Annotated in this window: 108 protein-coding genes, 5 tRNA genes, 2 pseudogenes and 1 riboswitch (2 of these 116 only partly in view); of the genes and pseudogenes, 34 read left to right on the plus strand and 81 right to left on the minus strand. The window is 71.3% G+C overall.

The features are described 5' to 3' along the window. From RV983_RS11235 to RV983_RS11245, 3 genes are all read right to left on the minus strand, one after another. Positions 1 to 287 carry the 5' end (the start) of an ABC transporter ATP-binding protein gene (locus tag RV983_RS11235; protein ID WP_475985656.1) on the minus strand. 895 nt of this gene lie to the left of the window's left edge, so 287 of the gene's 1182 nt are visible here — the first part of the coding sequence; its start codon is at positions 285 to 287; its stop codon lies off the left edge, out of view. 29 nt (positions 288 to 316) lie between these two features. Next, on the minus strand, positions 317 to 1546 hold the full coding sequence (locus RV983_RS11240; protein ID WP_475985657.1) for a polyamine ABC transporter substrate-binding protein: 1230 nt from the start codon (positions 1544 to 1546) through the stop codon (positions 317 to 319). 83 nt (positions 1547 to 1629) lie between these two features. Then, a complete protein-coding gene (locus RV983_RS11245) occupies positions 1630 to 3147 on the minus strand; it encodes a gamma-aminobutyraldehyde dehydrogenase (protein WP_475985658.1) in 1518 nt (505 codons plus the stop codon). A gap of 309 nt (positions 3148 to 3456) precedes the next feature. Here RV983_RS11245 and RV983_RS11250 point away from each other — a divergent pair, with 309 nt between their 5' ends. After that, complete coding sequence (locus RV983_RS11250; protein ID WP_475985659.1) at positions 3457 to 5154, plus strand: PucR family transcriptional regulator; 1698 nt, start codon at positions 3457 to 3459, stop codon at positions 5152 to 5154. Between the two features lies 1 nt (position 5155). Here RV983_RS11250 and RV983_RS11255 read toward each other — a convergent pair whose 3' ends face one another. After that, positions 5156 to 6823, minus strand: coding sequence for a DUF4190 domain-containing protein (locus RV983_RS11255; RefSeq protein ID WP_475985660.1), 1668 nt, complete (start codon positions 6821 to 6823; stop codon positions 5156 to 5158). 113 nt (positions 6824 to 6936) lie between these two features. Here RV983_RS11255 and RV983_RS11260 point away from each other — a divergent pair, with 113 nt between their 5' ends. Next, positions 6937 to 7971, plus strand: a complete 1035-nt coding sequence (locus RV983_RS11260; protein WP_475985661.1) for an adenosine deaminase — start codon at positions 6937 to 6939, stop codon at positions 7969 to 7971. Beyond that, the gene (locus tag RV983_RS11265; protein ID WP_475985662.1) at positions 7959 to 8642 is read left to right on the plus strand and encodes a glycerophosphodiester phosphodiesterase; all 684 of its coding nucleotides are present in this window, start codon (positions 7959 to 7961) and stop codon (positions 8640 to 8642) included. Before RV983_RS11260 ends, RV983_RS11265 begins: the two co-directional genes overlap by 13 nt. Positions 8643 to 8656: 14 nt before the next feature. Here the strand turns inward: RV983_RS11265 and RV983_RS11270 are convergent, their stop codons facing one another. Continuing rightward, positions 8657 to 9181, minus strand: coding sequence for a hypothetical protein (locus tag RV983_RS11270; protein WP_475985663.1), 525 nt, complete (start codon positions 9179 to 9181; stop codon positions 8657 to 8659). A gap of 83 nt (positions 9182 to 9264) precedes the next feature. Beyond that, the gene (locus tag RV983_RS11275) at positions 9265 to 10716 is read right to left on the minus strand and encodes a gamma-aminobutyraldehyde dehydrogenase (RefSeq protein WP_475985664.1); all 1452 of its coding nucleotides are present in this window, start codon (positions 10714 to 10716) and stop codon (positions 9265 to 9267) included. 162 nt (positions 10717 to 10878) lie between these two features. Here RV983_RS11275 and RV983_RS11280 point away from each other — a divergent pair, with 162 nt between their 5' ends. The 5 genes from RV983_RS11280 (at position 10879) to RV983_RS11300 (ending at position 16077) form a co-directional block, all read left to right on the plus strand. Further along, on the plus strand, positions 10879 to 11382 hold the full coding sequence (locus RV983_RS11280) for an Lrp/AsnC family transcriptional regulator (protein ID WP_475985665.1): 504 nt from the start codon (positions 10879 to 10881) through the stop codon (positions 11380 to 11382). A 2-nt stretch (positions 11383 to 11384) separates the two neighbouring features. Next, complete coding sequence (locus RV983_RS11285) at positions 11385 to 12746, plus strand: aspartate aminotransferase family protein (RefSeq protein WP_475985666.1); 1362 nt, start codon at positions 11385 to 11387, stop codon at positions 12744 to 12746. A gap of 217 nt (positions 12747 to 12963) precedes the next feature. Then, the gene (locus tag RV983_RS11290) at positions 12964 to 13689 is read left to right on the plus strand and encodes an ABC transporter ATP-binding protein (protein WP_475985667.1); all 726 of its coding nucleotides are present in this window, start codon (positions 12964 to 12966) and stop codon (positions 13687 to 13689) included. Beyond that, positions 13671 to 14825, plus strand: coding sequence for a hypothetical protein (locus tag RV983_RS11295; RefSeq protein ID WP_475985668.1), 1155 nt, complete (start codon positions 13671 to 13673; stop codon positions 14823 to 14825). The genes RV983_RS11290 and RV983_RS11295 overlap by 19 nt, the downstream gene beginning before the upstream one ends. A gap of 124 nt (positions 14826 to 14949) precedes the next feature. Next, entirely contained in the window at positions 14950 to 16077 is a 1128-nt protein-coding gene (locus RV983_RS11300; RefSeq protein ID WP_475985669.1) for an LOG family protein, read from the plus strand. A 205-nt stretch (positions 16078 to 16282) separates the two neighbouring features. Here the strand turns inward: RV983_RS11300 and RV983_RS11305 are convergent, their stop codons facing one another. The 4 genes from RV983_RS11305 to rlmN form a co-directional block, all read right to left on the minus strand. Then, entirely contained in the window at positions 16283 to 17308 is a 1026-nt protein-coding gene (locus RV983_RS11305) for an ABC transporter ATP-binding protein (RefSeq protein ID WP_475985670.1), read from the minus strand. Next, the gene (locus RV983_RS11310; RefSeq protein ID WP_475990285.1) at positions 17308 to 18939 is read right to left on the minus strand and encodes an ABC transporter permease; all 1632 of its coding nucleotides are present in this window, start codon (positions 18937 to 18939) and stop codon (positions 17308 to 17310) included. Before RV983_RS11310 ends, RV983_RS11305 begins: the two co-directional genes overlap by 1 nt. 59 nt (positions 18940 to 18998) lie before the next feature. Further along, positions 18999 to 20075, minus strand: coding sequence for a thiamine ABC transporter substrate-binding protein (locus RV983_RS11315; protein ID WP_475985671.1), 1077 nt, complete (start codon positions 20073 to 20075; stop codon positions 18999 to 19001). Then, positions 20067 to 20171: riboswitch (TPP riboswitch) on the minus strand. (Overlaps the previous gene by 9 nt.) 59 nt (positions 20172 to 20230) lie before the next feature. Beyond that, positions 20231 to 21337 (minus strand): dual-specificity RNA methyltransferase RlmN, encoded by a 1107-nt coding sequence (rlmN, locus tag RV983_RS11320; protein ID WP_475985672.1) that lies wholly within the window; start codon positions 21335 to 21337, stop codon positions 20231 to 20233. A 243-nt stretch (positions 21338 to 21580) separates the two neighbouring features. Here rlmN and RV983_RS11325 point away from each other — a divergent pair, with 243 nt between their 5' ends. Further along, the gene (locus tag RV983_RS11325; RefSeq protein ID WP_475985673.1) at positions 21581 to 22204 is read left to right on the plus strand and encodes a hypothetical protein; all 624 of its coding nucleotides are present in this window, start codon (positions 21581 to 21583) and stop codon (positions 22202 to 22204) included. A 651-nt stretch (positions 22205 to 22855) separates the two neighbouring features. On the opposite strand, the gene RV983_RS11330 is transcribed toward RV983_RS11325, so the two are convergent. Continuing rightward, positions 22856 to 23833, minus strand: a complete 978-nt coding sequence (locus RV983_RS11330) for a GNAT family N-acetyltransferase (RefSeq protein WP_475985674.1) — start codon at positions 23831 to 23833, stop codon at positions 22856 to 22858. Between the two features lie 401 nt (positions 23834 to 24234). On the opposite strand from RV983_RS11330, the gene RV983_RS11335 reads away from it, so the two are divergent. Then, positions 24235 to 25500 (plus strand): APC family permease, encoded by a 1266-nt coding sequence (locus RV983_RS11335; protein ID WP_475985675.1) that lies wholly within the window; start codon positions 24235 to 24237, stop codon positions 25498 to 25500. A gap of 140 nt (positions 25501 to 25640) precedes the next feature. After that, positions 25641 to 26129, plus strand: a complete 489-nt coding sequence (locus RV983_RS11340) for a hypothetical protein (protein ID WP_475985676.1) — start codon at positions 25641 to 25643, stop codon at positions 26127 to 26129. On the opposite strand, the gene RV983_RS11345 is transcribed toward RV983_RS11340, so the two are convergent. The 7 genes from RV983_RS11345 to rpsB all read right to left on the minus strand — a co-directional run bounded on the left by RV983_RS11345 (position 26119) and on the right by rpsB (position 31790). Continuing rightward, on the minus strand, positions 26119 to 26442 hold the full coding sequence (locus RV983_RS11345; RefSeq protein WP_475985677.1) for a DUF6233 domain-containing protein: 324 nt from the start codon (positions 26440 to 26442) through the stop codon (positions 26119 to 26121). The genes RV983_RS11340 and RV983_RS11345 overlap by 11 nt on opposite strands. 88 nt (positions 26443 to 26530) lie before the next feature. Continuing rightward, positions 26531 to 26998, minus strand: coding sequence for a nuclear transport factor 2 family protein (locus tag RV983_RS11350; protein WP_475985678.1), 468 nt, complete (start codon positions 26996 to 26998; stop codon positions 26531 to 26533). A gap of 88 nt (positions 26999 to 27086) precedes the next feature. Next, positions 27087 to 28079, minus strand: a complete 993-nt coding sequence (locus RV983_RS11355) for a phosphatidate cytidylyltransferase (protein WP_475985679.1) — start codon at positions 28077 to 28079, stop codon at positions 27087 to 27089. Between the two features lie 161 nt (positions 28080 to 28240). Further along, positions 28241 to 28798: a ribosome recycling factor gene (frr, locus tag RV983_RS11360; RefSeq protein WP_475990286.1), complete on the minus strand. Its 558-nt coding sequence runs from the start codon at positions 28796 to 28798 to the stop codon at positions 28241 to 28243. 142 nt (positions 28799 to 28940) lie between these two features. Beyond that, positions 28941 to 29711 (minus strand): UMP kinase, encoded by a 771-nt coding sequence (gene pyrH / locus RV983_RS11365; protein WP_475985680.1) that lies wholly within the window; start codon positions 29709 to 29711, stop codon positions 28941 to 28943. Between the two features lie 164 nt (positions 29712 to 29875). Next, positions 29876 to 30712, minus strand: a complete 837-nt coding sequence (tsf, locus tag RV983_RS11370) for a translation elongation factor Ts (protein WP_475985681.1) — start codon at positions 30710 to 30712, stop codon at positions 29876 to 29878. Positions 30713 to 30827: 115 nt separating this feature from the next. After that, on the minus strand, positions 30828 to 31790 hold the full coding sequence (gene rpsB, locus RV983_RS11375; RefSeq protein ID WP_475985682.1) for a 30S ribosomal protein S2: 963 nt from the start codon (positions 31788 to 31790) through the stop codon (positions 30828 to 30830). A gap of 287 nt (positions 31791 to 32077) precedes the next feature. Here rpsB and RV983_RS11380 point away from each other — a divergent pair, with 287 nt between their 5' ends. Beyond that, entirely contained in the window at positions 32078 to 32725 is a 648-nt protein-coding gene (locus RV983_RS11380) for a murein hydrolase activator EnvC family protein (protein WP_475985683.1), read from the plus strand. Here RV983_RS11380 and RV983_RS11385 read toward each other — a convergent pair. From RV983_RS11385 to proS, 18 genes and pseudogenes are all read right to left on the minus strand, one after another. Beyond that, the gene (locus RV983_RS11385) at positions 32694 to 33251 is read right to left on the minus strand and encodes a TetR/AcrR family transcriptional regulator (RefSeq protein WP_475990287.1); all 558 of its coding nucleotides are present in this window, start codon (positions 33249 to 33251) and stop codon (positions 32694 to 32696) included. The genes RV983_RS11380 and RV983_RS11385 overlap by 32 nt on opposite strands. 79 nt (positions 33252 to 33330) lie before the next feature. Beyond that, positions 33331 to 34167, minus strand: coding sequence for an RNA polymerase sigma factor WhiG (gene whiG, locus RV983_RS11390; protein WP_475985684.1), 837 nt, complete (start codon positions 34165 to 34167; stop codon positions 33331 to 33333). A gap of 150 nt (positions 34168 to 34317) precedes the next feature. Continuing rightward, positions 34318 to 35553, minus strand: coding sequence for a DNA-processing protein DprA (gene dprA / locus RV983_RS11395; RefSeq protein WP_475985685.1), 1236 nt, complete (start codon positions 35551 to 35553; stop codon positions 34318 to 34320). After that, positions 35550 to 37166, minus strand: a complete 1617-nt coding sequence (locus RV983_RS11400; protein WP_475985686.1) for a YifB family Mg chelatase-like AAA ATPase — start codon at positions 37164 to 37166, stop codon at positions 35550 to 35552. Before RV983_RS11400 ends, dprA begins: the two co-directional genes overlap by 4 nt. After that, the gene (locus tag RV983_RS11405; RefSeq protein ID WP_475985687.1) at positions 37166 to 37537 is read right to left on the minus strand and encodes a YraN family protein; all 372 of its coding nucleotides are present in this window, start codon (positions 37535 to 37537) and stop codon (positions 37166 to 37168) included. Before RV983_RS11405 ends, RV983_RS11400 begins: the two co-directional genes overlap by 1 nt. A 128-nt stretch (positions 37538 to 37665) precedes the next feature. Further along, positions 37666 to 37992: a DUF2469 domain-containing protein gene (locus RV983_RS11410; RefSeq protein ID WP_018562949.1), complete on the minus strand. Its 327-nt coding sequence runs from the start codon at positions 37990 to 37992 to the stop codon at positions 37666 to 37668. A 39-nt stretch (positions 37993 to 38031) separates the two neighbouring features. Then, the gene (locus tag RV983_RS11415) at positions 38032 to 38514 is read right to left on the minus strand and encodes an NUDIX hydrolase (RefSeq protein ID WP_475985688.1); all 483 of its coding nucleotides are present in this window, start codon (positions 38512 to 38514) and stop codon (positions 38032 to 38034) included. 2 nt (positions 38515 to 38516) lie between these two features. Beyond that, positions 38517 to 39290 (minus strand): signal peptidase I, encoded by a 774-nt coding sequence (lepB, locus tag RV983_RS11420; protein WP_475985689.1) that lies wholly within the window; start codon positions 39288 to 39290, stop codon positions 38517 to 38519. 43 nt (positions 39291 to 39333) lie between these two features. After that, the gene (gene lepB / locus RV983_RS11425; protein ID WP_475990288.1) at positions 39334 to 40272 is read right to left on the minus strand and encodes a signal peptidase I; all 939 of its coding nucleotides are present in this window, start codon (positions 40270 to 40272) and stop codon (positions 39334 to 39336) included. After that, positions 40154 to 41254: pseudogene (lepB, locus tag RV983_RS11430) on the minus strand (signal peptidase I); the annotation flags it as partial. The pseudogene lepB (RV983_RS11430) and the gene lepB (RV983_RS11425), both read right to left, overlap by 119 nt. Next, a complete protein-coding gene (gene lepB, locus RV983_RS11435; protein WP_475985690.1) occupies positions 41247 to 41885 on the minus strand; it encodes a signal peptidase I in 639 nt (212 codons plus the stop codon). The pseudogene lepB (RV983_RS11430) and the gene lepB (RV983_RS11435), both read right to left, overlap by 8 nt. A 42-nt stretch (positions 41886 to 41927) precedes the next feature. Continuing rightward, complete coding sequence (gene rplS, locus RV983_RS11440; RefSeq protein ID WP_475985691.1) at positions 41928 to 42278, minus strand: 50S ribosomal protein L19; 351 nt, start codon at positions 42276 to 42278, stop codon at positions 41928 to 41930. A 129-nt stretch (positions 42279 to 42407) separates the two neighbouring features. Continuing rightward, the gene (gene trmD / locus RV983_RS11445; protein WP_475985692.1) at positions 42408 to 43217 is read right to left on the minus strand and encodes a tRNA (guanosine(37)-N1)-methyltransferase TrmD; all 810 of its coding nucleotides are present in this window, start codon (positions 43215 to 43217) and stop codon (positions 42408 to 42410) included. Next, positions 43217 to 43789 carry a ribosome maturation factor RimM gene (rimM, locus tag RV983_RS11450; RefSeq protein ID WP_475985693.1) on the minus strand — a complete coding sequence of 191 codons (573 nt, stop codon included), beginning with the start codon at positions 43787 to 43789 and terminating at the stop codon, positions 43217 to 43219. Before rimM ends, trmD begins: the two co-directional genes overlap by 1 nt. Before the next feature lie 91 nt (positions 43790 to 43880). Further along, positions 43881 to 44120: an RNA-binding protein gene (locus RV983_RS11455; RefSeq protein ID WP_319659722.1), complete on the minus strand. Its 240-nt coding sequence runs from the start codon at positions 44118 to 44120 to the stop codon at positions 43881 to 43883. A 2-nt stretch (positions 44121 to 44122) separates the two neighbouring features. Further along, positions 44123 to 44554: a 30S ribosomal protein S16 gene (gene rpsP / locus RV983_RS11460; protein ID WP_475985694.1), complete on the minus strand. Its 432-nt coding sequence runs from the start codon at positions 44552 to 44554 to the stop codon at positions 44123 to 44125. 221 nt (positions 44555 to 44775) lie between these two features. Next, a complete protein-coding gene (locus RV983_RS11465) occupies positions 44776 to 45366 on the minus strand; it encodes a hypothetical protein (RefSeq protein WP_475985695.1) in 591 nt (196 codons plus the stop codon). A 190-nt stretch (positions 45367 to 45556) separates the two neighbouring features. Then, positions 45557 to 46969 (minus strand): proline--tRNA ligase, encoded by a 1413-nt coding sequence (proS, locus tag RV983_RS11470; protein WP_475985696.1) that lies wholly within the window; start codon positions 46967 to 46969, stop codon positions 45557 to 45559. A 228-nt stretch (positions 46970 to 47197) separates the two neighbouring features. Here proS and RV983_RS11475 point away from each other — a divergent pair, with 228 nt between their 5' ends. After that, complete coding sequence (locus RV983_RS11475; protein WP_475985697.1) at positions 47198 to 48022, plus strand: class I SAM-dependent methyltransferase; 825 nt, start codon at positions 47198 to 47200, stop codon at positions 48020 to 48022. A 91-nt stretch (positions 48023 to 48113) separates the two neighbouring features. Here RV983_RS11475 and ftsH read toward each other — a convergent pair whose 3' ends face one another. The 7 genes from ftsH to nsdA form a co-directional block, all read right to left on the minus strand. Then, entirely contained in the window at positions 48114 to 50066 is a 1953-nt protein-coding gene (gene ftsH / locus RV983_RS11480) for an ATP-dependent zinc metalloprotease FtsH (RefSeq protein ID WP_475985698.1), read from the minus strand. A gap of 36 nt (positions 50067 to 50102) precedes the next feature. After that, on the minus strand, positions 50103 to 50618 hold the full coding sequence (locus RV983_RS11485) for a GNAT family N-acetyltransferase (protein WP_475985699.1): 516 nt from the start codon (positions 50616 to 50618) through the stop codon (positions 50103 to 50105). Positions 50619 to 50691: 73 nt separating this feature from the next. Further along, on the minus strand, positions 50692 to 52224 hold the full coding sequence (gene ffh, locus RV983_RS11490) for a signal recognition particle protein (protein WP_475985700.1): 1533 nt from the start codon (positions 52222 to 52224) through the stop codon (positions 50692 to 50694). 84 nt (positions 52225 to 52308) lie between these two features. Then, positions 52309 to 54789, minus strand: coding sequence for a [protein-PII] uridylyltransferase (locus RV983_RS11495; protein ID WP_475985701.1), 2481 nt, complete (start codon positions 54787 to 54789; stop codon positions 52309 to 52311). Between the two features lie 61 nt (positions 54790 to 54850). Next, entirely contained in the window at positions 54851 to 55189 is a 339-nt protein-coding gene (locus RV983_RS11500; protein ID WP_475985702.1) for a P-II family nitrogen regulator, read from the minus strand. After that, entirely contained in the window at positions 55186 to 56535 is a 1350-nt protein-coding gene (locus tag RV983_RS11505) for an ammonium transporter (protein ID WP_475985703.1), read from the minus strand. Before RV983_RS11505 ends, RV983_RS11500 begins: the two co-directional genes overlap by 4 nt. A gap of 317 nt (positions 56536 to 56852) precedes the next feature. Further along, positions 56853 to 58316 (minus strand): transcriptional repressor NsdA, encoded by a 1464-nt coding sequence (gene nsdA, locus RV983_RS11510; RefSeq protein ID WP_475985704.1) that lies wholly within the window; start codon positions 58314 to 58316, stop codon positions 56853 to 56855. A gap of 294 nt (positions 58317 to 58610) precedes the next feature. On the opposite strand from nsdA, the gene RV983_RS11515 reads away from it, so the two are divergent. Next, complete coding sequence (locus RV983_RS11515; RefSeq protein WP_475985705.1) at positions 58611 to 59285, plus strand: bifunctional DNA primase/polymerase; 675 nt, start codon at positions 58611 to 58613, stop codon at positions 59283 to 59285. Positions 59286 to 59382: 97 nt separating this feature from the next. Here the strand turns inward: RV983_RS11515 and ftsY are convergent, their stop codons facing one another. The 6 genes from ftsY to RV983_RS11545 form a co-directional block, all read right to left on the minus strand. Beyond that, positions 59383 to 60609, minus strand: a complete 1227-nt coding sequence (gene ftsY / locus RV983_RS11520; RefSeq protein WP_475985706.1) for a signal recognition particle-docking protein FtsY — start codon at positions 60607 to 60609, stop codon at positions 59383 to 59385. 160 nt (positions 60610 to 60769) lie between these two features. Beyond that, positions 60770 to 62230, minus strand: coding sequence for a sugar porter family MFS transporter (locus tag RV983_RS11525; RefSeq protein WP_475985707.1), 1461 nt, complete (start codon positions 62228 to 62230; stop codon positions 60770 to 60772). A gap of 170 nt (positions 62231 to 62400) precedes the next feature. Further along, the gene (smc, locus tag RV983_RS11530) at positions 62401 to 65958 is read right to left on the minus strand and encodes a chromosome segregation protein SMC (RefSeq protein ID WP_475985708.1); all 3558 of its coding nucleotides are present in this window, start codon (positions 65956 to 65958) and stop codon (positions 62401 to 62403) included. Positions 65959 to 66132: 174 nt separating this feature from the next. Then, positions 66133 to 66321 (minus strand): hypothetical protein, encoded by a 189-nt coding sequence (locus RV983_RS11535; protein ID WP_475985709.1) that lies wholly within the window; start codon positions 66319 to 66321, stop codon positions 66133 to 66135. A gap of 168 nt (positions 66322 to 66489) precedes the next feature. After that, on the minus strand, positions 66490 to 66678 hold the full coding sequence (locus tag RV983_RS11540; RefSeq protein ID WP_475985710.1) for a hypothetical protein: 189 nt from the start codon (positions 66676 to 66678) through the stop codon (positions 66490 to 66492). Between the two features lie 66 nt (positions 66679 to 66744). Then, the gene (locus RV983_RS11545; RefSeq protein WP_475985711.1) at positions 66745 to 67026 is read right to left on the minus strand and encodes an acylphosphatase; all 282 of its coding nucleotides are present in this window, start codon (positions 67024 to 67026) and stop codon (positions 66745 to 66747) included. A gap of 127 nt (positions 67027 to 67153) precedes the next feature. On the opposite strand from RV983_RS11545, the gene RV983_RS11550 reads away from it, so the two are divergent. After that, complete coding sequence (locus RV983_RS11550) at positions 67154 to 68041, plus strand: CAP domain-containing protein (protein ID WP_475985712.1); 888 nt, start codon at positions 67154 to 67156, stop codon at positions 68039 to 68041. Positions 68042 to 68396: 355 nt separating this feature from the next. Here the strand turns inward: RV983_RS11550 and RV983_RS11555 are convergent, their stop codons facing one another. The 11 genes from RV983_RS11555 to RV983_RS11605 all read right to left on the minus strand — a co-directional run bounded on the left by RV983_RS11555 (position 68397) and on the right by RV983_RS11605 (position 79536). Continuing rightward, positions 68397 to 69197, minus strand: coding sequence for a YwqG family protein (locus RV983_RS11555; RefSeq protein ID WP_475985713.1), 801 nt, complete (start codon positions 69195 to 69197; stop codon positions 68397 to 68399). 517 nt (positions 69198 to 69714) lie between these two features. Further along, complete coding sequence (gene mutM / locus RV983_RS11560) at positions 69715 to 70596, minus strand: bifunctional DNA-formamidopyrimidine glycosylase/DNA-(apurinic or apyrimidinic site) lyase (RefSeq protein WP_475985714.1); 882 nt, start codon at positions 70594 to 70596, stop codon at positions 69715 to 69717. Positions 70597 to 70702: 106 nt separating this feature from the next. Further along, positions 70703 to 71449, minus strand: coding sequence for a ribonuclease III (gene rnc / locus RV983_RS11565; RefSeq protein WP_475985715.1), 747 nt, complete (start codon positions 71447 to 71449; stop codon positions 70703 to 70705). 19 nt (positions 71450 to 71468) lie between these two features. Continuing rightward, positions 71469 to 71642, minus strand: a complete 174-nt coding sequence (gene rpmF / locus RV983_RS11570) for a 50S ribosomal protein L32 (RefSeq protein ID WP_026251550.1) — start codon at positions 71640 to 71642, stop codon at positions 71469 to 71471. A 2-nt stretch (positions 71643 to 71644) separates the two neighbouring features. Further along, entirely contained in the window at positions 71645 to 72271 is a 627-nt protein-coding gene (locus tag RV983_RS11575) for a YceD family protein (RefSeq protein WP_475985716.1), read from the minus strand. A gap of 90 nt (positions 72272 to 72361) precedes the next feature. Further along, on the minus strand, positions 72362 to 73477 hold the full coding sequence (locus tag RV983_RS11580) for an ATP synthase F0 subunit B (protein WP_475985717.1): 1116 nt from the start codon (positions 73475 to 73477) through the stop codon (positions 72362 to 72364). A 10-nt stretch (positions 73478 to 73487) separates the two neighbouring features. Next, positions 73488 to 73967, minus strand: a complete 480-nt coding sequence (gene coaD / locus RV983_RS11585) for a pantetheine-phosphate adenylyltransferase (RefSeq protein ID WP_475985718.1) — start codon at positions 73965 to 73967, stop codon at positions 73488 to 73490. Between the two features lie 35 nt (positions 73968 to 74002). Then, positions 74003 to 74584, minus strand: a complete 582-nt coding sequence (rsmD, locus tag RV983_RS11590; RefSeq protein ID WP_475985719.1) for a 16S rRNA (guanine(966)-N(2))-methyltransferase RsmD — start codon at positions 74582 to 74584, stop codon at positions 74003 to 74005. A gap of 69 nt (positions 74585 to 74653) precedes the next feature. Next, positions 74654 to 75187, minus strand: coding sequence for a hypothetical protein (locus RV983_RS11595; protein WP_475985720.1), 534 nt, complete (start codon positions 75185 to 75187; stop codon positions 74654 to 74656). A gap of 95 nt (positions 75188 to 75282) precedes the next feature. Continuing rightward, positions 75283 to 77481 (minus strand): ATP-dependent DNA helicase RecG, encoded by a 2199-nt coding sequence (recG, locus tag RV983_RS11600; protein WP_475985721.1) that lies wholly within the window; start codon positions 77479 to 77481, stop codon positions 75283 to 75285. A gap of 399 nt (positions 77482 to 77880) precedes the next feature. Next, positions 77881 to 79536 carry a DAK2 domain-containing protein gene (locus RV983_RS11605; RefSeq protein WP_475985722.1) on the minus strand — a complete coding sequence of 552 codons (1656 nt, stop codon included), beginning with the start codon at positions 79534 to 79536 and terminating at the stop codon, positions 77881 to 77883. A 277-nt stretch (positions 79537 to 79813) separates the two neighbouring features. On the opposite strand from RV983_RS11605, the gene rpmB reads away from it, so the two are divergent. After that, a complete protein-coding gene (gene rpmB / locus RV983_RS11610; protein ID WP_014628431.1) occupies positions 79814 to 79999 on the plus strand; it encodes a 50S ribosomal protein L28 in 186 nt (61 codons plus the stop codon). 83 nt (positions 80000 to 80082) lie between these two features. Here rpmB and thiD read toward each other — a convergent pair whose 3' ends face one another. Both thiD and RV983_RS11620 read right to left on the minus strand, forming a co-directional pair. After that, positions 80083 to 80874: a bifunctional hydroxymethylpyrimidine kinase/phosphomethylpyrimidine kinase gene (gene thiD, locus RV983_RS11615; protein WP_475985723.1), complete on the minus strand. Its 792-nt coding sequence runs from the start codon at positions 80872 to 80874 to the stop codon at positions 80083 to 80085. A 22-nt stretch (positions 80875 to 80896) separates the two neighbouring features. After that, positions 80897 to 81856: a thiamine-phosphate kinase gene (locus RV983_RS11620; RefSeq protein ID WP_475985724.1), complete on the minus strand. Its 960-nt coding sequence runs from the start codon at positions 81854 to 81856 to the stop codon at positions 80897 to 80899. 161 nt (positions 81857 to 82017) lie between these two features. On the opposite strand from RV983_RS11620, the gene RV983_RS11625 reads away from it, so the two are divergent. Further along, positions 82018 to 82251: an Lrp/AsnC family transcriptional regulator gene (locus RV983_RS11625; protein ID WP_319659755.1), complete on the plus strand. Its 234-nt coding sequence runs from the start codon at positions 82018 to 82020 to the stop codon at positions 82249 to 82251. Between the two features lie 52 nt (positions 82252 to 82303). Beyond that, the gene (locus tag RV983_RS11630; RefSeq protein ID WP_475985725.1) at positions 82304 to 82768 is read left to right on the plus strand and encodes a DUF3515 domain-containing protein; all 465 of its coding nucleotides are present in this window, start codon (positions 82304 to 82306) and stop codon (positions 82766 to 82768) included. A gap of 18 nt (positions 82769 to 82786) precedes the next feature. Here the strand turns inward: RV983_RS11630 and RV983_RS11635 are convergent, their stop codons facing one another. From RV983_RS11635 to RV983_RS11645, 3 genes are read right to left on the minus strand one after another with little or no spacing between them, the layout of a single operon-like run. Beyond that, positions 82787 to 83923, minus strand: a complete 1137-nt coding sequence (locus RV983_RS11635; RefSeq protein WP_475985726.1) for a D-alanine--D-alanine ligase family protein — start codon at positions 83921 to 83923, stop codon at positions 82787 to 82789. A gap of 27 nt (positions 83924 to 83950) precedes the next feature. After that, positions 83951 to 84952: an NAD(P)H-dependent glycerol-3-phosphate dehydrogenase gene (locus RV983_RS11640; RefSeq protein ID WP_475985727.1), complete on the minus strand. Its 1002-nt coding sequence runs from the start codon at positions 84950 to 84952 to the stop codon at positions 83951 to 83953. Further along, positions 84949 to 85674 (minus strand): lysophospholipid acyltransferase family protein, encoded by a 726-nt coding sequence (locus tag RV983_RS11645; RefSeq protein WP_475985728.1) that lies wholly within the window; start codon positions 85672 to 85674, stop codon positions 84949 to 84951. Before RV983_RS11645 ends, RV983_RS11640 begins: the two co-directional genes overlap by 4 nt. A gap of 176 nt (positions 85675 to 85850) precedes the next feature. On the opposite strand from RV983_RS11645, the gene cofC reads away from it, so the two are divergent. After that, on the plus strand, positions 85851 to 86540 hold the full coding sequence (gene cofC / locus RV983_RS11650) for a 2-phospho-L-lactate guanylyltransferase (protein ID WP_475985729.1): 690 nt from the start codon (positions 85851 to 85853) through the stop codon (positions 86538 to 86540). Positions 86541 to 86602: 62 nt separating this feature from the next. Next, positions 86603 to 86821: a hypothetical protein gene (locus tag RV983_RS11655; RefSeq protein WP_319659761.1), complete on the plus strand. Its 219-nt coding sequence runs from the start codon at positions 86603 to 86605 to the stop codon at positions 86819 to 86821. A gap of 103 nt (positions 86822 to 86924) precedes the next feature. On the opposite strand, the gene RV983_RS11660 is transcribed toward RV983_RS11655, so the two are convergent. From RV983_RS11660 to leuC, 4 genes are all read right to left on the minus strand, one after another. Next, a complete protein-coding gene (locus RV983_RS11660) occupies positions 86925 to 87530 on the minus strand; it encodes an HU family DNA-binding protein (RefSeq protein ID WP_475985730.1) in 606 nt (201 codons plus the stop codon). A gap of 123 nt (positions 87531 to 87653) precedes the next feature. Beyond that, positions 87654 to 87887, minus strand: coding sequence for an SCO5555 family protein (locus RV983_RS11665; protein ID WP_475985731.1), 234 nt, complete (start codon positions 87885 to 87887; stop codon positions 87654 to 87656). 145 nt (positions 87888 to 88032) lie between these two features. Next, positions 88033 to 88626, minus strand: coding sequence for a 3-isopropylmalate dehydratase small subunit (leuD, locus tag RV983_RS11670; RefSeq protein ID WP_475985732.1), 594 nt, complete (start codon positions 88624 to 88626; stop codon positions 88033 to 88035). Between the two features lie 5 nt (positions 88627 to 88631). Then, positions 88632 to 90053 carry a 3-isopropylmalate dehydratase large subunit gene (gene leuC / locus RV983_RS11675; RefSeq protein ID WP_475985733.1) on the minus strand — a complete coding sequence of 474 codons (1422 nt, stop codon included), beginning with the start codon at positions 90051 to 90053 and terminating at the stop codon, positions 88632 to 88634. A gap of 158 nt (positions 90054 to 90211) precedes the next feature. On the opposite strand from leuC, the gene ndgR reads away from it, so the two are divergent. Continuing rightward, positions 90212 to 90928, plus strand: coding sequence for an IclR family transcriptional regulator NdgR (gene ndgR, locus RV983_RS11680; RefSeq protein ID WP_475985734.1), 717 nt, complete (start codon positions 90212 to 90214; stop codon positions 90926 to 90928). A 25-nt stretch (positions 90929 to 90953) separates the two neighbouring features. Here the strand turns inward: ndgR and RV983_RS11685 are convergent, their stop codons facing one another. Continuing rightward, positions 90954 to 91445 (minus strand): DUF4188 domain-containing protein, encoded by a 492-nt coding sequence (locus tag RV983_RS11685; RefSeq protein WP_475985735.1) that lies wholly within the window; start codon positions 91443 to 91445, stop codon positions 90954 to 90956. A 133-nt stretch (positions 91446 to 91578) separates the two neighbouring features. Here RV983_RS11685 and RV983_RS11690 point away from each other — a divergent pair, with 133 nt between their 5' ends. Continuing rightward, a complete protein-coding gene (locus RV983_RS11690) occupies positions 91579 to 92223 on the plus strand; it encodes a MerR family transcriptional regulator (RefSeq protein WP_475985736.1) in 645 nt (214 codons plus the stop codon). 81 nt (positions 92224 to 92304) lie between these two features. On the opposite strand, the gene RV983_RS11695 is transcribed toward RV983_RS11690, so the two are convergent. The 10 genes and pseudogenes from RV983_RS11695 to RV983_RS11740 form a co-directional block, all read right to left on the minus strand. After that, positions 92305 to 92377, minus strand: a tRNA-Glu gene (locus RV983_RS11695). 16 nt (positions 92378 to 92393) lie between these two features. Next, positions 92394 to 92465, minus strand: a tRNA-Gln gene (locus RV983_RS11700). A gap of 12 nt (positions 92466 to 92477) precedes the next feature. Continuing rightward, positions 92478 to 92550: transfer RNA gene (locus RV983_RS11705), tRNA-Glu, on the minus strand. Between the two features lie 28 nt (positions 92551 to 92578). After that, a tRNA-Glu gene (locus tag RV983_RS11710) sits at positions 92579 to 92651 on the minus strand. Between the two features lie 19 nt (positions 92652 to 92670). Beyond that, a tRNA-Gln gene (locus RV983_RS11715) sits at positions 92671 to 92742 on the minus strand. Positions 92743 to 92827: 85 nt separating this feature from the next. Next, positions 92828 to 93547, minus strand: a complete 720-nt coding sequence (locus RV983_RS11720) for an HAD family hydrolase (protein ID WP_475985737.1) — start codon at positions 93545 to 93547, stop codon at positions 92828 to 92830. A 23-nt stretch (positions 93548 to 93570) separates the two neighbouring features. After that, positions 93571 to 94500, minus strand: coding sequence for a pseudouridine synthase (locus tag RV983_RS11725; RefSeq protein ID WP_475985738.1), 930 nt, complete (start codon positions 94498 to 94500; stop codon positions 93571 to 93573). A gap of 65 nt (positions 94501 to 94565) precedes the next feature. Next, the gene (gltX, locus tag RV983_RS11730) at positions 94566 to 96050 is read right to left on the minus strand and encodes a glutamate--tRNA ligase (RefSeq protein ID WP_475985739.1); all 1485 of its coding nucleotides are present in this window, start codon (positions 96048 to 96050) and stop codon (positions 94566 to 94568) included. Then, positions 96043 to 96834 (minus strand): fumarylacetoacetate hydrolase family protein, encoded by a 792-nt coding sequence (locus RV983_RS11735; RefSeq protein ID WP_475985740.1) that lies wholly within the window; start codon positions 96832 to 96834, stop codon positions 96043 to 96045. Before RV983_RS11735 ends, gltX begins: the two co-directional genes overlap by 8 nt. A gap of 86 nt (positions 96835 to 96920) precedes the next feature. After that, positions 96921 to 97122 (minus strand): annotated as a pseudogene (locus RV983_RS11740) (hypothetical protein). Between the two features lie 567 nt (positions 97123 to 97689). Here RV983_RS11740 and RV983_RS11745 point away from each other — a divergent pair. The 12 genes from RV983_RS11745 to RV983_RS11800 all read left to right on the plus strand — a co-directional run bounded on the left by RV983_RS11745 (position 97690) and on the right by RV983_RS11800 (position 112779). Next, complete coding sequence (locus RV983_RS11745; protein WP_475985741.1) at positions 97690 to 101157, plus strand: sensor histidine kinase; 3468 nt, start codon at positions 97690 to 97692, stop codon at positions 101155 to 101157. A 9-nt stretch (positions 101158 to 101166) separates the two neighbouring features. Next, positions 101167 to 101580, plus strand: coding sequence for a roadblock/LC7 domain-containing protein (locus RV983_RS11750; RefSeq protein ID WP_319660047.1), 414 nt, complete (start codon positions 101167 to 101169; stop codon positions 101578 to 101580). Between the two features lie 70 nt (positions 101581 to 101650). After that, the gene (locus RV983_RS11755) at positions 101651 to 102058 is read left to right on the plus strand and encodes a DUF742 domain-containing protein (protein WP_475985742.1); all 408 of its coding nucleotides are present in this window, start codon (positions 101651 to 101653) and stop codon (positions 102056 to 102058) included. After that, positions 102039 to 102647 (plus strand): GTP-binding protein, encoded by a 609-nt coding sequence (locus RV983_RS11760; RefSeq protein ID WP_475985743.1) that lies wholly within the window; start codon positions 102039 to 102041, stop codon positions 102645 to 102647. Before RV983_RS11755 ends, RV983_RS11760 begins: the two co-directional genes overlap by 20 nt. 456 nt (positions 102648 to 103103) lie before the next feature. Continuing rightward, positions 103104 to 106208, plus strand: a complete 3105-nt coding sequence (locus RV983_RS11765) for a sensor histidine kinase (protein WP_475990289.1) — start codon at positions 103104 to 103106, stop codon at positions 106206 to 106208. Continuing rightward, positions 106209 to 106631: a roadblock/LC7 domain-containing protein gene (locus RV983_RS11770; protein ID WP_475985744.1), complete on the plus strand. Its 423-nt coding sequence runs from the start codon at positions 106209 to 106211 to the stop codon at positions 106629 to 106631. A gap of 71 nt (positions 106632 to 106702) precedes the next feature. Then, complete coding sequence (locus RV983_RS11775; RefSeq protein ID WP_475985745.1) at positions 106703 to 107266, plus strand: DUF742 domain-containing protein; 564 nt, start codon at positions 106703 to 106705, stop codon at positions 107264 to 107266. After that, positions 107247 to 107825: a GTP-binding protein gene (locus RV983_RS11780; RefSeq protein ID WP_475985746.1), complete on the plus strand. Its 579-nt coding sequence runs from the start codon at positions 107247 to 107249 to the stop codon at positions 107823 to 107825. The genes RV983_RS11775 and RV983_RS11780 overlap by 20 nt, the downstream gene beginning before the upstream one ends. 156 nt (positions 107826 to 107981) lie before the next feature. Further along, positions 107982 to 109703: a WXG100-like domain-containing protein gene (locus RV983_RS11785; RefSeq protein ID WP_475985747.1), complete on the plus strand. Its 1722-nt coding sequence runs from the start codon at positions 107982 to 107984 to the stop codon at positions 109701 to 109703. A gap of 48 nt (positions 109704 to 109751) precedes the next feature. Then, entirely contained in the window at positions 109752 to 110330 is a 579-nt protein-coding gene (locus RV983_RS11790) for an SUKH-4 family immunity protein (RefSeq protein ID WP_475985748.1), read from the plus strand. Continuing rightward, the gene (locus tag RV983_RS11795; protein ID WP_475985749.1) at positions 110327 to 111124 is read left to right on the plus strand and encodes a nucleic acid/nucleotide deaminase domain-containing protein; all 798 of its coding nucleotides are present in this window, start codon (positions 110327 to 110329) and stop codon (positions 111122 to 111124) included. The genes RV983_RS11790 and RV983_RS11795 overlap by 4 nt, the downstream gene beginning before the upstream one ends. Further along, on the plus strand, positions 111121 to 112779 hold the full coding sequence (locus RV983_RS11800) for a WD40 repeat domain-containing protein (RefSeq protein WP_475985750.1): 1659 nt from the start codon (positions 111121 to 111123) through the stop codon (positions 112777 to 112779). Before RV983_RS11795 ends, RV983_RS11800 begins: the two co-directional genes overlap by 4 nt. A gap of 70 nt (positions 112780 to 112849) precedes the next feature. On the opposite strand, the gene RV983_RS11805 is transcribed toward RV983_RS11800, so the two are convergent. Next, on the minus strand, positions 112850 to 112965 hold the 3' portion of the coding sequence (locus RV983_RS11805; protein ID WP_319659784.1) for an acyl-CoA carboxylase epsilon subunit. Its footprint extends 103 nt past the window's final position; the window shows 116 of its 219 coding nt (coding positions 104-219); the start codon falls outside the window, past its right edge — the gene reads right to left on this strand; the stop codon is at positions 112850 to 112852.

Raw genomic sequence — 112965 nt, forward strand, 5'->3', positions numbered from 1 at the left:
ACCGGGCGCTTGTAGGGCGGCAGTCCGGTGACGTCCTGGTCGCCGATGCGGACGGTGCCGGAGGTCGGGTCCTCCAGCCCGGCGACCATGCGCAAGGTGGTGGTCTTGCCGCACCCGGAGGCACCGAGGAGGGCGAAGAAGGAGCCTTCGGGGATGGTGAGGTCGAGCGGGTGGACGGCGGTGAAGTCGCCGTAGGTCTTGCCGAGGCCGGTCAGTGTCACGGCGCCGCCGGCGGGGCCGCCGGGTCCGGCCGGCTCGTCGGTGAGCGGTGCGGTCTGCTGGGTCATGTCGTCAGATCCCTGTCTGCGGTGGCCGGTCAGGCGCCGATGAGCTTGGCGAACTTGCCCTCGAAGGCGGTCTCCTCGTCGGCGGAGAGGGACCGGAAGGGATGGGCCTTCGCCTTCATCTCCTCATTCGGGATGATCAGCGGGTTGCCGGCCACGTCCTTGTCGATCTTGAGCAGCTCCTCGTACACGCCGGTGCAGGGCGTGATGTAGTTGACCCACGCCGACAGTTCGGCGGCGATCGCGGGCCGGTAGTACCAGTCCATGAGCAGCTCGGCGTTCTTGCGGTGCTTGGAACCCGCCGGGACCAGCATGTTGTCCGTCGAGTAGATGTAACCGACGTCGGGGATCACGAACTTGATCTCTGGGTTGTCGGCCTGGAGCTGCACCAGGTCACCGGCCCAGGCCACGCATGCCGCGATGTTCCCCGAGGCCAGGCCGTCGGTGTACTCGTTGCCGGTGAACTGGCGGATCTGCTTGCCGTCCACGGCCTTCTGGACCCGGGCGACGGCGGCGTCGAAGTCGTCGGCGGTGAAGGACTCGGGCCGCTTGCCGAGGTCGAGCAGCGTCATGCCGATGGTGTCGCGCATCTCGCTCAGCATCGCGACCCGGCCCTTGAGGGCGGGGTCGTCCAGCAGCTGGGAGACGCTGCCGACCTTCTTCCCCTTGGTGGCCTTCTCGTTGTACGCGATGACCGTGGCGATGCCCTGCCAGGGGTAGGAGTGGGCGCGCCCGGGGTCCCAGTCCGGGTTGCGGAAGCGCTGCTCGAGGTTGGTGTAGGCGTTCGGCAGGTACGTGGGGTCCAGCGGCTGCGCCCATCCCAGGCGGATCATCCGGGCGGCCATCCAGTCGGTGAGGACGACCAGGTCGCGGCCGGTGTTCTGACCCGCCGCGAGCTGCGGCTTGATCTTGGCGAAGAACTCGACGTTGTCGGTGATGTCGTCGGTGTACTTGACCTTGATCCCGGTCTTCTTCTCGAAGGCCTCCAGGGTCGGCATGTGCTTCTCGTCGTCGCTCGTGTCGATGTAGAGCTGCCAGTTGGAGAAGACCAGCGACTTGTCCTTGTCGGACAGGTCGTCGCTCTTGACCCCGCCCTGGTTGTTGGTGGCGGCCGGGATGCCGCACGCGGCCAGTGCCCCTGCGCCCGCGACACCGAGACCGGCGCCGAGCACCCGGCGCCGGCTCAGGGAGGCCCTCCCGCTGGTCAGGCTGCGTTCCCACGCGTTGCGTACGGGTTCGGACAGGCCCTCGAACATCTCCATGGCGGTGCTGCCTCCAGGGGCGGAATTGCGTGGGACGGACGGGCGTACGGGCCGGTGGGGGACGGTCCTGGGCGGCGGCCGGGTCAGCGGTCGCCGAAGACGGTGCGGTGCCACTCCTTGCGGGCGACCGCGGTGTTGTCGTACATCACGTGCTTGACCTGGGTGTACTCGTCGAAGGAGTACGCGGACATGTCCTTGCCGTAGCCGGAGGCCTTGGAGCCGCCGTGCGGCATCTCGCTGATGATCGGAATGTGGTCGTTCACCCAGACACATCCCGCCTTGATCTCGCGGGTGGCGCGGCCGGCACGGAAGACGTCGCGGGTCCACGCGGACGCCGCCAGACCGTACGGCGTGTCGTTGGCCAGATCCAGACCCTCATCATCGCTGTCGAACGGCAGCACGACCAGTACCGGACCGAAGATCTCGGACTGGACGATCTCGCTGTCCTGGGCGGCGCCCGTGATCAGCGTGGGCCGGTAGAAGGCGCCCGGCGCCGCGGGGGCCTCGCCGCCGGTGACGACCGTGGCGTAGGAACGGGCGCGCTCCACGAAACCGGCGACGCGGTCGCGCTGGGCGTACGAGATCAGCGGCCCGAGGTCGGTCCCGGCGTCGAAGGGATCGCCGACGCGGATCCCGGCGAAGAGGTCGGCGACCCCGGCGACGAAGGCGTCGAACAGGGGCCGCTGCACATAGGCGCGGGTCGCCGCCGTGCAGTCCTGGCCGGTGTTGATCAGGGACCCGGCGACGGCGCCGTGCACGGCCGCCTCCAGGTCGGCGTCGTCGAAGACGACGAACGGCGCCTTGCCGCCGAGCTCCAGGTGGAGCCGTTTGACGGTGGCGGTGGCGATCTCGGCGACGCGCTTGCCGACGGCGGTGGAGCCGGTGAAGGAGGTCATCGCGACATCGGGGTGGCCCACCAGGTGCTCGCCCGCGGGCCGGCCGGCGCCCGTGACGATGTTGACCACGCCGTCCGGGATACCGGCCTCGCCGGCCGCCTGGGCGAACATCAGCGAGGTCAGGGGCGTCAGCTCGGCGGGCTTCAGCACGATGGTGTTGCCCGCCGCGATGGCCGGCAGGACCTTCCAGGCCGCCATCTGCAGCGGGTAGTTCCACGGCGCGATGGAGCCGACGACACCGACCGGCTCGCGGCGCACGTAGGACGTGTGGTCGCCGGAGTACTCGCCCGCGGCCCTGCCCTCCAGGTGGCGGGCGGCCCCGGCGAAGAAGGCGGTGTTGTCGATCGTGCCGGGGACGTCGAACTCGGTGGTCAGCCGCAGCGGCTTGCCGCACTGCAGTGACTCGGCCCACGCGAACTCCGCCGCCCGTTCCGCCAGTACGGCCGCGAAGCGGTGCATGGCGTCGGACCGGGCCGCGGGAGTGGCGCCCGCCCAGCCGGGCAGGGCGGTCTTCGCGGCGGCGACGGCCGCGTCCACGTCGGCGGTGCCGGCCGTCACGTACCGGTGCACGGCCTCGCCGGTGGCGGGGTCGACGACGGTGTGGTCCTGGCCGGACGTGCCGGGGCGGAGTCCTCCGGCGATGTACTGGGCCCCCTCGGCGAACCGTTTCTGCACATCGAACGCGCCATGCGCACTGAGGGCCATCGTCTTCTCCTCGGATCCGCTCGGGCTGCGTGGCCAAAGCCTGGATTGATGGATGATCCTGACAGAGTAGGCTCGCCTCAACAAGTGATTCCGTTGTTGCCTTTTGGTTACGCGACGAAATCTGTCTTCCCCGGCGATGTCATCGGATCGCCGCGGTGGACAATCCCGAAAGCCGCCCGCGCCCGGCAACCGGCACCTCGCATGCCGTGCCCCGGCCGCCCGTGCACCCGCGGGCTACGGTGGCAGTGCCGCCCGCCGCGTGCCTTGCCGCCCCGACCCGCCCGCCCCACCCTCCCCGGAGGTCGCACCGTGTTCCCCACCGTCGCCGAGGTCCTGCAGCTCGACGCGCTCCGCCGCGGGTCGCCGCAGGTCGTCGCGGGCGCCGACGGGCTCCACCGGCCGGTGCGCTGGGTGCACGTCAGCGAGCTCGCCGACATCGCCGGCATGCTGCACGGCGGCGAACTGGTGCTGACCACGGGCGTCATGCTCCCCGAGGACAAGGAACCGCTGGCCCGCTACATCGACGACCTCGCCGACGTCGGCGCCTCGGGCCTGGTCGTCGAACTCGGCCGCCGCTACGCGGACACCCTGCCGCGACCGCTGGTGCGGGCCGCGGAACGGCGCGGGCTGACGCTCGTCGCGCTCCGCAACGAGGTCCGGTTCGTCGCCGTCACCGAGGCAGTGCACGCACACGTCGTGGACGCCCAGCTCAGCGAGTTGCGGGCCTCCGAGGCGGTCCACCAGACCTTCAACGAGCTGTCCGTGGAGGGCGCGGAGGCCGACGAGATCGTCCGCGAGGTCGCACGCATCGCGGGCGCGCCCGTCGTCCTGGAGAACCTCTCCCACCAGGTACTCGCCTTCGACCCGGCAGGGCACGACCCGCAGGCGCTGCTCGACGGCTGGGAACGCCGCAGCCGCGGCGTCGCCCCGGCCGGCCGCACCGGCCACGACCCCCGCAGCGGCTGGCTGGTCACCGGGGTCGGGGCCCGCGGCCGCGACTGGGGGCGGCTGGTCGTCGTCGGGGAACCGGTGCCGGACTCCGCGCCCGCGGCCGGCGAACGCCAGCACCCGCACACCGTGCTGCTGGAACGCGGCGCCGCCACCCTGGCCCTGAACCGCCTGCTGGAACGTGACCGCGAGTCGCTGGAACGGCAGACCCACCGCACCCTGCTGTCCGGAATCCTCACCCACGCCCTCACCGTCTCCGACGTCGCCCTCCGCGCCCGGGCGATCGGCGTGCCCCTGGAGGGCCGCCGGCTCGTGGGCGTCATGCTGCGGCTGCGCGGCGCGGGCGTCGCCGCGGCTCTGGAGGCGCAGGCCAGGCTGCGGGACTTCACCGAGACCGCCGGTCAGGCCGTGCGCGACCGGGGGCTGACCGCGCTCACCGGCACCCTCGACGATGGCGCGGTCGGTGTCCTGGTCTCCCTCGGCCCCGCCGACGACGAGCACACCGCGCTGGAGGGCTTCGCCGCCGCGCTCACCCGGCTCACCGAGACCGCGCCGGACGGCGGCCCCGCCTTCGTCATGGCCGCCGGCTCCTCCGTCGGATCGCTGCGCGACGCCCGCCGGACCCTGCTGGAGGCCGCCCAGGTCGCGGACGCCGCACTGCACGGCGGCCGGCAGGAGGGCGGAAGAGCGCAGCCGTCCGGGACAAGGGTGGGAGCGGGGGGCGGACGGGCCTACTACCGGCTGCCGGACGTACGGCTGCGGGGGCTGCTGCATCTGCTGCGCGACGACGCCCGCCTCCAGACGTACGTGGAGCGCGAACTCGGCCCGCTGCTGGCGCACGACGCCGAGCACGGCACGGACCTGGTGCGCATCCTCGCCGCCTATCTGGAGAGCGGCCGCAACAAATCGGCGGCGGCGGACGCCGCCCACCTGTCACGGCCCTCCTTCTACGACCGGCTGCACCGCGTCGAGCGCGTCCTCGGCATCGACCTGGACCAGGTGGAGTCCTGCCTGTCGCTGCACGTGGCGCTGCTCGCGCTGGAAGCGGTGCGTCGGTAGGTCAGGGGACCGGCAGCTCCCAGTAGGTGTAGTCGTAGTCGAAGCCGGGGGCGATCTCGACCTGGAACCTGCCGTCCTGGTCGTCGTCGGGCACGATCACGGTGACGTCGGACGTCACGGTCTCGCCGGAGCCCAGCTCCCCGGGCAGCCCGTCGTCCTGCGTGATGTCCTCGAGGGTGTCCTCGTCCTCCTCCTCGGCATAGGCGTTGGCCTCGGAGTCGGACATGTCGGCGGTTTCGTCACCGGTGTTCTCGAGGGTCACGGTGAACGTCACCGCGGTGCCGTCGGATGCCGAATCCGAGGACACATCGTCGGCCTCCCGCGCGGCGGAGACGGTCACCACCACACCGTCGTCGTACGTCGCGGGGGTGCCGGCCTCCAGCGGCATGCCGTACTCGCCCCCGTCCGCGCTGATGATCTCGCCGTCCGCCGAGTCGAACCAGCCGCCGCTGATCCCGCCGACCACCAGCGTGATCATCGCGCCGGAGACCACCACGGACGCGATGCCGAGGATCAGGCCGGTCAGCGCCTGGCCGCGGTTGGTCGCCTCGCCGCGGCGCGCGAGGCGCAGGCCGACGATGCCGAAGGCGAGCGCCGCCAGACCCAGGGGAAGGCCGAGGAACGCCCCGAAGCACGCGACACCGAGGATGGAGCCGATGATGCCGAGCACCATCGCGGTGACCCCGAACCCGTTGCGCGGCGCGGGCTGCCCCCAGGCCCCGTACGGGCCGGGGTAGCCGGGGTATCCGGGGTAGCCCGGGTACTCGGGATACGCCGGGTACCCCGGATATCCGGAGTGGCCGGGGTATCCGGGGTATCCGGGGTGACCCGGCTGGCCGGGGTAGCCCGGGTACTGCCCCTGCGGGGGGACGGCTCCCCACTGGCCGTACGGGTACGGCTGCGTCGGTGCCTGCGTCTGCGTGTGTGCCTGCGGGGCCGGCGCGTCGGCGGGCACCGGCCGCTTCGTCATCTCCACACCAGGGGCCTGCGGTATGGGTGGCGGGGCCCACGGTTCCCCCGCCGCGGGCGCCTGCGGCTGCGGCTGCGCCGGTACGGCGGCCGCGGGATACCCCCACGGACCCGGCTGCGGCGCGGCCGGGTACCCGGCCCCGGGCACCGGCGGTGCCCACGGATCCTGCGTCACGGCGGCGGCCTGGCCCACCGGGTCCGCCGCCTGCGGCGGCACCGCGCCGAACTCCCGCGCACGGACGTCCTCGACCGGGTCGGCGACCGGGCTGCCGGCCTCCACCACCCCGGACTCCGCCGCGGCCACCGGCGAAGCGGCATCCGCGGGAGCCGGGTCGTCCCCGCCCGCGGCGGCGGCGGCCTGGCCCACCGGGTCCGCCGCCTGCGGCGGCATCGCGCCGAACTCCCGTACACGGACGTCCTCGACCGGGTCCACGGGCGGCGCGTCCTCGACCGGGTCGGCAACCGGGCTGCCGGCCTCCACCACCCCGGACTCCGCCGCGGCCACCGGCGAAGCGGCATCCGCGGGAGCCGGGTCGTCCCTACCCGCGGCGGCGCCGGGCGCGGCCTCGGCCTCGGGCGCATGCGCCTGCACCCGGCGGAAGGCCCGGGTGCGGTCGTCGGGGGTGTCGTCCGGCGGCGGGACGGGGGGGTGGGCGGGGGCGGCGTCGTGTGGCGCCGGGGTCTCGCGGTCGTCGGACATGCGGTGATCCTCCTGGCTACGTCGGGCAATGCTATGGCCTGCGAAGACGGCGGACCGCAACAATTTCGCGTCTACGATGGCCGTTGCCGCCGAGCGCTCAGGAGGATCACCGCATGTCCGACACCGTGCCCGCCCTCGACGCCTTCATCGCGGGGCTGCCGAAGGCCGAACTCCACGTCCACCATGTGGGTTCCGCCTCGCCCCGCATCGTCGCCGAGCTGGCCGCACGGCACCCGGATTCCAAGGTGCCCTCCGACCCCGCCGCACTCGCCGAGTACTTCAGCTTCCGGGACTTCGCGCACTTCATCGAGGTCTATCTGTCCGTCGTCGACCTGATCCGCGACGCGGAGGACGTGCGCCTGCTGACGTACGAGGTGGCCCGGGACATGGTGCGGCAGAACATCCGCTACGCCGAACTGACCGTGACCCCGTACAGCTCGGTGCGGCGTGGCATCCCGGACCGGGCGTTCGTGGAGGCGATCGAGGACGCGCGCACGGCGGCCGAGAAGGAACTGGGCATCGTGCTGCGCTGGTGCTTCGACATCCCCGGCGAGGCCGGCCTGGCCTCGGCGGAGGAGACCGCGCGCATCGCCACCGAACTGCGCCCGGAGGGTCTGGTCAGCTTCGGCCTGGGCGGCCCGGAGATCGGTGTGCCGCGCCCGCAGTTCAAGCCGTACTTCGACCGTGCCCGCGCGGTGGGCCTGCGCAGCGTGCCGCACGCGGGCGAGACCACCGGCCCGCAGACGATCTGGGACGCGCTGAACGATCTGGGCGCCGAGCGCATCGGCCACGGCACGAGCGCCACACAGGACCCGCGGCTGCTGGACCACCTGGCCGAGCACCGCATTCCGCTGGAGGTCTGCCCGACCTCCAACATCGCCACCCGCGCGGTGACCACCCTGGACGAGCACCCGGTGAAGCAGATGGTCGCCGCGGGCGTGCTGGTCACGATCAACAGCGACGACCCGCCGATGTTCGGCACCGACCTCAACTCCGAGTACGCGGTCGCCGCCCGTCTGCTGGAGCTGGACGAGACGGGCGTGGCCGCGCTGGCCAGGAACGCCGTCGAGGCGTCCTTCCTGGACGCCGGCGGCAAGGCACGGCTGTCCGCCGAGATCGACGCGCACCTGGCCGGATGGCAGCGCTAGCCGTCGCCCATCGCGGCGACCCGTACCGCCACCGCGAGAACACCCTGCCCTCGCTGCGCAGCGCGCTGCACGCGGGGGCGGACGCGGTGGAGATGGACGTACGGGTGACCCGCGACGTCGTGCCGGTGCTGCTGCACGATCCCACCCTCACCCGGCTGTGGGGGGTGGACGCCGCCTTGGCGGAACTGCCGGCGGCAGCCCTGCCACCGGGGATCCCCACGCTGTACGAGGCGCTCGGCGCGGTCGAGGGCTGCCGGGCGCTGGTCGACATGACGGTGCCGGAGTCGGCGCCCGCGGTCCTGGCCGCGGTGCGGGACGCGGGCGCGGAGGACCGGACGTACTACTGCGGCGAGGCCGCGGTGATGCTCGCGGTCCGGGACCGCGATCCGGCCGCGGAGATCGCGCTCACCTGGAAGACCGCGGCGCCGGTGCCCCCGCTGCTGCTCACGGAGTTGCGGCCGCGCTGGATCAATCTGCGCTTCGGGCTGGTGCGCAGCCCTCTGGTGGCGTGGGCGCGCGGCGAGGGCCTGCTGGTGGGCGCGTGGACGGCGGATCTGCGGCGTACGATGCGCCGGCTGGAGCGGCTGGGCGCGGACGCCATCACCTCCAACCGCATCGAGGTGCTGCTCGGCGAGCTCGGCGGCCGGCCGGTCCGTCCCGCTCGGCGGTGACGGCGGACGCGGCCTCAGGCCGGGGCGCCGGCGTCCGGCAACGGCTCGGGTGACACGGCCGCCGCAGGGGGCATGGCCTCCAGCCGCTTGATCATGCGGCGCAGGATCAGCAGCGGGACGACGCCGAAGACGCCGAACGCCATGTCGACCGGCATCCACCACAGCGGCAGGCCCCGGATCGGGATGCAGATCGCCGCGAGCGGGATGACCCCGGCGCAGGCGATCATGGCCCACTCCACGATCCAGATGTTGCGCACCGCGTCGCGCCAGACACCGTAGAAGGCCGTGGCGATCACCAGGTGGGCGAAAGCGAGCCAGTCCGTGCCGTAGAACAGGAACGGGTAGTCCGCGTCGGTGGCGTCCGCCCCCTCCCGCACCCGGGAGATCCAGTCGCCGACGAACCCGGGCAGACCCCAGCCGTCCACCCACCGCACCTCGTGGACGAGCGGGAACGCGGTCACGCCGCTCAGCGCCAGGCACACCACAAAGACGACCAGCCACACGCGAATGCGCTGCTCGAGCGCTCTTCGTTGCTCCATGATCCGGAGCGTACGCGGACGTGCCGCGGCCCCGGACACGAGGGTGTGTCCGGGGCCGCCCGGCCGGTCGCGGGTCCGGGGTGTCAGCCGTCCAGCGAGGTCATGACGTGCTTGACGCGGGTGTAGTCCTCGAAGCCGTAGCCGGAGAGGTCCTTGCCGTAGCCGGACTTCTTGAAGCCGCCGTGCGGCATCTCGGCGACCAGCGGGATGTGGGTGTTGATCCACACGCAGCCGAAGTCGAGGCGCTTGGACATGCGCATCGCGCGCGCGTGGTCCTTGGTCCACACCGAGGAGGCCAGGGCGTAGTCGACACCGTTGGCCCACGAGACGGCCTGGTCCTCGTCGGTGAAGGACTGGACGGTGATGACGGGGCCGAAGACCTCGTTCTGGATGATCTCGTCGTCCTGCCTGAGGCCGGACACCACGGTCGGGGCGTAGAAGTAGCCCTTGTCGCCGACCCGGTGGCCGCCGGTCTCGACCTTGGCGTGCGCGGGCAGGCGCTCGATGAAGCCGGTGACCTGGGCGAGCTGGTTGGCGTTGTTGAGCGGGCCGTACAGCACGTCCTCGTCGTCCGGGGCGCCGGTCTTGGTGTCGGCGGCGGCCTTGGCGAGCTGGGCGACGAACTCGTCGTGGATGGACTCGTGGACCAGCACGCGGGTGGCGGCGGTGCAGTCCTGGCCGGCGTTGAAGTAGCCGGCGACGGCGATGTCCTCGACGGCCTTGGCGATGTCGGTGTCCTGGAAGACCACGACCGGGGCCTTGCCGCCCAGTTCCAGGTGGACCCGCTTGACGTCCTTGGCGGCGCTGGCCGCGACCTGCATGCCGGCCCGTACCGAGCCGGTGATGGAGGCCATCGCGGGGGTGGCGTGCTCGACCATCAGCCGGCCGGTGTCGCGGTCGCCGCAGACCACGTTGAAGATGCCCTTGGGCAGGTCCAGTTCGGCCAGGACGTCACCGATGATCCCGGCGATCAGCACGGTCGAGGCGGGGGTGGTGTCCGAGGGCTTCAGGACGACCGTGTTGCCCGCGGCGATCGCCGGGGCGAACTTCCACACGGCCATCATCATGGGGTAGTTCCACGGCGCCACCTGGGCGCAGACGCCGACCGGCTCACGGCGGACGATGGAGGTCATCCCGTCCATGTACTCGCCGGCCGAACGGCCCTCCAGCATGCGGGCGGCGCCCGCGAAGAACCGGATCTGGTCGACCATCGGCGGGATTTCCTCGCTCGCGGTCAGCCCGATCGGCTTGCCGGTGTTCTCGCTCTCGACGGCCACCAGCTCGTCCGCGCGCGCCTCGAAGGCGTCGGCGATCTTCAGCAGCGCCTTCTGGCGCTCGGAGGGCGTCTTGTCGCGCCAGACCGGGAAGGCGGCCGCGGCCGCCGCCATGGCGGCGTCGACGTCGGCGGCACCGGACAGCGGGGCGGTCGCGTAGGCCTCGCCGGTGACCGGGTTGACCACGTCCGTGGTGCGCCCGTCGACGGCGTCGCGGAACTCTCCGTTGATGTAGTTGCGCAAGATACGGAGCTCGCTCACTGCACCTCTCCCTGTCCTGTCCGATGTGTGAGACGCCCCCAGACTACCCACACCACTGCCGTATTCGACATAGCCGAAACTCCGCGACAATGGATTCCGTGAGTTTTGAGCCGCAAAACTGCGGATTTCATTGAACGGGGGTTGCGCGACTGCTGACCTCTCATGCACAGTGTGTGCGTGGCCACTCGTACTCCGGATCCCAGGGGCGCCAACGGCACCTTTGTGATCGACTCCGTCTCCAAGGCGATCATCGAACAACTCCAGGAGGACGGCAGGCGTCCGTACGCCGCCATCGGCAAGGCCGTGGGCCTGTCCGAGGCGGCCGTGCGGCAGCGCGTCCAGAAGCTGCTCGACCAGGGCGTCATGCAGATCGTCGCCGTCACCGACCCGCTCACCGTGGGATTCCAGCGGCAGGCCATGGTCGGCATCAACGTCGAGGGCGACATCGATCCCGTCGCCGACGCGCTCGCCGCGATGACGGAAGTCGAGTACGTCGTCGTGACCGCGGGCTCCTTCGATCTGCTGATCGAGATCGTCTGCGAGGACGACGACCATCTTCTGGAGACGATCAACAAGCGGATCCGCACGCTGCCCGGCGTGCGGTCCACCGAGAGCTTCGTCTATCTCAAGCTCCGGAAGCAGACCTACACCTGGGGAACCAGATAGCCATGAGCGCGGACCTTTCCAAGACCGCGTACGACCACCTGTGGATGCACTTCACCCGCATGTCGTCGTACGAGAACGCCCCTGTGCCGACCATCGTGCGCGGCGAGGGCACGTACATCTACGACGACAAGGGCAAGCGGTACCTCGACGGGCTCGCGGGCCTGTTCGTGGTCAACGCCGGTCACGGCCGGATCGAACTCGCCGAGACCGCCTACAAGCAGGCCCAGGAACTGGCCTTCTTCCCGGTGTGGAGCTACGCCCACCCCAAGGCCGTGGAGCTCGCCGAGCGGCTGGCGGACTACGCCCCCGGCGATCTGAACAAGGTCTTCTTCACCACCGGCGGCGGCGAGGCGGTCGAGACCGCCTGGAAGCTGGCCAAGCAGTACTTCAAGCTCAAGGGCAAGCCGACCAAGTACAAGGTCGTCTCCCGCGCCGTCGCCTACCACGGCACCCCGCAGGGCGCCCTGTCCATCACCGGCCTGCCGGGTCTGAAGGCCCCCTTCGAACCGCTGGTCCCCGGCGCGTTCAAGGTGCCCAACACCAACATCTACCGCACCCCGATCTTCGGCGACGACCCCGAGGCCTTCGGCCGCTGGGCGGCCGACCAGATCGAGCAGCAGATCCTCTTCGAAGGCCCCGACACCGTCGCGGCCGTCTTCCTGGAGCCCGTGCAGAACGCCGGCGGCTGCTTCCCGCCGCCGCCCGGCTACTTCCAGCGGGTCCGCGAGATCTGCGACCAGTACGACGTGCTGCTCGTCTCCGACGAGGTCATCTGCGCCTTCGGCCGGCTGGGCACCATGTTCGGCTGCGACAAGTTCGGCTACGTCCCGGACATGATCACCTGCGCCAAGGGCATGACCTCGGGCTACTCTCCCATCGGCGCGTGCATCATCTCCGACCGCATCGCCGAGCCCTTCTACAAGGGCGACAACACCTTCCTGCACGGCTACACCTTCGGCGGCCACCCGGTGTCGTCGGCGGTCGCCCTCGCCAACTTCGACATCTTCGAGCGCGAGCAGCTCAACCAGCACGTGCTCGACAACGAAGGTGCCTTCCGCGCCACCCTGGAGAAGTTGCACGACCTGCCGATCGTGGGCGACGTCCGCGGCAACGGCTTCTTCTACGGGATCGAGCTCGTCAAGGACAAGGCCACCAAGGAGACCTTCACCGACGAGGAGACCGAGCGCGTCCTGTACGGCTTCCTCAGCAAGGCGCTCTTCGAGAACGGCCTGTACTGCCGCGCCGACGACCGCGGCGACCCGGTCGTCCAGCTCGCCCCGCCGCTGATCGCCGACCAGTCGACGTTCGACGAGATCGAGGGCGTCCTGCGCACGGTCCTCACGGAGGCCTGGACCAAGCTGTGATCTCCGGGGCTCTGTTCGCCTCAGCAACGCTCCCGGCCCCTTCGGCGCACTCGCCGGAGGGGCCCCTGCGTGTGCACGGCGGCCGGCACACCACCGTCGCAGCTAGGCCGCACGGGTGGCCGCGCGCGCAAAGGCCCACGGTAACCGCGGCCCGGGGGCGCCGGGCGCGTAGCGTGCCCGCAGTGACCCGGACTCCCCGCGTTCGTTAGAGGCCAACGTGAACCCACCCGACAACGACGTGCTGTGGGCCCGCGGCCTGCGCCACACGCACGACCGCTCACCCGCCCTGCTCGGTGTGTCCCTGGGCGTGCGGGAGGGCGAGATCCTCGGCATCCTCGGCCCGCACGGCGCCGGGAAGACGACACTGCTGCGCTGCCTGTCCGGCGAACTGCTGCCGGAGCAGGGCGAGGTGTGGTTCAACAGCGCACCTGTGCACACCCTGGGCAGCGCCGCACGCGAACGACTGCGGCGCGAGCGTTTCGGCTGGGTGGAGAGCACCCCGCAACTGCTGCCCGAACTGACGGTGTGTGAGAACGCCGCGCTGCCGCTGCTGCTGGCCGGAATCCCCTACCGCACCGCCCGCACCGCCGCCCAGGACTGGCTGGACCGCCTGGACATCGGCGGTGCCGCCCGCAAGCGCCCCGGCCAGCTGCTCCAAGCCGAACGCCAGCGCGTCGCGATCGCCAGGGCCCTGGTCAACCGCCCCGCCGTGGTGTTCGCGGACGAGCCGACCGCCCCGCTGCACCGCGCCGACCGCTCCCAGGTGCTGCGCATGCTGACCAGTGCGGCACGCTCGCACGGCATCACGGTCGTCCTGGCGTCCAACGAACCCGAGGTCGTCTCGCTCGCCGACCGGGTCATCACTCTCGTCGACGGCCGCCCCGTCGCGGGCATGCCGCAGCAGGACCGAGAGGGCGCCGACTCGTGCTCAGCCTCCGTGTAGCGCTCGGCTCGCGGCCGGCCGTCCTGGCACGCCGGCTGCTGGTCGTGGCGGCGGCCGCGGGCACCGGCTTCCTGCTGCTCGCCACCCTGGGCCATGCCCTCACCCACACCGGGGGCACCGCCCGCGGGCTGATCCGGCTCGCGTGGTGCGCCGTGCCGTTCGCCGCCACCGTGCACCTGTCGGTGTTCGTCGCGCGGACGGAGCCCAGCGGGCGCCTGCACGCCGGTCTGTCCGCGGCCGGGCTCGGGCGGCACGGGCTGCCGCTCCTGGGCGCGGCGAGCACCGCGCTCAGCACCGGTCTCGGGGTCCTGCTCGCGCTGCTGGCCTTCCTCCACCTGCGCGGCGACCTGCCCGGCTCGCCGCTGAGCGGCGCCGCCTCCGGACCGCTCGGCGCGGACCGCCCGCTGCCGGTGGTGGGGGCGCTCACGCTGCTCGCGCTGGTGCCGGTGGTCTCCGCCGTGGCGACCGCGTACTGCCTGCGGGCGGCGCGCGCGACGGCCACCGACGAGACGGCCGTCCGCACACCGCCCACCGGACTGCCCTGGGGGGCGGCGCTCACCACGATCGGCCTCGCCATCGAGATCACCGCCGCCCACGACGCACGCCGGAACCCGCCCGGCACCCTCCTCCCGCTGCCCGGCGGCCTCGGCGGGATCGCCCCGGCCATGGCGGGCGGCTGGATCCTCATCGCCATCGGCCTGGTCCTGGCCATGCCGGGTCTGCTCCACGAGTGCGGCCGCCTCCTGGCCTCCTGCCGGCCGACCGCGCTGCGCCTGCTCGCCGGGCGCGCCCTTCAGGAGGAGGCCCCCCGCGTCGGCCGCCCTCTCGGCGTCCTGTGCGCCGTGTGCGCCGCCGGCCTCGCCACGGCGGCCCGGCTCGACGCGGGCGCCCAGCCCCTCGGTCCGCTGACCGTGCTCGGCGCCACGCTCGTCGCCGTCGCGGCCGCCGGCACCGCGCTCACGGCGACGGTCGACGCCAAGCGGGCCCGGCGCCCCTCGACATCGGCCCTCACCCGCCTCGGCGCCCCCGCCTCCCTCCTGCGTTCCGCCGCCACCCTGCGCACGACCACCGCATTCGTCCTGGTGGCTCCGGTCACCTGGCTGGTCTCCCACCTCGGCACTCTCCCCCTGCCGTAGTGGGCGTCGGGCCCGGCACCGTCCGGGCCCCACGGTGGACCGGGGCGCCCGATTCCCCTCCTCGAACCGGGCGCCCCCTCCCCTCCTCCGCCCCCGGCGGACCCGCCCGCCGGCGCTCGCTAGAGTGGCGGGCGTGCAACAGCCGCCCCGCGACATCGAGATCGAGACCCTGGACGAGTTCGACCGCGTCGCCGCGTCGGGCTCCCTGCGCGGACACCGCGTGCAGTCGGTCGATCTGACGACCCGTACCTTCGCCCTGCTCTCCGCGGACACCACCGAGGCCGTGTTCCTCGGCTGCCCGATGGAGCCGGAGGCCGCCGCCCACGTCCGCTCCACGGGCGCCCTGGTCTTCCCGCCCGTGCCGGAGCTGCCCTTCGACCCGTACCGGGGCACGCTCTACACCCCGGATGCCCTGTACGAGGGCCTGACCAGCCCCGACGGCTACGACGCGACGCCCGACGCGCACGCGTACCAGTGGTTCCTGCGCACCCGCGACACGGGCGACATCTTCGCGTCGATGCTCCGCAGCATCCACGACGACGCCGTCTCCGACGCCTTCGACGAACTCCTCGCCGGGGCCCGCGTCGTCGGCGTGATGGGCGGCCACGCCATGGCCCGCGGCACCGACGCCTACGCGGGCGCGGCCCGCCTCGGCAGGGCGCTGGCCCGCGAGGGCCTGACCGTGGCGACCGGCGGAGGACCCGGCGCCATGGAGGCGGCCAACCTCGGCGCGTACGCGGCGCCCTTCGACGACGCGATGCTCAAGGACGCGCTCGACACGCTCGCGCAGGTCCCCTCCTTCCGGCCCTCCATCACCGACTGGGCCCGCGCCGTCTTCGCCGTGCGCGACCGCTACCCCGGCGGGGGCGCCTCCGTCGGCGTGCCGACCTGGTTCTACGGTCACGAGCCGCCGAACGCCTTCGCCGCGCACATCGCCAAGTACTTCGCCAACGCCACCCGCGAGGACGGCCTGCTGGCCCGCTGCACAGCGGGCGTGGTCTTCCTTCCGGGCGCGGCGGGCACCGTGCAGGAGATCTTCGACAACACCACGCCCAACTACTACGAGTCGAACGGCGCCCCGCGCCCCATGGTGCTGGTCGACGAGGAGCACTGGACGACCCGCCTCCCGGCCTGGCCCCTCCTCCAGTCCCTCGCCGAAGGCCGCAGCATGGCGCCCCGCATCGCCCTGGTGGACTCCATCGAGGACGCCCCCAGGGCGCTGGCCCGCCTCACGGCGGACGAGGCCCGGTAGCAGCCACGTCCCGGCCCTCGCGGTACGAGGGCCGGGAACCCGATCGTCCTGGTGAGCGGGGATCGCCCGGGAGGAAAGGCGTCTGCCCGGTGCCGTGCACGTCCGGCGTTTGCGCGGGGACACAGCTGGGACACAGCGCCCGGCCGAGCGGGTGGGCGAGCCCGGCTTGACCGGACCGCCGACGCACGGCGAGCAGCGCGAACCCTCAGGCCCCGAGCACCACGACCTCGTCGGCGGCGAAGGCGACACCGACCGTCTCCCCCTCGGCAGGCGCGTCACGCAGGGCGCACGAGGCCTCCAGGCGCGGCCCGCCCGCGGGCTCCAGCAGCAGCGTGACCTGGTCACCGCGGAAGGTGCGCGCGACCACCGCGCACGGCAGCCCCTCTTCGGCGGGCACGAGCCGCACCCCGGCCGGGCGCACCAGGAGCCGGCCGGGCCCCTGCGGCGATCCGGGCGGTACAGGGATCTTGCCCCAGGGGGTGTCGGCGGCGTCTCCGGTGACGGTCACCGCCGGCACGTTGCCGAATCCGAGGAAGCGGGCCACGAACTCCGACGCGGGCCGCCGCCACACCTCCAGCGGCGTGCCGGCCTGCTCGACGTGCCCGTCACGCATGACGACGACCCGGTCGGCGAGCGCGAAGGCCTCGCCCTGGTCGTGGGTGACGGCCAGCACGGTCGTGCCCAACCGGCGGAAGAGCTGGCGCAGTTCGACCACGAGACGCTCGCGCAGACCACGGTCGAGCTGCCCGAGCGGCTCGTCCAGCATGAGCAGCCGCGGTTCGGGCGCCAGCGCGCGGGCCAGCGCGACCCGCTGCTGCTCACCGCCCGACAGGGATGCCACGGCGCGCCGCTGCGCGCCGGGGAGCCCGACCAGCTCCAGCAACTCCCCCACCAGGCGGTCGCGTTCGCCCCGCACCGTCCCGCGTATGCGCAGGCCGAAACCGACGTTGCCCGCGACGTCGTGCTGCGGGAAGAGCTGGTGGTCCTGGAACATCAGGCCCACCCCGCGCCGGTGCGCCGGCACGCCGCTCTGGTCCCGGCCGCCGAGCAGGACGCGACCGGCGTCGAGCGGTTGCAGCCCGGCCACGGCGCGCAGCATCGTGGACTTGCCGCCGCCACTGGGTCCGAGCACGCACACCGTCTCGTGCTCGGCGACCTCCAGGTCCACGGCGTCCAGGACGGCCCGTCCGCCGAAGCGCACGGTGGCGCCGTCCAGTCTCAGCAGGGTCATCAGAACTCCCCCGTCCTGTCGTCGCGGTGGCTGCCGTGGACACGCAGCCGTTCCAGTGCCAGCAGCGCGCCCGCGCACACCAGCATCAGCACGGTGCTCAGCGCCATCGCCTGCCCGTGGTTGAGTTCGCCGGCCCGCCCGAGCAGGCGGGCCACCGCGACCGGCAGCGTGGGGTTGTCGGGCCGCGCGATGAAGACCGTCGCCCCGAACTCGCCCAGAGAGACGGCGAAGGCGAAACCCGCCGCCACCAGCAGAGCCCGCCGTACCAACGGCAGATCCACCTCGCGCCAGGCGCGCAGCGGCGACGCCCCGAGCACCGCGGCCGCCTCGCGCAGCCGCTCGTCCACCGCACGCAGCACCGGCAGCATGGTGCGCACCACGAAGGGCACCCCGACCAGCGCCTGGGCGAGGGGCACGAGGATCCACGAGGACCGCAGGTCCAGCGGGGGTTCGTCGAGTGTGATGAGGAAGCCGAAGCCGATGGTGACGGCGGAGGTGCCCAGCGGCAGCATCAGCAGCGCGTCGAAGCCGCGGACGAGCCGGCCGGCGCGCCGGGTGAGCGCGGCCGCCGCCAGACCGCCGACGACCAGGGCGATCGCGGTGGCCGCGGCCGCGTACTCCAGCGAGTTCCACACGGCGCTCACCGGAGCGACCCCGAAGGTGCCGCCCCCCGCCCCCGCGGAGCCGAGCGCACGGTAGAAGTCCAGCCCGTATCCACCGGGTCCGTCCAGTGACCGTTCGACCAGGACGCCGAGCGGCACCAGGATCAGCAGCGCGGCCGCTCCGAGCGTCCCGGCCAGCAGCCCCCACTCGCCCGCGCCGCGCGGCCGCCGCGCCGTTCCGGACGGGTCGACCAGCCGCAGCGCGCTCTCGCGGCGGCGTACGGTCCGGGCGTGCACGGCCAGGATGCCGACCACGGCGGCGAACTGGACGATCGTCAGCACGGCGGCCGTCGGCAGGTCCAGCAACTGGGCCGTCTCACGGTAGATCTCCACCTCCAGGGTGGAGTAGGCGGGCCCGCCGAGGATCTGCACCACCCCGAAGGACGTGAAGGTGAAGAGGAACACCATGACCGCGGCCGCCGCCACGGCCGGCGCGAGCGCGGGCAGCGTCACTCGCCGCCACGCGCCGAACCGCCCGGCGCCCAGCACCCGGGCGGCCTCCTCCTGCCGAGGGTCGAGCTGCGACCACAGGCCGCCCACGGTGCGTACGACCACGGCATAGTTGAAGAAGACGTGCGCCAGCAGGATCGCCCACACGGTGGTGTCCAGACGCACGCCCCACAGCTCGTCCAGCAGCCCGCCCCGGCCCAGCAGCGCGAGGAACGCCGAGCCGGCGACCACCGTGGGCAGCACGAAGGGCACGGTCACCACCGCCCGCAGCAGATGCCGCCCGGGGAAGTCGAAGCGCGCGAACACATAGGCGCCCGGCAGGGCGATCGCCAGGGTGAGCGCGGTCGAGGCGGCCGCCTGCCAGCAGGTGAACCACAGCACGTGCAGGATGTCGGGGTCGCCCAGCACGTCCGCGAACCGGCCCAGGCGCCATCGGCCGCCCTCGCGGAGCCCGCGGGTGACGATGGCGGCGACCGGGTATCCGAAGAACACCGCGAAGAAGGCGGCCGGCACGGCCATCAGGCCGAGCCGTACGGCGTGCGGCCGCAGGGCGGCCGCCCTCCTGCGGGTCGCTCCGGTTACTTCAGCACGAGCGAGGACCACGTCTTGACCCACTGCTCACGGTTTTCGGCGATCTTCTTCGGCTCGACGGTTGCGGAATCGCCGATCGCGGGCGCGTACTTCGTGAAGACCTCGGGCAGCTTCGCGTCGTCCCGGGCGGGGTTGACGAACATGCTGAGCGGCATGTCCTCCTGGAAGGTGCGGCTCAGCAGGAAGTCGACGAGCGCCTTGCCGCCCTCGCTGTTCTTCGCGCCGTCCAGCAGCCCGGCGAACTCGATCTGCCGGAAGCAGGTGGCCGTCGCCACCCCCGTCGGCCCCTCCTGGGGCTGCTTCTTCAGCGCGAGCACCTCGGCGGGCGGGCTGGACGCGTACGACACGACCAGCGGCTTGTCGCCCCTGCCGCCGCCCGCGCCGGAGAAGTCGTCGTAGTAGGCCTGCTCCCAGCCGTCGACGACCTGGACGCCGTTGGCCTTCAGCTTCGTCCAGTAGTCCTGCCAGCCCTCGTCGCCGTACTTCGCGGTGGTGGCCAGCAGGAAAGCCAGGCCCGGGGAGGAGGTCGCGGCGTTCTCCGTGACCAGCAGGTCCTTGTACTCCGGCTTGACCAGGTCGTCGAAGGTCTGCGGGACGGGCACCTTGTGCGCGGTGAACCAGGCGCGGTCGTAGTTGACGCACACGTCGCCGAAGTCGATGGGCGTGACGCGGTGCTGTGCGGCGTCGAGCTGGAGGGCGGCGGGGACCTTGTCGAGGTCCTTCGCCTCGTACGGCGTGAACAGGCCGTTGTCCAGGGCGCGGGAGAGCAGGGTGTTGTCGACGCCGAAGAAGACGTCGCCCTGCGGGTTGCCCTTGGACAGCACGGCCTGATTGACCGCCGCGCCGGCGTCGCCGCCGCGCAGTACCTTCACCGTGAAACCAGTCTGCCGCGTGAACTCCTGCAGCACGGCCTTGGAGGCGGCGAAGGAGTCGTGGCTGACCAGGGTGACGGTCTTGGAGGCGCTGCCGGCGGAATCATCGCCTCCGCCGCAGGCCGCGAGGGATGCCGCGCCGAGCGCGACAACGAGGGCGGTGCCGGCGGCACGCCGACGGATGGTGCTCATCAAGTGACTCCCTACGCCGGTATGACCCGGATCAGGTTCGAGGGTCTGCGGCCGTGCCGCACTCTCAGCGCTGTGTGCGCTCCCCTGTCGGATGTTCTCTTGTCGATCGTCCACGGCAAACAGCCACAGACGACCGTCACCCTAGCAAGCGCCTGTCAGCGCTCGGAAGCCGCCAGCTGCCCGCAGGCCCCGTCGATCTCCTGGCCCCGGGTGTCCCGCACGGTCACCGGCACGCCGTGCGCCTCCAGGGCCGCGACGAACGCCCGCTCGTCCTCGGGCCGCGACGCGGTCCACTTCGAGCCCGGCGTCGGGTTGAGCGGGATCAGGTTGACGTGCACGCGCTTTCCCTTGAGGAGCCGGCCCAGCCGATCGGCGCGCCACGCCTGGTCGTTGATGTCCCGGATCAGCGCGTACTCGATCGACACGCGGCGCCCGGACACGTCCGCGTAGTGCCACGCGGCGTCCAGCACCTCGCGCACCTTCCAGCGCGTGTTCACCGGCACCAGGGTGTCGCGGAGCTCGTCGTCGGGCGCGTGCAGCGACACCGCGAGCCGGCACTTGAAGCCCTCGTCGGCGAAACGCAGCATCGCCGGCACCAGGCCGACCGTGGAGACGGTGATGCCCCGCTGCGACAGCCCCAGCCCGTCCGGCTCGGGGTCGGTGAGCCGGCGGATGGCGCCCACCACCCGCTTGTAGTTGGCCAGCGGCTCGCCCATGCCCATGAAGACGATGTTCGACAGCCGCGCCGGCCCGCCCGGGATCTCCCCGTCGCGCAGCGCGCGCATGCCCGCCACGATCTGGTGCACGATCTCACCGGTGGACAGGTTCCGGTCCAGCCCGGCCTGCCCGGTCGCGCAGAACGGGCAATTCATGCCGCAGCCCGCCTGGGAGCTGATGCACATCGTCACGCGGTCCGGGTAGCGCATCAGCACCGACTCGACCAGCGTCCCGTCGAACAGCCGCCACAGCGTCTTGCGCGTCGTGTCGTTGTCGGTGCTGCTGTGCCGCACGACCGACATCAGGTCCGGCAGCAGCCCCTCCGCCAGCTTCCCGCGCGCCGCCGCAGGAATGTCCGTCCACGCGGCCGGGTCGTCCGCGTACCGCGCGAAATAGTGCTGCGACAGCTGCTTGGCCCGGAACGGCTTCTCCCCCAGCTCCGCGACCACCTCCCGCCGCTCGTCGGGCGTGAGGTCGGCAAGGTGCCGCGGCGGCTTCTTGGCGGCGCGCGGCGCGACGAAAGTGAGTTCTCCAGGTGCAGGCATGGTCCGTCCAGTGTCGCAGATCGTTTGGGGCGCCCCAGGTCGGATGGGTGAGGCCCCCGTCACTCTCCGGTGTCCCCTGCCGACCTCGGCCGGCCTTGACCGACCTTTCACGGCCCGCAGACGGCCCGGACGACGCGGTCCGCGCCGCGAGGGGGCGACTGCGAGCAGCCCACACGCCCGTCCGGGCGCCGGCGCGCCGAAATCCCGTCGCGCTCCTCGCCCCGACGAAGAACAATTCCCGTCATGGGGACGGACATATACGGGTTCATAGAGTGCCGCTGGGATCACTGGCTGGACGAAGACGACCGCGTCTGGTTCAGGGCCATCGACCTCATGCATCTCTACAACGGGCGCTCCTACGTCGCCTTCGGGTCCCTGTTCGGTGTCCGCGACACCACCTCCTTCCGCCCGCTTGCCGATCTCCGCGGCCTTCCGTCCGACGTGTCGCGGGAGACCCTCGCCGACTTCGAATCCTGCGGCTCGGACCTGCCCGACGCGTCCTGGATCACCTGGGCGGAACTGAAGGCCGCGGACTGGGAGGAGATCGCGAACGAGGTCGACGACTGCATTCACGAGTACCGCCGTAGCCCAGACGGGACCTGGGTGATGCACGGGCAGAACTCCGGCCTCACCCGCTTCGCCGAGCTCTCCGGTCATACCGACCACGACACCCTCTACCACGCGGGCAGGGTCTACGCCGAGGGCACCGAGTGGCCGGACGGCGACCGCCTCTTCCGCATCGGCCGCCTCCGCCGCAAGGATGCCGTGCCGGACAGGGACTGGGCCCCCGTCTGGTCGGTGATGCGAACACTGGCGAACCTGCACGGCGACGAGGGCGTCCGCCTGGTCGTCTGGTTCGACGGCTGACCCGCCCTGGCTTGAGCTCGACAGCCGGCCGCGTCAAGAAGTCGGGCTTCGGCGATGAGCCCGAGCACCGCTTTACACGCTCGACCGGGGTCCCATGGGTCGTCAGGCGGTCGGCCATGGGCTCTCGGAAGACCTCCAGGCCGAAGGACTCGAAACTATGGCCCCACACCGCTGAGTACCGCGTGCCGTCCTCGGTGAGCAAGCCGACGCCCATCGTGGGCTGGTGCCACGGCCCGAAGTCCCACTCCTCGACCTCGGTCCCATCGTCACCGCAGCTCAGCGGGTGATAGGTCACCTCCGCAAGGCGCGCAGACTTTCGACAGATCTCTCGTATTCATCCTCAGTGAGTTCGGGCGACGGCATCTCACCATCGTGGCCCTTCATCCGCCCAGACATCACAGGTTCTTCTCATCCCACACGAGGCCCAGTTCCGTCTCCGTCCAGCGGCCAGCCTGACGGAGGTGGTGCTGATGGCGCCCAGCCAACTCGTGGAGCCGTGCAGGGCGTAGTCGTTTGTCCGCTGCCATCACGTCATCGGGCCCTGATTGGCTGATCATGCAGCCCTGCACCGGGGGTAACAGCAGCCGCTGACGCACCGACAAGCATGTCGATCCCCACGGGCGATGATCCCTGCGACACCACGTACCCCGGTCACTGGACGTCGAGCGCCCACCGCACGTACCGATCTTTGGACACGAACCCGGCCTTCTCGTAGATCCCGAACGCCCCACTGGGATTCGCCGAGTCCACGCTCAGGCTGGCCTTCCCGTAACCATGAGCGGCGGCGCTGCGCAGCGCGTGCGCGATCAGCCCGCCGGCGACTCCGCGCTTGCGGTATTCCCGGAGCGTCCCGATGAGCATGAAGTAGGCCTCGCGCACGCCGGTGGCCGCCGTGTCGGCGTCCCACGACATGGTCACCAGCATGCCCGCTGGGGCTCCGTTCGCCGCGTTCCGGAGCAGAAAGCTGACCTCGGGCCGGAAGCTGTGATTGGTGATCTTGTTCTTCCAGGCGTCCACGGGCACCGGGACGCTGCCCCAGTGGTCCTTGAACGCCTCGTTCCGGATCATCCGGAACTCCTCGTCGTTCTGCTCCGACCACGGCTCGACCCGCAAGCCGTCGGGGATCGCCGTGTCCGGGATCGCGTCGCGCAGCGGGTGCTCCATGGACTGGGAGTAGCGGGCCGGCGCGAACCCCTGGGAGCGGAAGAGCCGGGCCGCGCCAGGGACGTGCTCGCACTGCTGGGCCTCGACCACGAGCTTGAGCGTCGGGTGATGCTGCGCGTGCAACGCCTTCGCGCCCGCTGTCCCGGCCTCCAGCAACACGGTGCCGACGCCCCGGCGACGGTAGTCCGGGTGCACCCCGCCGTCGACCATGACCCGGTGCGTCTCCTCGGCGGTCGGCTTGTAGGTGGCCTTGACGTAGCCGACCATCACGTGGCCGTCGAAGGCAGCCAGGCTCGCGCGCTGCAGGTCCGCGTGAGGATCCACCAGTTCCTGGAGGGTGTCCTCCTCGTCGTAGTGCTCACCGGTCCTGTCCTCGGCCTCCATGGCCTTGAGAAGCTCGGCCGACGCCTTCGCGTCCCCGATGGTGAGCGGTCGCCACGTCAGGTTGGTGGAGTCTGCGTCCATGCGGCGGACGGTACTGAAGCCGCCGCACGTTGTCGCTCGGTTTTCGCGACCGGGACCGAAGGCGCGGTGGCGCACTCCCGGGACCCTGCTCCGGCCGGGCCACCCGGCAGCGCGGCTGCATGGTCACCACCCCGATCTCCGTGCATGCCCCAACTCACGTGCCGGGTCCCGCAAAGCGCCCGCTGGGTGCGGCGCAGGCGAAGGTTCACCCCTCCGGACCGCTGCGCGAACGGTGTCGGTGCCCGCACTCGCCTTCCGCGACAGGGCCGGGGCACGCGTACGCGAAGACCGTCACACACCGCCGCGCGGCCATGGTCAGAAGCCGTCCACCTCGTGCCGCTATCGTGCGCCGGTACGGCAATGCCAACCGGCTCGGGCGCCGGTGAACTGGGGAGTGAGTGATGAGCACGTCGGCCGCCACCGGCACCGGGGAGCTGAAGCGGCACCTTGGGGTGTCGGACGCCGTGCTGATCGGGCTCGGCTCGATGATCGGAGCGGGGATCTTCGCCGCTCTCGCCCCGGCCGCCGCAGTGGCCGGGTCCGGTTTGCTGCTCGGCCTCGCCCTCGCGGCAGCGGTGGCGTACTGCAACGCGACCTCCTCGGCCAGGCTGGCGGCCCGCTATCCGCAGTCGGGCGGCACCTATGTGTACGGCCGCGAGAGGCTCGGGGACTTCTGGGGTTATCTGGCCGGCTGGGGCTTCGTCGTCGGCAAGACCGCCTCCTGCGCGGCGATGGCCCTGACCGTGGGCTCCTACGTCTGGCCGGGCCAGGCGCACGCTGTCGCGGTCGCCGCCGTGGTCGCGCTCACCGCGGTGAACTACACAGGGGTACAGAAGTCCGCATTGCTGACCAGGGCGATCGTCGCGGTCGTCCTGGCGGTGCTCGGCGCGGTGGTCACCGCCTGCCTCACCTCCGGCACCGTGGACGCGGCCCGCCTCGACGTCGGCGCCGACGCCTCCTTCGGCGGAGTCCTCCAGGCAGCCGGGCTGCTGTTCTTCGCCTTCGCCGGGTACGCGCGCATCGCCACCCTCGGCGAGGAGGTCCGCGACCCGCGGAAGACCATTCCGCGCGCGATCCCGCTAGCGCTCGGCATCACCCTGGTCGTCTACGCGGCCGTCGCCGTCTGCGTCCTGCTCGTCCTCGGTCCCGGCGGCCTCGCCCGCACTTCCGCCCCTCTGGTCGAGGCCGTGCGGTCGGCCGGGGTGCCCGCCCTGGCGCCCGTCGTACGGGCCGGCGCGGCGGTGGCCGCGCTCGGCTCGCTGCTCGCCCTGATCCTGGGCGTCTCGCGCACCACTTTGGCGATGGCCCGCGACCGGCACCTGCCGCACGCCCTCGCCGCCGTCCACCCCCGCTTCCAGGTCCCGCACCGCGCCGAACTCGCCGTCGGCGCGGTCGTCGCCGTCCTGGCCGCCACCACGGACGTACGCGGCGCGATCGGCTTCTCCTCCTTCGGCGTGCTGGCCTACTACGCCATCGCCAACGCCTCCGCCTGGACCCTCAGCCCCGCCGAGGGCCGTCCCGTCCGCGTCGTGCCGATCACCGGCGCGGCCGGCTGCCTCGTCCTGGCCTTCGCGCTCCCCACGGCCTCGGTCCTCACGGGCGGCGCGGTGATCGCCGCCGGCGCCGCCGTCTACGGCCTGCGCAAGGCCGCCCTCCGTCGTACCTGACGCAAACCCCCAGCGAGCCGGGAACCCCAACACCGCGCCGCGCGCCGCGCGTTCGGGACCGCGCACACCGTGACAGCCTTGTTGTCGGAACTGTGGGCTCCATCACAGCCGCCCGGATCCCGCACTGATGGACTCGCCCGATGGTCTTCCTGCTGCTCGTCCCCGCCGGCCTCCTGTGCGTCCTCGCCCTGGCCGGCTACGGCCTCGGCACCCTCGGCCGGTCCGGGGTGCGCGGCGCCGGCCGGGGGGTGCGCCTCAAGTGCGGCGCGGCCCTGCTGGGCGCCTGCGCGGCCGCGATGTACACCTGGGGCCTGATGCACGTCGCGGGAGCCGTCATCGAGGCGGAGGACGGCGGCACCGGTTCGGCACCCCTGCGCCCCTGCAGCTCACCGGGCCCGGACGAGCGGGCGCTCCAGGTCACGGGCTACCGCGTGGAGTACGTGCCGCTCAGCTTCGTCTGCGAGACGAAGGACGGCGGCAGTTACGCGGCCGCGTCCGTACCGGGCTACGTCAACCCGGCCGCCGTGGGCTTCGCCCTGGGCGCGGTCGTGTGCGCCGGCGCCGCGGCCGTCGAGTTGGAGCGCCGCGCCCGGGAGGCACAAGCCGCGCAACACCCCGTCAGGACCTGAGGGCACGGCAGTCCGGACGGCAGATCGGGCACGCGGTGACGTCCGGCATGCCGAGGGCGATCTCCAGTTCCTTGGCGCTGAGCCGTCCCCCGCCGGGGACGCGGCAGTCGTCGCGGTGGACGACACCGCGGCCGGGGCCGCCCTGGGGGTCGGGGACGCTCTGGAGGCGCCAGGCCCGGGCGGCCGCCGGTCGCCGTCGGGGGCGGACGCCTGCCTCCGCCTTCCGGATCCTGGCGTCCACGGCGTCGATCTGCAGCTGGAGGTACAGCCGGATCACCCGCAGACGTTCCGGATCCGATGGCAACTCGTACACATGTTCGAGATTAGCGGTACGGGCAGCGCACGGCCAGCACGGGTCCGCCGCGGGCGTACCGCGCACGAGCCGTGGCAGGGCCCACGGTTCAGAACCCGAGGTCGGACAGACTCGGGTGGTCGTCTGGGCGGCGTCCGAGCGGCCAGCGGTAGGCCCGGTCCGACTCCTCGATGCGCAGGTCGTTGATGCACGCGTGGCGGACGCGGTTCAGGCCCTGGTCGTCGAACTCCCAGTTCTCGTTGCCGTAGGAGCGGTACCAGTTGCCGGAGTCATCGCGGGACTCGTAGGCGAAGCGAACGGCGATGCGGTTGCCGTCGAAGGCCCACAGTTCCTTGATCAGGCGGTAGTCCAGCTCCCGGTTCCACTTCCGGGTGAGGAACGCGACGATCCCGTCCCGCCCGTTGACGAACTCCGCGCGATTGCGCCAGCGGCTGTCCGGCGAATAGCCGAGCGACGTCCTCGCGGGGTCGCGCGAGTTCCAGGCGTCCTCGGCCATGCGGACCTTCTGGATGGCGGTCTCACGCGTGAAGGGCGGTACCAGGGGCTTGGCGGCCATGCTCGCTCCAATGGCTCGGCGTCCAGGGGATTGATCAAGTCCACCCCAGGACGCCGTTGATCGCATCCGCATCCCACGGGGAAGCGTGTCAGCCGGAGCCGACGAAGATCACCAGGAGCAGCCACACCACAGGAGCGGTCGGCAGGAGCGAGTCCAGACGGTCCATGATGCCGCCGTGGCCCGGCAGCAGCTTGCCCATGTCCTTGATGCCGAGATCGCGCTTGATCATCGACTCGCCGAGGTCGCCGAGCGTCGCGCTGGCCGCGACGGCGAGGCCGAGCAGCAGGCCCTGCCACCACTTGCCGCCGTCGATCAGGTACTCCATGGACAGCGCGCCGGCCGCCATGGCGAAGGTGACGGCCCCGACCAGGCCTTCGCGGGTCTTGCCGGGGCTGATGCGCGGTGCCAGTTTGTGCGTGCCGAAGCGCCATCCCACCGCGTACGCACCGGTGTCGCTGACGACCGTCAGCAGCAGGAAGACGAAGACCCGCCACGGACCGTCGTGCGCGGCGAGCATCATCACCACGAAGGTGGCCAGGAACGGTACGTAGAAGGCGGCGAAGACGCCGGCCGTGACGTCGCGGAGGTAGTCCTCCGGGGGCTCGGTCATCCGCCAGACCAGGACGGCGAGCGCGGTGAGCGCCATCGCCACCCACGCGCCCTCCGCACCGCGCGCGTAGCCGGCGACGACCATCGCGGCGCCGCCCACCGCGAGCGGGATCAGCGGTGCCTTGATCCCCTTGCGCTCAGCGAGCCGTGAGGTCAGCTCCCACAGCCCCACCACGACCGCCGCCGCGACGACGGCGACAAAGACGGCCTTGACAATGAAGAGCGAGGCAAGGATGACGACGCCGAGGCCGACGCCGACCCCTATCGCGGCGCGCAGATTGCGCCCGGCGCTCTTCTTCGCGGGACCGCCCGGGGCCGCCGGCTGCGGCGCGGAACGGTCGGGCCGCGCGGAGTGATCCGCCGGTTCGGGGGCATCGTCGCGGAACAAGGGGCCGCTCGTACGAGGGGCCCCTTCATCCTCGCCTCCCCAGGAGCCGGCGCGTGGCGAAGCTCCCCAGGAAGAGTCGTTCACGGAGATTCGCCTCGCGTTTTCGTCCGGTCCGGGTCGGTCGGAGGTGGAGTGGGTGGGTGGGCAGAAGAGCGGGGTCGGCACACGGACCGAGGTGCGGCGCTCGGGCCCGCGGGCCCGGTGCGGCCGGTTCCGGCCCGGGGGCCGGAATCAGACGCCGAGGATCAGACCTCGAGCAGCTCGGATTCCTTGTGCTTGAGCAGCTCGTCGATCTGCGCCACGTACTTGTGCGTGGTGTCGTCGAGCTCCTTCTCCGCCCGGCGCACCTCGTCCTCGCCGGTCTCGCCGTCCTTGACGAGCTTGTCGAGGGTCTCCTTGGCCTTGCGGCGCACGCTGCGGACGGAGATCCGCGCGTCCTCCGCCTTGCCGCGGGCGACCTTGATGTACTCCTTGCGGCGTTCCTCGGTCAGCTGCGGGAAGACCACCCGGATGATCCGGCCGTCGTTCGTCGGGTTGACACCGAGGTCGGAGTCCCGGATGGCCTGCTCGATGTTGCGCAGCGCCGAGCTGTCGAAGGGGGTGATCACCGCCATCCGCGCCTCGGGCACCGCGAAGGAGGCCAGCTGGTTGATCGGGGTCGCGGCACCGTAGTAGTCCGCCACGATCTTGTTGAACATCGCCGGGTGGGCACGGCCGGTACGGATCGCGGCGAAGTCCTCCTTGGCGACCACGACGGCCTTCTCCATCTTCTCCTCGGCCTCGAGGAGGGTCTCTTCAATCACCATGTGCTCCTGGTCTTCAGAAGGCGGAGCCAGCTAGTAGGGGCCCCTGCGCGCGTCTTCCCTGCACGGTGTCCGACCGGCAGCCTGTTGTCCATCCCCGTTCCGGGCGGATCGCCGGCCGGGTTGCGGCCGGCGTCGTCCGTCAGCGGGCGCCCGTGTCGTTGACGAGCGTGCCGATCTTCTCACCCTTCACGGCCCGCGCGATGTTGCCCTCCGCGAGCAGCTCGAAGACGAGGATCGGAAGCTTGTTGTCCTGGCAGAGCGTGATCGCCGTCAGATCCGCGACGCGCAGGTCGCGGGCGATGACGTCGCTGTACTCCAGGGCGTCGAACATGACGGCGTCGGGGTTCTTGCGCGGGTCGGAGTCGTAGACCCCGTCGACGCCGTTCTTGCCCATCAGCAGCGCCTGGGCGTCGATCTCCAGGGCGCGCTGCGCGGCGGTGGTGTCGGTGGAGAAGTAGGGCATGCCCATACCGGCGCCGAAGATGACGACACGGCCCTTCTCCAGGTGGCGCACGGCCCGCAGCGGGATGTAGGGCTCGGCGACCTGCCCCATGGTGATCGCGGTCTGCACGCGCGACTGGATGCCCTCCTTCTCCAGGAAGTCCTGCAGGGCGAGGCAGTTCATGACGGTGCCGAGCATGCCCATGTAGTCGGAACGTGCCCGGTCCATGCCGCGCTGCTGGAGTTCGGCGCCGCGGAAGAAGTTGCCGCCGCCGATGACGACGGCGATCTCGTAGCCCTCGCGCACGACTGCCGCGATCTCGCGGGCCATCTTGTGCACGACGTCGGGGTCGACACCCAGTCCCCCGCCGCCGGCGAAGGCCTCTCCGGAGAGCTTGAGCATGTACCGGCGCTGGGCATTGGAGCCGTCGCTGTCGGTCTTGTGGGCCTTGTCGGCGCCCTGATCCATGGAGATCTCCTCATGCACGTACGAAGAAGGCCATTGCCGAGGGTTCGTGATCGTTCCCTGTAGCAATGGCCTCCTCGTCACAACTGCGGCCGGCCGCCGGTGAACGGCAGGCTGCGTACGACCCTAGCGGGGTCGCCGGTCAATCGCTTGCGCGGTTCGGATGCTCAGACGCCGACGCGGAAGCGGGCGAAGCGCTTGAGCGTGACGCCGGCCTCGTCGAGGACCTTCTGAACGGACTTCTTGTTGTCCTTCGCGAAGGCCTGCTCGAGAACGACGTTCTCCTTGAAGAAGCCGTTGACGCGACCCTCGACGATCCTCGGGAGGGCGGCGTCGGGCTTGCCCTCCTCGCGGGCGGTGGCCTCGGCGACGCGGCGCTCGTTCTCGACGGTCTCGGCCGGCACGTCCTCGCGGGAGAGGAAGGTCGGGGCGAAGGCGGCGATGTGCTGCGCGACGTCCTTGGCGACCTCGGCGTTCTCCTTGTCCAGCTCGACCAGGACGCCGACCTGCGGGGGCAGGTCCGGGCTGGTGCGGTGCAGGTAGGAAGCGACGAAGCCGTCGGTGAACTGCGCGAAGCGGTCCAGGACGATCTTCTCACCGAGGGTAGCGTTCGCCTCGTCGACGAAGGCCTGGACGGACTGGCCGTCCTTGATCTCGGAGGTGAGCAGCGTCTCCAGGTCGGCCGGCTTGGTGGCGGCGACGTGGGCGGCGATGGCGTCGGCGGCGGCCACGAACTTGTCGCCCTTGGCGACGAAGTCGGTCTCGCACTTGAGCTCGACGAGGACACCCTCGCTGTTGTCACCGGCGATCAGGGACACCACGGCGCCGTTGGACGCGGAGCGGCCCTCGCGCTTGGTGACGCCCTTCTGGCCCTTGACCCGGAGGATCTCGACGGCCTTGTCGAGGTCGCCCTCCGCCTCCACGAGCGCGTTCTTGCAGTCCATCATGCCCGCGGCGGTGAGCTCGCGGAGCTTCTTGACGTCGGCGGCGGTGAAGTTCGCCATGTCTGTCAGTCTCTTCTCGAAAGTCGGTGAATCCGGTGAGTCCGGCGGTTCTACGGACGGACGGCGGGGGCCGGAGCCCCCGCCGTCCTCACACGCATCGGAAGGCGGGCGAGGCTCAGGCCTGCTCGGCGTCGGCGGCCGGCGACTCAGCGCTCTCGGCAGCAGCCTCGGCCGGGGCCTCGGTCTCGGCCGGAGCGGCCTCAGCGGCGGCCTCGGCAGCGGGCGCCTCGGCAGCAGCCTCAGCCGGAGCGGCCTCAGCCTCAGCCTCAGCCACGGCCGGCTCGGCGGCGGACTCGTCGGCCTTGACCTTGTCGCCCTCGAGAAGCTCGCGCTCCCAGGCGGCGAGCGGCTCGCCCTCGGCCTTGTCACCGGTGGCGGCACCGGCGCCGGAGCGGGCGATGAGGCCCTCGGCGACGGCGTCGGCGATCACGCGGGTGAGCAGGGTGACGGAGCGGATCGCGTCGTCGTTGCCCGGGATCTTGTAGTCGACCTCGTCGGGGTCGCAGTTGGTGTCGAGGATCGCGACGACCGGGATACGGAGCTTGCGCGCCTCACCGACGGCAATGTGCTCCTTCTTGGTGTCCACGATCCAGACGGCGCTGGGCACCTTCTGCATCTCGCGGATACCGCCGAGGGTCTTCTCCAGCTTCTCCTTCTCACGGGAGAGAACCAGGAGCTCCTTCTTGGTGAGGCCGGAGGCGGCCACGTCCTCGAAGTCGATCTCCTCGAGCTCCTTCAGGCGCTGCAGGCGCTTGTAGACCGTGGAGAAGTTGGTGAGCATGCCGCCCAGCCAGCGCTGGTTGACGTAGGGCATGCCGACACGGGAAGCCTGCTCGGCGATGGCCTCCTGCGCCTGCTTCTTGGTGCCGACGAACATGATGGAGCCGCCGTGCGCGACGGTCTCCTTGACGAACTCGTAGGCGCGGTCGATGTACGACAGCGACTGGAGCAGGTCGATGATGTAGATGCCGTTGCGCTCGGTGAAGATGAAACGCTTCATCTTCGGGTTCCAGCGACGGGTCTGGTGCCCGAAGTGGACGCCGCTCTCCAGCAGCTCCCGCATCGTGACGACGGCCATGGCCGTACTCCTTGATGTTCTCGGTTACCGCGTCCGCCGGACGGCGGCCGCGCCTGACGCCCCGAACGCGCCATGCCACAAGGGACCGAGGAGCGCGTCCACCGCTCACGAGGAGGACGGTGGCGGGGCGTGCGAAGTCGACCCGGTGACCCGGATCGCCAGGGAAAGTGTACGGGACCGCCGGAGCCGCAGGCGACATCGCGGCTGCGGGGCGGGGGCGCGGGGTGGTTGTCCACAGGACGCGGCCATGATCATCTCTTGCCGGCCGGGTCCGTCACCGTTGGGGCATGACGAGATCGACGGTGTTCGTGGTGACGGTGATCCTCGCGGTGGCGACGTGGCTCGGTGGGGTCGCGGGCCCCGTGAGCGCGGCCGCTCACCAGGGTGACCAGGGTGGCGGCGCGGCCGACCGCGCCTGGCCCGTAGCGGGAGCCGACGGGTCCCGCCGGCCGGTGGTGGAGCGGGGATTCGACCCCCCGCTCGTGCGATGGGGGGCGGGACACCGCGGGGTGGATCTACGGGCAGGCCCCGGCGCACCGGTGCGCGCGGCGGCGCCCGGCCGCGTGGCGTACGCCGGGTCGGTGGCAGGACGCGGGGTGGTGGTGATCCTGCTCGCGGAGGGGCTACGGATCACCTACCAGCCGGTGCGGGCGAGTGTCGCGGTGGGCGAGGAGGTGCGTGCGGGCCAGGTGGTCGGGGCGCTCGCGGACGGGCCGTGGCACTGTCCGGACGGCTGCCTGCACTGGGGGCTGCTGCGCGGGGACGTCTATCTGGATCCGCTGTCGCTGCTGCCGGACGGGATGCTGCGCGGCGGACCGTCGCGGCTGCTGCCGGTGTTCGGGGTCCCACTGCCCGGCGGGTCCGAGGGGAGGCGGATGCCGGAGGGGGCGGCGGCGCCCGCTCTCAGCCGACGACTCCGCGCAGGGCCATGGTGACGGCGGCGCCGGCGATGGCGTCCGGCTCCTCGGCCGCTCCCAGTTCGATGCGGCGTACCGCGGCGTCCACGACGCCCTGCAACAGCATGGCGATGAGCCGGGGTTCACCGTGGCCGAGGGCGGCCAGGGCGTCGACGACCATGGCGATCAGGCCGCCGTGGGCGGCGCGGATCCTCTCGCGGGCGCCCGCGTCGAGCTCTCCGGCGGAGATGGCGACCACGGCGCGGTGCCTGCGGTCCCCGACGAGTGCGAGCTGACTGCGCACATACGCCTCGATCTTGCCCTCGGGGCTGCCGGCCGCCCCCATCGCCGCCTCGACCTCCGCCGCCCACACGGGGAAGTCGACCGCGCACAGTTCCTCGACGACGGCCGCGCGCGAGCGGAAGTACTCGTAGACCGAGGACCTGGCCAGTCCGGTGCGCTCAGCCAGGGCGGGGAAGGTCAGCGCTTCCGTACCGCCCTCGGAGAGCAGGGTTCGCGCGGCGTCCAGCAGGGCGTCGCGCTGCATCGACCTGTGCTCGGCCACCGAGGCCGCTCGAATCTTGGGCACGCCACCACTGTACGGAAGCCGCGCGGAGGCCGGGCCCTCCCGTCGGCAACGCGCGTCATCGGCCGACGTCGGCCAGTTTCGCGCGCAATTGGAGCACGGACTTGGTGTGGATCTGGCTGACCCTGCTCTCGGTCACCCCGAGCACCTGTCCGATCTCGGCGAGCGTGAGCCCCTCGTAGTAGTAGAGGGTGACCACGGTCTTCTCGCGCTCGGGGAGGGTGTTGATCGCCCGGGCCAGCAGCCGACGCAGTTCGCGGTCCTCGGCGACCTCGACGGGGTTGTCGGCCCCGGTGTCCTCCAGGGTGTCGACGAGGCTGAGCCGGTCGCCGCCCTCGACGCCGCCGTGCAGCAGATCCTCCAGGGCGACGACATTGGCGAGCGAGAGCTGGCTGAAGACCGCGTGCAGTTCCTCCAGCGCGATGCCCATTTCCGCGGCGACCTCGGGCTCGCTCGGGGTGCGCCGCAGCGAGGCCTCCAGCGTGGCGTAGGCGCGCTCGACGGCACGGGCCTTCTGCCGCACCGAGCGGGGAATCCAGTCGAGAGCGCGCAGTTCGTCGATCATGGCGCCGCGGATGCGGGTGATGGCGTAGGTCTCGAACTTGATCGCGCGCTCGGGATCGAACTTCTCGATGGCGTCGATGAGTCCGAAGACCCCGGAGGAGACGAAGTCCGCCTGCTCGACGTTGGCGGGCAGACCCACGCTGACGCGCCCGGCCACGTACTTCACCAGCGGTGAGTAGTGCAGGATCAACTGCTCACGCAGGCGTGTGTCCCCCGTGGACTTGTAGGTCCGCCACAGCGCGTCGAGCGTGGTGGGGGCGGGAGGCCGGGGGGAACCGGTGACGGTGGTCGCCGCCGTCGCGCGGTCTGGCCCGGGGGTGTGCGGGTGCATGCGTGGATTTGAGCCGTTCTGCTGTGACCTGCGGGGCGGACGGGACTCGGACCTCCTTGAGCGTAGCGTGACGGCGAGGTCGCGGAACGCGACGATTCGGCGTCGAGACAACCTCGCCATCCCGGAGGTCCCAGGTCAAGAACCGTCTTGTCACCTGATGGGGTGTTCACCGGTGGAGCGTGTCGGCGCGGACCCCTCCTTCAGATGGTTTTCCGCCAACTTCCAGCGCGGGCCGTCACGTTCCACAAAGCCGAGAACGTGCAGCTCAAGGAGGCGGTCGAGCGTCTCGTCGGGGGTACTGGCGGCGGCCGCCGCGATCGCCGCGCACTCGGCGCCCGCCCGGCCGCCCGGCAGTGCCTCCAGAACCCGCGCGGTCTCCGCCGGCAGCAGGTCGCGCGGCAGGAGGGCCCCACGGCGCTCCGGCGCGAGGTCCTGACCGATCCGGCCGACGAGATCGGCCACATCGGCCGCGCCGGTCACCAGCATGCCGCCCGCGCGCAGCAGTTCATGCACCCCCTGCGACAGCGTCGACGTGCAGGGACCGGGCACCCCCATCACGAAACGTCCCAGCTCACGCGAGCGGCGGGCGGTGATCAGGGAGCCACTGCGGTACTGGGCCTCGACCACCACCGTGCCCCGCGTCAGCGCCGCGATCACACGATTGCGGAGCACGAACCGGGCCCGCGTCGGATGCGAGGCGGGCGGCAATTCACTGACGAGGAGTCCCTGTTCGGCGATGCGTCCGATCAACTCGGCATGACCGGCCGGGTAGGCCACGTCCACCCCGCACGCGACGACCCCCACCGTCGCACCCCTGACGGACAGCGCCCCGCGGTGCGCCGCGCCGTCGATGCCGTACGCGGCCCCGGACACGACGACCCACCCCGACTCGGCGAGCTCCGCGGCGAGCGTGGACGCCATGTGGGAGCCGTACTCCGTGCACGCGCGGGCGCCGACGACGGCGACCGAGCGCAGCGCCCACATCCGCAGGGAAGGCCGCCCCCGTGTCCAGAGCCCGAACGGCCGCTCGTCTTCGAGGTCGTCCAGCTGGCTCGGCCAGTCCGGGTCCCCCGGGCACACGAACCGCCCGCCGAGTGCCCGCACCGCGGCCAGGTCCCGCACCGGATCGACACGCGCCGCCCGCAGGCTGTAGCCCGCCCACCGCCGCTCGCTCGCACCGGGCAGTGCGTCGCCCGTCCTGAGCGCCCGGAGCGTCTCGACGGGGCCGAGCTCGCGCAGCCAGCGTCCGGCGATCACGTCGCCGGGGTCGGCCACGCATGTGAGTGCGGCCCGGGCAAGGCGTTCCTCGTCCGTCGGGGGCGACTCGTCCCCGGGGCCGGGTTCGCCGAGCGTGTCGTCGTCGCCGAAGAGCGCGCCGGCCATCATCGGCCCCCCGTCGTCGTGGACGCCGTCGCCAGGACGCGGCGGACTCCGGTGCGCAGTTCCAGTGCGCGTTCCATGTCGACGCCGTCGGGCCTGTCGCGGCCGGCCAGGTCGGCGACGGTCCAGGCGACCCGGAGCACACGGTCGAGGCCGCGGGCGGTGAGCAGCCCGCGCTCCATGTCCCGCTCGACAGCGCGCAGGGCGCCCGGGGTGGCGGCCCAGCGGGTCCGCAACTCATGGCCGGGGATCTGGCTGTTGATCCGCCAGGGAGTGCCCGCGTACCGCGCGGCGGCCCGTTCCCTGGCCCCACGCACCCGCTCAGCGACCGTGTGCGTGCTCTCGGACCCGGCGGTGCTGCCCATCAGCTCGGAGCGGCTGACCGCCTCGACATCGACGCGCAGGTCGACCCGGTCCAGCAGGGGCCCGGACAGCCTCCCCTGGTAGCGGCGGACCATGCTGGGCGTGCAGTCGCACATACCGCCGGGTGAGCCGTACCGCCCGCAGGGGCAGGGATTGGCGGCCAGGACGAGCAGGAAGCGCGCCGGAAGGCGTACGACGCCGGCGGCACGGGCGATGACGACGTGGCCGGACTCCAGCGGCTGACGCAGTGCGTCGAGCGCCTGGCCGCTGAATTCGGGTGCCTCGTCGAGGAAGAGCACACCCTGGTGGGACAGCGAAACTGCGCCGGGGCGCGGCAGGGCGTTGCCGCCGCCGACGAGGGACTGCATCGTCGCCGAATGGTGCGGGGCGCAGTAGGGCGGCTCCTCGACCAGTGGCCTGCCCGGGGGCAGGATGCCCGCGACCGAGTGCACCGCGGAGACCTCGACCGACTCCTGCCGCGTCAGCGGAGGCAGGAGTCCGGGCAGGCGTTCCGCGAGCATGGTCTTGCCGGCGCCGGGCGGCCCCTTGAGGTAGAGGTGATGGCCGCCGGCCGCCGCCACTTCCAGGGCGGTGCGTGCCGCGCCCTGTCCGGCGACGTCGGCGAGATCGGGTGTCCCGGTGTCGGAGAGCCCCGTGCCCTGTCCCGCGCCGGGCAGGACGAGGCCCGCCAGCATGGGGTCAGGACGCCCCTCACCCGGGTCCTCGGGCTCCTCGGGGGCCAGTTCGTCGTTGAGGAGTGCGATCAACTGCCGCAGGCTGCGCACCCCGAGCACGCTGACGCCCGGTACGAGCGAGGCTTCCGCCACCGTCCGCTCGGGCACCACCACGTGCCGGTAGCCGGCTTCGGCGGCGGCCAGGACGGCCGGAAGGACCCCGCGCACGGGCCTGACGCGGCCGTCGAGTCCCAGTTCCCCGATCATCATCAGGTCGGCGATGTCCTTGGGGGCGACACGCTCGTTGGCGGCCAGCACGGCGCATGCGACGGCCAGGTCGAAGCCGCTGCCGCCCTTGGGGACGGAGGCGGGGCTGAGGCCTACGGTGAGCTTCTTCTGCGGCCAGGTCTCCCCGCTGTTGACGAGGGCCGCACGGACCCGGTCACGGCTCTCGCTCAGGCTCTTGTCGGGCAGCCCCACCAGCGTGAACGCCGCCACGCCTGGTTCCAGGTCGGCCTGGACCTCGACGACGACGCCCTCCACACCGAGCAGCGCCACCGAACACGTTCGGGCGAATCCCATCAGGCGGCCCCCCGAACGTGCTCGACCCGGGCGGCGCCCCGCTCGGGCAGGGTCACGCCGACCACGTCGATGCGGACCCCGCCCGGCGGCGGGCCGCCGTGGTCGGAGAGCCAGCACTCGGCCAGCCGCCGCAGCCGTTCGGCCTTGCGTGCGGTGACCGCGGCCATCGGATGCTCGCGGCCGCCCTCCGTCCGCGCTTTGACCTCGCACACGACCACGGCGTCACCGTCGGCCGCCACGATGTCGATCTCGCCGTGGCGCTCGCGGTGCCGGCAGCGCCAGTTGCGCTCCAGCACGGTCATCCCGGCTGCCGCCAGGGATCGCGCCGCCACTTCCTCGCCGTACCGTCCGATCGCTCCTCGGGCGTTCATGTCACACCACCTCCGTCACTCACTGTGACGGAGGTGGCGCCCGAAAGATGATCTTGGCGGGCCCTGTGGATAACTTTCCCGGAGGGGCGGGACGCGTCCGGCCGGGCCGCGCCGCCGCGCCGGACGGCTCAGCCGTTGAATCCGGAGTCGTCCGAGGGAAGGTCCAGATCGGCCTTGTTGAGCTCCTCGATGTTCACGTCCTTGAACGTGAGCACCCGCACCTGCTTGACGAAACGCGCCGGACGGTACATGTCCCACACCCACGCATCGGCCATCGACACTTCGAAGAAGACCTCACCCTGTACCGAGTGCACCTGCATCTCGTAGTCATTGGTGAGGTAGAAGCGACGCTCGGTCTCGATCACGTACTTGAACAGGCCGACGACATCCCGGTACTCCCGGTAGAGCTTGAGCTCCATCTCGGTCTCGTACTTCTCGAGGTCCTCGGCACTCATGGCATGTTCCCCTTCAGCCGTACGTCCCCCCATTGTGCGTCAGTCACGCTCCGTCCCCAGGTGGATCGGGGACAGTGGGGGTCCTTCGTCCAGCAGTGCGCCCAGCAGTCCGGCGAGTCTGGTCGGATACACCGTCTCACGCGTGCCGAGAAGTTCTTCACAGGTCCACCATCGCAGGCCCGTGACGCTGCGCTGCTCCAATTCCGTCAATCCGGCGGTATGGAATCGGGTGTCATCTGTACGGGCGAGGAAATACCACTCGTCCTGCTCCCAGCGCCGCCCGTCGAAGTCGAACGCGCACGAACGCTCCCAGAGCACCGGCCCGAGCTTCACACCCGTGATGCCGGTCTCCTCGGCGAGTTCGCGCCGCGCCGCGTCCTCCAGGCTCTCGTCCTGCTCGACCCCGCCGCCCGGGGTGAACCACCAGGTCACCGACGGGTCGTCCGGCTCGTAGCCGTGCAGCAGCAGGATCCGGTCGGAGGGATCGAGCAGGATCACCCGCGCCGCACGCCGTCGCGCCATGGTCAGCGCGCCGTCCGCCGACGGCCCACCACACGGGCCACAGGACCGTACGCGGCACCGCAGAGGATGAGCGCGGCACCGCCCACCACGGCCGCCACGACCGCCTCCAGCGGTCCCGGAGCGGAGGGTCCGGCTCCGGCCAGGCCGGCGAAGGCCGAGGGGCGCTCCAGCATGCCCGCGCGGCCCCCGGGCCAGGCGATGGCGTCGGCGCGTGCGTTCACCGCGCTGCGCGGCACGGAACCGTCGTCGGAGTCGGTGAGCCGGACCCGGGAGTCCTCGGACGTGGCGCGGTTGTCGCCCATCATGAAGAGGTTGCCCTTGGGCACTGTGGCGGAGAAGCCGGTCGGCGAGGCCGGCGCCTTGGTGTCGAGCAGATACGGCTCGTCGATCGGCTTGCCGTTGACCGTCAGCCGCCCCTGCTTGTCGCAGCAGGCCACCTTGTCGCCGCCGACCGCCACGACCCGCTTGACCATGGGGACGTCGCCCCACAGCGAGTCGTTGAAGACCACGATGTCGCCGCGGCGGACTTCGGAGCCGTCGATGCGCTGGGCGAGGATCCGGTCCCCGGCGTCCACGGTCGGGGTCATCGACCCGGTCGGGACGGTGTAGGGCTGGTAGAGGATCGCGCCCCAGACGAAACCGCCGAGGAAGAGGACGGAGCCGAGGGCGACGGCCAGCCCGGAGAGTATCCCTCCGGCCCGTCCGCCGCCCTCACCGCCCGTCCCGCGCGTGCCGCCCGTTGTCGTACGCGTGCCCGTGCGTGTGCCTGTGCTCATGCGACCGCACCCTACCCGGCGGTACGGATCCGGGGCAGCCCCGTCACTTCACCTGGTTGATCAGCCGGCGCCGCCGGAGCAGCACCAGCGGCACCGCGCCCGCGACACCGGCCGCGGCGGGCAGCCCCGCGGCGGCGGCCGCGCTGATGCCCGGCTGGTCGAAGGTGCTGGGGATCGGCAGGGTCGACCAGCGCCCGATCGGCCAGGCCACGACGAACGCCCGGCCGACGACCTCGTCGGTGGAGACCGTGCCGTTGCCCGGCAGGTCCTGGTGGTACCGCGAGTCCAGGGAGTCCTGACGGTGGTCGCCCATCACCCAGATCCGGTCCTTGGGGACCTTGATCGGACCGAAGGGGCGGTCGCCACAAGGGGTGTTCCCCGGGTAGATGTACGGCTCGTTCAGCGCCTTGCCGTTCACCTTGACCGGGCCCGTGCCCTGGCACTCCACGGTGTCGCCGCCGACCGCGATGACCCGCTTGATCAGATCCTTCTCCTCGGCCGAGGGCATGAGGCCGACGAAGCTGAGGACCTTCTGGATCGCCGAGGTGACCGGGTTGGTGTCGACCGGCGCGGTCTCGCCGAGCCAGCCGCCCGGGTCATGGAAGACCACGACCTCGCCGCGCTCGGGCTCCGAGCCGAACCAGGGCGTCAGTTTGTCGACGAGGACCCGGTCGCCCTCCTGCAGCGTGTTCTCCATCGATGCGGACGGAATGGAGAACGCCTGCACCAGAAACGTCTTGATGAGCAGCGCGAGCACCAGGGCGATCACGATGAGCAGCGGCAGTTCCTTCCAGAACGAGCGCTGCTTCTGCGGTGGGCCGCCGTCGCCCTCCGTCGTGTCATCCGCCTCGTCGGAGGAGCCGCCCGAGCCGGAGTCCGTGCGCGCGCCGTCGCCGGGCCTCACCGCGTCCGCGCCGTTCGAGCCATCCGAGGGACCCCGATCTTCCGGCTCTTCGCGTCCGGACCTTGCGCCGACCACCAGGTCCCCCACGTCCACTCCTCACTCCAGGCTGCCGCCCGCGCCGGATGCGGCGCAGGCCCACGACTCCCATAACGAGCGGGAGTTCCGCAGGAGGCGGGAGCGCAATCATTCCTTGCCGATTGTTGGATGTTGCCACCCTATTGCCCACAGTGGCGGCAGACGCGCCAGACAGAGCCGGTGCGGCGACGGTGGAGAAGGTCGTCGGTTCCTTCAGTCCGGACCAGTGGCCCAGGGGCCAGGCCACGGCGAACGCACGGCCGACGACCAGGCTCTCGGGCACAGTGCCGTCGCCGGCGTCCTTCAAATGGAACCGGGAGTCCGCGGAATTGGAGCGGTGGTCGCCCATGACGAACAGTCGGCCCGGCGGAACCTTGACCGTGAATTTAATGTCCGAGGGCGGATTGCCCGGATAGATGTACGGCTCGTCGAGCGGCGTGCCGTTGACCGTGACCCGGCCGTCCTTGCCGCAGCACTTCACCGTGTCGCCGCCGACCGCGACGACCCGCTTGATCAGGTCCTGCTCGTCCGCGGACGGCAGCAGGCCGATGAAGGTGAAGAACTCCTTGATCTGCTTGACCCCCACGGGGTCCTGGCCGCTCTGGGCCTGCTCGCCGTCAAGCCAGTTGCCGGGGTCCTTGAAGACGACCACGTCCCCGCGGTGCGGCTTGGCGCCGAACCAGGGGGTGAACTTGTCGACGACCACGCGGTCCCCGATGCGGATCGTCTGCTCCATCGATCCGGACGGGATGACGAACGCCTGGAGCAGGAAGGTCTTCAGCACCAGTGCAATCAGCAGCGCGACACCGATGAGCAGCGGTATCTCCCTGGCTGCGGAGCGCCGGCGTTTGCGCTTGACCTTCCGGGCCAGCCTGCGTCGCTCGGCGCGCCCACCGCTCCTGCGCGGGCCCGCGGCCTCCAGCTCGTCGTCCAGGTACGCCGCACGGATGGGCCGGCTCTCTCCCGGCCGTCCCCGGCTACCCATGGGCGCCGTCCAGCGACCGTCGCCGGCTCAGCGGCCACATGGTGATCTCGGCCCTGCCGATCACCTTGTCCACCGGGACCGTTCCGCCTCCGGGGTCACCGAGATGGTCGCGGGAATCCCGGCTGTCGGCACGGTGGTCGCCCATCACCCACAGCCTCCCCTCAGCAACCTCGATGTCGAACGCTACCCGTGACGGTGTGTCGCCGGGATAAAGATAGGTCTCGTCCAGCGGACGGCCGTTGACGGTGATCCTGCCCTGTCGGTCGCAGCAGGTCACCCGGTCCCCGCCGATGCCGATCACACGCTTGATGTAGTCGGTCCGGCCGGATTCCTGCACGAACGATCCCTCGCCGTCGAACACCACGACGTCGCCCCGGGCCGGGACGCCGCCGAAACGGTACGCCAGTTTGTTGACCAGCACCCGGTCCCCGGATCGCAAGGTGTTCTCCATCGACCCGCTGGGAATCTCGAAGGGCTGCGCCACGAAGGTGTTGACCACGGCGATCACGGCGGCGAACGCCACGACGAGGAGCGCATACCGCTGTGTACGTACGCCGAAGCGCGACCGCTCATCCCGCCCTGGGGCTGGATCTGCGCGGTCGCGCTCCGGAAGAGGTACCTCGGTGTCCATCGAGCGCAGAGCCTATACGGCCCCGCATATGCCCGGGCGGACTCAGTTGTCGCGCTTCTCCTTGATCTTCGCGGCCTTGCCGCGCAGCTCACGGAGGTAGTACAGCTTCGCGCGACGGACGTCGCCGCGGGTCACGAGCTCGATCTTCTCGAAGATCGGGCTGTGCACCGGGAAGGTACGCTCGACGCCGACGCTGAAGGAGACCTTGCGGACCGTGAAGGTCTCACGGACGCCGGAACCCTGACGGCGGATGACAACGCCCTTGAACTGCTGGATACGCGAGCGGTTGCCCTCGATCACGCGGACGTGGACGTTGACGGTGTCGCCCGGGCGGAAGCCGGGGAGGTCGCTGCGCAGCGACGCGGCGTCGACGGTGTCGAGCACGTGGGACATGTGTGTCTGCTTTCTTCGCCCATGCCACAGGTCATCGGCGGACATAGTGATGGTGATGAGTGCCACCGCGTCGGACGGGCGTCGTGTCCCCCTGTGGCAGGGGCGCGCGGCGGACGGAGCGGCAGCCGCCTATTCTTCCACGGCTTCCGGGGCTCGCCAAAATCGGCCGTCCTCGCGCGGGGCCCAGCCGAGGGCCGCGAGGATCGCCCGGTCGTGCTTGTCCAGCGCCGCCGGGTCGCAGCGCTCGATCAGATCGGGGCGGTGCGCGGAGGTGCGGCGGAATGCCTCGTCGCGGCGCCAGCGGGCGACCTTGCCGTGGTGGCCGCTGAGCAGCAGGTCCGGCACACCGCGGTCCCGCCAGACCGGCGGCTTGGTGTAGACGGGGCCCTCCAGCAGGTCGGACATCGCGCCGGGGGCGAAGGAGTCGTCGCGGTGGGACTCGGCGTTGCCCAGCACGCCCGGCAGCAGCCGGGCGATCGCCTCGACCATGACCAGCACCGGAGCCTCGCCGCCGGCCAGCACGTAGTCGCCGATGGAGACCTCGCGCACGTCGAGCCGGTCACCGTACTCGTCGATGACGCGCCGGTCGATGCCCTCGTAGCGCGCCGGGGTGAACACCAGCCAGGGCTGCTCCGACAGCTCGACCGCGAGTTCCTGGGTGAAGGGACGGCCACTGGGGGTCGGCACGACGAATACCGGCGAACCCTCGCCCGACGCCAGGACGGCGTCCAGCGCCTCGCCCCACGGCTCGGGCTTCATGACCATCCCCGGGCCGCCGCCGTAAGGGGTGTCGTCGACCGTGTTGTGCCGGTCGTGGGTGTACTCGCGCAGGTCGTGGACGCGGACGTCCAGTTGCCCGCGCGTCCTGGCCTTGCCGACCAGCGAGACGTTCAGCGGCTCCAGGTACTCCGGGAAGATCGTGACGACGTCGATGCGCATTACGCCGGCTCCGTCCCGCCCTCGCCGTCGCCCTTGCCGCCGCTGCCGGCGGTCTCGGCCTCGGCCTCGTCGAGCAGGCCCGGCGGCGGGTCGATGACCGCCCGCTGCTGCTCCAGGTCGATCTCGGGCACGATCTCGCCGACGAAGGGCACCATGACCTCGGTGCCGTCCGGCCGTTCCACGACGAGCAGGTCGTGGAAGGGCAGGTGGGAGATCTCGGTGATGCGCCCGACCTCGGTCCCGTCGACGGTCACCACGTCGAGGTCGATCAACTGGTGGTCGTAGAACTCCTCGGGGTCCTCAGGACGCTCCTCCGGGTCGATCTCGGCGATCAGCAGGATGTTGCGCAGCGCCTCGGCGCCGGTGCGGTCCTTGACGCCCGCGAAGCGCACCATCAACCGGCCGCTGTGCACGCGGCCGGTCTCGATCGTGAGCGGTCCGGCCGAGGCCGGGTCCGTGGCCAGCACGGCGCCCGGGGCGAGCCGCAACTCCGGCTCGTCGGTGCGTACGTCCACCGAGACCTCGCCCTTGATGCCATGGGCGCGGCCGATGCGTCCCACTACCAGCTGCACTTGTTCGCGCTCCTGTGCGTTGCCTGTCGGATACGGCTCGGGCCGGGGGTGGCGGTGACGCCTCCCCCGGCCCGTGCCGGTACTTCGTTTCTCAGCGAACCTGGTCGACGTCGACGAGGTCGACGCGGACACCACGTCCGCCGATCGCGCCCACAACGGTGCGCAGGGCACGGGCGGTACGGCCGTTGCGGCCGATCACCTTGCCGAGGTCATCGGGGTGCACCCGGACCTCCAGGACCTTCCCACGACGCAGGGTGCGCTCGGCGACCTGCACGTCGTCGGGATTGTCGACGATGCCCTTGACCAGGTGTTCGAGGGCCTCCTCGAGCACGATCAGGCCTCGGTCGACTCGGCCGCCTCGGCGGCCTCGTCCTTCTTGTCGGACTTCTTGGCCTTCTGGGTGATGGCCTCACCCTTGGGCCCGTCGCCGGCGTCCTTGGCGGCAGCCTCGAAGAGGGCCCGGTGGTCGGCCTTGGGCTCGGCGACAAGGAGCGGGGCCGGAGCCGGCTCGCCCTTGTACTTCTGCCAGTCGCCGGTCTTCTTCAGAATCGCGAGCACGGGCTCGGTCGGCTGCGCGCCGACACCCAGCCAGTACGCCGCGCGCTCCGCGTCGACCTCGATGCGCGACGGGTTCTGAACCGGGTGGTACAGGCCGATCTCCTCGATGGCCCGGCCGTCACGGCGGGTCCGGGAGTCGGCGACGACGATGCGGTAGTGAGGCGAACGGATCTTGCCCAGACGCTTCAGCTTGATCTTGACTGCCACGGGAGTGGGTTCTCCTGGTGTTGACGTGGGTTGGGCACACCGGACCACCACGTGGGGTTGTGGAGGCGGAAGCCCGACGGACGCGTCAGCCGAAGGAGAGAGGGGTCCTGCACGGCTGCCGAGTGCTCAGCTGACCATTGTGCCATACGGCGGGCATGACGCCGAACGCCGGGAGCGGCCCCGGCGGCGCTTTCCCGCACCCGCAGCCGCGGGCGGCCGCCTCAGGCGACCGCCGCGGTCTCCGGGATCCGGAACGGCGTCCCGCACGCCCCGCAGACGATCGGCGCCTGCGCGAGCACGGACGGCACGACCCGGACATTGCGCCCGCAGTCGCAGACTGCCTTCACCCGTACGCCGCCACCCGAGGACCCGTGCCGGGCCGCGGGCCCGCGGAAGCTGCGGGCGGTGTCGTCGGTGGTCGCCGCGGTGTGCGCTCTGAGGGCACGCTGCAGCCGGTCGATCGTCGTCCGGTAGCGCTTCTTGGTGTCGGGGCGCATCTGGACCAGGGAGAAGCCGCTACTGGGATGCGGCTCCTCGGAGTGGTCCAGGCCGAGTTCATCGGCGATGGCCAGGAACCGACGGTTGTGGTAGCGGCCGGCCCGCGAGGTGTCCCGGACGCCGCGGGCGGCGGCGACTCCGTGGACGGCCTCGTGCAGCAGGCGCTCGAAGGAGAGCTCCGTACCGCACGCGGACGAGGACTCTCCGATCAGGGACTCGGGGGCGGCCAGATCGGGCAGCTCGGGGTGGTGCCGTTGAATGTCGGCCCATGCGACTGCCAGCTCGGCGGCGAGGACTGGTGGTGTCGTGCTCACGTCGTGACAACGAGCCGGGGGCGCCCGGTGTTCCGATACCGGGCCATCCCAAATATTTTGCACGTACTAGTCAGTTCAGGATGATGAGTACGGCTGAGGGCGGGTGCGGAGAACAGTGGAGAAGTCACGCACCCGCCTCAAGCAAGGACGTACTGCCGATTACGTACGTCGCTTTTCAGTCACCTGACGGTCAGTATGCCCGCGCGACGACCGCCACGGTACCCGGCGCGTCGTCCGAATCCGGCACCGTCCCGTCCTCGGTGAGCAGGCAGCGCACGGACACGCCCTGCTCGGCGAGCTTTGCCTCGCCCTCCGGGCCCAGGTCGGACCACGGAATGCGGGCCCAGCCGGTGGCCGCGGCCTCGGCGGCCTCGCCGATGGTCGCGACGTCCACGGTGCGCGACTCGCGGCGCTCGCGGGACTGGCGCAGCAGCGTGGCCTGGTCCTCCTCCAGCGCCTTGGGGATCAGCGTGGTGAGCTCGTCGATGGCCACCGGCTCCTTGCCGCCGGGGATACGGCGGGCCAGCATCGCGGTGCCGTTCTCCAGGTCGCGCGGGCCGACCTCGACGCGGACGGGCACGCCCTTGAGCTCCCAGTCCACGGCGCGACGGCCGAAGGGGGTGTCGGTGCGCACGTCCACCTGCACGCGGATGCCCGCGGCCTTGAGCCGGTCTCCGATCTCACGGACCTTGGCCACGACCTCGTCGTCGCCCTTGATCGCCAGCACGACGGCCTGTACGGGTGCCAGTCGCGGCGGCACGCGCAGTCCGTTGTCGTCGCCGTGGGACATGATCAGGCCGCCGACCATGCGGGTCGACGTGCCCCAGGAGGTCTGCCAGACCAGCTCCTGCTGTCCTTCCCTGGACAGGTAGGAGGTGTTGAAGGCCTTGGCGAAGTTGGTGCCCAGCTCATGGCTGGTGCCCAGCTGCAGCGCCTTGCCGTCGGCCATCATGCCTTCGAGGGTGAGGGTGTTGATGGCGCCGGCGAAGCGCTCGCGGGCGGTCTTGCGGCCGAGCAGGACGTCGATGCCGAGGATGCCGGTCATGAAGTCGCCGTAGACGTCACGGTGGATCATCGCCGCGTAGTCGCGCGCGTCCTCGAACGTGGCGTGGGCGGTGTGGCCCTCCTGCCAGAGGAATTCGCTCGTGCGGAGGAACAGCCGCGAGCGCATCTCCCAACGGACCACGTTCGCCCACTGGTTGATGAGCAGGGGCAGGTCGCGGTAGCTCTGCACCCACTTGGAGAAGTACTCGTTGACGATGGTCTCGGAGGTGGGCCGGACGACGACCGGCTCCTCCAGCTCCTTGCCGCCGCCGTGGGTGACCACGGCCAGCTCCGGGGCGAAGCCCTCGACGTGCTCGGCCTCCCGGGTCAGGTAGGACTGCGGGATGAAGAGCGGGAAGTACGCGTTCTGCGCGCCCGCCTCCTTGATCCGCGCGTCCATCTCCGCCTGCATCCGCTCCCACAGCGAGTACCCGTACGGCCGGATGACCATGGTGCCGCGCACCGGTCCGTTGTCGGCCAGCTCGGCCTTGTTGATCAGGTCCTGGTACCAGCGCGGGAAGTCGTCCGCCTGGGGCGTGAGTACGGGAGCCTTTGCCATGCCGCAGATGGTACGGGTCCGCCGCCGCCGGACGTGAATCGACGGGGGCGCGCGCCCGCGGCGGGTTCGGCTCAATCTTCGCCTTCAAACCTCTGGACTACGGCCCGGAAGGGGAGTTGGCTGACCTAGGGGGCATGCACCGCGTAACCGTGAACATGCACGGCGTAACGGGGGAGCGTACGAGGAAAGCTTTCAGCGAGACCCGCGACGCGGCTGAAGGGGCGATCTATGACACCTACGCTCGCACACCCACGCATCCACCGGGCCGACGGCAGGGCGCGGGACTGGGCCGAGATCCAGGAGCGGATGCTCGTCCCGCTCTACGAAGCCGTGCACGAGCGCCTGGGCGTCGGCACCGCCACGCGCCTACTGGGCGTCGGCTGCGGTTCCGGGCTCGCGCTGCTCATGGCCGCCGCCCGGGGGGCCACCGTCACCGGTTGCGACCCCGACGACCACCGGTTGACGCTCGCCAGGCAACGCCTCCTGCCGGCCCCGCAATGGGGCGTCCCCGCACCCTCCCGCGGCCGCACCCGGCTCGTGTCCGGCGGACCGGAGGCGGCTGCCGCCCCCGGCGCGCCGCCGTTCACGGTGATCACCGCGTTCGACCCGGCGGCGCTGCCGTCGTCCCTGGTGCCGGCGCTGCGCGCGGCGGCCGCCCTCGCCGAGCGCGGCAGCCCCGTCGTCCTGGCCGGCTGGGGTCCGCCCGAGCGGTGCGCGACGGGACGGGTGCTGCGGGTCGCCGCACGCCTCGCCGAGCCGCGTGGCGCCGCCGTGGAGACCCGTCTCAGCGGCCGGGACGACCTCGAGGACATGGCCCGCGAGGCAGGGCTCCGCGCCGACGGCTCGGGCCGGGTGTCCTGCCCGTTCGGCTATCCCGACATGGACAGCGCGGTCCGCGGCCTGGTCTCCACCGGGCTCTTCGACGCGGCGGCGGCCGCCACGGACGGCGACCAGGTCCGCAAGGAACTGCGGGAGGCACTGCACCCGTACCGGCGCGCGGACGGCACCGTGCGGATGGAGAACGTCTTCCGCTACCTGGTGGCGCGGGTCTGACCGAAGTTCGAGCCCGGCTCGCCACGCCGCCTGCACGAGCCATCCCGGCCCCGGAGCCTTTGGGCCGGCCGCACATCGGGACAACACGGGGCTAGTCCCCGAGGTTCCCGGCCGGCTTCTCCAGCCGGGGGATGCCGGCGGCCGCGTAGGCCTCGCCCTCTTCCAGCGTCTCCGCCTCCAGCAGCCGTTCGGCCAGCGAGTCCAGTTGCCCGCGGTGCTGCTCCAGGAGGCGGCAGGCGGTGCCGTAGCACTCGTCGACGATGCGGCGCATCTCCGCGTCGACCACGTCGAGGGTGGACGGGGCCGCGGACAGCCCGTACGGCTGCTGGGCGTCGGCCGGGATCGCCGACAGCGGCCCGACCCGGTCGCTCATCCCCCATCGGCCGACCATGCCGCGCACGAGGTTGGTGACCTGCTCGAGGTCGTTCTCGGCGCCGGTGGTGATCACCCCGAAGACGATGTGCTCGGCGGCCATGCCGCCGAGGGCGCCGATGATGCGGCCGCGCAGGTACTCCTCGCTGTAGGCGTAGCGGTCGGAGTCGGGCGTGGACAGGGTGACGCCCAGGGCGCGGCCGCGGGGCACGATGGTGATCTTGCGTACCGGGTCGGCGCCCGGTTGCAGCATGCCGAGCAGGGCGTGGCCCGACTCGTGGTACGCCGTGCGGCGCCGTTCCTCGGGGGAGAGCACGAGCGGTCGCGCGGCACCGAGCTGCACCTTCTCCAAGGCGTCGGACAACTCTCTCTGCCCAACCGCCTTCTTGCCGCGCTTGACGGCGAGCAGGGCGGCCTCGTTGGCGAGGTTGGCGAGTTCCGCGCCCGTCATGCCGGGGGTCGCACGGGCGATCCGGGTGAGGTTGATGTCGTCCTGGAGCGGGACCTCGCGCAGGTGGATGCGGAGGATCGCCTCGCGGCCGGTGCGGTCGGGCGGACTGACGTGCACCGTGCGGTCGAAGCGGCCGGGCCGGGTGAGGGCGGGGTCGAGGACGTCGGGTCGGTTGGTGGCGGCGATGACGACGACACCCTCGGAGCCGGAGAAGCCGTCCATCTCGGTGAGGATCTGGTTCAGGGTCTGCTCGCGCTCGTCGTGGCCGCCGAGCCCGCCGGCGGCGCCGCGGGCACGGCCGATGGTGTCGATCTCGTCGATGAAGATGATCGCGGGGGCGACCTTGCGGGCCTCCGCGAACAGCTCGCGCACCCGGCCGGCGCCCACGCCCACGATCATCTCGATGAACTCCGACGCCGAGGCGGAGAAGAACGGCACGTCGGCCTCGCCCGCGACGGCCCGCGCCAGCAGCGTCTTTCCGGTTCCTGGCGGTCCCGCGAGCAGGACGCCGCGCGGCATGCGCGCACCCAGCGCCCGGTAGGCGTCGGGCCGCTTGAGGAAGTCCACGACCTCGTTCAGTTCCGCCTCGACCTCGTCGATGCCGGCGACGTCCTCGAACGTGGTGCGGCGGCCCTCGTCGGGCCGGATCGGCACAGGCGTCTTGCGGCCGAAGCCGCCGAGCCCGCCGAGGCCTCCCCCGCCGGTCAGCCGGCTCATCCGCCGCGCGACGAAGAGCCACAGCAGGACCAGCAGCAGCACCGGCGCCAGCGACAACGCGATGTTGTACAGGATGCCGCGCTGCTGGACGACGGGCTCCGCGGTGACGGTGACCTTGTTCTTCGTCAGCGTGCCCCACAGGTCGTCCTTGGCGAAGACCGGACGCTGCGTCTTGAACTGGGTGTACGTCTTGTCCCCCGAGCCCTTGGGCGCGGGAACGGCCTCCCTGAGCTGGCCCTCGATGGCGTCGCCCTTGGAGTAGATCTTCGAGATGTTGTTCGCGGCGAGCTGCCGGCCGAACTCGGAGTACGAGATCGTGACCGGGCGTGCACCGGCGACCAGCGACAGCACCAGGTCGGTGATCAGGAACACGGCGACCGCGGCCAGGATCATCCCGCCCCAGCCGCCCAGCCTGCGCCGTCGCCGGGTGGGCGGTGACGACGGTGCTCCCTCCGCCCGCCACGGGTCGCCCGGGTTCTTCCGGGGCGGTACCGAATTGGCCATATGGGCACCATACGGACAGCCGCCCGAGTGCGCCCCTCAGGCCCCGGGCCACTCCTCGGCGGTCAGCGCGAAGCGCTCGTGGTCCCGCCAGGCATCGTTCAGGTAGAGCATCCGGGGCGAGAAGCCCTCGTGCCGGAAGCCGAGCCGCTTGGCCATGGCGACCGAGCGCTCGTTCTCCGGCTGGACGTTGATCTCCAGCCGGTGCAGGCCCAGTCCGCGCGGCTCCACCGTGAAGCAGCGGTCCACCACCAGACGCAGGCCCTCGGTCATCCGGCCCGTGCCGGCGAAGGGCATGTAGCTGTCGTAGCCGAGCGAGGCGTTGCGGAAGCGGCCCAGGGCGATGTTGGCCACGTTGCACTTCCCGGCGATCTCGCCGGTCTCCTCGTCGATGACCAGAAAGGTCCGCAGCACCGGCCCCTGGCGGCGCAGCAGCTCCGGCAGGCCGTCCGGCTCGACGGGATTCCACTGGCCCACGTGTTCGGCCGAGCGGAGGACGGCCTCGCGGTACGCGGGGGCGTCGACGAATTCCGGAGGGCGGATGTGAACGCGCATGCGTCCATCATGCCCCTGCGACGAAGGCGCCCCCGTCACGGGGGGCGCCTCCGGCATGGCACGGGCGAAGGACTCAGCCCATGAACTTCTTGAACTCGTCGGGCAGTTCGAACTGGTTGTCCTGATCCTGCGGGGCACCGAAGGCATTGCCCGCCTGCTGCTCGCGGCGGGCGGCCTCGGCCTTGGCGTCCTCGGCGCGCTTCAGCGGGTTGCCGCTCTGGCGCTTGCCCTTGGCCTTCTTCTGCTGCTTCTTCTGGCGGCCGCCGCCCATCCCCGGCATGCCGGGGAGGCCCGGGATACCGCCCTGGGCCATCCGGGACATCATCTTGCGGGCCTCGAAGAACCGCTCGACCAGGCCCTTGACCGCGCTGACGTCGACACCGGAACCGCGGGCGATGCGGGCCCTGCGGGAACCGTTGATGATCATCGGGTCCTGGCGCTCGCCCGGGGTCATCGACTTGATGATCGCGGCGGTGCGGTCCACGTCGCGCTCGTCGAGGTTGTTGATCTGGTCCTTGATCTGGGCCATGCCCGGCAGCATGCCGAGCAGCTTGGAGATCGAGCCCATCTTGCGGACCTGCTCCATCTGCTGGAGGAAGTCGTCGAGGGTGAACTCCTTGGGACCCTTGGCCAGCTTCTCGGCCATCTTCTGGGCCTCGGCCTGGCTGAAGGTCTGCTCGGCCTTCTCGATCAGGCTGAGGACGTCACCCATACCGAGGATGCGTGAGGCCATCCGGTCGGGGTGGAAGGTGTCGAACTCGTCCAGCTTCTCGCCGTTGGAGGCGAACATGATCTGGCGGCCGGTGACCTGCGCGATCGACAGCGCGGCACCACCGCGCGCGTCGCCGTCGAGCTTGGACAGCACCACGCCGTCGAAGCCGACGCCGTCGCGGAAGGCCTCCGCGGTGTTGACCGCGTCCTGGCCGATCATGGCGTCGACGACGAAGAGGATCTCGTCCGGCTGCACGGCGTCGCGGATGTCCGCGGCCTGCTGCATCATGTCGGCGTCGATGCCGAGACGGCCCGCGGTGTCGACGACGACGACGTCGTACTGCTTGCCCCGGGCGTGCTCGATGGAGTCCTTGGCCACCTGCACCGGGTCGCCCACGCCGTTGCCCGGCTCCGGGGCGAAGACGGCGACCCCGGCCCGCTCACCGACGACCTGGAGCTGGTTGACGGCGTTGGGACGCTGGAGGTCGGCCGCGACGAGCAGCGGGGCGTGGCCCTGGCTCTTCAGCCACAGGCCGAGCTTTCCGGCCAGCGTGGTCTTGCCGGCGCCCTGCAGGCCCGCGAGCATGATCACGGTCGGCGGCTGCTTGGCGAACCGCAGGCGGCGGGTCTCGCCACCGAGGATGCCGACCAGCTCCTCGTTGACGATCTTGATGATCTGCTGGGCCGGGTTCAGCGCCTGCGAGACCTCGGCACCCGCGCCCCTCTCCTTGACCTGCTTGATGAACGCGCGGACCACCGGCAGGGCGACGTCCGCCTCCAGCAGCGCGATGCGGATCTCGCGCGCCGTGGCGTCGATGTCGGCCTCGGAGAGGCGGCCCTTGCCCCGGAGGTTCTTGAATGTCGCTGCGAGGCGGTCGGAAAGGGTGTCGAACACGTCGGTCGCGGATCCTCAGGTCGGGGGCGGGAGGTTGGTCGCCTTCCAGGGTATCCGCCCGGCCCGTGAAAGGTCTCCACGGCGTCAGCGCAGTGCCCGCTCCACCTGGTCGGCGATCTCGGCCGCGCGTACGTCGGGAAGCGGATCGCCGTTGCCGTCGGTGACGTAGAACGCGTCCACCGCGTTGGCGCCGAGCGTGCTGATGCGGGCGGAGCGCACATTGACGCCCGCCGTCTCCAGGGCGCGGCCGATCCGGTGCAGAAGGCCCGGGGCGTCGTGGGCGCGGACCTCGATGACGGTCGCCGCCTTGGAGGTGCCGGGCGCGACGGTGACCCGCGGCGGGGGCGGGGTCACGCCGCGCCGCCGGGGATACGCCGACTCGCGCTCGGCGAGCCGGGTCCCGATGTCCAGCGAGCCCGCGAAAGCGCGGGCGAAGTCGTTGCGCAGCCGGGCCGCCTCGGGCAGGGAGCCGTACTCGGCGGCCACCCGCCAGCGCAGCAGGGTGACCGGACCCTCGCCGATGGGGTCGACCGCGCGCAGGTCGGCGGCCCGGACGGTGAGCCGGTGCAGGGCGAGGACGCCGGCGGCGGCGGCCAGCAGCCCCGGGCGGTCCGGCACGGCGAGCAGCAGTTCGACGCCGACCGGCTCCGGCTCGTCGTCCGCCGCGGCCGCCCGGGAGACGTCCTCCGGGCCGGGCTCGGCGTGGGCGTGCAGCGCGATCACCGGGCCGCGGGTACGGGCGGCCTCGACCGCCAGCCGCTCCTCCTCCGCGGTGGTCTCGGGAGCCGCGGGTTCGGGCACCTCGCCGCTCGCCAGCACGGAGGCGACCCGCTTGACCAGGTCGGCGACCAGAGAGGCCCGCCAGGTGCTCCAGGCCGCGGGGCCGGTGGCCAGCGCGTCCGCCTCGGTGAGCGCGTGCAGCAACTCCAGGGTCTCGGTGTCGCGCACGGCCTCGGCGACGCCCTGGACGGTGACGGGGTCGTCCAGGTCGCGGCGGGTCGCGGTCTCGATCAGCAGCAGGTGGTGGCGGACGAGCAGGGCCAGCGTCGCGACGTCGGCTCGGCCGAAACCGAAGCGGGCCGCGACGTCGCGCGTGATGACCTCGCCCGCTTCGGAGTGGTCACCGGGCCAGCCCTTGCCGATGTCGTGCAACAGGGCCGCGATGAGCAGCAGGTCGGGGCGGCCGACCCGGCGGGTGAGCCGGGAGGCGCGCACAGCGCATTCGATCAGGTGCCGGTCGACGGTCCAGATGTGCACGGCATTGCGCTGCGGACGGCAGCGCACCCGCTCCCAGTCCGGGATCAGCCGGGTGATCATGCCCTCGGCCTCCAGCGCCTCCCACACCGGGACGGTGGACTCCCCCGCCCCCAGCAGGGTCACCAGCTGCTCGCGGGCCTCCGCGGGCCACGGCACCGGCAGTGGGCGGGCCGCCTGGGCGACGCCGAGCCGGCGGACCGCGTGCAGGGACAGCGGCAGGCCGTTCTGCGCGGCGGCCGCGGCGGCGCGCAGCGGCAGCGCCGGATCGCGCTCCGGCCGGACCGTACGGGCGAGAACGGCTTCGCCCTCGTGTTCCACGACGCCCTCGGCGAGCGGGGTGCGCTCGGCGGCGGCCGCGCTCTGCTCGGGGCGGCCGAGGCCGAGCAGGCCGCGCCGGCGGGGTCGCGCCTGCCGTGAGCGCAGGACCCGGCCGACCTCGCGCCAGGTGACGTCGAAGGCGTAGGAGACGGTGCGGGCCGACTCGTACACCTGGCGGAGCAGGGTGTCGGCGTCGAGCAGGCCGAGCGCGGCGGCGACCTGGTCCTGCTCCTGGAGGGCGAGGCGGTCGGTGGCACGGCCGGTGACGAGGTGGAGGGCGTCGCGGGCGTCGAGCAGACGGGTGCGGGCGTCCTCCAGGCCCTCGCGGGGCGCGTCGGCCAGCCAGGAGGCGGCCACGGCGCGCAGTGCGGTGGCGTCGCGCAGGCCGCCGCGGGCCTCCTTGAGATCGGGTTCGAGGAGGTAGGACAGCTCGCCCTGGCGTTCGGCACGCTCCAGGCAGAGCTCGTGGAGCCCTGGCAGCCGCTTCGGGGCCTGGTTGCGCCAGTCGGCGAGGACGGCGGTGCGCAGGGACGCGGTGAGAGCGGCGTCGCCCGCGAGGTGGCGGGCGTCGAGCAGGCCGAGCTGGACCTTGAGGTCCTCGGCCGCGGTCCTGCGCGCCTCGGCGGGGGTGCGGACGGAGTGGTCGAGGGCGACGCCCAGGTCCCACACGGGGTACCAGACGCCGTCCGCGAGGGACGCGACGGTGGCGGCCTTGCCGGAGCCGTCGTGCAGGAGCAGCAGGTCGAGGTCGCTGCGGGGGGAGAGCTCGGCCCTGCCGTAGCCGCCGACGGCGACCAGGGCCCAGGTGCCGGCGCCGGCCCGGGCGGCCGCGCCATGGGCGAGCGCCGCCAGCCAGCGGTCGGTGATGTCGGCCAGCGCCTTGCGGCGCGACGGTCCGGAGGGACCGTCGTCGTTCAGCAGCGCCAGCCGGGCGGCGGCATAGCCCTCCGGGGTGTTGTCGCCGGGCTTGGCCTCGACGCTCTCCGTCACGCTGTCTCCCGTCGCCGTGCGAAAGGGGCGCGGCCGAGATCCGGCCGCGCCCCGCGCTGTCTCAGAGTGCGTCCGGCCCGCGCTCGCCGGTGCGGACCCGGACCGCCGCGTCGACCGGCAGGCTCCAGACCTTGCCGTCACCGATCTTGCCGGTGCGGGCCGCCTTGACGATGACGTCGATGACCTGGTCGGCGTCGCTGTCCTCGACGAGCACCTCGATGCGGATCTTCGGGACGAGGTCGACGGTGTACTCGGCGCCCCGGTAGACCTCGGTGTGACCCCGCTGCCGGCCGTAGCCGCTCGCCTCGGTGACCGTCAGACCCTGGACGCCGAAGGCCTGGAGCGCCTCTTTGATCTCGTCCAGCCGGTGCGGCTTCACAACTGCCGTGATGAGCTTCACGCATCCACCTTCTTCGAAGAGGCGCCGGACCCGGTGCCACTGCTGCTGTCCACGGAGGAGAGAACGGAGCGCGCGGCACTGGCCACACCCGCGAAGTCGTAGCCGGTCTCCGCGTGCTCGGCCTGGTCGATGCCCGCGACCTCGGTGTCCTCGCTCACCGTGAATCCGATCACCAGATCGATGAGCTTGGCAAGGACCGCCGACGCGATCAGGGAGTAGGCGAGGACCACACCGACACCGAGGAACTGCTTCCACAGCTGGTCGAAACCGCCGCCGTAGAAGACGCCCTTGGCGGTCTGGCCGACGCCGCCGGTGGCGAGGAAGCCGATCAGCAGGGAGCCGACGATGCCGCCGACCATGTGGACGCCGATCACGTCGAGGGAGTCGTCGAAACCGAACTTGTACTTCAGGCCGACCGCGGCGGCGCAGGCCACACCGGCGATGACACCGACCGCGATGGCGCCGAGCGGGCTGACCGAGCCGCAGGCCGGGGTGATGGCCACCAGGCCGGCGACCGCGCCGGAGGCCGCGCCCAGGGTGGTGAAGGAGCCGTGCTTGATCCGCTCGTAGGCGAGCCAGCCCAGCATGGCGGCGGCGGTGGCGACCTGGGTGTTGGTGAAGGCCACGGCGGCGACGCCGTCCGAGGCGAGCCAGGAGCCGGCGTTGAAGCCGAACCAGCCGAACCACAGCAGACCGGCGCCGAGCATGACCAGCGGCAGGTTGTGCGGCCGGAACGGGTCCTTCTTGAAGCCCACGCGCTTGCGGATGACGAGGATCACGCCGAGCGCCGCCGCACCGGCGTTGATGTGCACCGCCGTGCCGCCGGCGAAGTCGATCACGCCGCGGGTGTAGAGGAAGCCGTCGGACGCCCAGACCATGTGGGCGACCGGGAAGTACACGATCGTGACCCACAGCGCGACGAACAGCGACCAGGCGACGAACTTCACCCGGTCCGCGAGCGCACCGCTGATCAGCGCGGGGGTGATGATCGCGAACATCATCTGGAAGACGGCGAAGACGTAGACCGGGATGGTGTAGCCGTCCCACAGCTGGGAGATCCCGATGTTCCGCATGCCGGCCCAGTCGAGGCCGCCGATGAAGGCGTTGCCGGAGTCGAAGGCCAGAGTGAAGCCGTAGAGCGTCCAGAGCACCGTCACGATGCCAATGGCGATGAAGCTCATCATCAGCATGTTCAGCACGCTCTTGACCCGCACCATGCCGCCGTAGAAGAAGGCGAGGGCGGGGGTCATCACGAGCACGAGTGCGGCGCTCAACAGCATGAACGCCGTGCTGCCGCTGTCCAACTTGGGCGTATCTGCGGCAAGCGTCAAGATGCCTGCTGCCATCGGCGTCTCCTCGTCATCCGGACGGCCCGTGCGGGAAGTGGGCTGTGGGCCGGTTTTCGCCATGAGGTTGTCCCAGGCGGGTTTCCGTGGGCGCCACCCGGTGTTTCGAGGCCGTGACGAAGAAGTCGGCTGTGTTACGTCACGATGAACCGCAGCCTCAGCGTAAGCCGCCGTGACTGCTCCGTGACCATGAGCGGGGCCGACACGCTGTATACGGACCGGCCGCGGACGGCCACCCGGTTGACCTGGCATGGGGGAGCCGAGTCGGGCTGTCGGGATGGCCGGCCGCGGCCGGAGTTCTTGCGGTGGTGGCTGGATCAGGCCGTTGCGGCGGCCTCGGGGAGGGCGGAGGCGAGCCGTTCGGTGAGCTGGGCGACCTCGGCCACATGGCCGTAGTGGCGCAGGGCGGAGTCGGCGGTTTTCCGGATGCGGGTGTTGACCCGTTCGGAGCGCACGTGCCGGGCGACGTCGATGGCCTGCACGGTGAGGCGTGCCGCCTGCTCGGGTTCCTTCTCCAGCAGGTGCACCGTCGCCATGCCGATCAGATTGAGGGCATAGGCGCGCTGATGGACGCTGTCGCCGGCGAACAGGTCGACGGCCTTCTGCATGACCGGATGCGCGAGTGAGGCGTACGCGGGACTACGGCCGGCCACGTAGGCCAGGTCGCGGTAGGAGTGGGCGTTCTCGGCGTTGAGCTCGGCCTCGTTGAAGAAGCTGATCCAGTCCGGGTCCTCGGAGGCGGAGGAGTCGGAGAAGGCGTCCTCGGCCATGCGCACGGCCCGGTGGCACTTGTTGACCTGGCCCATGGTGGCGTAAGCGCGGGCCTCCACCGCGTGCAGCATCGCCTGGGTGGTGGCGGTCGCGGTGCCGCGGCTGCCGTACTGCGCCAGATGGATGAGTTCCAGTGCGTCGTCGGGCCGGTCCAGGTGGATCATCTGACGGCTCATGCTCGACAGGATGAACGCGCCCAGCGGCTGGTCGTCGGCCTCCTTGGCGGAGTGCAGCGCGAGGACCAGGTACTTCTGGGCGGTGGGGTGCAGACCGACGTCGTAGGACATCCAGCCGGCGAGCGCGGCCAGTTCCGCGGTGACCCGGTAGAGCCTGCGGGCGACGGCCTGCGGGTGCGGCTCCTGGAGCAGGTCGGTGACCTCGTGCAGCTGGCCTACGACGGCCTTGCGGCGCAGGCCGCCACCGCACTGGTTGTCCCACTGGCGGAACATCACCGTGGTGGCCTCCAGCAGTTCCAGCTCGGGGCCGGAGAGCTTCGGCCGGCGGTCACCGGACTCGCGGGGCGGGGGCGGCTGGGGGCCGCCGCCGTGCGCGGGGACGGGAACCAGCCAGCGCTGCATCGGCTCCACGAGGGACGGGCCGGCGGAGAGCATCAGGGAGGTGCCGAGGAATCCGCGGCGGCCCAGCATGAGGTCGCTGCGCGAGAACTCGTTGATCAGCTGGACGGTCTGCGGGCCGGCCCACGGCAGGTCGACCCCGGTGGCGGCGGGCGGCTGGTGGGCGGGGCGCAGCCCCAGGTCCTCCACCGGAACGACGCAGCCGAAGCGTTCGGAGAACAGCTCCGAGAGGATGCGCGGAATGGGCTCACGCGGCTGCTCGCCGTCGAGCCAGCGGCGCACCCGGGAGGTGTCCGTGCTGACGTGCAGCGCGCCCATCTGCCGCGCCCTGCGGTTCACCTGACGCGCGAGTTCGCCCTTGGACCAGCCGCTGCGCACAAACCACGAGGTCAACTGCGCGTTGGGCTGCTTGTCCTGTGTGCCGCCCACCGACATGCCCCCATTCCGTCGCCCAACACCGCTGAGGGCGTGGACCCGTTGCCTGGCTCAGGCCCCAAGTGCTCAGTGTGCTACGAGCCTTGCCGCCGGCATACCCACCGGCCCGCATACTCCCCGGGGCTTCCCAACCGAAAGTAATCCTACGATCACCCATCCGGCGACCCTCTTGCAGAAACGCCACCATTCGCCACCCCATCGAATGAACTACGTGCGCACCCGGCGCGCTTCACTTGACACAGGACGATCAGGCACGGGCGTAACCATCGGCAACTGCGACCCGTTGGGGGTGTCATGGGCTTCACGATCGGCAGCATGCGGGAGATGCGACACATCCGCTCCGGCGCGCGCCGCCGCACGCACGCCTCGGCGTGCACCACCGTGGCGGAGTACACGGGGTTGTGCGGCTGGGCGGTGGCGCCGGGTGCGCGTGCCACACGCGGGGGCGGGCCGTGCTCCTGCGGGGACCCGGGCTGCAAGGCCCCGGGGGCGCACCGGCTGGACTTCGCCGGCGAGGTGCCGGCCGGGGCCACGCTGGAGGAGGCCGTGGCCGCATGGGAGCGGGTGCCGGGTGCGGCGCTCATGCTGCCCGTGGGACGCACCTTCGACGTGATCGAAGTGGCGGAACGATCCGGCGTACGCGCCTTGGTGCGCCTGGAGCGCATGGGACTGCGCCTCGGACCGGTCGTCGCCACCCCGGACGGCCGGGCGCAGTTCTTCGTCGCACCGGGCGCCGCCGTGGAGCTGCCGCACCTGCTCTACCGCATGGGCTGGGACGACGCGGACCTCGATCTGCGCTGCCTCGGGCTCGGCGACGACATCACCGCGCCGCCCTCCGACCTCGGCGGCCTGGGCCCCGTCCGGTGGCTGCGGCCGCCGGCCCTGGACGCCGCCCAGCAGCCCCCCGAGGCGCGCCTGCTGCTCGGCACCCTGGCGTACGTCTGCCACCGCGACCGCGCCTACGCCTGAGCCGGCCGCCGCACCGGGTCCCGCCAGTGCATGAGTAAGGGGCGCACCCCTGGGAGTGCGCCCCTTACTCATGCACCTTGGTGCGTGCGTACCGGGACTAGGAACCGATCAGCGCGTCCACGAACGCCTCGGCCTCGAAGGGGGCCAGGTCGTCCGCGCCCTCGCCCAGGCCGATGAGCTTGACGGGCACGCCCAGCTCGCGCTGGACCGCCACGACGATGCCGCCCTTGGCGGTGCCGTCGAGCTTGGTCAGCACGATGCCGGTGATGTCGACGACCTCGGCGAAGACGCGGGCCTGCACCAGGCCGTTCTGGCCGGTGGTGGCGTCGAGTACGAGCAGGACCTCGTCCACCGGGCCGTGCTTCTCCACGACGCGCTTGACCTTGCCCAGTTCGTCCATGAGGCCGGTCTTGGTGTGCAGACGGCCGGCGGTGTCGATGAGCACGACGTCCGCGCTCTCGGCGATGCCCTCCTTGACCGCGTCGAAGGCGACCGACGCGGGGTCGCCCCCCTCGGGCCCGCGCACCGTGCGGGCGCCGACCCTCTCGCCCCAGGTCTGCAGCTGGTCCGCGGCGGCGGCACGGAAGGTGTCGGCGGCACCGAGGACGACGCTGCGGCCGTCGGCGACCAGCACACGGGCGAGCTTGCCGGTGGTGGTGGTCTTGCCGGTCCCGTTGACACCGACGACCATCAGCACGGCCGGCTGGTCCGCCCCGTCCGCGTTGGGCTTGCCTTCGGTACGCAGGGTGCGGTCGAAGTCCGTGCCGACGAGGTTCAGCAACTCCTCGCGCAGCAGCGTGCGCAGCTCCGCGGGGGTCCGGGTGCCGATCACCCGCACGCGGGTGCGCAGCCGCTCGACCAGCTCCTGGGTGGGGGCGACACCGACGTCCGCGGTGAGCAGGGTGTCCTCGATCTCCTCCCAGGTGTCCTCATCCAGGTGCTCACGGGAGAGAAGGGTCAGCAGCCCCTTGCCGAGCGCGTTCTGCGAGCGGGAGAGCCGGGAGCGCAGGCGCACCAGGCGGCCCGCGGTCGGCTCGGGCAGCTCGATCTCGACGGCGGCGGGGGGCTCCTCGACGAGGACGCCCGGGCCCGCGGCCCCGTCCGAGTCGGGGAGCTCGACCTCTTCGATGGTCCGGCGGGGTTCGTCCCGCGGTTCCTCGGCCTCATCGCCGACATGGGGTTCGGCGGGGGGCGCGGTGATCGTCGGGGTCTCGGTGGGCGGTGCGGGGGGCAGCTGCTTCCTGCGGCGGCTGCCCACCACCAGCCCGCCGGCCGCGAGGATCACGACCAGGGCGATGACTACGGCAAGAATGACGGTTTCCATAACCCGTCCAGTATCGGTCACGCGGCGCCCTCCCCAGGGAGCCACCCGGGCACGGGTTCCCAAGTCCGCTCAACTGACGGCCTGTCCATGCACGCGGGGCGCCGCTCCCGGTCCCGACCGGACCGGGAGCGGCGCCACCGAGGGAGCGGGCCTGCGGGGGCTAGCCCATCTCCTCAAGGGTCTTGCCCTTCGTCTCGGGCACGAACTTGAGCACGAAGGGGATCGACAGCAGCGCGAAGGCCGTGTAGATCACGTACGTCAGCGACAGGTTCCAGTCGGCCAGGCTCGGGAAGCTGGCGGTGATCACCCAGTTGGCGATCCACTGCGCCGACGCGGCGACGCCGAGCGCCGCGGCCCGGATGCGGTTCGGGAACATCTCGCCGAGGAAGACCCACACCACGACACCCCACGACAGGGCGAAGAACAGCACGAAGGCGTGCGCGCCGACCAGCGCCACGGCGCCCTCGGCACCCGGCAGGGTGATGTGGCCGCCGCTGCCGGTCTTGTGGGAGAAGGCCCAGGCGACCAGACCCAGGGAGATCGCCATGCCCACGGAGCCGATGAGCGCCAGCGGCTTGCGGCCGATCCGGTCGACGAAGACCATCGCGATCACGGTGCCGATGATGTTGATGATCGACGTGGTGAACGAGTACAGGAACGAGCTGCTCGGGTCGATGCCGACGGACTGCCACAGCGTGGCGGAGTAGTAGAAGATCACGTTGATGCCGACGAGCTGCTGGAACACCGACAGCCCGATGCCGATCCACACGATCGGGGCGAAGCCGAAGCGCCCGCCCAGCAGGTCCTTGAACGTGGACCGGTGCTCGCTGCTCATGTGGGAGCGGATCTCGGCGACACGGGCGTCGGTGTCGACGCCCTCGCCCTCGATGTCGCGCAGCACCTTCTTGGCCTCCGTGAGACGGCCGACGGAGATCAGGAACCGGGGTGACTCGGGGATCGTGAAGGACAGCACGCCGTACAGGACGGCGGGCACAACCATGACGCCGAGCATGAACTGCCAGGCCTCGACACCCAGCACCTGGCCACGCTGGTCGCCGCCGGCGGCCTGCAGGATGCCCCAGTTGACGAGCTGCGACACCGCGATGCCGATCACGATCGCGGCCTGCTGGAACGAGCCGAGCCGTCCGCGGTAGGCGGCGGGGGCGACCTCGGCGATGTAGGCGGGGCCGATGACCGACGCCATGCCGATGGCGAAGCCGCCGATGATCCGCCAGGCGGCCAGGTCCCACAGGGCGAAGGGCAGCGCGGAGCCGATGGCGCTGATGGTGAAGAGCGCCGCGGCGATCCGCATCACCCGGATGCGGCCGATGCGGTCGGCGATCCTGCCGGCGGTGGCGGCGCCGATGGCGCAGCCGATCAGCGCGATGGCGACGACCTGGGCGAGTGCGGCGGACCCGATGTCGTACTTCCCGCGGATGCCCTCGACGGCGCCGTTGATGACGGAGCTGTCGTAGCCGAAGAGGAAGCCGCCCATGGCGGCGGCCGCGGTGATGAAGATGACGTGGCCGAGATCGGCATGGCCCGCCGTGCCGGACGTGTGTGCGGTGGTGGTCACTGGAGAATCTCCCGGACTCTGCGTCGAGCCCACAGATAGGGGCATGAGCTACGAGTGCCGGGACTCCCCAAGTCGCCATCACTCGAACACTAAGAGAACATCGCAGACCCTAATCATTTAAGTTTCAAAGTCAAGACGCATACTTGGACCGCACAAGGGAAGGCAATCCCGCCCCGCTCCCCTTTATTTGTTCACTGATTGAACCCGAACGGCCCTCATGCCTTCAATCGCTGACTGATCACCTTCGAGACGCCGTCGCCCTGCATGGAGACGCCGTACAGCGCGTCCGCCACCTCCATGGTGCGCTTCTGGTGCGTGATCACGATCAGCTGTGAGCTCTCCTGGAGCTCGCGCATGATGCCGATCAGCCGCTGCAGGTTGGTGTCGTCCAGTGCCGCCTCGACCTCGTCCATCACGTAGAAGGGGCTGGGCCGCGCCTTGAAGATCGACACAAGGAGCGCGACAGCGGTCAGCGAGCGCTCGCCGCCCGACAGCAGCGACAGTCGCTTGACCTTCTTGCCCGGCGGCCGCGCCTCCACATCCACACCTGTGGTCAGCATGTTCTCCGGATCGGTGAGGATCAGCCGGCCGTCGCCGCCCGGGAAGAGCCGCGAGAAGACGCCCTCGAACTCGCGTGCCGTGTCGTGGTACGCGGAGGTGAACACCTGCTCGACGCGCTCGTCGACCTCCTTGACGACCTGGAGCAGGTCGGCGCGCGTCTTGCGGAGGTCCTCCAGTTGCTCGGACAGGAACTTGTGCCGCTCCTCCAGCGCCGCGAACTCCTCCAGCGCCAGCGGGTTGACCTTGCCCAGCTGCTGGTACGCGCGCTCCGCCGCCTTCAGGCGCTTCTCCTGCTCGCCGCGGTGGTAGGCGCGGGGCATGTTGCGGGGGTGCTCCGGGTCCTCCGGCAGCTCCTCGCCCTCGGCGGGCGGCGACGGCGGCACGGGCTGGTCAGGGCCGTACTCGGCGATCAGCCCGGCCGGCTCGACGCCGTGCTCCTCCAGCGCCTTCGCCTCCATCTGCTCGATGCGCATCCGCTTCTCGGCGCCCAGCACCTCGCCCTTGTGCACGAAGTCCGTCAGCCGGTCCAGTTCGGACTTCAGCTCCCGCCCCTGGCGGCGCTCGGTGTCCAGCTCCGCCTCCCGCTCCGCCTTGGCCCGCTCGGCCGCCGCGCGCTCCGCCTCGGCGCGGGTGAGCGACACCTGCACGTACGCCAGCAGCCCGTGCGTGCCCTTGAGCACGGCGGAGGCGACCTGCGCCTCGTACGCCAGACGCGCCTTGCGCCGTTCCGCGCGGGCCCGCGCCTCCCGCTCCGCGCCGGCGGCCCGGTCGAGGCCGTCGGCGCGGCCGGCGAGACCCTTGACGCGCTCCTCGTGCGTACGCACCTGGAGCCGCGCCTCCATCTCCGTCTGGCGGGCGTTGGCGCCGTCGGCGGCGAGCCGGTCGCGCACGGAGGTGTCCGGCTCCTCCTCGGCAGGCGCGGCCTCCGCCTCGCTGAGACGGAACGACAGCTCCCCGAACTCCTCTATGGCGGCGGCCATCGACTCCTCGGCGCGTCCCACCGCCGCGGCCGAGCGCTCCGCCTCCCCGCCCGCGGCCCGGGCCTGGCCACCCAGCCGGCCCAACTGCTGGGCGACGGCGGACTTCTCCTTCTCGGCCGCGCGGCGCCGCTGCGTGAGCTCGTCGACCTGGCGGGCGGCCGCGGTCCTGCGCTCCTTGGCGAGGCCCTGCGCCTCCGCGAGCTCCGCGCAGCGCACGGCGAGCGACTCCAGTTCCGCCGCCGCCTCGTCCACGGCGGCCTGGACCTCCAGCAGACTGGGCGCCCCGGCCGAACCGCCGTGCGCGAAGTGGGCGCCCAGGACGTCGCCTTCGGTGGTGACGGCGGTCAGCGCGGGATGGCCGGACACCAGCGTCTCGGCGTCGGCGAGGGTGTCCACGACGACGTAGTCCCGCAGCAGCCGGCGCACCGCGGGCAGCAGCGCGTCGGGCCCCGCGACCAGCGAGGCGGCCGAACGGCCTCCCAGGGGAAGGGCTGCGCCCTCCCCCGCCGCCGTGTCGCCCGCCACCAGGAGCGCCGCGCGCCCGGCGTCGTCCTTGCGCAGCAGGCGCAGCGCCTCTGCCGCGGCCGAGGGTCCGGAGACCGCGACGGCGTCGGCGGCGGCGCCCAGCGCGGCGGCCACCGCGGCCTCGTGCCCAGGGGCGACGGTGAGCAGTTCGGCTGCCGGACCGAGCAGCCCGGTCAGCCGGTCGCCGGCGGCGAGCAGGGCACCGGTGCCGTCCTTGCGGCGCAGCCCCATGGCCAGGGCCTCGTGACGGGCCGCCAGGGCCGCCCGCTGACGTTCGGCGACGGTCGCGGCCTCACGGGCGGCGGAGTGCGCCTCGTCGGCGCCGGCCTGCTCGGCCTTCGCGGCGTCCAGGCGTTCGTCCAGCTCGGTGTCGCCGGCGTCCAGGTCCTCGACCTGGACGCGGAGTTCCTCGTACTCCTCCTGCGCCGACTCCGCACGCTCACGGGCCTCGTCGCGGGCGGCCGCGAGCCGGCCGATCTCGGCCTCGGCGGACCCGGCCTTGGAGCGCGCGGCGTTGACCTGGCCCTGCAGCCGCGCCAGCCCCTCACGGCGGTCGGCGATCGCCCGGGCGGCGGCCTTGAGTGCCTTGTCCTCCTCGGCGAGGCGGCGTTCGAGTTCGGCCCGGTGGTGGACCGTGTCGTCCAGGGCGCGCTGCGCGGCGTCCAGGGACTCGGAGAGTTCCGCCTCCTGCTCGCGGATGCGGACGGCCTCGCGCTCCATGTCCTCCGGGTCGCGGCCGCGGCGCTCCTCGGGCTGCTGCGCCGTGGCGTGGCGCACCCGCTGCTCGGCCAGGCCGATGGTGCCGCGGACCCGCTCGGCCAGCTGCGACAGCCCGTACCAGGTGGCCTGGGCGTCGGCCAGGCGCGGGGCCAGGGCACGCACCTGCTCCTCCAGCCGGGCCTCGCGCTGGATCGCGGCGGCCAGCTCCGTCTCGACGGTGTCGCGGCGCTCCTTGAGGGCGGCCTCGTCGGCGACCTCGGTGCGCAGCGCCTCCCGCAGGGTGACGAGGTCGTCGGCCAGCAGGCGCAGACGCGCGTCGCGCAGGTCGGCCTGGATGACCGCCGCCCGCCGGGCCACCTGGGCCTGCCGCCCCAGCGGCTTCAGCTGGCGCCGCAGTTCGCCGGTGAGGTCCTGCACACGGGCGAGGTTCGCCTGCATCGAGTCCAGCTTGCGCAGCGCCTTTTCCTTGCGCTTACGGTGCTTCAGAACTCCGGCGGCCTCCTCGATGAAGGCGCGCCGGCCCATCGGATCGGCGTGCAGCACCGAATCCAACTGCCCCTGGCCGACGATGACGTGCATTTCGCGGCCGATACCGGAGTCCGAGAGGAGTTCCTGGATGTCGAGCAGCCGGCACGTGTCGCCGTTGATCTGATATTCGCTGCCGCCATTGCGGAACATGATCCGCGTGATGGTGACCTCGGCATAGTCGATCGGCAGGGCGCCGTCGCTGTTGTCGATGGTCAGCGACACCTCGGCACGGCCGAGCGGCGGGCGCCCGGTCGTACCGGCGAAGATGACGTCCTCCATCTTGCCGCCGCGCAGTGACTTCGCGCCCTGCTCGCCCATGACCCAGGACAGCGCGTCCACGACATTGGACTTGCCGGAGCCGTTCGGTCCCACGACACAGGTGATTCCTGGTTCGAATCGCAGCGTCGTCGCCGAGGCGAATGACTTGAACCCGCGCAGGGTCAGGCTCTTCAGGTGCACGCCGTGGGACTCTACCTGCCGGTCCCGGTTTCACCGAGGAATGCCGGGGGCACATGGAACGTGAGGGCGGAGATCATGGGAGGGTGAGGGGGCGGGAAACGACGAAGGGACGCCGGGGCGTCCCTTGCACATTCCCAAACGGGGTCGTTTCCACTGTCCGGCCGAAAGGCCGGATCAAGCGAGAACCGGCTCCGGGTGAGGTACGTCGACGAACTCGCGCGAAGCGGCGGCAAGCGCATCATTCTCGGCCTGGATCCGTACGAGTTCGGTTTCCAGGTCCTGGACGCGCTGCTGCAGCCTTCGCATCTCGGAGAGAAGTCGCGGGTCGGGACCGCCGACGTAACCGAGAAGCGCCTTTGCCATGATGGATGGTCCTCCACGCTGAGTGACCGACCGTTGAGCGGTGTGGGTCGTGGGTGAGGGGTTAGGAGACACCCGCGCCGTGTGCGCCGAGACTGCCCTTCGCCATGCATACAGCCCCGGTGCGCGGGGCTTCCAGCGTCTCACCAAATAGTTTGACGGTCAACACGATCACAGCCCGGCCGTCGGGTGCGCCTGGGAATTCACGGTGCGTACCGGCACCGGGGGCGTCCCGCGTGGGGTGGAGGAATAGGCCGGAGAATGTTCCCGGAAGATCACCGAATCCTCGATGTCGGCAGCCTTCCACGCGGTGCGGAAAATGGCAACCTCCTTGACGCTCTTGCCAAGTGCGATTGCCATTGATCTTCCCCGTCCGCCCTACCTGCGAGGACACACCGGAATGGGCGGGGTGCCGATCGCGAGGTCTCAGCGAATCGCGAAGCCGTCGTAGCCGCCGCGCGGCTCTCCCCAGATCTCCGTGACGCCGTCGACGCGTCCGGGCGTGTCGCCCGTGCGCAGCGAGTGCAGGAGTCGGTCGCACAGAATACGGTCACCCTCGGCCACGACCTGGACCCTGCCGTCCGAGAGATTGCTCACATAGCCGGCCAGGTCGCCGATCTCCAGAGCGCTGGCTCGCGTCCACCAGCGGAAACCCACCTGGTGAACACGGCCGCGGACCCATGCGGTGAGGCGGACAGTCTCGTTCACGGAGGCACGCTAACCCGCCAGTTGCTCAGGGTTCACACCTGCCCCGCCAATGTTTCGGTACAGTCACGCCGCAACAGGACTCACCCGAACGGGTGAACGCCGTCGTCGATGTGAAGGACTGCACCGGATGGGCCGCCACAGCCGTAATGTCGTTGAGCCGGCGCCAGTCGCAGAGGCGCCGCGCCCCCGCGGCCACCGCAGCAGCGCACGGCGACGCAAGAGCAACCCCGTGCGGACCGGCCTTCTGGCCTCTTCCGCGGCGCTCGCCGTGGGCGCGATAGGCGTCTCCAGCGGTCTGCTGCCGTCGCCCGACGGCTCGGGCGGTATCTCGTACCACGACAACGGGCCGGGGCAGATCCAGGCCGCAGGGATCCCGAACTCCAGCAGCCCGCAGGATCTGGGCATCGTCCCCGCGGACCGGCCCTCCGAGCCGGCCAGCCGTGGCGACGCGCGTGCGACACCGCCCAGATCGACGCCGCCCTCCGCTCCCCCGACCAGCGCGACGCCCGAGGCGCCGACCCCCACACCCACCCGCACGGCCCCCACCACCGCCCCGGCCACGCCGCCGACCTCGGCCCCCCCGTCGGTGGTGCCGACCACTCCGCCGGCCACCGCCCCCGCCGTGGAGAACGGCTCCGAGAGCGCCGCCGAGGCCGCGGTCCTCGCCCTGGTGAACCAGCAGCGCGCCACGGCGGGCTGCCAGCCGGTCACCGACGACCAGCAGCTGGACGCCCTCGCCTCGGACTTCAGCGCCGACATGGCCGCCCGCGCCTTCTTCGACCACACCGACCCCGACGGCGACGACCCCTGGGACCGCGCCGCGCAGGCCGGCGTGAAGGACCTCGGCGGTGAGAACATCGCCCGCGGCCAGGCCACCGCGGAGGAGGTCATGACCGCCTGGATGAACAGCGACGGCCACCGCGCCAACATCCTCAACTGCGACTTCAAGACCCTCGGCGTCGGCGCGGTCTTCGGCGACGGCGGCCCCTGGTGGACCCAGGACTTCGGCTACTGAGAAAGATGCAGGTCACAGACCTGTCAGACGGCTTGGGCCGTCCCCGGGCCGTCGTCGGTCTCAGGCTTGAAGCGGAATACGCGATCGACAGCGGCCTCGTCCATCCAGTCGTCCATCTCCTACGAACCGCTCGACGTCACCGGCGGGACCGAGGTCGAGTACCCCGAGGAAGGCCGCTTCGCCAACACCGGCGTCATCCCACGCCTGGACACGATCGGCAAGACCAGGGGTCACGGCCACATTGCGGGCGGGGGACAAGCCTGCCCGAGTGGCCGGCAAGCTTTCGGCCCCCGAATCATGCTCGACCCCAGCCCAGGCAGGCCACCGGCCGAACCCGCTCCACCGACCTCAGCTGTCAGTGGCAGTCGAAGCGCCAGTCCCAGGGGAGACCGGGGCACTGGCGGCAATGGAAGAAGTAGACGCCGCCGCAGTCGCCCAACTGTATGTCGTCGGTGATGGTCAGAAGGTGCTCCATGCGGTGTCCGATCTCGCAGTCCGGCCAGTCGGCAGGCTGCGTCCAGGCGGGCCAGCCACCGACCTTCGTGCCGATGAGGTTGGAGTCGGGTGGCCACTCGGCGTGACCCGTCGGCAACCGGAGACGACGTTCCCAGGTCTCCTCCATGTCCTTGGGCAGATCAAGCCACCTCGGAAAGTCCTCCGCAACCATCGGGGACAACGTGGACGGTTCCGGCATGTTGTCCTCGTCGTACTCCCCCTCGCTCACCTCCGGGGGCTCGGACAGCAGCCCTCCAGCCACGACCTCCGCCTCGTTGCGCCAGTACAGCTGCGGCATCACCGGCCCTGGATCCTGCTCGTGGATGAGCGCGCACCACACCAGCTGGAGCAGATCCTTCCCCTCCGGGAACTCCAATCCCGGGACATCACGGGCGAACAGCTGGAGGATCGGCACCATCGGCACGGCCCCCGGGTCGGTACGGTTGCGCCAGGTGGACCCGGACGTCCAGTGGTCTTCCTGTGCGCAGTACGGCCACGGCTCGTCCGCGGGCCACAGCAACTTGCCTCCCAGCGAACTCTCCCGCACGCCTGGGTCGCCGGGCTCGGGGTTGAGGAGGATGGTCTCCCTGGCAAGGTCCGCGTACTCCGGTATCAGGGTACGCAGATCCTTCGCAGGCAACTCGGGTGTATCGCCGGGCATCGTGGCTCCTCATGGCGTACAGACATCGACGGGACTCTGCGGGCACGCTAGTACGCGCCACAGACAACCCCTGCACGCAGGAGGAAGTCGCCAAGGACATGGGTGGTGACAGTGCCACGGCGCCTTGCCGCATTGAGGGGATCGAGCGTGCCACAGCCGTGCCACGTGAGGCGGTGCCGAACGAGGACCCACGGGGAACAGCGGTGACGAGACCGCGCTGCTGCAGGTCAGCGTCCGCCCAGGTGAGGCAGGGTCCGCAGCCTCAGTCTTCGAAACTGGGGCCACTGAGCACGCGCCGCTCGCTGTCAGGCGTCCGGGCCGCCCGGCGTTCGCGCTGACCCCGGGAAGCGCGAACCAGGGGTTCAGCGCATGGCAGGGTGCCACGTGGGCGCTGGTGCTGCGCCGGGGCGCGGCCGGCCCATCCGCCGCGGGTGGGCTGCGGCCTCACTCCACCGGGCCGGGACACGGCCGGGTGGCCGATGGCCCGCGCCGGGGTCGTGCCGTCGGTGCCGCGCGGCTACGTCGTGCGGGCGGTCGTGGGGCGGGGCGGCCGCTGGCAGCGCGGGCAGAAATAGCTCGAACGGTTCATCCACGGCCGGCGGCGGATCGGCGTACCGCAGCGGCGGCAGGGTTCGTCCTCACGCCCGTATGCGTCCAGGGACCGGTCGAAGTAGCCGGACTCCCCGTTGACGTTGACATACAGGCTGTCGAAACTCGTGCCACCTGCCGCCAGGGCGTCGCCCATCACCTCGCGGATGTGGACGAGCAGCTCGTCGGTCAGCGGCCGGGTGAGGGTGGCGGTGGGGCGCTCGTAGTGCAGTTTGGTGCGCCAGAGCGCCTCGTCGGCGTAGATGTTGCCGACGCCGCTGATCAGGGACTGGTCCAGCAGCGCGCGCTTGACGGTCGTACGGCGACGGCGCAGCGCCGTGTGGAAGGCGGCGTCGTCGAAGGCGGAGTCGAGCGGGTCGCGGGCGATATGCGACAGGGGCCCTGGCAGCCCCTCCGGGTCGCCGGGGACTGATTCGTGCAGGGACAGGCCGCCGAAGGTGCGCTGGTCGACGAAGCGCAGTTCCGTGCCGAGGGCGTCGTCGAAGCCCACGCGGACGCGTAGGTGCGTCTCGGCCGGCGCGTCCTCCGGCTGGACGAGCAGCTGCCCGCTCATGCCGAGGTGGCCGAGGAGCGTGAGCGAGGAGTCCTCCAGTGGCAGCCAGAGGTACTTGCCGCGGCGTCGGGCCGGGCCGAGGGTCACACCCTTCAGCCGGTCCGCGAAGTCCTCGGCCCCGGCGAGATGCCGGCGGACGGCTCGCGGGTGCAGGACCTCCGCGTCGGCGACGGTGCGGCCGCTGACCCAGCGCTCCAGACCGCGCCGCACCACCTCGACCTCGGGCAGCTCGGGCACGGCGTGCACTCCTCTCGGCGGGTTCGGCGGGCCGATGTCCCCGCCGGGAAAAACCGGAAGGGTCCTCCCGGACGGCCTGGGGCCGGCCGGGAGGACCCGACGGTGTTCAGCTCACGGCAGCCGTGTCGCCGTCCCGCTTGGCGCGGATCGCACGCCACGCGGCCTCGGCGGCCTGCTGCTCGGCTTCCTTCTTGCTGCGGCCGGTGCCGGTGCCGTACTCGACACCACCGACGCGGGCGGCAGCCGTGAAGGTCTTCTCGTGGTCGGGTCCGGTCTCGGTGACCACGTACTCCGGGACGCCGAGGCCCTCGCCCGCGGTCAGTTCCTGGAGGCTGGTCTTCCAGTCCAGGCCCGCCCCGAGGTTGGAGGACTTCTCGATCAGTGGATCGAAGAGCCGGTGGACCAACTCGGATGCGGCGTCCAGTCCCTGGTCCATGTAGACCGCCCCGATCACCGCCTCCAGCGTGTCCGCCAGAATCGATGCCTTGTCCCTGCCGCCCGTACCCTCCTCGCCCCGTCCCAGGCGGACGAAGCTGCCCAGGTCCAGGCCGCGACCCACATCGGCCAGCGCGCGCGAGTTGACCACCGCTGCCCGCAGCTTGGCGAGCGTGCCCTCCGGGAGATCCGGATGACCGCGGTAGAGGGTGTCGGTGACCACCAGGCCGAGCACGGAGTCCCCGAGGAACTCCAGCCGCTCGTTGGTGGGCAGACCGCCGTTCTCGTACGCGTACGAGCGGTGGGTCAGCGCGCGTACCAGAAGGGCGGGTTCGAGTGTGTACCCGAGCCGCCCTTCCAGAACCGCGGGGGACGAGGATGCCTTACCGGCGTCTGTCGACGTTGTTCCGTCCGACATGAGGCCCCTCACCCGCCGATCAGACCTCGAGGACCTGACGACGGTTGTAGGTGCCGCAGCTCGGGCACGCGATGTGCTGCTGCTTCGGCTCGTGGCAACGCTCGCACGCCACCAGGCTCACGGGCGCAGCCTTCCACTGCGAACGGCGGTGGCGCGTGTTGCTGCGCGACATCTTCCGCTTCGGAACAGCCACGGCTACTTCTCCTGGTTCTCGTCGGCGCCCTCGTCGGCACCGCTCAGCTGAATGTTCTGCAGGGCCGCCCAACGGATGTCGGCGGCCTCATGACGGTGGTCCGGGTCGTCCGCCAGCCGTGCCCCGCATTCGGAGCACAGACCGGGACAGTCGTCCTGGCACACCGGCTGCAGCGGCAGTTCGAGAACCACCGCGTCCCGCAGCACGGGCTCGAGGTCGAACAGGTCGGCCTCGAGGAGGTGAGTGTCCTCCTCCTCCGCGTCGTCACCGGCGTCGGCGGCACCGTGGTGCCCACCGGTCCGGGTGTCGGCGTCGGGGTAGGAGTACAGCTCCTGGAATTCCGTGTCGAGCTCGCGCTCGACCGGCTCCAGACACCTTACGCACTCCCCCGCGAGCGGTGCGTGGGCGGTGCCCGTGACGAGCACCCCTTCCATCACCGACTCCAGGCGGAGGTCCAGCGTGATCTCTGCGCCCTCACGGACGCCGATGACCTCGACACCGAGATCCTTCGGCGCCGGAACCGTGCGGGAGATCTTCTTCATCGCGCCAGGACGACGCCCCAGCTCATGCGTGTCGAACACGAGCGGGTTGCGGTGGTCGAGGCGGGTGTTCAGAGCTCCTGCTTTCATCGGTTCGGTGCCCGTTCGCCGGGGGGCGGCGGGCACGACAAAGCGCCGGGGATCACACGGCTGAGGGATCAGGATACCGGTCCCTCGGGCTCAGCCCAAACCACGCTCCTGCTCCAGCTCCCGCAGGCGGTTCAGGTCGATCATGCTGGTGTCGAAGAAGCTGGTCTCGTCCAGCGCCGCGCCCTGGGGCTGCTGGTGCTGCTGGTGCGGGATGTACTGCTGCTGCTGCTCGTAGCCGCCCTGGGGCTGCTGCGGCTGCTGCTGCTGCTGCCAGCCGTAGTTCGGGTCGTAGTACGCCTGCTGCTGCGGCTGGGCCGCGTATGGGTCGGCGTACTGGGCGTGCTGCTGCTGGTAGGGGTCCTGCTGCGGTTGCTGCTGTTGCTGGTACGGGTCGGGCTGCTGGTAGCCGTAGGCCGGCTGCTGACCTGTGTTCCCGTCGTACTGGTACTCCCCCGGGGCCGCGGGGGCGGCCAGGCCCGCCAGGTAATCGGCGTCCGACTGGCCGGGGTCGTGGCCCTCGGAGTCAGCACCGTCGTGGGACGCCAGGTGGGCGCCCAGTTCGTCGATCGGACGGTGCCCGGTCAGCTTCAGCCGGCCGCGGCCGACGGCCTCCAGGGTCTTGCTCAGCACCGCCTCGAAGGCGCCCAGCTTGGCGTCCACGTACTCGTCGGCGCTGCGGCGCAGCGTCTCGGGGTCGGCACTGCGCTCCGGCGCGTCGTCGTCCTCGTACGGGTAGCCGTTCTCGTCCAGCGCGGGGCCGTAGCCGTGTCCGAGCAGCTTCTCGCGGCCGCGGTCGACCGAGCCGATGGTCTTGGTGAGGACGACCTCGAAGTTGGCCAGCTTGCTGTCCACATAGTCGTCGGCCTCGGCCCGGATCTCGGTGGCCTCGCGCTGCGCCTCGGTGACGATGCGCTCGGCCTCCTGCTGGGACCGCCGGGCGATCTCGGTGTCGGAGATCAGCGAACCGCGCTCGGCGTGCGCGGATTCGAGGATCCGGCCGGCCTCGGCGCGGGCCTCCTCGACCATCTGCTCCCGGCCGCCCAGCAGCTGCTGGGCCTGGGAGAGCGAGTCCGGCAGCGCGGCCCGCACGTCTTCGAGCATGGCGAGCAGCTCGGCACGGTTGACCACGCAGGAGGCCGACATCGGCATGGACCGGGCGGCCTCGACGGCGGCCACGATCTCATCGAGCTTCATCTGGACGTCCACGTCACAGACTCTACTGCTGCGCGAGCTTCTTCTTGAGGGCCTCCAGCACGACGGGGGGCAGCAAGTGGGCGACGTCACCGCCCCATTGCGCCACCTCCTTGACGAGACTGGAGGACAGGAAGCTGTAGGTGGGGTTGGTGGGGACGAAGAGCGTCTCCACCCCGGACAGCCCGTTGTTCATCTGGGCCATCTGCAGCTCGTAGTCGAAGTCGCTGACCGCGCGCAGCCCCTTGACGATGGCGGGGATGTCGCGCTGTTTGCAGAAGTCGACGAGCAGGCCGTGGAAGGCCTCGACCCGGACGTTCCCGTAGTCGGCGGCGACCTCCTGGATGAGGGCGATGCGCTCCTCGATCGAGAACAGCCCCTGCTTGGACTTGTTGATCATCACGGCCACATAGACCTCGTCATAGAGACGGGAGGCACGGGCGATGATGTCGAGGTGTCCATTGGTGACGGGGTCGAAGGACCCCGGACAGACTGCGCGGCGCAACGGTGACTCCTCGCTCTGAGGGCTCTGCGGCTGGTTCATGACGCGTCAGTGACGTCGGCGGCGCGACCGTACCAAAGCGTTCCTTCGCCGTAGCGGCGGGCCCGCAGCCCTTCGAAGCCCTCGGGCCAGCGGAATTCCCCGCCTCGGGTGCTTCGCTCCACGGTGGCGACCGCGTCGGCGTCGAGCCAGCCCTGCGTACGGAGTGTGAGCAGGATCTCTCGCAGCTCGTCGTCGGTGACGGCGTACGGCGGGTCCAGGAAGACCACGTCGTACGGATCCTGCGGGGCCGGTCCGGCGATCACCTTCTCGGCCTTGCCGGCCCGCACCTCGGCACCGGGCATGCCGAGGGTGCGTACGTTGTCCTGGATGACGCGCGCGGCCCGCGGGTCGGCCTCGACCAGCAGTACATGCTCGGCCCCGCGGGACAGCGCCTCCAGACCGACGGCGCCCGAACCGCCGTAGAGGTCGATCACCCGAGCGCCCGTCAGGGTGCCGCGCAGCGACTGCCAGGTGGAGAACAACCCCTCCTTGGCCCGGTCCGAGGTGGGGCGGGTGCCGTTGCCCGGCGGTACGGCCAGGCGGCGGCCACCGGCGGCTCCGGCGATCACGCGGGTCATCTGCGGCTCATTCGTCTCGTGGGCGGGCGGAGCGGCACCCTGGGGCGCCGCTCCCCCACGATACGTAGGTCAGTCCCGGCCCTGCTCGCCCCCGGCCTCCGGCGCGGGCGAACCCACCAGCGCCGGCGAGGCGTAACGCGACCAGGACAGGCACCCGTCGGGCGGGCAGTACTCGGGGCGGCGCGGGTCGTGGCCGAGTTCGCGCAGCTTCGTCCGCAGGGAGTCGGGAGTGCGGCCGAAGCGGGCGGCTATCCGGGCGACGGAATCGCCGTCGTGGAACCGGCGGACCAGTTCCTCCTCGTGCTGCGGCACCCAGGGGGCGCCGTGCCCCGGGAACAGCTCCCGCAGCACGTCGCGGTCCGGGATGGGCTCGGCCACGTCGGCCACGAGCGCGAGCGCCCGCAGCGCGCGGTTGAGGGCGATGCGCAGGGACGCGACGTCGGCCAGCGGCAGGGTGAGCGTGCCGGAGGCGAGGAGGGTGTCCGGGTCGTCCTCGGACCAGCCGGCCAGGGAGAGGGTCACGGTGCTGTCGTCGTCGCTGGAGAGCTCGATCCGGAAGACCTTCTCACCGAGCGGCAGTTCGTTGAGATGACGGAACGACATGAAATCAGCCCCCAAAGGTCCAACTACGCCGATTCCCGAGCGGATCGGCGCGGACTGTGTCCATTCTCCCAGGAGGGTCTGACACTGACGGTCCGTCAGCCCTTGTCGAGATACTGCTCCCGGTCCGCGTCGACCAGGCTCTCCAGGGCACTGCGCAGATCGGGCTGCCCGGCCAGTTCGGGGTCCGCCGCGACCAGCGCGACGGCCTCCTCGCGGGCGGCCTCGATCACGTCCTCGTCGTCGATGACGGTGAGCATCCGCAGCGAGGACCGGGTCCCGGACTGCGCCTGCCCGAGCACGTCGCCCTCCCGGCGCTGCTCCAGGTCGATCCGGGACAACTCGAACCCGTCCAGCGTCCCTGCCACGGCGTCCAGCCGCGCCCTGGCCGGGCTCGCCTCCGGCATCTCGCTCACCAGCAGGCACAGCCCCGGCGCCGAACCGCGGCCGACCCGGCCGCGCAACTGGTGCAGCTGCGAGACGCCGAAACGGTCCGCGTCCATGATCACCATGGCGGTGGCATTGGGGACGTTGACGCCGACCTCGATCACCGTCGTCGCGACGAGCACGTCCACCTCCCCCGCGGCGAAGCGGCGCATCACGTCGTCCTTGGCGTCCGGATGCATCCTGCCGTGCAGGACCTCGACCCGCAGGCCTGCCAGCGGCCCCTTCACCAGCTGCTCGGCGATCTCCAGCACCGCCAGCGGCGGCCGCCGCTCCGCCTCGTCCTCCGCCGACTTCTTCTTCTGCGTGTCCGCCTCGTCGTCCGAGTCGCCGATGCGCGGGCACACCACGTACCCCTGGTGGCCGTTCTCGACCTCCTCGCGGACCCGTTCCCACGCGCGCGACAGGAAGTGCGGCTTGTCCTTGGCCGGCACCACGTGCGTCGCGATCGGCGAACGGCCGGCGGGCAACTGGTCCAGCACGGAGGTCTCCAGATCACCGAAGACCGTCATCGCGACCGTGCGCGGGATCGGCGTCGCCGTCATCACCAGCAGATGCGGCGGCTGCTTCGCCTTGCCCCGCAGCGCATCGCGCTGCTCGACCCCGAAGCGGTGCTGCTCGTCGACCACGACCAGGCCGAGGTCGTGGAACTGCACCTTGTCCTCGATCAGCGCGTGCGTGCCCACGACGACGCCGGCCTCGCCCGTCACCAGGTCCAGCAGCGCCTGACGGCGCGCGGCGGCCCCCATGGAACCGGTCAGCAGCACCACCTTCGTGCCCAGTTCGGAACCGCCCAGCAGACCCGCCTCGGCGAGGTCGCCCATCATCTCCTTGATCGACCGGTGGTGCTGCTGGGCCAGCACCTCCGTCGGCGCCAGCATCGCGGCCTGACCGCCCGCGTCCACGACCCCGAGCATCGCGCGCAACGCCACCATCGTCTTGCCGGAACCCACCTCGCCCTGCAGCAGGCGGTGCATCGGGTGGTCCGTCGCCAGATCCGCGAAGATCTCCGCCGACACGGCCTCCTGGCCCTCCGTGAGCGTGAACGGCAGCCGTGCGTCGAACGCCTTCAGCAGCCCGTCCCGCGCCGGTACCCGCGGCACCGCCGGCAACGCCGACTCCGCGGCCCGGCGCCGCGCGAGGGCCACCTGCAGCACGAACGCCTCGTCCCACTTCAGGCGGTCCTTGGCGACGGCGATGTCCGCCTTCGTCCGCGGCCGGTGGATCTTCTCCAGTGCCTCCGGCAACGGCACGAGCCCGTGCGACTCGCGCAACGCGCCCGGCAACGGCTCCCCCGTCCCGGCCCACTGCGTCGCCCCCAGCGAGGTCAGCACCGTGTCCAGGGTCTTCGCGATCGTCCACGAATTGACCTGCTTGCACGCCGGATAGATCGGCATCAGCCGGCCCGCGAAGGCGTCGACGGCCCCCTTGTCCTCCTCGGCGTCCAGCAACTGGTACTCCGGGTGCGCCAGCTGCAGCGCACGGTTGAACACCGACACCTTGCCGGCGAACATGCCACGCCGGCCCGGGAGGAGGTCCTGCTCCGGCTTGAACACCCCCCGGCCGAAGAACACCAGCGTCAGCGAGCCGCTGCCGTCGGTGACGACCACCTCCAGGCGTGCCTTGCCCGGGCCGTAGGTCTTCTTCGTCGCCTTCGCCACGCGCGCGACGACCGTCACGTGCTCGTCGAGGGGAAGGTCCGACAGGCGCGTCAGCTCACCGCGCTCGGCGTAGCGGCGCGGGTAGTGGTGCAGAAGGTCCCCGACGGTGTGCAGGTCGAGGTGGTCGGCGAACACCTTTGCGGTGCGGCCGCCGACGGATTTTGCGAGCGGTTCGTCAAGGGCAGCAGACATCGCGTCCATCTTTGCGCACGCGGCGGACATCGCGAGCGTGCCAGGCGCTGCGCTTGCTGTGCCGGGTTTTCTCCCCGCCCGCCCTCCCTCCCCCAAACCTTCGGCCGGGGGTGCCCCCAGCCCTGTGAAGTCAGGGCGCCCCGACGCGCGTTTCGTGGGGGGCGGGTTCGGGGCCTCCGGGGCCGGCCATTGTGGACAGCACATTGAGGTGCCTTCGGCCGGGGGTGCACCCACCACCCCCGCCCCCTCCGTTGTGTTCGCGCCTGATCCCCGGTGGGGGTGCAGAGGCGGCCGCGGCTCGCGCCATCGTCGGCGCAGCGGAGCCGCCGCGGGAGAGATCGCCAACGGGCAGCCCGGGCTCGGTGCCGTCTCTCCCCCCACCGGGGAGGGGCGGGAGAACTACTCGACGCCGATGAGGAGCGGGCACCGCTCCTGCCCCCCCGCGTACACCACCGTGTCCACCGCGAGGTGACTGTCCCGGACGTGCGCCTCGAGCCGCCCCGCCAGATCGGCCGGCGCGTCCGCGCCCAGCACGAGGGTGACCATCTCCCCACCCGCCGCCAGCATCCGGTCGAGCACCGTGATCCCGGTCTCGACGAGGCTGCCGCCGATGATGGCGACATCGCCGTCGATGAGGCCGAGGACGTCGCCGGCCTGGCAGACACCCGCCATGGTCCATGACTGCGTCTCCGCGACGGCGAGTTCGGCGTAGCGCGTGGCGCCGGCCGCGGAGGTCATCGCGACGACGTCCTCGTCGAAGCGCCGCGTGGGCTCGTGGACGGCGAGGGCGGCGATGCCCTGGACCGCGGACCGCGTGGGGATGAGGGCGACCCGGACCCCGTCCGCACGGGCCTGTTCGGCCGCGGCCCCGGCCGCGTGCCGCAGTTCGACGTCGTTGGGGAGGAGCACGACCTCGCGGGCGTACGCGCGGCGGATGGCCTCCGCGATCTCGCCGCTGGCGGGCGGCTCCCCGGGCCGGACGGCGATGACCTCGGCGCCGGCCGCGGCGCACAGCGCGGCGAGGCCGTCGCCGCGCACGACCGCGACGACGGCGCGCAGGGCGGGTTTGCCGCGCTGCCCGCGGGCGCCGCGCTCGTGAGCGCGGGCCTGGTCGCCGAAGTGGGTGACCTTGATGCGGTGCGGCCGTCCGGCCTCGATCCCGGCCTCGATGGCGGCGCCGACGTCGTCGACGTGGACGTGGACGTTCCACAGGCCGTCGCCGCCGACGACCACCAGGGAGTCTCCGAGCCCGTCGAGTCTGCTGCGCAGGCCGCCGACGGCGGTGTCGGGCGCGTCGAGGAGGTAGACCACCTCGAAGCCGGGGCCGCCGGGCACGACGTGCGGATCGCCGGTGTCGCCGCCGGGCGCGCAGCCGAACGGGAGGGCGGGGCCCTTGGGGAGGGCGTCGACGAGCGGGCCCATGGGGGCCTGTCCGGAGACCGCGTCCGCGAGAGCGCCCAGGACGGCCACGAGCCCCCGGCCGCCGGCGTCGACCACACCGGCGTTCCCGAGGACGTCCAACTGCGCGGGGGTCGCCGCGAGTGCGCGGCGCGCGCCCTCGTACGCGGCCCGGGCCACCGCCCAGGCGTCGGCGGCCGCGTCCGCCGTGGCGGCGGCGGCTTCGGCCGCGGCGGTCGCCACGGTGAGCATGGTGCCCTCGACGGGATGGGCGACCGCCTGGTACGCGGACTCCGCGGCCCGGCGCAGCGCGGGCCGCAGGTCCCCGGAGCCGGAGGCGAGCACTTCGGTCATGCCGCGCAGCAGTTGGGCGAGGATCGTGCCGGAGTTGCCGCGGGCCCCGATGAGGGCGCCGTGCGCCATGGAGCGCAGGCACGAGGAGAGGTCGGGCTCGGTCCCGGAGGCGGCGTGACCGTCGAAGACCGCGTCCACGGCCTGGGCGGCGGATTCGACGGTGAGGTACATGTTGGTGCCGGTGTCCCCGTCGGCGACGGGATAGACGTTGATCGCGTCGATCTCCTCGCGCGCCCGGCCGAGTGCCTGAAGGGCGAGCCGGCACCATACGCGCACCGCGGGGGCATCGAGCGTCGGCGGCACGTGTTCCTCCTGCGGGGGGGGGCGGCCAGGGACCTGGGGAAGAGGCAGGGTTCCGCACGCAGCGTACTGAGGCGCGGGACCCGGCGGGGGACCGGGCCGTCCCGCTGACCATGGTAATTTCGAGGGACAGGAGCGGACGTAGTATGCTGCTCCGGTTGCCTGGGGCTGTCCCGGGCCGTCCCTCGGTACCACCGGTTTTCCCTCAAATTATTTTGAACGGACATCCGACACCGGCGGGATCTATCCGTTAGTGCATCTGAAGTCTTTGGAGTGACCCGTGGCTGCCAACTGCGACGTCTGCGGCAAGGGGCCGGGCTTCGGCAACAACATTTCGCACTCGCACCGCCGTACCCGCCGTCGTTGGAACCCCAACATCCAGACGGTGCGTGCAGTGGTCGGGCGGACGCCGAAGCGCCTCAACGTCTGCACCTCGTGCATCAAGGCCGGCAAGGTCGCGCGCTGACGCATTCGACGTCGTAGCGCAGCCTTGCGGCTACTCGAAGCCGGTCCACCTCAGGGTGGACCGGCTTTCTGCCGTACCCGCGTTCAGCCGCGCTGCCGCCACGCGTGGTCGACCGGCCCGATGCCCCCGCCCAGGGGGAAGCCCGCGGCGATGGCGCCGGTGACGTACTCCTTGGCGGCGTCGACCGCGTCCGGGACGTCCAGGCCGCGGGCGAGGTAGGAGGCCACGGCGGAGGCGAGCGTGCATCCGGTGCCGTGGGTGTGACGGTTGTCATGGCGGGGGGCGCGCAGCCAGTGCTCCCGGGTACCGTCGGTGAGCAGGTCCACCGCATCGCCGTCCAGGTGACCGCCCTTGATCAGCGCCCAGCGCGGGCCGAGGGCCAGAACAGCGGCGGCGGCCTCGCGCAGCGCGGGCTCGCCGTCCACCACGACGCCGGTGAGTTGCCGCACCTCGTCCACATTCGGGGTGGCGACGGTGGCCAGAGGCAGCAGCCGGGTGCGGACCACGTCGACGGCGTCGGCGGCCAGTAGCGAATCGCCGTGCTTGGAGACGCCGACCGGGTCGACGACCACGGGAACGCCCAGCGGGGCCAGCAGTTCGGCGACGGCCTCGACAAGGGCGGGCGAGGAGAGCATGCCGGTCTTGACGGCCTGTACGCCGATGTCGTCGACGACGCTGCGGAACTGGGCGCGTACCGCGTCGACCGGGAGCTCCCAGGCGCCCTGCACTCCGAGCGAGTTCTGCGCCGTGACGGCCGTGATCACGCTCATGCCGTGCGTCCCGAGGGCCAGCATCGTCTTGAGGTCGGCCTGGATGCCCGCGCCGCCGCCGGAGTCGGAGCCGGCGACGGTGAGCACACGCGGTGGGATCGTCATACGGCGAATCTAGTCGTCGCCCTCACTCGTCGCCGAAGTGGTCCCAGCCGCCCGCCGACTCCCAGGGCGCGCCGTCAACGGTGACCTGCGGGGAGGTGGTGGCCTTCACCACGCGGCCGATCACCCGCCAGCGGGCGGGCAGCTTGGTGTCCGGCGGGAAGGCCGCGACAAGGGCGTGGTCCTCACCGCCGGTGAGCACCCAGTGCAGCGGGTCGACGCCGACGGCCTGCCCGATGTCGGCCATCTGTGCCGGGACGTCGACGTCGGCCGACGTCAGGTCGATGGTGACGCCGCTGGCCGCGGCGATGTGCCCGAGGTCGGCGACCAGTCCGTCGCTGACGTCGGTCATCGCGGTCGCGCCGAGCTCGGAGGCGGCCGGCCCCGCGTGGTACGGCGGTTCGGGCCTGCGGTGGGCCTCGACGAAGGCGCGCGGGGAGCGGAAACCGCGGGCGAGCACGGCGAGTCCGGCCGCGGACCAGCCGAGCCAGCCCGTGACGGCCACGATGTCGCCGGGCCGCGCCCCGGACCGGGTGACGGGTTCGCGGTTGCGCAGGTCGCCCAGCGCGGTGATGGAGACCATGATCGTGTCGCCGCGCACGACGTCGCCGCCCACCACGGCCGCCCCCGCCACCTGGCACTCGTCACGGATGCCGTCCATCAGCTCCAGCGGCCAGGTGACCGGAAGGTCCGCCGGGACGACGAGGGCGAGCAGCACGGCGGTCGGCACGGCGCCCATCGCGGCGATGTCCGCGAGGTTCTGCGCGGCGGCCTTGCGGCCCACGTCGTAGGCGGTGGACCAGTCCCGGCGGAAGTGCCGCCCCTCCACGAGCGCGTCGGTGGTGGCCACGACGCGCCGGTCCGGCGCGGTGACGACGGCGGCGTCGTCGCCCGGCCCGAGCCGTACGGCGGGGCTGGAGGTGAGCCGCGAGGTCAACTCCCTGATGAGCCCGAACTCCCCCAGCTCGCCCACGGTGCCCTTCATCCCACTGTCCCCTTCACCTGGCCGGTCCTGTTTCTGTTCTGTCATCGCTTCCGTGGCGGCTTTCGGGCGTCCGGTACCGCGCGGGTCTCCCCGCAGCGTGCGGCGACGCGGTACCGTGACGTTCCCTCCCACATGATCCTCGTAGCCGCCCTGGAGGTTCCGTGGTACAGGCGTACATTCTGATTCAGACCGAGGTCGGTAAGGCCTCGGCAGTAGCGGAGGTGATCTCCAAGATTTCCGGGGTGATCCAGGCCGAGGACGTCACCGGGCCGTACGACGTGATCGTGCGTGCCCAGGCGGAGACGGTCGACGACCTCGGTCGTCTCGTGGTGGCGAGAGTGCAGCAGGTGGAGGGCATCACCCGCACGCTCACCTGCCCGGTAGTCCACCTCTAACCCCCTGTAGGCTCCGCGGGTGATGTATCGCCGCCGGGTCGTGCTTGTCTCCGTGTCCGCCGTCGCGTGCCTCTCCGCGGCGGCGGTCTACGTGTCCGCCGACGGAACTCCCGCCAGCGGGGTCGCCGTACCGTCACCCTCCGCCGAGGCCGCCACGCTGTGCGGCAGCCTCCACGACGCGTTGCCGCACCGGGTGGACGGGCTGTCCGCGCGGTCGTTGTCGCCCGTCTCCGCCCTCACTGCCGGTTGGGGGGATCCTACGGTGGTACTGCGTTGCGGTGTGCCCCGGCCCGAGACACTGACACCGGGCAGCGCGGCGTACAACCCCACCGCGGACGCGGTGGACGTCAACGGGGTGAGCTGGCTCATGGAGCAGACCGGCGACGGCTACCGCTTCACGACCACCGGGCGCGCGACGTTCGTCGAGGTGAGCGTGCCGGCGAAGTACGCACCCGAGGTCAACCCGCTGGCCGACCTCGGGAACGCCGTCAAGAAGTCCATCCCGACCGAGCTCTGAGGTCCCGGGGGTTCGGGATCAGCGCAGTCCGGTGGGGCGGCGCAGGGCGGCCTGGATGAGCCGGTCCACGAGCTCCCGGTAGTCGACCCCGCTCTCCCGCCACATGCGCGGGTACATGGAGATCGGCGTGAAGCCCGGCATTGTGTTGATCTCGTTGATCACGAACTCGCCGCTGTCCAGCAGGAAGAAGTCCGCGCGGACCAGGCCCTCGCACGACGCCGCGTCGAACGCGGCCACGGCGAGCCGCTGGACCTCGGCGGTCTGCTCGGCGGTGAGCGGCGCGGGGACCAGGCCCTCGGCGGAGTCGATGTACTTCGCCTCGAAGTCGTAGAAGTCGTGCGCGGTGACCGGCGGGATCTCGGCCGGCACCGAGGCCCGCGGGCCGTCCTCGAACTCCAGGACACCGCATTCGATCTCGCGGCCCCGCAGCAGCGACTCCACCAGCACCTTGGGGTCGTGGCGGCGGGCTTCCTCGATCGCCTCGTCCAGGCCCGCGAGGTCGTCGACCTTGCTGATGCCCATGGAGGAGCCGGCGCGGGCCGGCTTCACGAAGACCGGCCAGCCGTGGTCCGCGGCGAAGTCCACGACCTTCTTGCGGGCCGCGGCGGGATCGCCGTCCCACTCGCGCGGCCGGATCACGACATAGGGACCGACCGGCAGGCCGAAGGAGATGAAGACGCGCTTCATGTACTCCTTGTCCATGCCGACGGCCGAGGCGAGCACGCCCGAGCCGACGTAGGGCACACCCGACAGTTCCAGCAGTCCCTGGAGAGTGCCGTCCTCGCCGTACGGACCGTGCAGCATGGGGAAGACGACGTCGACGTCGCCGAGCGCCTTGGGCACCGAGCCGGGTTCGCTGTACACGACCTCCCGGCTGGCCGGGTCGACCGGCAGGAACACCGAGCCCTCCGCGGTCTCGGCGAGCTGGGCGACGTTGGGCAGCGCGCGGTCGGCGATCGCCATCCGGGACGGGTCGTCGGTGGTCAGCGCCCAACGTCCGTCGCTGGTGATGCCGATCGGCAGCACGTCGTACTTGTCGCGGTCGATGGCGCTCAGCACGGCACCCGCGGTGACGACCGAGATGGCGTGCTCGGAACTGCGTCCGCCGAAGACGACCGCGACGCGCGGCTTGCGTGAAGAAGGCTGAATGCTCATGTCGCGTTGACCCTACCGTCCCGGACGTCAGCGCTCCGACTTGGCGGACCGCGACATCAGCTCCTTGACCGCGACGACCGGCTGCTTGCCGTTGTGGACGATGTCGACCACGGTCTCGGTGATGGGCATGTCGACACCGTGCCGCCGTGCCAGGTCGAGCACCGACTCGCAGGACTTGACGCCCTCGGCGGTCTGCCGGGTGACGGCGATGGTCTCCTCCACCGTCATGCCCTTGCCGAGATTGATGCCGAAGACGTGGTTGCGGGACAGCGGTGAGGAGCAGGTGGCGACCAAGTCGCCGAGGCCCGCCAGACCCGAGAAGGTCAGCGGGTCGGCGCCGAGCGCGATGCCGAGCCGGGTGGTCTCCGCCAGACCGCGCGTGATCAGCGAGCCCTTGGTGTTGTCCCCCAGCCCCATGCCGTCGGCGATGCCGACGGCGAGGCCGATGACGTTCTTGACGGCGCCGCCCAGTTCACAGCCGACCACGTCGGTGTTGGTGTAGGGGCGGAAGTACGCGGTGTGGCTGGCGGCCTGGAGCCGCTTGGCGACCGACTCGTCGCGGCAGGCGACGACCGAGGCGGCGGGCTGCCGGGCGGCGATCTCCTTGGCCAGGTTGGGTCCGGACAGCACGGCGACGCGTTCCGGGCCGGCCTGGGCGACCTCGGCGATGACCTCGCTCATTCGCTTGGCGGTGCCGAGTTCGACGCCCTTCATCAGGCTGACCAGCACCGAATCGGGCGGCAGCACCGACTGCCACGCGGCCAGGTTGCCGCGCAGCGTCTGCGACGGTACGGCGAGGACGACGAACTCGGCGTCCTGGGCGGCCTCCGCGGGGTCGGTGGTCGCCGTGATCGCCGCGGGCAGTTCGACGCCGGGGAGGTAGCCCGGGTTGGCGTGGGTGCTGTTGACCGCCTTGACCACCTCGGGGCTGCGCCCCCACATGGTCACCCGGGCCCCGGCGTCTGCGAGCACCATCGCGAAGGCGGTGCCCCAGGAGCCGGTGCCGTAGACCGCGCAGCGCGTCGTCACTTGCTGGTTCCCCTCTGCTTGCGCGGGTCGAAGCGCTCGGACGGCGGGGTCGCGCCGCGCAGTTCTCCGAGCAGGTCGCTGATCGAGGCCATGATGACGTCCGTGGCCTCCCTGAGCACCTCGGCGGTGAGGTCCTGCCCGTAGTACGCGGACAGGTCCACCGGCGGACCGGCGAGCACCCTGAGCGTCTTGCGCGGGAAGAGCCGGACCTTGTTCTCCTTGGCGTACGGGGGGACGGCCTCGTTGGCGCCCCACTGCGCGACCGGGATGACGGGCGCTTTGGTCATCAGCGCGACACGCGCGACGCCGGTCTTGCCGACCATCGGCCACATCTCGGGGTCGCGGGTCAGCGTGCCCTCGGGGTAGAAGGCGACGCACTCGCCGGAGTTGATGGCGTCCACCGCGGAGCGGAAGGCGTCGGCGGCGTCGGTGCTCTCCCGGTACACGGGGATCTGTCCGGTGCCGCGCAGGATCGCCCCGACGAACGCGGGCTTGAACAGCGGCGCCTTCGCAAGGAAGCGCGGGACCCGCCCGGTGTTGTACTGGAAATGCGCGTACGACAACGGGTCGAGGTACGAGTTGTGGTTGACCGCCGTGATGAATCCGCCGTCGGCCGGAATGTGCTCCATTCCCTGCCAGTCCCTCTTGAACAGGACGACGAGCGGCGGTTTCGCGATGACTGCTGCGAGCCGGTACCAGAAGCCGATTCTGCGGCGGGACACCAGAACTCCTCCTCGTTCCGCCGCCGACCCGGGATCACCGGATCGCGGCCGTGCTGTGGGACGGCGCACCGTCGTACGGCCGGTGCAGCCGCACAAGTGTCGCCGGTAAGCCACCGTAACGCCAGGGTGGAGCGGCGGTGGCGGTGGCCTCGGGAAACCCCGAGCACAATAGTTCGGTGTCGGTAGCAGTGAACTCGTCGAAATGGTCACTCGTGGTTCCGCTGAAGCCCTTGGCCGAGGCCAAGAGCCGGCTCGCGACGGCCGCCGGGCCCGTGCGGCCCGGGCTGGCACTGGCTTTCGCCCAGGACACCGTGGCGGCGGTGCTGGCCTGCCCCGCGGTCCTGGACGTGACGGTCGTCACGGACGATCCCCTCGCCGGCGCCGCGCTGACGGCGCTCGGGGCCCGAGTGGTGGCGGACTCCCCCGCGGCGGGGCTCAACGCCGCGCTGGGGTACGGCGCCGACCATGTCCGCCGGCTGCGCCCGGAAGCCGCTGTGGCGGCCCTCAACGCCGATCTCCCGGCCTTGCGGCCCCCGGACCTGGCGATGGTGCTCGACGCGGCCGCTCAACGCCCTGGACGGGCATTTCTGGCCGACACGGCCGGAATCGGCACCACGCTGCTGGCGGCGACGGCCGGGACGCCACTGGATCCGGCCTTCGGCGGCGCCTCACGAGCCCGTCACCGGGCCTCCGGCGCACGCGAGATCACGCTGCCGGGCGTGGACTCCGTGCGCCAGGACGTGGATACGGGCGAGGACCTGCGGGCCGCCCTGGTCCTGGGCGTCGGTCGACACACGCGCGAGCTGCTACGGGCCCGGCCGGTGGCAGCACCGGGCCGGGAGGTGAGCCCGGCCGAGCCGGCGTGAACCGGGGCTGCGGCACCGGCGGGGCCGGAACCGCAGGCGGGCGGCCGGATAGGCTGCCCCTCATGCAGGCGACCGCGTACACCTACGACCCCGAGACCCGCGCCGGCAGCGTACTGCTGGACGACGGGACGCCGCTGCCCTTCGACGCGGCGGCGTTCGACGCCGGGGGGTTGCGGCTGCTGCGGCCCGGTCAGCGGGTGCGCATCCGCACCGAAGGCAGCGGCGAGGCACGCCGGGTGGTCTTCGTGACGCTGCAGACCTTCGCCGACCCCGGGGCCTGAGGCAGCGGGAAGCGGCGCGGGCACGGGAGGCACCGGAACAACGCAGCGGGCCGGGCGCCCCCGAGGGGGTGCCCGGCCCGTCGCTGTGTCGGGTCGGTGCCGGCTACCGCTTCGCGGCGCGCTTGGTGGCCGTCTTGCGGACCGCCGACTTGGCGGGGGCCTTCTTGGCCGGCGCCGTCTTCTTGGCGGTGGCCTTCTTGGCGGTGGTCTTCTTGGCCGCCGCCTTCTTGGCCGTGGTCTTGGCGGCCGTGGTCTTCTTCACGGTGGTCTTGGCGGCCGTGGTCTTCTTGACCGCCGCCTTGGCGGTGGCCGCCTTCTTCGCCGTGGTCTTCTTGGCGGCGGCCTTCTTCGTGGTGGCCTTGGCGGTGACGCCGCCGGTCAGGCTGCCCTTGGGCGCCTTCTTGACGGAGACCTCGCCGGCCTTGGGGAGCTTCTTCGTCCCGCTCACCAGGTCCTTGAAGCCCTGGCCGGCGCGGAAGCGCGGCACGGAGGTCTTCTTGACCCGGACCCGCTCCCCGGTCTGCGGGTTGCGGGCGTAGCGGGCGGGACGCTCCACCCTCTCGAACGAACCGAAGCCGGTCACCGAGACCCGGTCGCCGTTGACGGTCGCGCGGACGATGGCGTCCAGGACCGCGTCGACCGCCTCAGCGGCCTGCTGACGGCCGCCGAGCTTGTCGGCAATCGCTTCAACGAGCTGCGCCTTGTTCACGTCTTCCCCTTCGGAAACTTGCCCGGCGATGAGTTCGGGCCTTTTTCGCACGCTAGGCGGATATATACCGCAAATCAAATACGAAACGGGCGAATCACCCTTGTGCCGCAACGAACTCCGGGCTCAGGAAGGCTCTTGATCGGGGAATCGGCCTTCGTCGAGGTCCTTCATCAGATCCTCCAGACGCCTTGCCGCACCTGCGAGATCGTGCTTCGAGGCGGCGGTGATGACGAGAAGTTTCCGGGCCAACTGCACCCGGACTTCCTCCGCCACTTGCAGACCCGCCACACGGGTGTGGGCCTGCTTCAACCTGGCAGCGAGGAACGCGTACAGCTCGAGTTGGCCATCGTGTTCCATGTGCCGATTGTGTCATCTGCGGTGAGTTGTCACGAGGTGTGGAGCCGAACACGCCGCAGCGCCCCCCGCCCGGTGGGGGCGGGGGGCGCTGCGGGACGACGGAAGACCGGCGGCGCGGACGCGCCTCGCGGGGGCCGGAAAGGGCTCAGACCTGCAAAGTCCGCGGCTTGTAGGAGGGACGCCCGGCCTCGTAGGCGGCGATGTCGGCCTCGTTCTTCAGGGTGAGGCTGATGTCGTCCAGGCCGTTCAGCAGCCGCCAGCGGGCGTTGTCGTCCAACTCGAAGGGCGCGGTGATGCCCTCGGCCCTGACCTCGCGGGTCTGGAGGTCCACGGTGATCTCGGCGGCCGGGTCGGCCTCGGTGAGCTCCCACAGCCGCTCGACCGTCTCCTGCGGCAGGATCACGGTGAGCAGGCCGTTCTTCAGCGAGTTGCCACGGAAGATGTCGGCGAAACGGGAGGAGATCACGGCCTGGAAACCGTAGTTCTGCAGCGCCCACACGGCGTGCTCGCGGGAGGAGCCGGTCCCGAAGTCGGGGCCGGCGACCAGAACCCCGGCGCCCTTGCGCTCGGGCTGGTTGAGGATGAACTCGGGGTCCTTGCGCCAGGCCTCGAACAGGCCGTCCTCGAAGCCGTTGCGGGTGACCTTCTTCAGCCAGTGGGCCGGGATGATCTGGTCGGTGTCGGTGTTGCTCCGGCGCAACGGGACCGCCCGGCCGGTGTACGTGGTGAAAGCTTCCATGGTTCTCAGGCCTCCAGGACGGCGTCGCCGGGCAGATCGGCGGGGGACGAGAGGTGGCCGTTGACCGCGGTGGCCGCGGCGACCTGGGGGGACACCAAGTGGGTGCGGCCGCCCTTGCCCTGCCGTCCCTCGAAGTTGCGGTTGGAGGTGGACGCGGAGCGCTCACCGGGCGCCAGTTGGTCGGGATTCATACCCAGGCACATCGAGCAACCCGCGTGCCGCCATTCGGCGCCGGCCTCCTTGAAGACCTGGTCCAAGCCCTCCTCGACGGCCTGCAGCGCGACCCGGACCGAACCGGGGACGACCAGCATGCGCACACCGTCGGCCACCTTGCGGCCCTTGACGATCGACGCGGCCGAGCGCAGGTCCTCGATGCGGCCGTTGGTGCAGGAGCCGACGAAGACGGTGTCGACCTCGACCTGCCGCAGCGGCGTTCCGGCCTCCAGGCCCATGTACTCCAGCGCCTTCTCGGCCGCCAGCCGGTCGCTGGGATCGGCAAAGGACGCCGGGTCCGGTACGGAGGCGCTCAGCGGAGCACCCTGGCCGGGGTTGGTGCCCCAGGTGACGAACGGCGACAGTGAGGCGGCCTCGATGACGACCTCGTGGTCGAAGACGGCGTCCTCGTCGGTCCTCAGCGTCTCCCAGTAGGAGACCGCGGCGTCCCAGTCCTCGCCCTGCGGGGCGTGATCACGGCCCTGGAGGTAGTCGAAGGTGGTCCGGTCCGGGGCGATCATGCCGGCCCTGGCGCCCGCCTCGATCGACATGTTGCAGATGGTCATCCGGGCCTCCATCGAGAGCTTCTCGATGGCGGAGCCGCGGTACTCGATGACATAGCCCTGGCCGCCGCCCGTACCGATCTTGGTGATGATCGCCAGGATCAGGTCCTTGGCCGTGACGCCCTCGGGCAGTTCGCCGTCGACGGTGATCGCCATGGTCTTGAACGGGGCCAGCGGCAGCGTCTGGGTGGCCAGCACGTGCTCGACCTGGCTGGTGCCGATGCCAAACGCCAGCGCGCCGAAGGCGCCGTGGGTGGAGGTGTGGCTGTCGCCGCAGACCACGGTCATGCCCGGCTGCGTCAGGCCCAGCTGCGGGCCGACCACGTGCACCACGCCCTGCTCGACATCGCCCAGCGGGTGCAGCCGCACCCCGAACTCGGCGCAGTTCTTGCGCAGCGTCTCCAGCTGCGTGCGCGAGACCGGGTCGGCGATCGGCTTGTCGATGTCGAGGGTCGGGGTGTTGTGGTCCTCGGTCGCGATGGTGAGGTCCAGCCGGCGCACCGGACGGCCGTTCATCCGCAGACCGTCGAAAGCCTGCGGGCTCGTGACCTCGTGGAGCAGATGCAGGTCGATGAAGAGGAGGTCGGGCTCGCCTTCGGCGCGCCGCACGACGTGATCCTCCCAGACCTTTTCCGCGAGTGTCCTGGCCATCGCATTCCCTCCGACCGGCCGCGTTGCCGGCCTGTTCGTCGTTGCCGGACGTCTCCACCCCTTGTGCGGATGGGGGCTCCGGCCCTGTTCATCCAGCGTGCCGCGTTCACGGAAAAATTGAACTTGCGTTTCACAGAGTGAGACGCGAGTATCGTTGCATGGACAACAGTAGTGGCGTCGGCGTTCTCGACAAGGCGGCTCTGGTGCTCAGCGCGCTGGAGTCCGGTCCGGCCACCCTGGCCGGACTCGTGGGCGCCACGGGTCTCGCCCGCCCCACCGCGCACCGTCTCGCCGTCGCACTGGAGCACCACCGCATGGTCGCCCGCGACATGCAGGGACGCTTCATCCTGGGCCCCAGGCTCTCCGAACTCGCCGCCGCGGCGGGCGAGGACCGTCTGCTGGCGACCGCCGGCCCGGTGCTCACGCACCTACGGGACATGACCGGCGAAAGCGCGCAGCTCTACCGGCGCCAGGGCGACATGCGCATCTGCGTCGCGGCCGCCGAGCGGCTGTCCGGACTCCGGGACACCGTGCCCGTCGGATCCACCCTGCCGATGAAGGCGGGCTCCGCCGCCCAGATCCTGATGGCCTGGGAGGAGCCGGAGCGGCTGCACCGCGGCCTGCAGGGAGCCCGTTTCACCGCCACCGCGCTGTCGGGCGTGCGCCGCAGGGGCTGGGCGCAGTCGATCGGCGAGCGCGAACCGGGTGTGGCGTCCGTCTCCGCTCCGGTGCGCGGACCGTCCAACCGCGTCGTGGCGGCCGTGTCCGTCTCCGGTCCCATCGAGCGGCTGACCCGGCACCCCGGCCGCATGCACGCCCAGGCCGTCGTGGACGCCGCGGGCCGGCTGTCCGAGGCGCTGCGCCGCACCGGCTGAACCGCGGCGACGCTCCCACCGGCCGCTACGCCTTGGCGGCCCGCAGCCGCTCGGCCGCCGTTTCGCCGCGACGGCCCACCGGGAGGACGCCGGTCGCGGCACCGAGCCCGAAGGCGGGCATGTCGACGTACACCGACTCGTAGGAGCCGGCCGGCACGGCATAGGTCTCGTGCCATATGCCCACGCGCCCCTTGCCGGCCCGCGCACGGCGGTTGAACTCCGCCCACGCGGGCCGGTGCTGTCTGTCCTGCTGGGAGGCGTAGGCGATCAGCTGTTCCTTGGTCGCCCAGTACTGCACGACATAGAACAGCCTCGGTGAGCCCAGCAGCAGTTGGTAACCGAGGAATCCGCCGCTCGGGTCCTGCGACAGCTCGCGCAGCATGCGCGGCATCGCCATGAAGGCCGGCAGCCAGCTGCGCAGTGCCCACAGGCGGTTGATCCGCATCCCGATGTGGAAGACGACGACCTCCCCCTCCGCGGCAGCCGTGTTGCGGCCCGGAATCAGCGTTACGGACATGACTCTCCCCCCTCACCCATGACGGACACCCGGCACCCGTCGGCCGAGACCCGTACCCGGCATGGGCACTGATTGGATAGTGGCACTATCCATGCTTAGATAGTGCCACTATCCAGTGGAGGGCGCAAGAGGAATGCGACTGTCGGAACTGAGCGAGCGCAGCGGCGTGCCGACGGCGACGATCAAGTACTACCTGCGCGAGAGCCTGCTGCCACCGGGCCGTCGCGTCACGGCCACCCAGGCCGAGTACGGCGAGGATCACCTGCGCCGGCTCTGCTTCGTACGGGCCCTGATCCAGGTCGGCAAGGTGCCCGTGGCCACCGCCCGCGAGGTGCTCGCCGCGGTGGAGGACAAATCGCTCAACCAGCACATGCGGCTGGGCGCGGCCACGTTCGCGCTGCCGCACGGCCCGGAGCCCGACGAGGACGACCCGGCGACGGTCACCGCCCGCCGGGAAGTGGAGCTCCTGATGTCCGGGCTCGGCTGGGCCTGCGGAGGCGAGCGGCACGACCACTCCCCCGCGTACCGGATGCTCGTGGCCGCTGTTGCCGCACTCACCCGGCTCGGATACCCCAGCGGGGCACGGCACTTGGAGCCCTACGCCCGTCTCGCCGCCGAACAGGCCGTGCACGACCTGGATCTGGTCGAGCTCTACGACACCCCGCTCGAACAGGCCGCCGCCGCCGTGACGCTGACCGTGCTCTACGAGCCCGTGCTGCTGAGCCTGCGCCGGCTCGCCGAGGCCGAGGAGTCCTTGCGGCGCTTCGGAGTTGAGTGACGCGACGGGGCGCGAAGCGCCCTGCGAAGAGCGGAGAGACAAAAGAGGCCCCCCGCCGAAGCGAGGGGCCTCTTCCTGATGTACCCCCGACCGGATTCGAACCGGCGCTACCGCCTTGAGAGGGCGGCGTGCTAGGCCGCTACACAACGGGGGCAAGTCAGTTGACTACGCTGGGGTACCAGGACTCGAACCTAGACTAAATGAACCAGAATCACTCGTGCTGCCAATTACACCATACCCCATGGTGTGTCAAGTACCCCCGACCGGATTCGAACCGGCGCTACCGCCTTGAGAGGGCGGCGTGCTAGGCCGCTACACAACGGGGGCCCCTAGCGATCCCTGCAAGAGAGATCAGTACCCCCGACCGGATTCGAACCGGCGCTACTGCCTTGAGAGGGCAGCGTGCTAGGCCGCTACACAACGGGGGCTCTGCAGAGAAGAACTGCGCTGGGGTACCAGGACTCGAACCTAGACTAACTGAACCAGAATCAGTCGTGCTGCCAATTACACCATACCCCACCAAAACACAACCCCCCGTGGGGGGTGTTGTTTGGCGTGCGCTCCGGACCGGCTTTTCGGCCCGCCCGGCGGCGCAGGAAGAACATTACCCGATCGAAGACGGGGCTCCAAAACGGGTATCCGCCGCCAGGAGGGCCGGCAGCTGTGCCAGTCCGGTGATCCGTCGCAGGTCGGGGGCGGTGACGCTACCCGTTCGGTCCAGCCACACACCGTGAAGACCTGCGGCGTTCGCCCCGCGCGCGTCGGTGTCCGCCTTGTCCCCGACGTACGCCACCTCGGCCGGCGGCAGGCCCAGCGCCTCGCACGCGGCCAGGAAGGCCTCCGGCGCCGGCTTGGCGTACCCCAGTTCCCGTGAGCAGAGCAGGCACTCGAAGCGGTCCCGCAGGCCGAGCCGGGCGAGCTTGCGTTCCTGGTGGGCGGTGGCGGAGTTGGAGAGCAGCCCGTGCCGGAAGCCGGGCGTGAGCGCGTCGAGGGCGGGGACGACGTCGGGGAAGACGGCCCAGGCGGCCTCGAAGTGGAGGTAGTAGGCCGCGAACCACGCGTCGGCCGCCTCACCGGACACGGCCGGGCCCAGGAGGGCGCGGACCCGCTCCCTGCGCTGCTCCGCCCAGGTGATCTCGCCCGCGAGGAAGCGTCCGTAGTGCAGGTTCATCGCCTCGCGCCAGCGCGCGACGGCCCGGTCCTCGTCCTCGAAGGCGGAGAGCAGTCCCTCGCTCCGCAGATGGCCGAGCACGCCCGCGCGTTCGGCCCCCGAGTAGTCGAAGATCGTGTCGTCGATGTCCCACAGCACGGCGCGGATCGGCATGCCCGGACTCTAGCGGTGCGGGTCTACGCGGATTCCGGGGGGAGGCGCAGCGTCCGGCGGCTGACGAATCGGCGGTGCTCGCCGGTCACCGGGTCGTCGAACTCCAGCAGCCGGGCGAGCAACTGGAGGGGGCGGCCGAAGTCGCCGGGGGCGGGCTCGGGCAGGACGTCGGGATAGACGGGGTCGCCGGCGATGGGCAGGCCGAGGCTGTTCATATGGACGCGCAACTGGTGGGTGCGGCCGGTCTCCGGGTGCAGCCGGTAGCGGGCCAGGGCGCCGTGGCGGGACAGGAGTTCCACCCGGCTTCGGGCGTTGGGCGGGCCGGGGACCTCCCGCGCGGCGATGACCCCGCGCTCCTTCTCCATCCGGCTCTCCACGGTGCGCGGCAGTTCCAGCGCGGGATCGAACCCGGCCAGGGCCTCGTACTCCTTGCGCACCCGGCGGTCGCGGAAGACGGTCTGGTAGGCACCGCGCAGTTCGGGGCGGATCACGAACATCACCACGCCCGCCGTCAGCCGGTCGAGGCGGTGGGCCGGGCTGAGCGCGGGCAGGCCGAGGTCGCGGCGCAGGCGGGTGAGGGCGGTCTCGGTGACGTGACTGCCGCGCGGGGTGGTGGCGAGGAAGTGCGGCTTGTCGACGACCAGCAGCGCGTGGTCCCGGTGCAGCACCTCGACGGCGAACGGGACGGGGACCTCCGGTGCGAAGTCCCGGTGGAACCAGAGGAAGGCGCCCGGCCGGTAGGGCGCGTCGGGGGGCACGGGCCCGTCGGCGGCGTGGATCTCCCCGGCCGCCAGCATCGTCTCGACATGCTCCGCGGGCACGGCCGTCAGCCGCTCCACCAGGTGGTCGCGCACCGACGTCCAGGGCCCGGCCTCCGGCAGCCGCAGGCGCACCGCGTCGACCCCGTGGCGCTGGGGCAGCGGGGAGGGCGGGGGCTTGGGCCTGCGTCGCATCGGTGCTCCGGAAGCGTGCCGCCCCGGGTCCGCGGGGGAACCGGGGCGGTCGCGCGTGCCTTCCGTCAGCCGGCGAGCTTCGCCAGCGCGGCGTCGACGCGGGCCAGGGTGCGCTCGCGGCCGAGCACTTCGAGGGACTCGAAGAGCGGCAGGCCGACGGTACGGCCCGTCACGGCGACCCGGACCGGTGCCTGGGCCTTGCCGAGCTTGAGGCCGTGGGTCTCGCCGGCGGCGAGGACGGCGGCCTTGAGGGCCTCGGCGTTCCAGTCGGCGGCGGCGAGGTTCTCCCGGGCGGTGGCGAGGAGCGCGGCGGCGGCCGCGGGGTCCTTCATCGCCTTGTCCCAGGACGCCTCGTCCTCCACCGGCGCGCCGAGGAAGAGGAAGTCGACGTTCTCGGTGATCTCGGAGAGCACGGTCAGCCGGGTCTGGGCGTGCGGCGCGATCGCCTCGAAGGCCGCCTGGTCGAACGCCTCGGGTGCCCAGGGGGCGTGCGGGGCCTTCAGCCACGGGCCGCACGCCTCGGCGAACGTCTTCACGTCCAGCATGCGGATGTGGTCGGCGTTGATCGCCTCGGCCTTCTTCAGGTCGAAGCGCGCCGGGTTGGCGTTGACCGCGTCGATGTCGAAGGCGGCCACCATCTCCTCGACGGAGAAGACGTCACGGTCGGCGGAGAGCGACCAGCCGAGCAGCGAGAGGTAGTTCAGCAGGCCCTCGGGGAGGAAGCCGCGCTCCCGGTAGAGGTTGAGGGAGGACTGCGGATCGCGCTTGGAGAGCTTCTTGTTGCCCTCGCCCATGACGTACGGCAGGTGGCCGAAGTGCGGGGTCGTGCCGTTGCCGACGCCGAGTTCGGCCAGCGCCTTGTAGAGCGCGATCTGCCGCGGGGTGGAGGACAGCAGGTCCTCGCCGCGCAGCACGTGCGTGATCTCCATCAGCGCGTCGTCGACCGGGTTGACCAGGGTGTAGAGCGGGGCGCCGTTGGCCCGGACGATGCCGTAGTCGGGCACATTGTCCGGGCTGAAGGTCAGCTCGCCGCGCACCAGGTCGGTGAAGGTGATCGGCTCGTCGGGCATGCGGAAGCGGACGATCGGCTCGCGGCCCTCGCGCTCGTACGCTTCGATCTGCCCGGCGGACAGGTCGCGGCAGTGGCCGTCGTAACCGGACGGGCGGCCGGCGGCGCGGGCGGCGTCGCGGCGCCCGTCGAGCTCCTCGGTGGTGCAGTAGCACTTGTAGGCGTGGCCGGACTCCAGCAGCCTGGCGGCGACGTCCTGGTAGACGTCCATGCGCTGCGACTGGCGGTACGGCGCGTGCGGGCCGCCGACCTCGGGGCCCTCGTCCCAGTCGAAGCCGAGCCAGCGCATGGCCTCCAGCAGCTGCTGGTACGACTCCTCGGAGTCGCGGGCGGCGTCGGTGTCCTCGATACGGAAGACGAGGGCGCCCTGGTGGTGGCGGGCGAACGCCCAGTTGAACAGGGCGGTGCGGACCAGGCCCACATGGGGGTTGCCGGTCGGCGACGGGCAGAAACGTACGCGTACGGGTGCTGCGCTAGTCACGCTTGATCACCTTGTTGGTGAGAGTGCCGATGCCTTCGATGGTGACGGCGACCTCGTCGCCGACATGGAGCGGTCCGACACCGGCCGGTGTGCCGGTGAGGATCACGTCGCCGGGGAGCAGTGTCATCGCCTCGGAGATGTGGACGATCAGGTCCTCGATGGAGCGGATCATCTGGCTGGTGCGGCCGGCCTGACGCAGCTCGCCGTTGACGGTCGCGGTCACCGCGAGGTCGCCGGCGGCCGCGAGGTCGAGACCGGTCTCGATCCAGGGGCCGATGGGGCACGAGGAGTCGAAGCCCTTGGCGCGGGCCCACTGCTTCTCGGCTTTCTGGGCGTCGCGGGCGGTGACGTCGTTGGCGCAGGTGTAGCCGAGGATCACGTCCTGGACCCGCTCACGGGGGACCTCGCGGCACAGCCGGCCGATCACCACGGCGAGCTCGGCCTCGTAGTGCACCTCGTGCGAGAAGGAGGGGTAGGCGATCGGGTCGCCGGGGCCGATCACCGAGGTGGACGGCTTGAAGAAGGCGACCGGTACCTCCGGGACCTCGTTGCCCAGTTCCGCGGCGTGTTCGGCGTAGTTGCGGCCGATGCCGACGACCTTGCTGGGCAGTACGGGCGGCAGCAGCCGCACCTTGCTCAGCGGCACCTTGGTGCCGGAGCGCTCGTACTCGGCGAACGGGATGCCCTTGATGATGTCGAGAACGAGTCCGTCCGGGACGGACTCGTCGCCCTCGACGACGCCGAAGGCGACATTGCCGTCGATGGAGAACCTGGCGATGCGCACGGGAAGCAGCTCACCTCACTGGCCGGAGACTGACGCTCCAGGTTATCCCGGGGGTGCTGCCCTCTTCCGTCCGGCGAGCCGGAGGCTCAGTCCGCCGGCTGGTTCTCCAGGTTGTTCACGACCGTGCGGCGCGGGTTGGCGGTCTGCCGCGGCAGGATCACGACGGGGGCCTCGCCCTCGACGGCCGGTACGACCTCCGTGGTCCGCATTCTCCTCGGCGTCCGTGAGGTGCGCGAGGGTGGTGCGGCGCGGATTGGCTATGGGTCGCATGATCATGGTCGTCTTCATGGGGCGGTCAGAACCTCGTGGAGTCCGGGCGCCCAACCGGGCGCAGCTTGACGTAATACACGGTCGTGTCAAACGTCAATCTATCTGGCGGGCATTCCCCTTTCCGGGTGACCGACACGGGCACGCCCCTGTGATTTTGCTCACCAAGTGGTTGACAAGAAGGGCGAATCGGACGGCCGGCCGTTGCCTGCGAACCCGACATCACGGAAGATCCACAACATTTGCACCCTCCGACCGCCGGCCGACTCATGCAGGCAGAGGCCCATGAGCGGCCGTACGTGCCCGAATTGACCGTCCCCGCCCGAATGTGGCCGGACACCGCGTGATGCACCCAGTGCACTGAGTCACGTATTCCACTCGATACCCGACGGGCCTTGTTGGAGGTCCGGCACTGTGCTGGAATTCCCCGGACCGCCGTATCAACAGATGCCGGCGCGCAAGGGGGAGCGTGCGATCGCCGACCGGCGGTGGCTACCAACGGGTACCTGCCGGGGGGCGGGACTCCACAAACTCGACACCGTCCATCCGCCCGCGCGGGGGACGCCTGGTCCAGAGGTTGCGACGCTAGTGCAGGGACGTTTCAAGAGGGATGGCGGCGCTGCGGGCGACCCGGAACAGCATGGTGGGGCCGACACCGGCCCCGCCCGCCGGGAGGACACCGCAGACGCCGGAACCGCAGGCGCGGAGAGCGGCGCCATGCCGGAGAGCGGTGTGCGCTCAGGCCCCAAACACGGCTCCCGAATAGCCATGCGCAACTGGCGCATCAGCACTCGTCTGGTGTCGCTGCTCGCGCTACCGGTGGTCGCCGCGACCACGCTGGGTGCGCTGCGCATCCAGAGCTCGCTGGAGAACGTGAAGCAGCTGGACGCGATGACGTCCCTGACCGACCTCACGGAGCAGGCGACCAAGTTCGCCGCCGCGCTCCAGAACGAACGGGACATCTCCGCCGGCCCGCTGTCCAGCACCCCGCGGCAGGAAAAAGACGACGACATCACGGCGGCCCGGGACAACACCGATCGGACCCGCAGGGCCTTCATCGCGGCCGAGGACGGCGTCGACCCCGATCTCACGGGTGTGAACGCTTCGATCGCCCAGATCGGCCGTCAGCTCGGAAACCTGAATGCGATCCGCCAACGCGCTTACGACCAGGAAGGGTTCGTCTCCTCCACGGTCAGTGAGTACGACGCTCTGATCCAGTCGCTGATCGACCTCTCCCAGGAGATGGCGGAAGCGACCGGTAACACCGACATGATCGCCAGTACGCGCGCGCTGGCGGCGTTCTCCAGCGCCAAGGAGTACGAGTCGATCCAGCGCGCCGTGATCAGTGCCGCACTCGCCGACGGCAAGAAGCTCAGTCAGAACGACTGGCGCTTCGCGAACAGCGCGAGCAGGTCGTACCGCACCTCCCTGGAGCAGTTCAAACAGATCTACGGCCGGCAGAAGTCCACGGAGCTTCTCAACCCTCTCGAGCGCGGTAACGAAGCGATCCTGCTGCACGACGAGCAGGCTCAGCGCATCACCCACTCCGAAGAGGGCATCGAGAGTTTCGAGGGCTCCTACCTCGACTGGGACGACGCCTCCAGCACCAAGCTCAACACGATGAAGAACATCGAGCAGCATCTGCTCGAGGAGATGCAGCAGCAGGCCCTGACGCTGCGCAACGAGGCACAGCAAGAGGCGATCATCAGCGGTGCGCTGATCCTCCTCGTGCTCGGCATCTCGGTCGTCGGCGCCTTCGTCGTCGCCCGCTCGATGGTCCGCTCGCTGCGCCGCCTGCAGGACACCGCGCAGGAAGTCGCCCATAAGCGGCTGCCCGAGCTGGTCAAGCAGCTCTCCGAGTCCGACCCGCAGGACGTGGACACATCGGTCGAGTCGATCGGCATCCACACCCGCGACGAAATCGGGCAGGTGGCCCGCGCGTTCGACGAGGTCCACCGTGAGGCGGTCCGACTCGCCGCCGAGCAGGCGCTGCTGCGAGGGAACGTCAACGCGATGTTCACCAACCTCTCGCGCCGCAGCCAGGGCCTGATCCAGCGTCAGCTGAGCCTGATCTCCGAACTGGAGTCCCGCGAGGCCGACCCGGACCAGCTGGCCAGCCTCTTCCGGCTCGACCACCTCGCGACCCGTATGCGCCGGAACGGCGAAAACCTTCTCGTCCTCGCGGGCGAGGAGCCCGGGCGCCGGTGGACCCGTCCGGTCCCGCTGGTCGACGTGCTCCGCGCCGCGGCCTCCGAGGTGGAGCAGTACGAGCGCATCGAGCTCACCTCGGTGCCACCGGTGGAAGTCACCGGCCGCGTCGTCAACGACCTCGTCCATCTGCTCGCAGAGCTGCTGGAGAACGCGACCTCGTTCTCCTCCCCGCAGACCAAGGTCCGGGTCACCGGTCACGCGCTGCCCGACGGGCGCGTGCTGATCGAGATCCACGACACCGGCATCGGCCTCTCCCCCGAGGACCTGGCCGACATCAACGAGCGGCTCGCCAACCCGCCGACGGTGGACGTCTCCGTCTCCCGCCGCATGGGTCTGTTCGTGGTCGGCCGCCTGTCCCTGCGACACGGCATCCGCATCCAGCTGCGTCCGTCCGACTCGGGCGGCACCACGGCGCTGGTCATGCTCCCGGTCGACGTCACCCAGGGCGGCGCCAAGCCGCAGCCCGGTGCCGCGGGCAACCGCGGCCAGCAGCCGGGCGGTCCCGGTCCGGGTGCGGCGGTGGGCGCCGGTGCGGCGGCCGCCGGTGTCGGCCGTACGCCCCAGCGCGGCCAGGTGCCCGGTTCCGCTCAGCGGCCGGCCCTCAACTCGGGCCCTGCGGGCTCGGGTCAGGCTCCGAAGGGCGGTCGTCGCGGAGCGCCCGCCGCTCCGCAGCGTTCCAACCCGAGCTGGGCGAACGAGCAGCAGGGCCAGGGCGGTCAGAGCCGTCCGCAGCGCCACGCCACTCCGTCGATGCCTCCGCAGCAGCCGCAGTACCCGCAGCAGCCGTCGGCCCCGCAGCCGGTCGGCGCGGCTCCCGGCGGGCCCGCGGCGGACATGCCGCGCGGCCACGAGGACCTGGAGAGCACGGCGCAGTTCGAGCGCCCGGACTTCAACACGATCCCGCACACGGCGCCGCAGCGCGGCACCATGGGTTCCGCCTTCGGCCAGCAGCAGCCGCAGTATCAGTATCAGCAAGAACAGCAGTACCAGCAGGAACAGCCGCAGCAGTACCAGCAGGAACAGCAGCTGCCGCAACAGCAGCCGCAGTACCAGCAGGAACAGCCGCCGCAGCAGCAGACGGGCACCTACACCCGCAGCGACGTCTTCCAGCGTCCGGCGGGCCCGCAGGCCCAGATGCCGCAGGCGCCCATGCCTCCGGCCCCGCAGGCCCAGCGCCACCGCGGACCGGCCGCAGGTCAGCAGCAGCGATCCGGCGAGCAGCGGCATCCGCTGCCTGCCGCGTCCGAGCCGATGGCCCTGCCGCCGGCCCCGGCCCGTGCGGACGAGACCAGCCCGATCTTCGACTCCCTCGAGTCGGACTGGTTCCGCACCGGCCGCGCCGAGCGCATGCAGCAAGTGCACGTCGAGCACGGCCCGGTGGCCCCGCAGCAGAACGGCAGCGGTCCCGTCTCCGGCGGTGCCCCGACCCGTCCGCCGCAGCGCCCGCAGCAGCCTCAGCAGCAGCCTCAGCAGCAGCAGCCGCAGCGGGTCCGCGCCGAGCAGCCCCAGACCCAGCAGGCCCCGCCGCCGCCCCGTCGTGAGCCCGCCGCCTGGCGCAGCTCGCCCAACGATGAGGTGTGGCAGCGGGCCGGCCAGGTCCGTGAGCCCTCCGCCGGCGGGGTCACCCCCTCCGGCCTCCCCCGCCGGGTGCCGCGCGCGAACCTCGTGCCCGGTACCGGTACGACCCAGCAAGCCCCCCAAGGTGGTCCGCAGGTTTCCCGGGCCCCCGACGACGTGCGCGGACGCCTGACCAACCTCCGGCGCGGTATTCAGCAAGGCCGCCAGGCCGGTACGGGCACGACCGACGGCCGCGGCTTTGGCACCACTCACCAGCAGGAGCGTTAGTTGAGCCAGATGAGCCAGGCGGCACAGAATCTGAACTGGTTGATCACCAACTTCGTGGACAACACCCCCGGGGTGTCCCACACGGTGGTGGTCTCCGCCGACGGCCTGCTGCTGGCGATGTCCGAGGGTTTCCCCCGGGACCGCGCCGACCAGCTGGCGGCCGTGGCCTCCGGTCTGACCTCGCTGACCGCGGGTGCGTCCCGCATCTTCGAGGGCGGCAACGTCAATCAGACGGTGGTGGAGATGGAGCGCGGCTTCCTCCTCCTGATGACGATCTCGGACGGATCCTCGCTGTGCGTTCTGGCGCACCCCGAGTGCGACATCGGCCTCGTCGGTTACGAGATGGCGCTGCTCGTCGACCGGGCGGGCGCTGTCCTCACCCCCGACCTTCGCGCAGAACTCCAAGGCAGTCTGATGGGCTGAGCTCGCGTGAGCCCGGCCGACACCGCCCCATGACAAGAGAACCGCGTCCGCTCTTATCCGGAGGACCTTCATGACACCGCCGCCTGCCTCGCCCGGCCCGTACGGCGCGCACCACCATGCGCCGTACGGGGGCGAAGGCGACCAGCCGCTGGTGCGGCCGTACGCCATGACCGGTGGTCGCACCCGGCCGCGTTACCAGCTCGCCATCGAGGCGCTGGTGAGCACCACTGCCGAGCCGGGTGCTTACCAGGGGATGCTCCCCGAACACCAGCGCATCTGCCACCTGTGCCTGGAGATCAAGTCGGTCGCCGAGATCTCCGCACTGCTGGCGATTCCGTTGGGGGTGGCCCGGATCCTGGTGGCCGACCTGGCTGAGGCCGGGATGGTCGCCATCCACCAGCCGAGCAGCGGCGAGGCCGGCGGACAGCCTGATGTGACACTGCTCGAAAGGGTGCTCAGTGGACTTCGCAAGCTCTAGGCCGGGGCAGCAGGCGGCGTACGGTGCGCCGCCCGCGGCCCGCGCCACCACCTCGGCGAAGATCGTGGTGGCCGGTGGCTTCGGTGTGGGCAAGACCACGTTCGTCGGAGCGGTCTCGGAGATCAACCCGCTCCGCACGGAGGCCGTGATGACCTCCGCGTCCGCGGGCGTCGACGACCTGACCCACGTGGCCGACAAGACGACCACGACCGTGGCGATGGACTTCGGCCGTATCACGCTCGACGACGACCTGATCCTGTACCTGTTCGGTACGCCGGGTCAGGACCGCTTCTGGTTCATGTGGGACGACCTGGTGCGCGGCGCCATCGGCGCGGTCGTGCTGGTCGACACCCGCCGGCTCGCGGACTGCTTCCCGGCCGTGGACTACTTCGAGAACAGCGGTCTGCCCTTCGTCATCGCCCTCAACGGCTTCGACGGCCACCAGCCGTACACGCCCGACGAGGTGCGCGAGGCGCTGCAGATCGGCCCCGAGGCCCCCATCATCACCACCGACGCCCGCCACCGCGGCGAGGCGAAGAGCGCGCTCATCACGCTCGTCGAACACGCATTGCTCGCTCGTCTCAAGTAAGCACTCCAGCTTGCCACTTCGGGTACGGACCGGCCGTGTCTTTTGACATGGCCGGTCCTTCTGTTCATAACGTTTCGACCGCGAATCGGAACATCTCGAACACCGCCTGCGCCCGACCGGCTTCACTGCGCATACATCGCCCTGCTGAAATGCCACCGCTTTATGCTTATGCCCCTTTTAACAAGCGCGTGATCATGGGTTCGGCATCGCCTCCGGAGGTTTGTGGAGCACCCCCATGACGTGCTGGAATTCATCGAAACCCGAGAGTAGGAACGACGCCGCCGGCGTCGTCGCCGAGAGGTTGTTGGTCGAGTGAGGAACACGAGGCGCTCAGAGCCGGGTCCCGCGGACCACCCGCGTGGCAATTTCACCCCGCCTGCGCGATACGGCACGGCGCAGGCCGCGGCCGCCCCCGAGACCGCGGAGCCGGTCGCCGATTCGGGCAGCCGCTTGGCCATGCGCAACTGGCGGGTGGCCACCCGTCTGAACGTCATCCTCCTCATCCCGGTGCTGGTCGCCCTGGTCTTCGGCGGCTTCCAGGTGCAGACGGCCGTGCAGACCTGGCAGGACGCCGACGACGCGGTGCGGACCGCGCGGGCCGTCCGGGCCGCGGTGGACTACGCCAACGCCGTGCTGAACGAGCGCGACGTCAGCGTGGTTCCCCTGCTCCAGGGCGACAAGGAGAACAAGACCGTGGTGGCGGCGCGTGCCGCCACCGACTCGGCCGCCGCCGCCTTCGACGCCACGGTGCGCGAACTGCCCGCGGACGAGCGCCTCGAACGCCGTGTGGCCAACATCCGCGAGGGCGAGAAGGTCCTGGCGAAGCTGCGCGAGACCGCCTTCACCCGGCAGCTGCCCGGCGTGCAGACCGAAGAGAAGTACGTCGAGATCCAGCACCCGCTGATGGAGCTGGCGAACGAACTCGGCTTCGGCACCAGCAGCGTCGCCTCCTACGGCCGCACGCTGTACGCCATCGAGCTCGCCAAGGCCGCCGAGTCGCTGACCCGTTCCATCGGCACCCACCTGCTGGTCGAGAACCGCTCCAAGCTGGCCCCCGAGGAGCTCAACACGCAGCTCACCTCCTTCGCCTCCTACGCCTACCTCCAGCAGGTCGCCGAGGCGGAGTACAAGGGCGGCGGCACCGCGGCCGACTACCAGCGGCTCCAGGACGAGCAGGCCGCGGCTCTGCGGAAGGGCAAGGAGCAGGTCACCCAGGCCGGGCAGGCGGCCAAGGACGCCGGCCAGCCCTTCGTCGCCCCGCCGGACCTGCGGACGATGATCAAGCTGGTCGCCTCCGGCCAGGACCCCGACAGCCTCAAGACCCAGGGCATCACGCCGCAGACCTGGTTCGGCGCCACCACGCTCGGCTTCGAGGCCTACCAGAACGTCGAGAAGCACCTGGCGGACCAGGCGCTGCAGGACTCCAGTGACATCGCCGACAGCGCCCGCATCGAGGCCATCGTCAACTCGGCCATCGTGCTGGTCGCCCTGATCATCGCCTTCATCGTGGCCGCGATGATGGCCCGCTCGATGAGCAACAGCATGCGCCGTCTGCGCACCTCGGCCTTCGAGGTCGCCGAGCAGCGGCTGCCGGCGCTGGTCGACCAGTTGTCCCGAACCGACCCCGGCAAGATCGACACCCGGGTCGAGCCCATCCCGATCAACTCCAACGACGAGATCGGCGAGGTCGCCCGCGCCTTCGACCAGATCCACCGCGAGGCCGTCCGGCTCGCCGCCGAGCAGGCACTGCTCCGGGGCAACGTCAACGCGATCTTCACCAACCTCTCCCGCCGCAACCAGGGCCTCATCCAGCGCCAGCTGACGCTGATCACGGACCTGGAGAACAACGAGGGCGACCCGGACCAGCTGGAGAACCTCTTCAAGCTGGACCACCTCGCGACCCGTATGCGCCGCAACGGCGAGAACCTCCTGGTCCTCGCCGGCGAGGAGCCCGGCCGCCGGTGGAACCAGCCGGTGCCGCTGGTCGACGTGCTGCGCGCCGCGGCCTCCGAGGTGGAGTCGTACGCGCGCATCGAGCTGGTCGGCATCCCGGAGACGGACATCCACGGCACCGCCGTGACCGACCTTGTGCACCTGCTGGCGGAGCTGCTGGAGAACGCCACCACGTTCTCCTCGCCGCAGACCAGGGTCCGGGTCACCGCGACCCGGCTGCCGGACGGCCGGGTGATGGTCGAGATCCACGACAAGGGCATCGGCCTCACGGCCGAGGACTTCGCGGACATCAACCACAAGCTGGCCGACCCGCCCACCGTCGACGCGTCGATCTCCAAGCGCATGGGCCTGTTCGTGGTCGGCCGCCTCGCCGACCGGCACAACATCCGCGTGCAGCTGCGCCCCTCGGGCGAGCAGGCGGGCACCACGTCGCTGGTCATGCTCCCCGAGCCGATCACCCACGGTGGTGGCGGCGAGGAGATACCGCTGGAGGACGACTTCACGGTGTCGCAGATGGTGCCGGAGGCCGCGACGGAGTCCTTCGCCGCCTACGGTCCGACCGCCGCCGAGCTCGGCTTCGACGACTCCCGCTACGAACGCGCGGAGGGTCAGGACAACGCCCGCACGCTGGACCCGGTCGGCCGCTCGCTGATCCGCGGGGAGCGCCGCGCCCAGCTGGAGGCCGCGGCCAACGACCGCGGCGAGCGCCCGATGTTCCGCGACGAGGTCGGCGAGCAGCAGGCGCAGCAGGCGTCCCTCGACGGCTTCGAGAACCCGGCCGCCGCGAACTCCTTCCCGCAGGAGACCTTCCAGCAGGACGGATACGACGCGCAGGGATTCCCGGAGCAGAACCTCCAGGAGCAGCACGGCTACGACACGCAACCCGCGGCCTTCCAGGAGCCCTCGTACACCGACGGCGGCTTCCCGCCCCCGGCGCCCGAGTACGACGCCACCCAGGGCGGCTTCGCCCAGGACGGCTGGCAGCAGCAGAACGGCTACGCGCAGGACGGCTGGAGTACCCAGCAGCCCGCGCAGCAGCGGGAGATGCCGCAGACCTCGGCCTACCAGGACGTGCCGGCGACCGATTCCGCCGCTGCCGCCCCCTTCGGGTCCCCGGAGCGCGTAGGCTTCGACGGGCCGGGACCGTCCTCAGGCCCGCTGCACACGACCGTGACGGACGCGGGCCTGCCGCGCCGCGACCGCGGTCGGCAGCAGTCCGGACCGTCGGCCCCGGCCCAGTCGGAGCCCCAGCCGGCGAACGGCTTCCCCGCGCAGCCGGCGCCCGCGGCGCCGGCCGGGACGCCGGACCTGTCGGCGGAGTCCCCCGATTGGCGTTCCACGAACGACGACAACTGGCAGCGGGCCGAGCAGGCCCGCAAGCCCAAGGCCGGCGGGGTCACCCCCTCCGGCCTGCCCCGGCGGGTCCCCAAGGCCAATCTGGTCCCGGGCACCGCACAGCAGACTCCGCAGGGCGGCCCCATGGTCTCCCGAGCACCCGAGGACGTCCGCGGCCGACTGAGCAATCTGCGGCGCGGCGTCCAGCAGGGGCGTACTGCGGGAACTGACACGAACGGCCAGGGCTTCGGCCCCAAGCACCAGGAGCGTTAGTTGAGTCCGATGAGCCAGGCGGCACAGAACCTGAACTGGTTGATCACCAGTTTCGTGGACCAGACCCCAGGGGTCTCCCATACGGTTGTGGTCTCTGCCGACGGCCTGCTGCTGGCGATGTCCGAGGGATTCCCGCGGGACCGTGCGGACCAGCTGGCCGCGGTGGCCTCCGGTCTGACCTCGTTGACCGCGGGTGCCTCGCGGATCTTCGAGGGCGGCAGCGTGAACCAGACCGTCGTGGAGATGGAGCGCGGCTTCCTCTTCATCATGTCCGTCTCGGACGGCTCCTCGCTGGCCGTGCTGGCGCACCCCGAGTGCGACATCGGCCTCGTGGGCTACGAGATGGCCCTGTTGGTCGACCGGGCGGGCAATGTGCTCACCCCCGATCTGCGCGCAGAACTGCAGGGCAGCCTGCTCGGCTGAGAGACAGGCATGCGAGCGCGTTCGGGGACCCGTAGGGTTCTCGGACGCGCTACCCAGCTGGAGGAGGAACCGTGGCAACGCCCCCAGGCGGAGATCAGTACGGAAATCACCAACAGCAGCCGCCCCTCAAGCGGTTCAATTTTCCCTCGGCGCCCAGCCCGGAGCCGCCCCCCGCCTTCGGCGGTGGGACCCAGGACCCGGGCGGCAGGCCGTCGCATCGGCAGCCGAGGATCCAGCCGTACGAACCCCCGCAGGCACCGTCGCCGCGCACGGCACCGGCCGGACGAACGTCCCCGTCCGGGCTGGTCCGCCCGTACGCGATGACCGGTGGCCGCACCCGGCCGCGCTACCAGCTCGCCCTCGAGGCACTGGTCAGCACGACCGCGGAAGCGTCACAGCTGCGGGGGCAGTTGCCGGAGCACCAGCGGATCTGCATCCTCTGCCGGGAGATCAAGTCGGTTGCGGAGATCTCCGCGCTTCTCTCCATCCCCCTCGGCGTAGCCCGAATCCTCGTCGCCGACCTGGCGGAGGCCGGTCTCGTCGCCATTCACCAGCCCGGTGGCGACGATGCCTCGGGCGGACAGCCAGACGTGACACTGCTCGAAAGGGTGCTCAGTGGACTTCGCAAGCTCTAGCGGTCCAGCTCGCTCAACCACCTCGGCGAAGATCGTGGTGGCGGGCGGCTTCGGCGTGGGCAAGACCACGTTCGTCGGTGCCGTATCGGAGATCAACCCGCTGCGTACCGAAGCCGTGATGACCTCCGCCTCGGCGGGTATCGACGACCTGACCCACGCGCCGGACAAGACCACGACCACCGTGGCGATGGACTTCGGCCGGATCACGCTCGACGAGGACCTGATCCTGTACCTGTTCGGTACGCCGGGTCAGGACCGCTTCTGGTTCATGTGGGACGACCTGGTGCGCGGCGCCATCGGCGCGGTCGTCCTGGTGGACACCCGCCGGCTGGCCGACTGCTTCCCGGCCGTGGACTACTTCGAGAACAGCGGGCTGCCCTTCGTCATCGCCCTCAACGGCTTCGACGGACACCAGCCGTACAACCCGGAGGAAGTCCGGGAGGCGCTGCAGATCGGCCCCGAGGCTCCCATCATCGTCACCGACGCCCGCCACCGCGGCGAGGCGAAGAGCGCGCTCATCACGCTGGTGGAGCACGCACTGATGGCGCGGCTGCGGTAACGGCGGATCCGCACGACGCGAAAGGCCCTGCACGGCGCGTGCGGGGCCTTCGCGTTTTCGCCATGTCTGTCGTGCAACTGCCACGCCCTGTACGGCGTTTGATAGAAGTGGGACGGAAGAAGCGCTTCTGCGCGCCAGAATCGACGGGGGTGGCCCATGGGTGTCGTACTGCCGGACGAACTGGCGTGGCTCCTCGACCTGATCGGCATCATGTGGCCGAACGTCGACGAGGACGACTACCGCGAAATGGCCACGGCCCTGCGGGAGTTCGCCGACGACGTCGACCACGGCGGCAACGGCCTGCACGAAGCGGTGGCGGGTCTGCTCGGGGCCACCGAGGGTCCCGCGGTCGACGCCTTCAACTCCCACTGGAACAAGGTCGGTTCCCATCTGGGCAACCTGGCGGACGCCGGCCGGCTGGGCGCCACGGCACTCGACGGGGTCGCCATCGTCATCGAGGGCGCCAAGATCGCGGCCGTGGTCCAGCTCGGCATCCTGGCCGCCGAGGTGATCGCCGCCCAGGCCGCGGCGCCCTTCACCCTGGGCCTGTCCGAACTCGGCGCCGCCGGCGCCACCCAGGCCACCCGGCTCATCGTCAAACGCCTCTTCAAGGAGGCCGCCCGGCAGGCCCTGGACCAGGTCATCGGGCTGGCGACAGGACCGGTGTACGCCGCCCTCGGCAACATGGCGGGCGACCTGGCCATCCAGCTCGGCGCCAACGCACTCGGCATCCAGCACGGCGTCGACCTCGGCCGTTCGGCCGACGCCGGCAAGGACGGCTTCGAGCAGGGCGTCCAGGACTCCAAACACCAGGTCACCGCCGGCAAGGACGGCAGCTTTGTCCTGGCCAGCGCCGGGGGCGGCTCAGGGAGCGGCTCCGGCGGAAGCGGCTCCGGGAGCGGGGGCGGCACAGGCCAGATCCGGCATGACGAGAGCGCCTACGGCGACTTCGACACACAGGTCGACGGCCACGGCCAGGACATGCGGTCCCGCGGGAGCGAGAGACTCCACCGCGCCCGGGAGCGCCATGCCCGCGTGAAGGGCAAGGGCGGAGAACTCACCCAGGCCGCCGAGCAGTTCATCGAGACCCTGGTCAACGGCGTCCGAACCGGACTCGACAACGCGACCACGCACATCACCGGGGACATGCGGCGCGGTGTCCGGCAGATGCACACGAACCACAAGGACAACGACGAACGCACCGCGGCCGACCTGAAGGGGCTGCACGAGGTCCACTCCATGGAGCAGCTGCGCGGGGCCGGGGACAAGACACCCGTGTTCCTCGTCGACGACGCCGGGAAGATCCATCAGATATCCCCCGACGGGAAGAAGATCCACGTCGACAGCCTGCCCGCGGACAGGAACACGGACGCGCCGCTCGACCGTGACGTCCCCGACCAGGAGGGGCCGCGCAAGCACTCCACCGCGGTCGTCGCAGGTACCGACGAACTGTCCCGGGCGACCCAGCTGGCCCGGCACATCCAGAACGACTACAAGGGCAAGAACTACGCGGCGTTCCGCTACAGCGACGGCCACAACGAGTTCATCCTCGTCGGCCGGAGCGGGGGTCCCCACTCCGAGCGCGTGCTCGGCGTCCCTCTCATCAACAGCGACATGCAGCACCAAGTGGTGGACGGCTACAGCGAACGCGCCCCCTGCCGGACGCTGAACCGGTATTGCGGCGAGTGGCTGCACAAGTACTACCCGGACACGGACATCTCGCACAGCTTCGAGTACGGGGAAAGCGCCACCTGGGAGACCACCGGCGACAAGAAGGCGGACAACGACGCCCGCAACGCGGCGCTGCGTGCCTCCCAGGGGGAGGGCAACAAGGAGATGAGACGTTATCTGAGCCTGCTCCACAAGGCCGGCCGCTAGCATGAGCCCGCAGCACCGCCCTCCCGGATCCGTCGAACAGGAATCACCGTGATCGCCCCCGTGACCCCCGCCCTCCTCGCCGAGGTCTTCGCTCCGGAGCGGATCGTGCGCGTCCCCCTCGACGTGCAGGGAGACTTGCTCGTCCACGAGGACACGGCGCGCTTCCTGGCCGACGTGGGCCTGCCCCGGGCCGAGGGGGTCCTCTTCGAACTCCGCGAGGACCTCGCCGACGGACTGACCCCGTTGTCCGCGCACCGGGACGTCGGTCGACTGGCGGACTTCGAGGGCTTCACGCCCGGCGTGCACCACTGGCCGCACCTGGGCCGGGCGTTCTCCAGCGACGTGGTGCTCGACGGGAGGACCGGGTCGGTCCACGCGATCAACCCCGGCACCCGCCGGATCGAGAGGGTCCACACCGACGTCTCCGGCATGGCCTACGGCATGTACCTCCTGGAGCGCCGCCGGCCGGACTACGACCCCCCGGACGAGTTTCCCGAGATCGACGACCTGATCGCCGTCGCGGAGGAGATCAGGGAAGCGCTGTCGCTGGTCGACCCGGTTCCGTACGCGGACGGGGACGGAGTCTGGGAGACCGTCCACGACGAGGTGTCCGGAGGGATGTGGTGACGCTCGGCGAACGGCTCCACGGACGGTTCGGCCCGGCCGGGCTGCGCCGGGCGGACGCGTTCCTCCTGCCGCTCCAGGTGGGCCCCTACTTCCGGACGGATCCCGCGGATCCGCTCGCTCTCGGCGAGTACGCCGCATCCGCGGGACGCCGGCTGCGGCAGCCGGAGTGCGAGGGTTGGACGCGACTCGGGGACGACCGCGGGTACGAGATCTGCGCCGACGCCGGGAGGGCCGTCCGCGCGGTGCTGCTCGGCTACGACGAACCGTCGCGGTTCGTCTCCTCCTCACCGGAGTCCTTCGCGGAGGGGCTCTTGGACCTCGACCTCGCGCTGGGCTCCATCGCCGCGGCGGACGAACCGGCCGAGGCCTCGGCGGTGTTCCGGCGCCTGGAGGAGCGGCTGCTCGCCGCGGACGCCGAGGCGTTCGCGGACCGCGAGAACTGGTGGCCGCTGGTGCTGGACGACATCCGGGACACCGCGAGCGCGCAGTGGTACGCCGCGATGGAGGTGGTGGACGCGACCGGGGAGAAGAAGATCTTCACCCAGGCGAGCGGCATCAGTCTGCACCCCGAGGAGCGGCTGTGGTCGTCGCTCCAGGCCGCGGGCGTCCGGCCGGAGCAGGTCACGCGGATCCACACCGACCTGGAGGCGTGCTTCATGCCCGGTCACTACTGCTCGATGTGGCTGGGCCAGGTCTTCCCTGACGCGGGACTCACCCACGAGTTCCCCTACGGCGAGACCGCCGCGTCACGGGCGGAGGGCCTGCGCCGGTTGCGCGAGAGCGCGGACGCATGACCGCGCCGGACAGCGCGGGCCGGCCGCCACGGGACGCCGGACTCGCCCCGGCCGGAGGGGAACTGACCGACTGGGCGCGTGATCCCGCCGCGCCGAGGCTCTGTCTGGTCACCGGTGACCGTGGGGCGGGCAAGAGCCGGCTGCTGGCGCGGTACTTCACCGAGTCCGCCCCGGATCCCGCGCTGCGCGTCCACGCGCTCGTCCCCGCGGCGGGGCTCACGGCGGAGGTCTTCGCCTGGGAACTGGGACGGCAACTTGGCTACGGGGCCCTCGGCGCCCCGGACATCCTGCGCAGGCTGGCCCGCGACACGCGGCCGGTGCTGCTGGCCGCCGCCGATCTGCACCGGGCGGCCGGGGCGGCGCCGCAGGAGATCGTCCACGCCCTGCTGGAACCGCTGCTCGCGCTCCCCCATGTGCGGCTGCTGGCGGAGGTGTCCGACAGCGGTGCGCCCGTGTGGTCGCAGCCGTGCCGCACGGTGGCTCTGACGGACCCCGGAGCCGCGCCCGAACCGGTCGACGCCGCCGCGGAGTCCGCTCGCATGCTCGCGGCCGTCCCCCTCGGTCCGGCGGGCACGCCCGACTGGGAACGGGCTCCCGACGCCGTCCGGGCCCGCGTACTGGAGCACGCCCTGGCGAGCGGAACGGCCGCACGCCTCACCGGTGACCCCGGATTCCTCGTCCACGGTCCCGCCCCCGCGATCACCGCGGCGCTGGCCGACCCCCGTACGCCCGCGCCCCGCGGACTGCGGACGGTGTGGCGGCGTGCGGCCCCCGCACTGACGGCGCTCGGCCTCGCCGGGCCGGAGCGCGCCGCGCTCCTGCACACGGCCGCGCTGGCCGAGGACCCGAAACTGGCCGCGTACCTCGAACCCCTGGCCCGCCGTCACTCCTGGACCGCGCTGTGGGCCGCCACCGGCCCGGCGGCCGCCCTGGCCCTCGGTGCGGACGGGCTGCTCGTGACCGACCCAATGGGCCGGCTGGCCGTGCTTGACCCCGTGACCGGCGCCGTCCGCTCCCGTGTCCCGCTCGACGCCGCCCTGCGGCCGGCGGGCATCGCCGTGGCCGAGGGCGGCGGCCTGCTGCTCCTGGACGCCGACGAGACCCTGCACACGGCGGGCCCCATGTCCAACGCCCTGTCCCGGGTGGCCGACGTCCACAACACCGCCGGTACGCCGCCCACGGCGGTCGCCGCCCACGGAAGCCGCGTCGCCGTGGGGGACGCGGACGGCCGTGTGCACGTGTGGGATGCCACGGCCCACGACCGCGGCCCGGTGACCCGCGGGCTGCACCCCGCCCCCCTGACGGCGGCCGCCCTCGTCGACGCCGCCCCGTCCGGTCTCGCCCTGTGCGTGAGCGGTGGGGCGGACGGCACCCTGCGACTGTGGGAGACGGGCAGCGACCCGATGCCGGAGCCCGTCGACCGCCGGGAGGCCGTCGTGACGGCCCTCGCGGCCGCCGACACCCCCTCCGGGCCGCTCCTGGCCGCCGCCTGGTCCGACGGCGAGGTGCACCTGTGGGACCTGCTGGCGGGCACCCGGCGTGAGGTGGTGCCCCCGTACCGCGCGGAAGCGCTCGCGCTCTCCGGCGAGGGCACCTTGTTCGTGGCCGGCACCGCGGGCGTCGCGGCGCTGGACACCTCCCCCACGGCGTCCTGACGCCTGACACGACGGTGGCGCGGCACCCCCGAGGGGTGCCGCGCCACCGTCGTCGTACGGGACCGGAGGGTCAGCTGCGCCAGCTGTGCGGCGCGCTGAAGCCGGACTGCCGCTCCAGGCGGCGCCAGCCGGCCGTGGAGCGGGGCTTGACGTAGGCGGTCGTGTCCTGGCCCTGGGCCGCGGCGC

Source organism: Streptomyces sp. RLA123, from assembly GCF_056270165.1.

Excerpts from the sequence above, each read along its gene's own strand:
- tsf (WP_475985681.1), bottom strand. The coding sequence starts at position 30,712 with ATGGCGAACTTCACCGCCGCCGACGTCAAGAAGCTCCGCGAGCTCACC.
- RV983_RS11765 (WP_475990289.1), top strand. The coding sequence starts at position 103,104 with ATGCGCAACTGGCGGGTGGCCACCCGTCTGAACGTCATCCTCCTCATC.
- lepB (WP_475985689.1), bottom strand. The coding sequence starts at position 39,290 with ATGAGCACAGGCACACGCACGGGCACGCGTACGACAACGGGCGGCACG.
- RV983_RS11325 (WP_475985673.1), top strand. The coding sequence starts at position 21,581 with ATGGGGACGGACATATACGGGTTCATAGAGTGCCGCTGGGATCACTGG.
- rnc (WP_475985715.1), bottom strand. The coding sequence starts at position 71,449 with ATGTCGGACGGAACAACGTCGACAGACGCCGGTAAGGCATCCTCGTCC.
- ftsH (WP_475985698.1), bottom strand. The coding sequence starts at position 50,066 with ATGGCCAATTCGGTACCGCCCCGGAAGAACCCGGGCGACCCGTGGCGG.
- RV983_RS11305 (WP_475985670.1), bottom strand. The coding sequence starts at position 17,308 with ATGACCCTGCTGAGACTGGACGGCGCCACCGTGCGCTTCGGCGGACGG.
- RV983_RS11400 (WP_475985686.1), bottom strand. The coding sequence starts at position 37,166 with ATGGGATTCGCCCGAACGTGTTCGGTGGCGCTGCTCGGTGTGGAGGGC.
- RV983_RS11725 (WP_475985738.1), bottom strand. The coding sequence starts at position 94,500 with ATGCGACGCAGGCCCAAGCCCCCGCCCTCCCCGCTGCCCCAGCGCCAC.
- leuC (WP_475985733.1), bottom strand. The coding sequence starts at position 90,053 with ATGGCCAGGACACTCGCGGAAAAGGTCTGGGAGGATCACGTCGTGCGG.
- RV983_RS11330 (WP_475985674.1), bottom strand. The coding sequence starts at position 23,833 with ATGGACGCAGACTCCACCAACCTGACGTGGCGACCGCTCACCATCGGG.
- trmD (WP_475985692.1), bottom strand. The coding sequence starts at position 43,217 with ATGCGCATCGACGTCGTCACGATCTTCCCGGAGTACCTGGAGCCGCTG.
- rpsB (WP_475985682.1), bottom strand. The coding sequence starts at position 31,790 with ATGGCCGTCGTCACGATGCGGGAGCTGCTGGAGAGCGGCGTCCACTTC.
- RV983_RS11620 (WP_475985724.1), bottom strand. The coding sequence starts at position 81,856 with ATGAAGGGCACCGTGGGCGAGCTGGGGGAGTTCGGGCTCATCAGGGAG.
- RV983_RS11720 (WP_475985737.1), bottom strand. The coding sequence starts at position 93,547 with ATGCCGATCCGCGCCGTGCTGTGGGACATCGACGACACGATCTTCGAC.
- RV983_RS11245 (WP_475985658.1), bottom strand. The coding sequence starts at position 3,147 with ATGGCCCTCAGTGCGCATGGCGCGTTCGATGTGCAGAAACGGTTCGCC.
- RV983_RS11405 (WP_475985687.1), bottom strand. The coding sequence starts at position 37,537 with ATGAACGCCCGAGGAGCGATCGGACGGTACGGCGAGGAAGTGGCGGCG.
- RV983_RS11415 (WP_475985688.1), bottom strand. The coding sequence starts at position 38,514 with ATGGCGCGACGGCGTGCGGCGCGGGTGATCCTGCTCGATCCCTCCGAC.
- whiG (WP_475985684.1), bottom strand. The coding sequence starts at position 34,167 with ATGCACCCGCACACCCCCGGGCCAGACCGCGCGACGGCGGCGACCACC.
- RV983_RS11285 (WP_475985666.1), top strand. The coding sequence starts at position 11,385 with ATGAGCGCGGACCTTTCCAAGACCGCGTACGACCACCTGTGGATGCAC.
- lepB (WP_475985690.1), bottom strand. The coding sequence starts at position 41,885 with ATGGACACCGAGGTACCTCTTCCGGAGCGCGACCGCGCAGATCCAGCC.
- RV983_RS11410 (WP_018562949.1), bottom strand. The coding sequence starts at position 37,992 with ATGAGTGCCGAGGACCTCGAGAAGTACGAGACCGAGATGGAGCTCAAG.
- RV983_RS11785 (WP_475985747.1), top strand. The coding sequence starts at position 107,982 with ATGGGTGTCGTACTGCCGGACGAACTGGCGTGGCTCCTCGACCTGATC.
- RV983_RS11240 (WP_475985657.1), bottom strand. The coding sequence starts at position 1,546 with ATGGAGATGTTCGAGGGCCTGTCCGAACCCGTACGCAACGCGTGGGAA.
- RV983_RS11515 (WP_475985705.1), top strand. The coding sequence starts at position 58,611 with ATGGGCTTCACGATCGGCAGCATGCGGGAGATGCGACACATCCGCTCC.
- leuD (WP_475985732.1), bottom strand. The coding sequence starts at position 88,626 with ATGGAAGCTTTCACCACGTACACCGGCCGGGCGGTCCCGTTGCGCCGG.
- pyrH (WP_475985680.1), bottom strand. The coding sequence starts at position 29,711 with ATGGATCAGGGCGCCGACAAGGCCCACAAGACCGACAGCGACGGCTCC.
- RV983_RS11655 (WP_319659761.1), top strand. The coding sequence starts at position 86,603 with ATGCAGGCGACCGCGTACACCTACGACCCCGAGACCCGCGCCGGCAGC.
- rsmD (WP_475985719.1), bottom strand. The coding sequence starts at position 74,584 with ATGACCCGCGTGATCGCCGGAGCCGCCGGTGGCCGCCGCCTGGCCGTA.
- RV983_RS11535 (WP_475985709.1), bottom strand. The coding sequence starts at position 66,321 with ATGGCAAAGGCGCTTCTCGGTTACGTCGGCGGTCCCGACCCGCGACTT.
- ndgR (WP_475985734.1), top strand. The coding sequence starts at position 90,212 with ATGGACAACAGTAGTGGCGTCGGCGTTCTCGACAAGGCGGCTCTGGTG.
- dprA (WP_475985685.1), bottom strand. The coding sequence starts at position 35,553 with ATGATGGCCGGCGCGCTCTTCGGCGACGACGACACGCTCGGCGAACCC.
- nsdA (WP_475985704.1), bottom strand. The coding sequence starts at position 58,316 with ATGTCGGTGGGCGGCACACAGGACAAGCAGCCCAACGCGCAGTTGACC.
- RV983_RS11635 (WP_475985726.1), bottom strand. The coding sequence starts at position 83,923 with ATGAGCATTCAGCCTTCTTCACGCAAGCCGCGCGTCGCGGTCGTCTTC.
- RV983_RS11255 (WP_475985660.1), bottom strand. The coding sequence starts at position 6,823 with ATGTCCGACGACCGCGAGACCCCGGCGCCACACGACGCCGCCCCCGCC.
- RV983_RS11475 (WP_475985697.1), top strand. The coding sequence starts at position 47,198 with ATGACACCTACGCTCGCACACCCACGCATCCACCGGGCCGACGGCAGG.
- RV983_RS11280 (WP_475985665.1), top strand. The coding sequence starts at position 10,879 with ATGCACAGTGTGTGCGTGGCCACTCGTACTCCGGATCCCAGGGGCGCC.
- RV983_RS11690 (WP_475985736.1), top strand. The coding sequence starts at position 91,579 with ATGCGACTGTCGGAACTGAGCGAGCGCAGCGGCGTGCCGACGGCGACG.
- rplS (WP_475985691.1), bottom strand. The coding sequence starts at position 42,278 with ATGTCCCACGTGCTCGACACCGTCGACGCCGCGTCGCTGCGCAGCGAC.
- RV983_RS11265 (WP_475985662.1), top strand. The coding sequence starts at position 7,959 with ATGGCAGCGCTAGCCGTCGCCCATCGCGGCGACCCGTACCGCCACCGC.
- RV983_RS11575 (WP_475985716.1), bottom strand. The coding sequence starts at position 72,271 with ATGAAAGCAGGAGCTCTGAACACCCGCCTCGACCACCGCAACCCGCTC.
- proS (WP_475985696.1), bottom strand. The coding sequence starts at position 46,969 with ATGGCAAAGGCTCCCGTACTCACGCCCCAGGCGGACGACTTCCCGCGC.
- recG (WP_475985721.1), bottom strand. The coding sequence starts at position 77,481 with ATGTCTGCTGCCCTTGACGAACCGCTCGCAAAATCCGTCGGCGGCCGC.
- RV983_RS11310 (WP_475990285.1), bottom strand. The coding sequence starts at position 18,939 with ATGGCCGTGCCGGCCGCCTTCTTCGCGGTGTTCTTCGGATACCCGGTC.
- RV983_RS11380 (WP_475985683.1), top strand. The coding sequence starts at position 32,078 with ATGACGAGATCGACGGTGTTCGTGGTGACGGTGATCCTCGCGGTGGCG.
- RV983_RS11755 (WP_475985742.1), top strand. The coding sequence starts at position 101,651 with ATGACACCGCCGCCTGCCTCGCCCGGCCCGTACGGCGCGCACCACCAT.
- RV983_RS11750 (WP_319660047.1), top strand. The coding sequence starts at position 101,167 with ATGAGCCAGGCGGCACAGAATCTGAACTGGTTGATCACCAACTTCGTG.
- RV983_RS11315 (WP_475985671.1), bottom strand. The coding sequence starts at position 20,075 with ATGAGCACCATCCGTCGGCGTGCCGCCGGCACCGCCCTCGTTGTCGCG.
- RV983_RS11595 (WP_475985720.1), bottom strand. The coding sequence starts at position 75,187 with ATGTCGTTCCGTCATCTCAACGAACTGCCGCTCGGTGAGAAGGTCTTC.
- RV983_RS11260 (WP_475985661.1), top strand. The coding sequence starts at position 6,937 with ATGTCCGACACCGTGCCCGCCCTCGACGCCTTCATCGCGGGGCTGCCG.
- RV983_RS11270 (WP_475985663.1), bottom strand. The coding sequence starts at position 9,181 with ATGGAGCAACGAAGAGCGCTCGAGCAGCGCATTCGCGTGTGGCTGGTC.
- ftsY (WP_475985706.1), bottom strand. The coding sequence starts at position 60,609 with ATGGAAACCGTCATTCTTGCCGTAGTCATCGCCCTGGTCGTGATCCTC.
- rlmN (WP_475985672.1), bottom strand. The coding sequence starts at position 21,337 with ATGCCTGCACCTGGAGAACTCACTTTCGTCGCGCCGCGCGCCGCCAAG.
- RV983_RS11685 (WP_475985735.1), bottom strand. The coding sequence starts at position 91,445 with ATGTCCGTAACGCTGATTCCGGGCCGCAACACGGCTGCCGCGGAGGGG.
- thiD (WP_475985723.1), bottom strand. The coding sequence starts at position 80,874 with ATGACGATCCCACCGCGTGTGCTCACCGTCGCCGGCTCCGACTCCGGC.
- RV983_RS11485 (WP_475985699.1), bottom strand. The coding sequence starts at position 50,618 with ATGCGCGTTCACATCCGCCCTCCGGAATTCGTCGACGCCCCCGCGTAC.
- RV983_RS11335 (WP_475985675.1), top strand. The coding sequence starts at position 24,235 with ATGAGCACGTCGGCCGCCACCGGCACCGGGGAGCTGAAGCGGCACCTT.
- RV983_RS11555 (WP_475985713.1), bottom strand. The coding sequence starts at position 69,197 with ATGCCCGGCGATACACCCGAGTTGCCTGCGAAGGATCTGCGTACCCTG.
- RV983_RS11525 (WP_475985707.1), bottom strand. The coding sequence starts at position 62,230 with ATGCCCCTATCTGTGGGCTCGACGCAGAGTCCGGGAGATTCTCCAGTG.
- RV983_RS11505 (WP_475985703.1), bottom strand. The coding sequence starts at position 56,535 with ATGGCAGCAGGCATCTTGACGCTTGCCGCAGATACGCCCAAGTTGGAC.
- RV983_RS11550 (WP_475985712.1), top strand. The coding sequence starts at position 67,154 with ATGGGCCGCCACAGCCGTAATGTCGTTGAGCCGGCGCCAGTCGCAGAG.
- RV983_RS11800 (WP_475985750.1), top strand. The coding sequence starts at position 111,121 with ATGACCGCGCCGGACAGCGCGGGCCGGCCGCCACGGGACGCCGGACTC.
- RV983_RS11340 (WP_475985676.1), top strand. The coding sequence starts at position 25,641 with ATGGTCTTCCTGCTGCTCGTCCCCGCCGGCCTCCTGTGCGTCCTCGCC.
- RV983_RS11350 (WP_475985678.1), bottom strand. The coding sequence starts at position 26,998 with ATGGCCGCCAAGCCCCTGGTACCGCCCTTCACGCGTGAGACCGCCATC.
- RV983_RS11665 (WP_475985731.1), bottom strand. The coding sequence starts at position 87,887 with ATGGAACACGATGGCCAACTCGAGCTGTACGCGTTCCTCGCTGCCAGG.
- RV983_RS11540 (WP_475985710.1), bottom strand. The coding sequence starts at position 66,678 with ATGGCAATCGCACTTGGCAAGAGCGTCAAGGAGGTTGCCATTTTCCGC.